We start from the raw sequence: 112,995 nt of genomic DNA, 5'->3' as shown, positions 1-112,995 counted from the left end.
CCGCTGCGCTGGCGCGACCAGCAGAACCCGTTTGCGCTATTGCCGCGACAGAGCGCAATCAACGGCTGTCCGCAGCTGGTGATGCAGCCGGGCGGGCCGCCGGCATCGCGGATCAGCAATTCCCTTCGCCGTCGCCTCAAGAGCAAGGAAAAGAAGCTCCAGTCCCTCGCTGGCTATCGCTATCACCTCGCCACCACCGATGCCGACATCGTTCGCCTGCTCGACTGGTTCTTCCGCGTCAAGCCGGCCCGGATGGCGGAACAAAAGCTCCCGAACGTCTTCGCCGAACCCGGCGTCGAACAGTTCGTCCGCAGCGCCTGCCTTGCGCCGCGAGGCGAAGGCCGCGTCATCGACATCCACGCACTCGAATGCGATGACGAGGTGATCGCGATCTTCGCCGGGGTCGCCGACGGCGAGCGCTTCTCGATGATGTTCAACACCTACACGATGTCCGAGCACGCCCGCTACAGCCCCGGCCTGATCCTGATGCGCTATATCATCGACCGCTACGGCGAGCGCGGCTACCGCGCGCTCGATCTCGGCATCGGCTCGGACGACTACAAGCGGATGTTCTGCAAGGACGACGAGGAGATCTTCGACAGCTTTGTTCCGCTGACCTCGCGCGGCAAGCTCGCGGCCATGGCGATGTCGTCGCTCAGCCATGGCAAGCGGCTGGTGAAGCAGAACCAGATGCTGTTCGATCTAGCCCGACGGCTGCGGCAGGCGTTCGGGTAGCGAGCCATCCTCTCCCGCAAGCGGAGAGGGTCAAGGCCTACGCCGCCACGACGCGTGGGGCTTCCACCGTCGGCTGCACGGGCTTGTTCAGCATCGTCACCTCGCTGAAGCCGACCGCTCTCAGCTGCTCACACATCAGCGTGCGCGCATCCGGCGCCATCGAGGCATCGGGCACCACCACCGCGCGGGCATGCGCCGTCAGCAGCTCCGCCGGGAGGTCCGAGGCGCTGCCGGCGTCGATCAGGACGTGATCATAGGCGCGCAGCAGCGCATCGATGGCGAGCGTCACCCGCGGCGATTGCAGCAGGCTGCGGTCGAAGCCGGGACGGCCGGCCATGACCAGATGCAGCCGCGACAGCTTGTCCCGGGTGATGATTTGCGCAAACGAGGCCTCACCCTGCATCAGCTCGGCAAGACCGGGCGCCGAGGCATCGACCGACACCGCGGCAATCGTCGGCGAGGACGCGGCGAGATCGACCACGACGACGCGCGCCTCGCGCGCCAGATGCCGTGCCAGCGTCAGCGTCGACAGCGTGATGGCCTCGCCCGAGGCGGTGCCGAGCACGGTGACCTTCTTCGCCGCAGCGCCGGCCGCGCGCAAATTGTCGGCCAGGCGTTCGATCTCGGTGAATTCGGTGACGTCCGCTTCGGTCGCCATCTCCGGCTGGAGCGGCGCAGGCTCTTCCAAAGCTGGACCGATGTCGGACTCGGCGATCGGCTCGACAGCCGGCTCGACCCGCACCGCCTGGCGCACCGGCGCCTGCGCCGGGAGCACCGCCGCCGCCACTCGCGGCGCGGTCTGGCGCAGCAGCTCGCCGGTGACGACCACGCCGGAGGAGAGCAGCAGCGTCGCGATCGTCGCGATCAGCACGATTGGCAGCTTCTTCGGATAGGCCGGCGTGTTCGAGACGATGGCGCGCGAGATGATGCGGCCGTCGGTCGGCGCGGTGTCGATGGTTTCGCGGGTGTTGGCCTCGCGGTACTTGGCCAGGTAAGTCTCGAGCAGATCGCGCTGCGCCTTGGCCTCGCGCTCCAGTGCGCGGAGCTGGACGTCCTGACCGTTGGTCGAGGCCGCCTGCTTCTTGAGCTGCTCGAGGCTCGCGGTCAGGCCATCGACCCGGCCACTGGCGATCCTTGCGTCGTTTTCAAGCGAGCGCGAGATCTTGGCCGCCTCGTCGCGGATCTGGTTGTCGAGGTCGCCAAGCTGCGCCTTCAGCTCCTTGATCCGCGGATGATTGCCGAGCAGCGTGGATGACTGTTCGGCCAGCTGCGCGCGCAGCGTCACCCTTTGCTCCGACAACCGGCGCATCAGTTCGGAGTTCACGACCTCGGACGCCTCGATCGGCTTGCCGCTCTGGAGCATCTCCTTGATCAGCCTCGCCTTGGATTCCGCATCCGCCTTCATCGAGCGCGCATTGTTGAGCTGCGTGTTGACCTCGCCCATCTGCTGGTTCGACAGCGTGGTGTTGTTGGTGCCGACGAACAGGCTCGACTTGGACCGGAAGTCCTCTACCCTCGCCTCGGCGTCCGACACCTTCTTGCGCAGGCTCTCGATTTCGCCGGCGAGCCACTGGCTGGCGCTCTTGGCCTGCTCCTGGCGGGCGGCCTGCTGGAGCACGAGATAGCCGTCGGCGATCGAATTGGCGACGCGGGCGGCAAGCTCGGGATCGGCGGACTGGAATTCGACGACGATCACGCGCGACTTGTCGACGGCGTAGGCCTGGAGGCGCTCGTAATAGGCATCGAGCACGCGTTCCTCCGGCGTCATCGAGAACGGGTCGCGCCCGATACCGATCAGCGCGGCCAGCGACTTCAGCGGCGACACGCCCTGCAGCACCGGATCGAATTCAGGGCGCTCCGCAAGCTTGTTCTTCTTGATGATCTCGCGCGCGAGATCGCGCGACAGCACGAGCTGCACCTGGCTGGTAACGGCCTCGGCATCGAGCGCCTGCCGTTCCTCGGTACGGTCGCTGTTCGGGCGCAGGAATACGTTCTCGCGGCCGTCGATCAGGATGCGCGCTTCGGATTTGTAGCGCGGTGTAACGAGATTGACCGCGGCAATCGATGCGACGAGCGCCAGCACTGTCGGCACGATGATCCAGCTGCGCTTGCGCGCCAAGGCCGCACCGAGCGCGTGCAGGTCGATATCGCCGGCTTCGACTTGCGCCTGCTTGGTGAGGACGGATGCAGGCTTGACGTCAATCTTGGGGTCGACCTTGAGCTCAGTCTTGATGTCAGCCTTGACCTCGGCCTTGGGCGCGACTTCGGCTTTGGACTTCGCAACGGCCCGCGCGACCACCGCCTTGTCCTTGCCGGCACGCCAGAACGCTAAACGCATCGAACACTCCCGCGGGGGCAACGCCACCAAGCTACCTCACCCGCAGCGATTACACTCCATTAAGGTTGCCGCTGGGTTAATCGGACGCATTCGGCCATCGCGCCACCCGTGCGCTCGTCACCGTTTGTTAACCACGAGGGCCCTTAATCCGTCTCGATATTTCGTGGAATTGTTGGCAATCGCCGCCGAGCGCTGGTCCTAATTCATGCCCCCCTCTCCCGACCAGCCGCTCCGCATCCTGCACGCCGTGCGAGCACCTGTCGGCGGCATCTTCCGCCACATCCTCGACGTCGCCAACGGCCAGGTCGACCGCGGGCATCACGTCGGCATCCTCGCCGACAGCCTCACCGGCGGCGAGCGTGCCGACAAGGCGCTTGCCGAGCTCGCGCCACGGCTGAAGCTCGGCGTGCATCGCCTGGCGATCCGCCGCGAACCCTCGCTCGACGACATCCTGGTGTGGCTGCGGATTCGGCGCCTGATCGCGGAGCTCAAGCCCGACGTCATGCACGGCCACGGCGCCAAGGCCGGCGCCTTCATCCGCATGCGGCGGCGCTCCGGCGACACCATCCGCATCTACACGCCGCATGGCGGCTCGCTGCATTATCCCCTCAACACCTTCAAGGGCGAGTTCTACGCGCGGCTCGAGCGCGCGCTGATGGATTCGACGGACCTGTTCCTGTTCGAAAGCGCCTTCGCCCGCGACACCTATCAACGGATCGTCGGTACGCCGAAGGGCGTGGTGCGTTGCGTCTTCAACGGCGTCACGCGCGAGGAGTTCGAGCCTGTCGTCACTGCTGATGATGCCACCGACCTCTGCTATGTCGGCGAGTTCAGGCGCATCAAGGGCGCGGATCTCCTGGTCGATGCCGTGGCGCGCCTGCACGAAGGCGGCAAGAAGGTCACGCTGACGCTTGGCGGCGACGGCGAGGAAACGGCGGCACTGAAGGCGCAGGTCGAGAAGCTCGGCCTGTCCGACGCCATCCGCTTCATCGGTCACGTCAAGGCGCGCCACGGCTTCTCCAAGGGACGGCTCCTCGTCGTCCCCTCGCGCGGCGATTCCATGCCCTATGTCGTGATCGAGGCGGGCGCTGCCGGCATTCCCATGATCGCATCGCGCATCGGCGGCATTCCCGAGATCTTCGGGGCGGAGAGCCCGGCCCTGTTCGCGCCGAGCAATCCCGAGGCCATGGCCGAGGCGATCGCGGCCGCGCTCGACGATCCCCAAGCGACGGCCCAGCGCGCAGTCACCTTGCGTGAACGCATCTCGGCGCATTTCTCGCAAGCCGCGATGGTCGACGGCGTTCTCGCCGGCTATCGCGACGCATTTGCCAATCATTAACCATCCTTAAGCCCGCTTTAGAGAATCTTCCGATTTGTTGGATAATCGGAGAGGCAGGGGATGCTTGCCCCGGCGCGCAAAGCCGTGCCGCGGGTCTGGAATGGACGTGGACGCTCGTGGAACCGCTCAACGCTCGCTCGATGCTCGAAGCCGCGACCAGCGCTGCGGCGAGGCCTTCTGACCAGCCATTCGTCGAACGCCGCCGCAGGCTCTCGCCGGCCGCCCTTGACGTCGTCAACGAGAAGGTCGCCCGTGCCTATTCGCCGATCGTCATCGCCGGCTTCGTACGCCTGGCCGACTTCGCGCTGCTGAGCAGCGTCGGTACCGCGGTCTATCTCGGCTATGTCATGCCGCTCGCCGGTACGTTCAGCTGGATCTATCCTGTGGAAGTCATTGCGGTCGCGATCGCCGCCGTCGTCTGCTTCCAGGCGGCCGACATCTATCAGGTGCAACTGTTCCGCGGTCAGCTTCGGCAGATGACGCGGATGATCTCGTCCTGGTCGTTCGTCTTCCTGCTGTTCATCGGCATCTCCTTCTTCGCCAAATACGGCAGCGAAATCTCGCGGCTGTGGCTTGCCGCCTTCTACTCTCTCGGGCTGGCCGCCCTGATCGCCGAGCGTCTGATGCTGCGCTCGCTGGTACGCAGATGGGCGCGCGAGGGCCGGCTCGACCGCCGGACCATCATCGTCGGCTCCGACAGCAACGGCGAGCAGCTGGTCGAGGCACTGAAGGCGCAGGAGGATTCCGACATCCACGTGCTGGGCGTGTTCGACGATCGCAACGACAGCCGCGCGCTGGACACGTGCGCCGGCGCCCGCAAGCTCGGCAAGGTCGACGACATCGTCGAATTCGCCCGCCGCACCCGCGTCGACCTCGTGCTGTTCGCCCTGCCGATCTCGGCGGAGACGCGTATTCTTGAGATGTTGAAGAAGCTCTGGGTGCTGCCGGTCGACATTCGTCTGTCCGCGCACACCAACAAGCTGCGCTTCCGTCCCCGCTCCTATTCCTATCTCGGCAAGGTACCGACGCTGGACGTGTTCGAGGCGCCGATCACCGACTGGGACCTGGTGATGAAGTGGCTGTTCGATCGCGTGGTCGGCAGCCTTGCGCTGCTCGCGGCCCTGCCGGTGATGGGACTGGTGGCCCTGGCCGTGAAGCTCGACAGTCCCGGTCCCGTGCTGTTCCGTCAGAAGCGTTTCGGCTTCAACAACGAGCGCATCGACGTCTACAAGTTCCGCTCGATGTACCACCATGAGGCGGATCCGACCGCCTCGAAAGTCGTGACCAAGAACGATCCGCGCGTCACCCGCGTCGGCCGCTTCATCCGCAAAACCAGCCTCGACGAGCTGCCGCAGCTCTTCAACGTGGTTTTCGCCGGCAACCTCTCCCTGGTCGGCCCGCGACCGCATGCGGTGCAGGGCAAGCTCCAGAGCCGCCTGTTCGACGAGGCCGTCGACGGCTATTTCGCCCGCCACCGCGTCAAGCCTGGCATCACCGGCTGGGCCCAGATCAACGGCTGGCGCGGTGAGATCGACAACGAAGAGAAGATCCAGAAGCGCGTCGAGTTCGACCTCTATTACATCGAGAACTGGTCGGTGCTGTTCGACCTCGTCATTCTCCTGAAAACGCCGATCTCGCTGCTGACCAAGAACGAGAACGCGTATTGAGCTTGCTACCCCCGAGTCACGCTGTCATCGCCGGGCTTGACCGGGCGATCCAGTAATCACCGGCAGCGAGAACTGCCACAAACGGCTCGGCGTACTGGATGCCCCGCCTTCGCGGGGCATGACGGCGGAAGTTGTGTGGACCAGTTTTGCGTAAGGGTATGAGCGTGTGATGGCGTATGCGGCGACAGCCGGGGAGATGAATGCAGCGGTCCGTGCCGCGCCCGGCGTGCTGGCGCTGCAGCGCGCGCTGGTGTGGCTGGTCGGCGCCTCCGGCGCGATCGTGTTCATCGAGCCGAGCCCGTACGAGATCGCGACGCTGCTCGCGACCGTCACCTTTTTTGCCACCGGCCTGCGGCTGAAGCTCGTTCTGATGCCGCTGGTCGCGCTGCTGGTCCTGCTCAATGTCGGCTACACCATCAGCGCGATCCCGCTGTTCGAGCAGTCCGAGGTGGCGAGCTGGATTGCGACCTCCTGGTACATGGCGGTGACGGTGGTGTTCTTCGCCATGGTCACGTCGGAAGACACGGCGGCCCGGCTCGACATGCTGCGCCGCGGGCTCGTGGTCGGCGCCATGATCGCCTCGCTCCTGGCGGTCGCCGGGTACTTCCACCTCGTGCCCGGAGGCAGCGACCTGCTCACGCTCTACGGACGCGCGCGCGGCACGTTCAAGGACCCGAACGTGCTCGGCGCCTTCCTGATCCTGCCGGCGCTGTTCGCACTTCAGAGCGTGGTTTCGGACAAGCTGGCCAAGGCGTTCCGCAACGTCATCGCCTTCGGCATCATGTCGCTGGCGATCCTGCTCGCCTTCTCGCGCGCCGCCTGGGGTGGCCTGGTGCTGACCTCCGCCTTCATGCTGGCACTGATGGTGCTGACCAGCCGCACCAACGCGCAGCGCTCGCGCATCATCATCATGGCGATCGTCGCTGCGGTGCTGGGGCTGGCGCTGATCGCGGTGCTGCTGTCGTTCGATTCCACCGCCGAGATGTTCAAGCAGCGCGCGAGCTTCGATCAGAGCTACGACGAAGGCCGGTTCGGCCGGTTCGGCCGCCACATCCTCGGCGCCGAGATGGCACTGGATCTGCCGTTCGGCATTGGTCCCCTGCAATTCCACCGCTTCTTCCCCGAGGACACCCACAACTCCTACCTCAACGCCTTCATGTCGGGCGGTTGGCTGTCCGGCGTGTGCTATCCCGCGCTGGTCTTCACCACCGTCGTCATGGGCTTCCGGCACATCTTCGTCCGTGTGCCCTGGCAGCGCGCTTATCTTGCGATCTTCTCGGCCTTCGTCGGCACCGTCGGCGAAAGCTTCGTGATCGACACCGACCACTGGCGACACTTCTGGATGATGCTGGGCGCGATGTGGGGCATGATCGCGGCCTCGCAAGCCTACAAGATTACGGCTGACGAGGACGCTTCTTCAGCTTGAGATTGGGCCGCTTCTCCGGCGGCGTGTCGAGCACGCTCTTCAGGGCCTCTGTCGCCGCGAGCACTCCCTTGTAGGCTTCATTGGCGAAGCGCAGCAACAGCCGCAACTCCTCGTCGGAATAACCGTTGCAGATCTTCTCCATCGCCTGCTGCATCGGCACATAATATTGGCCGAGACCGGCAATCGCCTCCGGCACGACCGCGATGAAAACCTTGCGACGGTCCTTCTCGTCCCGTTCGCGGCGAACCAGGCCTGCCTTTTCGAGCCGGTCGACCACCCCGGTGATGGCGCCGGTCGTGAGGCCCGTGACCTCGGCGAGCCTGCCTGCGGTGACGCGGCCCTCGAGATAGAGGATGTCCATGCATTCGAGGTCGGAATTGGCAATTCCGGCAACGTTGGCAACGGTTTGCCCATAGAGCACGCCCTGCGCGGACGATCGGCGCATCGCCTCTTCGAGCTCCTGCAGCAGCGCAGCGCGCGCCTTCGTCCTTGACAAGGCCGACCTCATATCTTAGTCGATATATATCTTAGTCACTAAGAGATTTAGTGACCGTGATTTCTCCTACCACCATGCAAACGTCGGGAGCAAGCCATGTCCTACCGTCCCCGCAAGGCTCTGATCATCGGCGCCGGCATCGCCGGACCGGTGGCTGCGATCCTGCTGCGCCGCGCCGGCATCGAGTCCGCGATCTACGAGGCCTGGCCATATTCGAAGGGCATCGGCGGCGGCCTTCAGATCGCGCCGAACGGCATGCATGTGATGGACGAGATCGGGCTGGCGAACGAGTTGATCAGCCGCGGCTCGATCGCGGATTCCTTTGACTTCTATTCGCAAGGCGGCGCGAAGCTCGGCTCGATCAACCGCGACATGGCACGCCGCTTCGGCCAGCCGGCCGTCAACGTCTGCCGTGCGACATTGAACGAGATCCTGATCGACAAGGCTTGGTGCGCCTGTGTCTCGCTCTATTTCGAGAAGCGCCTGATCAAGGTCGAGGACCGCGGCGACCAGCCGATCATCGCCTATTTCGCCGATGGCACCACCGCCGAAGGCGACTTCCTGATCGGCGCCGACGGCGTCCACTCCGTGACGCGGCGCCAGGTGGTGCCGGACGGCCCGCAACCCTTCAACACCGGACTGATCGGCTTCGGCGGCTTCGTGCCGCACGCCGTCCTCGCCGGAAGGTCGATCGGCCGGCACGTCGAGACCACGTTCGGCCAGAGCGGCTTCTTCGGCTACGGCCATTGCAGCCCGGATCCGAACAACGGCGTGATGTGGTGGAGCACGCAGCCCGCACACGGCATGGACGCAGCGATGTTCCGCGCGCTCGATCCGGCGACGCTGAAACAGCATCTGCGCGACTTCCACCGCGGCTGGCACCATCCGATCCCTGATATCATCGAGGCAGCCGAGAACATCGTCGTCACCGATACGCTCGATGTCGCGACCCTGCCGGCGTGGTCGCGCAAGCGTTCGCTGCTGATCGGCGATGCCGCACACGCCACCAGTCCCCATGCCGGCCAGGGCGCCTCACTCGCGCTGGAGGATGCGATGCGGCTCGCCCGCTTGATGCAGGAGGGACAGGAGCTCAGCGCCACCTTCCAGGCCTTCGAGGCCGAGCGGCGCCCGCGCACCGAGAAGATCGTCGCCATGGCGCGCCGCAACGGCAACAGCAAGCGCGAGTTCAGCGCCGCGGGCGCCTGGATGCGCAATCAGATGCTGAAATGGCTGCTGCCGCTCGGGGCGAAAGGCATGGAGTTCATGTACGCGTATGACGCGCGGGCGGTGTAGCGAGCGAAAAGTGCCTTAAAGCGCGATGAGATTAGGTTTGGCGGAGGCTCTTGGTGATTCACATCTCCCCGACGGGGAGAGCTAGGTCGAGCCCTGAGCGCACACCGATTCAATCAAATCTCATCCCGCTTTAGCCCTCCACCTCGAACCTCACCCCGGCATTGTCCCGCAGCCGTTCGATCAGCCGGTGCCGCATCGCGGCGCCCGGCGTCCAGAGACCGGCCGGAACGTCAGGCGTGTCGCGCAGCAGGCAGATCGCGCATTCCGAGATGATCTTCGCCGTCGACGCATAGCCCGGATCGAGATCGCCCTTCACCGCTGCGCGAACCTGACGACCATCGGGCGCGATCGCGACATAGAGCAGGTCGTAATGACCGTTCTCGCGCTCCTCCTTCGACGGTCCCTCGCCCGGCTTCAGCGCTTCAGGACCGGTCTTCTCGCTGTTGGCGGCCATGACGCGCCTGGCATTGGCCTGCCCGTCGTCTCCCGCTCCCGTCAGCACCATCTCGTCGTAGACGAAGTCCCTACCGTACGGGAATCCCATCAGCATGTTGGAGCGATGCACGTTGCGGGTGTTGAGCGTCGCCATCGCGAACGGCGCGGACCAGGATTGCAGATCGTCCTCAAAGATCGGCTTGTTGCCGCGCGGCTGCTTAGGTCCCTCGAAGCCCGGCGTGAAGGCAAATGGGTCCTTGAGGATCGAGACCAGGCTGAGGTCCTGCGCAACCGCCTCAAAGGTGACCCTTGCACTCGCCGAGGTGCCGCCGGAGAACTTCCAGCTGATGTCGCGAACGCGCCCTTTGACGCGCGGCGCCGCGGCGCCGAACACGCGCCTCGCTTCTTCCTGCACGAAGAACGCACCGAGCTCGAACGGCACGGAATCGAAACCACAGGAGAACATGATGCGGGCGCCACTCTTTTTGGCTGCCGCCTCGTGCCTGTCGATCATCTGCTTCAGCCAGATCGGCTCGCCGCAGAGATCCATGTAGTCGGTGCCCGACGCAACGCAGGCCGCAAGCAGATCGGTCCCATAAAGCTGGTACGGACCGACGGTGGTGATGACCACCTTCGCCTGCTCGACCATCGCTCGCAACGACGCGGGATCGGCTGCGTCCGCAACGATGAGCGGCGTGTCCTTGGGCGCGCCGATCGCGTCACGCACCGAGGTGAGCTTGTCTTTGCTGCGCCCCGCCATCGCCCAGGTCGGCGCACCGTCGCCGACATAATGCGCGGCGAGATACTCGGCGACGAGCTGGCCGGTGTATCCGGTTGAGCCGTAGACGACGATGTCGAACTTCGCGGGCACGGATCACACTTCCTGCAGCACCCTGGACTTCATGCTTCCACCTTGAACGTCAGCCCCGCATGATCCTGCAGCCGCTTGATCAGCCTGTGCTGCATCGCTGCACCCGGCGTCCAGAAGCCGGCCGGAACCTCCGTCGCCTCGCGCAGCAGGCAGATCGCGCATTCGGAGATCATCTTCGAGGTCGAGCCGTAGCCGGGATCGCGGTCGCCGGTGACGCCGGCGCGGACCATGCGGCCGTCGGGTGCGATCGCGACATAGAGCAGATCGAACAGGCCGTTCTCGCGCTCCTCCTTCGAGGGCCCCTCTCCCGGCTTCGGCGCGTTCGGACCGGTCTTCTCGGCATTGGCGGCCATCACGCGCTTGGCGTTGGCTTCACCCTTCTCGCCGGGGCCGGTCAGAACCATCTCGTCGTAGACGAAGTCCTGGCCGTAGGGAAAGCCCATCAGCATGTTGGAGCGATGGATGTTGCGTGTGTTGATCAGCGCCATCATGAACGGCGCGGCCCAGGATTGCAGGTCCTCCTCGAGCACCGACCTGTTGCCCTTCGGCTGCTTCGGGCCGGTGAAGCCCGGCGTCAACGCGAACGGATCGTTCAGGATCGTGATCAGGCTGGTGTCCCTGGCGACGGCGTCGAAAGTCGCCTTCGCGCTCGCCGCGGTGCCGCCCGAGAGTGTGCCGCGCATGTCGCGCACACGGCCCTTGACGCGCGCGGCGGGTGCGCCGAACACGCGCTTGGCCTCTTCCTGCACGAAGAAGGTACCAAGCTCGAACGGCACGGAGTCGAAGCCGCAGGAGAACACGATGCGCGCGCCGCTCTCTTTCGCAGCCGCCTCGTACTTGTCTATCATCTGCCGCATCCAGATCGGCTCGCCGCAGAGGTCGAAATAATCCACACCCGCAGCGACGCAGGCCGCGAGCAGCCCCTCGCCATAGAGCTGATACGGACCGACCGTCGTGATCACCGACCTGGTTTGTTCCACCATCGCCTTCAGCGATGCAGCATCCGAGGCGTCCGCCACGATCAGCGGTGTCTCCGCGGGCGCGCCGATCGCATCGCGCACCGATGTCAGCTTGTCGAGGCTGCGGCCCGCCATCGCCCATTTCAGCGCCTTGTCGTCCTTGTAATGCGACGCCAGATATTCGGCGACGAGCTGGCCGGTGAAACCAGTCGCACCGTAGACGACGATGTCGAATTTCGCAGAGCTCATGATCGGCCTTTACTTTTTCACGTAACTCACGCCCATGCCGGCACGGACGTCACTTTGAATGCCATAGGGCGGGATCGGATAGCGCAGGCCGTTCTTGGCCAGCGCCTTCATGCCCTGGACCGCCTTGGCGAGATGCGAAGGCTTCAGGGCCATCAGCATCTCCTCGTCCGGCACGCCGCCATAGCGCCGTTCGGCATAGCATGGCAAGGACAGGCTGGGCTCTCCGGTCTTGAGCGCGCGCCCCCAGGAATCGGCGCAGGCGGTCTCGCCGACCACACCCCATTCGAACTTCTTGTAGCCGGTATATTGCAGCCCGTTGATCAGGATGATCATCTGCCCGGGCGTCGCATAGACGAGGCAGATATCGGGCGGATCGAGCCGGCCGCTCGCGAGCGGGCTGACGACGAGCGCCTGATATTGTCCGAATGGAACGACATCCAGCGCCTCCTGGCGCTTGCGCGCGTCCTCAGCCGTGCCGTGCCAGACCCCGACATAATTCTCACCGGCGAGCCATGTCTCGTCCTGTGGCGCAAGCCCGATCACTGCGCGGCACTGGCTGCCTACGAGATCATCGGCAGTGATGCCGACGGTCCAGCCGAGACGCGCGGCCATGCTGACGATCTGGTCCGTGGTGTGAATCGCATTCGGCCGCCGGATCTTCGGGATCGCCTCCATCTCTGCGACGCTCGCGAACAGCTTCATGCCGATCACGTTCGTCTTCAGCCGCAGCAGGGTGTTGAGATCGGCGACGAGGCCGGCAAGGTCGATGCTGTCTGCATTGTGCTGTTGCATGGCTTCCTCCGGATCGGCGATTGCACGCCTCTTCTTGTTTTGCAGCCTCGTTCTAGTCCTTGGCAGGTCCCGGAAGCAACTCGGCGGTCCTGCCCATCAGGCGATAAGCGGTAAGACCGATCCACTCGCGCACCGCAACTTCGGTTCGGCCCAGGCCGTCCGCGCCGATATTGGTGAAGGAAAACAGATCGTCGCGTCCGCCCATCCGCCAGTCCACCGGATAGGCCTCGACGTTGAATCCGGCCGCGCGGAAGATGCCCATCGAGCGCGGCATGTGGAAGGCCGACGTCACCAGGAGCCAACGCTCGCCCGGCTTCGGCATCACCAGCCGTTTCGTGAAGATCGCATTCTCCCAGGTGTTGCGCGAATTGCGCTCGAGGATCAGGCGCTCTCTGGGTATGCCGAGATTCTCCAGGATCGGCGCGGAATAGTCGGCTTCCCTGGCGTCGGTGGAGACCAGGTTCGCGCTTCCCCCGGTAAACACGATGCGCGCATTCGGATAGCGGCGCGCGAGCTCGGCCGGCGCAAACAGACGATCGGCGGCATGCGCGACGACAGGCGTGCGATGCGCCGCCGACAGATCGGTGTCGACCGAGCCGCCGAGCACGATGATGCCGTCGGGCGCGCCGCGCGAGGCGTCCCACGCTGGAAAGCGTGATTCAAGCGGATAGATCAGGAGATTGCCGAGCGGCGAGAACGCCGCCAGCGCCAGCAGCACCAGCGTGGTCACGGCCAGCTTGCGGCCGAGCGCGGCAAAGCGCGTCGCCATCAGCACCAGCGAGACGATACCGAGCTCGACCAGGAGGTTGATCGGCAGGAGCGCGGTGCCGATGGTCTTGGACAGAACGAAAAACAGGGGAGCCTCGCAGGAATGATCTCGCCGGTCTGCGCAGGGCTTGACCTGCCCGGCGATCTTCAGAAATCTTCTTGGAAGAGGATCGATCGCCGGGTCAAGCCCGGCCTGATGAAAGCGACCGGACGCGACACATGGCCCATCACCACCTGCATTCCAGCCCCAGCACCTGCCATTGGGGCTTCTTCGAAGCCGCGCTCAAGCCGGTCCTCACCATCGCCAGCGGCGATGAGGTGACGGTCGATACCATCAGCGGCGGACCGGACATGCTGCCCGACCGCAACAAGTTTCACATTCCGCCCGAGATGTACGAGGTTCATGCCAACAACGAGCGCATGCTGCCCGGCCACATCCTCACCGGGCCGATCGCGGTCGAAGGCGCCTCGCCCGGCGACGTGCTCGCGGTCGAGATCCTCGACGTCCAGCTTCGGCAGGATTGGGGCTGGAACATGATCAAGCCGCTGTCCGGCACCCTGCCCGACGATTTCCACGAGACCCGCATCCTCAACATCCCGCTCGACCGGACACGGATGGTCGGCCGCATGCCGTGGGGTCTCGACCTGCCGCTCAAGCCGTTCTTCGGCGTGATGGGCGTGTCGCCGCCGCCCAGCTGGGGCCGCATCTCCTCGCTGATCCCGCGCGCGATGGGCGGCAATCTCGACAACAAGGAGCTGGGTGCCGGTGCGACGCTCTATCTGCCGGTGTTCGTGCCGGGCGCGATGTTCTCCTGCGGCGACGGCCACGGCGTGCAAGGTGACGGCGAGGTCTGCGTCACCGCGATCGAGACCGCGCTGCAGGGCCGCTTCCGCCTGACGCTGCGCAAGGACCTCAAGTTCGACTATCCCCGCGCCGAGACGCCGACCCACTACATGACCATGGCGATGGATCCTGACCTCGACCAGTGCGTGGTGCGCGCGCTGCGGGACATGATCGCGCTGCTCGGCGAGACCCGAAACCTGTCGCGCGAGGATGCCTACACGCTGTGCAGCCTGGCCGCCGATCTCAGGGTGACCCAGACCGTCAACGGTGCCAAAGGCATCCATTGCATGATCGAAAAGGCGATCGTGCACGGCTGAACCGGCCGCCCCTTCCCCGACCTGTTGACGCCCCCCGCCGCCCGGCTGCCCGCGCGGCGCGCTGGGTCGTGGGTGATTTCCCCTGCGATTCCAACGTGCTGAGCACTACGCAAAGCCCGCATTTGACTTCCGCCCCTGAACCTAAATAGAGTCTTAATCGTTACTTTTATGTACCTGAGTAAGAGGCTAGCGTTCGGCCATGGCCACCGAAAAAGCCGAGACTGACCGCATTCCCGTAACTTTGGCGCTCTCGACCATCACCTATCTGGAGAAGCTGGTGAGACAGGGCACCCACGGCACCAGCGTTCCCGGCGTCGCACGGACATTGATCGAGGAAGGCATCCGTCTCGCCATCAAGGACGGGCTTTTGTCGATTCGCGACAATGGCAGGACGTGAGCGCGCGCCGAACGTGAGGCGGACGGATCTCGGGCGGATGGCCGACATCTGCAACCTGGGACCGTTTACAAATGCCTGTTCTCTCACCCACCTGGACCGACGAACGAATTGAACTTCTGAAGCAGCACTTCGAAGCCGGCCTCTCCTGCCGCGAGATCGCCGCCGACATCGGCGTGAGCCGGAACGCGGTGATCGGCAAGCTGTCCCGTCTCAATCTGACGCGCGGCCGGACCCACGAGGATCGCAAGGTTCAGGACAGAGGCCTTGCGCGGGCGCCGAGGGCCGTGCCGCGGCTGCAATACGAGATGCTCGCGACGATCTATGGCGACACCGAAGCTCCCGTGGCCGCAGGTCCCATCGACGATGCCAATCGCTGCTCGCTGCTGGAGCTGGCCGAGAACCGCTGCCGCTGGCCGATCTCGACGCCCGGCGCCGAAGACTTCTGCTTCTGCGGCAATTCCGCGCCTGACGGTCAGCCCTATTGTGCCGGCCACAGCCGCCTCGCCTACCGGCCGAACGCGCGCGCCCGTGTGATGCGCGGCTGAAGCCTGCGCAGACGTGAAAAAACCTCCGGCGGGGCATCGCCGGAGGTTCCTGGAGGCTTAGCGTGAAGCTAAGAGCCGCAACTTTCGTATTTGGCTGAACACTATATAGCTTAGTAACTCAGGTAAGTAAATTAATCTGAGCCATTTGAATCGCATGGCTCGTCTTCGTGTGATGCAAGGGCATGGTGGTCCGAAAAACCTGACAAAAAAGCCCCGGCGGTGTCCCGCCGGGGCTGTGTCGGATTGAAGGATCTCGAAGCCTTACCAGTTGCGCTGGGCGCGCAGCAGCAGGCTGTAGGTGTCCTGGTCCTTCAGCTCATAGGTCGCCGCCGGCTTGGCGACGCCCGTCAGCGCTCCGGTCGTGATCGCGCCCGAATACTTCTGATCGAGGTGGCTGTAGGTGAAGTCAGCCGAGAAGGTCAGGTTCTTCACCGGCGTCCAGCGGGTGATGACGCCGACCTGGCCGATGTTGAAGTCCGGGTTGCAGGTGCCGGTCAGGGTGGCGAACGCGGCGCTGCCGCAGATCAGGCCCTTTGCGGTGCCGCTGTAGTTGACCGCAGCCCACGCGCCGTAGAGCGCCGTGTTCCAGTACGGGCTCCAATTGTGGGTGTAGGCACCGCGGAAGCCGTAGGTCTTGGTCAGCTCGAGCTGGCCGCCCGGACCGAACACCGCGTCGGACACGCCGGCGAAGCCGATGCTCTGATACGCGGCGTTCGAGCTGCCGAACATCGAGTAGCTGGTCGCAGCCAGCTCCTGGAAGTTGTAGCGGCTCGCGCCCTCGGTGTAGACGCCCGAGATGTTGATCACGTCGCCTGCGCCGGTCGGGATGTTCTTGATGCCCAACGCGAGCTGAACGGCCCAACCCCACTTGTCCTCGGGATGACCGGTGGTTTCGGTCGCACCGTAATAGCCGACATGGTTGTCGTGCGCGGCGACCGACGCCTGGAACAGGCCCCAGGCCTGGTCGACGCGAACCATGGCAACGAGATCGGGCGAGCGGGTGCCGCCGAGGTCGTTGGAGCCATAGGCGCCACCGAGCACGCCGGTGGTGGACATGCCCGCCGTGTTCCAGATGTTGGTCTGGAACACCTGGGTCTGATCCTGCGCCGAGAACGATGCCGTCACGCCCTGGCCGAAATCGGCGGTGTAGGTGAACTGGGTCACGCAGTTGGTGGAGCCGCTGCCGCCGACGAGCTGGTCGAAATTGTTGCCGGGATAGTTGATCCAGGGCGCGTCGAACTGCGACACGGCCTTACCCATCGTGAAGCCGGCGAACTGGATGAAGGCGTAGTAGACGCCGAGCGCGCCGCCCGAGAGGTTGCCGTCGGTGCCGTTGATGTTGCCGCCGCTCGAGCCGGTGAGGCCGGTGCCGGCCGCGTTGAGGCCGATCGTGCCGCTGTACTGGGTCGCACCCGTCCCCGAGCCGGTCCCGCCATAGCTGCCGGTCGTCCAGGTGAAGACCGCATCGAAATAGGTGCGGACCACGCCGTACTCGGTCGCGGTGCGCGTGTCGATGTTGAGGTCTTCACGAGCGCGCATCGAGTAGTAGTTGGTCAGGCGGTTGTTGGCCGCGAACACGCCGTTGTACTGGGCGCTGTAGTTGCCGCCGGCATTGAGCGCCACTTCGGCACGCAGATAGCCGCCGAGCTTGATGCAGGTGTCGCTGCCCGGGATGTAGTAGAAGCCCGCGCCGTAGAGCGTGCAGATCTTGACGTACTCGACCGCTTTGGCCTTGACCGGAAGATCGGCCGCCTGAGCTCCACCGACGGCGATCAAACCCGCCGCAGTGCCGAGCAAAAGGCTCTTCACCACTTTCATTAAAACCTCCAAGTTGCTCATTTACGGAGACCGGACCGTGAGGTCCCCCAAGGTCTCCGTCTCTCAAATCCGCTCGGCCGCTTTCGGACACTCCGGCTTTCGACGCCGGGAACGTGAGCGAACCACCTGCAACGGGACGATCGAGTACCCCCCACCGTCGACGACCACTATGCCTGCGCCGTTCCGTAATCAAAATAGTTTATTAGATAAGCTTTTCGGTTTTGCTAAACCTGTGCCCCGCAGGCAACACCGCAGGGGCCGATCACTGAGCTGATCATCTTTGTAGTTTTCGTGACAAATTATCCTGCTCTGCACTTGCGTCAGAGCAGGCTTGCGTGGACTATGGCCTGCCACGAACACCGGCCCGAACAATCGGTTCACTGGAGAGTGACGCTGTGTCCGCGACGAGGAAAGAAGGGGCGCGCCTGCGCGCGATCGGCAATCTCGATATCATCAGGCGCTTCACCTGGGAGATATCGTCGATCAACATGTATCTGGAGGAGCTGCGTCAGTTCTGGGCGAAGACGCTCGGCATCAGCGGCCCGCAATGGCTGATCCTGATGGCCATCTCCGACCTCGACAAGGACGACGGCGTCCCGGTCAACGTCGTCTCCAAGCTCCTCCACGTGGATCCGTCCTTCGTCACCACCCAGTCCAAGCTGCTCGAGAAGAAGGGTCTGCTGCGCCGGCGTCCGTCCCCGACGGACGCCCGCGTGGTCCGCTTGTCGCTGGTCGAGAAGACACAGAAGCACATCGCAAGCCTCAACGAGCAGTACAAGACGATCCGCGAGTTCGTCTTCCAGGAATTCGACGAGGACGAGCTGACGGAATTCACCGCCAAACTCGCGACGTTGAAGAACCGCCTCGAGAAGGCCTGCGTCCGGATCTCGCTCGACTTCTAAAGCATGATCCGGAAAGTGCGCAGCCGTTTTCCGAAAGATCATGCTTGAACAACAACCTCAAGCGCGATGAGCTTGCGACGGCGCTCAAATCCGCAGATTGGCAGCGCCGAGCCGCGATTCGAGCCAGTCGAAGATGTATTCGTTGGCAAGGCTCGGATTGTCCGCGTGGGCCTGCGCCGCGCCGGTCTCGGCCGCCGTGAACACCTTCAACTCGATGTCCGAACTGACGAGCCGGGAGCTCTGGACGATCTGACGCGCGCGGTCGGCCTTGAGCCAGCCGTCTTCGCCGAGCGTGATCAGCACCGGGCATTCGGCGCTGGAGGCCATCAGCGGCGCATGCGGCACCGGCACGATGCTGACGTCGCTCAGTGCGAATCGGCTGGCAAAGAAGGCGCGCTCGTGCAGGTCCCACAGGCCGCCGTCGCAGACGGCGGCGGCAAGCCGGGACTCCTGCAGCACTGCGCGCGCTACGAAGGAAGAGCCCCAGCCGTCGGCGATGATGCCGACCCGTGCGAAATCGACGTCGCTGCGCGTCTCCAGATAGTCCATGACGCAGGGAATTGCGCTCTCGAGATCGCTCCGCCGCAACAGCGCGTCGACATAATCGTCGCGCTGGTCGCCCAACAGGTCCAGCGCCAGCATCGAGAATCCACGCTCGCGCGCATGCGGCACGAGCTTGAACAGAAACTCCTCCTTGCGGTGGCCGGGCTCGCCGATGCAGATCACGGTCGGTGCCCGTCCGCTCGCCGCGGGCGCGGGGAGAAAGTAGCCCTGCAGCGCATGCCCCTCGAGCCAGGGAATCCTGACGACTTCGCCGGCCGGGCTGCGCGCCGAAAGATAGCGGCGCGCGCATTCCTGCATCGCCAGCACCGCGACCCAGCGGCGCTCGTCGTCCTGCTCGAGCGGCATCGCCGCCGCGCCATAATAGTTCATGGCGCGAAGCCAGTTGCGCTGTGCGCTCGCCATGTGGCCTTCGGCGAAGGCGGCCTCAGCACGCTGTCGATTGGCTTGCGCCAGCCGCTTCCATTCGCGATGCCATGAGCGGTCGTCGCCCCGCTTCAGCTGCCGCGCGATCATCAGGCATTCGGCGATGGTGGCGCCGCCCTCCTGGGCCGCGGTGAGCAGCCGCGTGAATTCAGCGGAGATGTCCTCTCGCTCCGGGCAAAGGGTCCAGTCGTCGGAGAGGCATGCGGGCATCATCGGGAGCTACGCTCTATCGTCGCGTTATTCCCGATTGAGTAAACTATTTCACTTGCTCAACCAAGGCGTCGCGCCTGGCATTACAGATGTTTGAGATCAACATCGCTTGAACGAACGGTCGCCGCATGCGTGATATTCCAATTCGGCATGAGGGGCCGCGCATTGGCAAGAGGTGGCACGCATTATCGCACGCGCACCTCTTGTCATGATGATTATCATACTTAGATACGCGCGCTCGCTGGCCGTCTCGGCCCGGCGACCTCAACCGAGCCGCCAGCCGACCTCCTGTGTAAAACTTTCGTAGAAGGCACGGTCATAGGCCTGCTCCGGCGTGGCGCGCACGCGCTCGTCGAGACGCTTTGCGTCCTCGCCGACGAGAATGCGCCATCGCTCCGCCTTGACACCATCAAGGATGATCTTGGCGGCCTCAGCCGCCGTGGTCGGCGCATCCTCCAGGAAGCTGCGGGCGCGTTCGGCGAACGCCGCCTGGATATCCTCGTCCGACATCTTGTCAGCATCCGGCACGCCGGCCGCGACCATGCGCTTGCGGGTCAGCGCGACCTCGTCGGCGTTGAGCCGCTCCGATCCATCGGCGCTCTGCACCTTGCGCGAGTTGGAGACGATCGAGGTGCCGATGTGGCCGGGCATCACCACCGAGCATTTGACGTGCGGCGCGTGCAGGCGGAGATCGTTGATCAGCGCTTCGGTAAATCCCTTCACCGCGAACTTCGCCGAGCTGTAGGCGGTGTGCGCCTGGTTCATGCCGATCGAGGCCCAGAAGCCGTTGACGCTCGCGGTGTTGACGATGTGGGCCTCGTCCGCCGCCACCAGCATCGGCAGGAAGGTGCGCACGCCGAGATAAACGCCGCCCCAGCAGATGTTGAAGGTGCGCTCCCACTGTTCGCGCGTGTTGGTGAACAGGCTGCCGCCGCCGCCGATGCCGGCATTGTTGAACAGCAGATGGATCTTGTCGGTCTTCTGCTGCTCCGCAAGCTCGTCCCGGAAGCGCTTCAGATGATCCTCGATCGCGACGTCGGCGACATGGGTCGTCACGCGGGCGCCTTGCGGCAACTTCTCGGTCTCGCACAGCCGCTTGGTCTCGGCCATCGCGGCTTCCGAGACGTCGCACATCGCGACGTTGCAGCCCTCGGCCACGAGTTGCCGCGCGAGCTCGCGCCCCATTCCCGTGCCGCCGCCGGTGATGACTGCGATCTTTCCTGCGAAATCCTTCATGGGACTTTCGGCCCCTCCCTTGTCGGTATGTTTCTTCATGCCGCGCCGCTCTCGGGGCGCGCGCGCGAAATGTAGCAGCGCCGCATCCGCAAATGAAAGCGGATCGGCGACGTCATCGTCGGCATCGATTATTTCGGCGCGCGGACTATTGGCACCTCCGGCGCGGTCACCACGCGCGCGCACGTGAGACAGCTTCGCCCGCGCCACATCCTTCGAGACGCCCACCGCTGGCGGGCCCTCAGGATGAGGACGGAGTCAGTGGCCGTCGTTTTTCGCGAGCACCGATGCCCAATAGCCTCATCCTGAGGGACCGCTGAAAGCGGTCGTCTCGAAGGACGAGGCGCTTGCTCCGTCGCCGCGGGAAGCACGTGCACTAGCCCGCCTATGCAAGCGAGCGCTCGCGGCACCGGCGCCACAGTCGGGCACAACGGTCCGGTTCCCGTATTTGTCCGGCTTCGGTTTAGGGGCAAATTTTTTACAATCCGAATCATCAAATGGACCCGGACGCTGGGTCGAGTCGACCAGGCCAGCTGTTGTTTGCGTGTCACAGGCTCTGGCACTCCGCTTGCATCCTCTTCGTGGTCTGCAACGACTGATGAGGTGACAGGAATGTTCGTGACCGTCGTAGCCGTGCTCTGCCGGCTTAGCGCAGCTAGCTCAGGCAGTTGCGTCGAGGAAATCGTGACCGACAGCAACATGACGCCCGAGATTTCGATGATGCAGTGTGCGGTCGGCGCACAGGCACCATTGGCGAAATGGATGGGCGAACATCCGATCTATCACGCCAATTGGCGCCTGGAGCGCTACAAATGCGTGCCGGGCCACTACGAGATCAAGGGCCACGCCTGAAAGCCCCGCAAAACTACTGATACATAGACCACGGATAGAAGACGACGAGGAAACGCCCCGGAGGCCGCCTCCGATGGGCCGCACAGCGCCAGTCCGATCAGACGGCGCCTCCTGTGACGACGGTCACATTCTCTAACCCACTGCCCGCAAAATGATCGCCCGCGCGCGCCGTCCCTCCGGCGTCGGCATCAGCGCGTAATTGTGCGGCTGGTCACGCATCAGATGCAGCTCCACCGGCACGCCCACCGCCCTCGCCCGCTCCGCGAGATCGACGCTGTCGGGGTAGAGCAGATCGCGCGTGCCCGAAAAGATCGTCATCGGCGCGAGGAAACGGAAGGCGCCGTTGAGCGGACTGACGAAGGGATGGCCGATATCGAGCTCGCCCGCATAAAGCCGCCCGGCCTCGACGATTCCAGGAATGTCCTGGATCGGATCGCGCTTTGCGATCTCGATCTGCTCGGGACGGCTGACGGAGGCATCGGCGGCCGGCGAGATCAGCACCATCCGGTCCGGCTGCCGATGGCCGCGATCGCGCAGCCATTGGCACGCGGCGAGCGCGAGCCCCGCGCCGGCCGAATTGCCGACCACCGTGACCTTTGCCGGCTCGGCATCCTCCAGCAGCATCCGCAGCAACTCGCCCGTCGCCGGCACGACGTCCTTCGCAGTCGCGCGCGGCGCCAACGGATAGATCGGCACCACACAGCACACGCGCGCTTGTCGCGTCATCTGGCCGATGAAGCGCCAATGCGCCGGCACGATCTCGTTGATGTAACCGCCGCCATGCAGGAACATGACGTAGTTGCAGCCTTCATGGCCCGAGGACGGCGCAGTGTAGTACACCGGCCATCCGCCCATCTTGGTCAGCGTCGCCTCGACATCGCGGCCAAGCCCCGTCGGCTCGAACGAGGCCGGCTGCAAGGCGAGCTTCTGCACATGCGCCCGCACGGCTTCTGCCGATGCGAGCTGCTGCTTGAAGGGAAGCAGGCGCAGCAGCAGGTTGAAGGCGCGGCTTTGCAGGCTCGGTGCGGGATCGCGCGGCGCCCGGGCGCCGAACACGCAGCCATCAGGACAGAATTGAAAGGCCGATACAAGTCTTGCAACGCTCATCGCCACATCCCCATTCGGCTGTTTCGACCCGGCGACGAAGAGGGTTGCCGACCCGCCGCCATTTGCCGGTATAATGCGAGCATTCACTCGCTTTTCCTACTCGCATTCAGATCACAACACCGTGGCCCGCAAACCGCCCACAACACCCCGGAAAAATGCCTCGCAGCAGCGATCGCGCGCGACAGTGGACGCGCTGGTCGAGGCGACTGCTCGCATTCTGGTCAAGGAAGGCTTTGAGAAAGCGAGCACCAACCGCATCGCCGAGGTCGCCGGCGTCAGCGTCGGCTCGCTCTATCAATATTTTCCGAGCAAGGAGGCGCTCGTCGCCGCCGTGATCGATCGTCACAACGAGGAGATCATGGCCATCGTCCGCACGACGCTGATCGAAGTCGCCGACCTTCCGATCGACAAGGCCGTGCGCAAACTCGTCACCGTCGCGATCGAGGCCCACCGCGTCAACCCGAAACTGCACCGCGTCCTCGCCGAGCAGATCCCGCGCACCGGCCAGCTCAAAGACGTCGAAGCCTTCAACCGCGAGGTCCAAACCCTGGTGCGCACCTATCTCGAAAGCCGCCGCAGGGAGATGCGCAAGATCGACCTCGATGTCGCGACCTTCATCTGCGTCAGCGCGATCGAGTCGGTCGCGCACAACACCGTGCTGCACGGCGCCGAGATGCTGTCGGAGAAGATGGTGAAGGTGCTGGTGGATGAGACGACAAGGTTGGTGGTGGGGTATTTGAGGTAGCGACGCCTGACCACGGAAATTGGTGACAGTGCAGCACTGTCACCGTAATTCCCCGATGGGATGTTCGTCGCTCCGTTCGAGGCGGGCGAGGATCGGTCAGGATCTGTTTCGGGCAGCCTGCCGCATGGGCCTCGAGGGCTTGGTCTCGAAACGGGGCGATCGGCGCTATAGCGCGGACCGGTCATAGGACTGGATCAAAGTCAAGAACCGAACGCATCCGGCGATGGCGCGGAAATTCTAGTTTAAGGGTGAGCGATAAGACGGCGCTTGCTAACCGTATTGCTTGACCTCCCCGGCTTCATGCCTTCTCCAATAAGAGCATGGATGTTTGCCGGCGCAATGATCTCGATCGTTTCGCCCTCAACGACATTGGCGTAGGCTTTCAATAGGCTCTTCGCCGTCTCCTTATCCAGCTCGTAAACATAGTAGTACCGCGTCAAAGAAGGAGGCGTCTTTACCGTTGCCGACCAACCACCCTGCTTGTTCACGTCTTCAAACTGAGGCTCATCCTTCATTTTGAACTCCGAGGGGCTGGCCAATATATGGAGTGTTAGACTGTCAGTTCCAGCGACTAAGTTGGTCATTGCGGCCACCGCCACGGCGGCTTGAATGAGAAAGTTACTGGTGCGCATGAGGCAGCTTGCGCTGATAACTGCGCCGTTTGGGCGCGGAGGGTTAGAACGGCTTCTTGAAACTCTGGCGGGAGCAAAGCATTAGGTTTCAAAAGGCCGACGAAAACTTTGTAGACTGGAGTGTGGTGTATCGGGAATAGCTGAAGGTAAACGCATATTCCAATACGGGGTGCATGTATAACTTGGGTTGGATCCTCTTGAAACATTAGCAATCGGTAGCGATGAACGGTGTAAAGCGGAAGAGTTTTCCTTTCTTCATTCAAATCCAAGGGATGCATATTGGCTTCGATCATCTCCTTCAGCGTCGCACAACCTATGTAGTGTTGAAGCTTACTATCGGGATCCCGACGAAGAATCAGGTCAGGCAGCACTGCATCGAAGTTGCAGAGGCCGAGTTCGCCGACGACATACCCGTGAGCGATTTTAGCTATCATCCGAAAGAAATCCCAGAGCGGAAATTCCATCTGGTCCGGAATCGGCTCCCGCACGGGCTGGATGTCGCCTTTCCAGAATGTGTAGATGCCCAGCCCCAATTCGATGGGTTGATCGCTCTCTTGTCGGCCTGAAAATATGCCCGGTGGTGGAGCCGAAACGAGCGGCAGCCGCACAACCTTCTTAGGCTGAGGACGGTCTTTCACCTTTCGATAAGTCGGAAAGTTCATGAAGAAGCGGTAGTCGATAAGAATCTTCTTCAGGATGTTTCCTTCAATTTGCGACGTTATTCGGCTGCAAGCAGGACAGCTCGACTTGGGCAAAATGACCGAGCCAGATAATGCCTTCGGAATGATGTGTTCTCTCGAGAGCTCGCCCGTTGAAGCATCAGCCCCGCAGTAGATGCATCTATTTACTGGCGGATACACCTTAGGTTTGTGCAGATTCGCCACTCTCCAATTCATAGGAGATTCTTGCTCCCGCTCCCTATGCTGTAGAGATAAGAGGGGTATGCCTCTGGTTGCAAGCTGTTTGAATGCTTCCCGAGGATACACTTGGCATCGGCAAGAGCGGCGGCGACGATGGCGCAAACCAGGGCTAGCCAGCCGACCGCGGCCGCGAAGCCGCGGCGCAGTTCCGACAGCGCCGCCATCGCCGGTCGGATCTGACGTGGCCAGAGGAATTGCAGCAGCAATTCATGCGGACCGCGCGCAATTACGGTGACAGTGCATTCATTTGGCTTGAGATGGGCTCTGCAACACGATATGGCGCGGCGCCCGGGTCAGTTGAGTGCACTGTCACCGTAATTGCATGATCGCAGAGTCCTGCGACATTGTCGGAGACGCCGTTAGATCGATTGCAATGCTCTGTCACCGTAACTACTGAAATACGATATTGGTCGTGACGCGCTAGAGTTCATTCCCTAGCGCCAGGATTGAGCGGGACATGACCTGATACCCGAATCGCCCCGTATTGACCGGGAACAGAGAATCACAGAGCCTTTCTTAGCTGCGGGTGGCTTTATCCATTTGATGGAGACCCGCGCCTATGTCTGATCATCACTCGCTGCGCTTCAAAGGTCCCTTCTTCGAGTTCGACGGCAAGGGCCTCGGCATTCTTGCGGCCGTGGCAATTGTAGCCCTTCTTTGGTGGGACGATGGAGCGGGCCCGGTTAGGACTTGACGATGATCCGGACGCTCTTGCGCAGGGTCGCGACCTCCATGACCTGCTCAAGGGCCTTCGCATACACGGACTGTTTCTGAGCAACCTCGCCCTTGGGGGCTGCGTGACATGGCGAAGAAAGCGAGCCCTCCAACTGGCCAGGAGCGCATGAAGCGCAGGCCGCCGACCGACATCAACTATCGGCCGGCGAAGTTCGAGTCAGACCCGAAGAAGGCTTATTCGACCGAGCAACTAGCTGAAATTGGCGCCATCGCTTTGAAGACGAACCAAATCGAGGCGCACATCGATTTTATCGGCTCTCAAATCCTGTTCGCTAAAGCACCGTTCTGGCTGCGAATCGCAACCGACGACGCTCTGGGCCTGACGGCAAAGCTTGGTTTGCTGCGCCAGTGCTATGAGCGATCGACGTTGCTGGATGACAAGACCAAAAGCTGCATCAAAGATTGCTTCGACGCAGTCTTGCAATCTCGCGAATACCGAAACGCCATCATCCATCACCACATCTACGACCATTCGCAGGGCATAGGCACATTCATCGATCACTCGAAGAACAGTCACCAGATCTTGGTTTCGCTCGACGCTCTGACCACGCTCTACAAGCTCATGTGCTCGTTGCTGGATGAGGTGCGCGAAGTCGATATGCTATTCCGCCTGATCACCGGTGCACAGCGGCCCGGGAAGTGGAATGAAAGGACGCGCGTAATTGACGAATTCGACGACGATCTCCTGAAGGCGAACATCATCCCTCAGCATGTCGAGCGGCTCACGAAGCTACAGCGAGCGCGCAAAGAGCTGTATGAATTGCCGCAGTTCCCCGATGCCGATTTGATCAAAGCTATGAATGCTCGGGACTCAGGCGTGGGCGAGTAGTCGTAAAGTCGGCGCTAAAAGACCTGTTCTCGGCTCCTAAAAATCGTAGGATCTCCTCCCTCAAGGGAGGTGAGGATGGTTTGAGAGCTCACAGGCCATTTCCCTAACGAGCTGTATCTCATGAAAAAAATGGTCGGAGCGAGAGGATTTGAACCTCCGACCCCTAGTCTCCCAGACTAGTGCGCTAACCGGGCTGCGCCACGCTCCGAACGTCGTTCCATTAGCTAGGATCGGTGCTTTGCGCAAGGCGAGGTCACACCATTTTGGTGTGTCCGCAGCCCAAAGTCCCCGGAACTGCGCGCAAAGCCGCCGAAAGTGCCCTAGCCGTCCTTCAGCGCCTGATCCAGCATCTCGCGGCAGGCCACGAGGTCGGCGAGCGCCCGCCCCAGACGTTCCCGGTCCAGCGCGCTGGGGCCGGCGGGTGCGGCGGCGGCACCGCCCTTGCGGAAGGTGGTGAGGATCTCCTCGTCGTCGATCTCGCTGAAACGGAAGTCGATGCCTTCCTCTTCGTCGCCCTGGTAGTCGTCATCGTCGGTATCGGCGACGCCCTTGATCGGCGCCTCCTCGTCCTCGGGCTCCATCAGGCTCGCGCCGATGGCATCCTCGAGGGCGCCGAAGGAAACCGCGGCCGCGCTGTCGGCGAGGCCCTGCACCGATTTGACGCCGTGCTCCTTCAGGATGCGCTGCACCCCGCGGATCGTATATCCCTCCCCGTAGAGCAGCCGGCGGATGCCCTTGAGCAGGTCGACGTCGTCGGGGCGGTAATAGCGGCGGCCGCCGCTGCGCTTCATGGGCTTGATCTGGGAGAAGCGGGTCTCCCAGAACCGCAGCACGTGCTGCGGGATGTCGAGCTCCTGCGCTACTTCGCTGATGGTTCGGAACGCATCCGGCGCCTTGTCCAATGCCAGTCCTTTCCGAAAGGCGGTTACGCCTCTTGTTGAGCCTTGCTGGCGTCGCCGTTGGTGCGGTGCTGGGCGTTGATCCGCTGCTTCAGGATCGCCGACGGCTTGAACACCATGACGCGGCGCGGCGAGATCGGCACCTCGGTGCCGGTCTTCGGGTTGCGGCCGATGCGCTGGCCCTTCTTGCGGACCATGAAGGAGCCGAACGAGGACAATTTCACCGTCTCGCCCTTCTCAAGGCAATCGGTGATCTCCTTCAGCACGAGTTCCACGAAGGCGGACGATTCCGTGCGCGACAGGCCCACCTTCTGGTAGACGGCTTCGCACAGATCAACTCGCGTTACGGTTTTGCTGGTCTCGGTCATCGCCCTGCCCCACATCACGGCGAACAATTGTTGTCTGAAATTAGGAGGTTACGATACGCCGGTCAACAGCGCTCATCAATGCAGACGCATCGATAATCGCGGCTAAATCCGGCAAAAGTTTATCGACTGTGGCTCTACCAGCGCACCAGCGCGGAGCCCCAGGTGAAGCCGCCGCCCATGGCTTCCAGCAGAACCATGTCGCCCTTCTTGATGCGGCCGTCCTTGCGGGCCACCGACAGCGCCAGCGGGATCGAGGCGGCCGAGGTGTTGCCGTGACGGTCCACCGTCAGCACCACCTTCTCCGGCGCGATATGGAGCTTGTGGGCGGAGGCGTCGATGATTCGCTTGTTGGCCTGATGCGGCACGAACCAGTCGATGCTGTCGGCATTGAGCCCGGTCGCCTGGAAGGCATCGACGATGACGTCGGTGATCATGCCGACCGCATGCTTGAAGACCTCGCGGCCCTCCATGCGCAGATGGCCGACGGTCTGGGTCGAGGATGGGCCGCCATCGACGAACAGCTTTGCCTTATGGCGGCCGTCGGAGCGCAGATGCGTGGTCACCACGCCGCGGTCGGTCGCGGCATTGCCCGGCTGCTCCTGCGCCTCCAGCACCACCGCACCGGCACCGTCGCCGAACAGCACGCAGGTGCCGCGGTCGTTCCAGTCGAGGATGCGCGAGAAGGTCTCCGCGCCGATCACCAGCGCGCGCTTGAAGGCGCCGGTGCGCAGGAAATTGTCGGCGGTGGCGAGCGCGAACACGAAGCCCGAGCACACCGCCTGCAGATCGAACGCCGCGCCATGGTTGATGCCGAGCCCGTTCTGCACGGCGACGGCGGTTGCGGGGAAGGTGTTGTCCGGCGTCGAGGTCGCCAGCACGATCAGGTCGATCGACTGCGCATCGACGCCGGCATCGGTGAGCGCCGCCTGCGCGGCCTTGAGCGCCAGATGCGAGGTGAACTCGCCCTCGGCCGCAATGTGCCGCTCGCGAATGCCGGTCCGCTGCACGATCCACTCGTCGGAGGTGTCGATACGCGCCGCCAATTGGGCGTTGGTCACCACCTGCTCCGGCAGATAGGAGCCGCAGCCCAGCACGACCGAACGAATTTGAGTCACGAAACAGCCTCCTGCGCGGCCTGCACGGAATTGAGTGCACCACCCTCGCGGTTGAGCATCTGATTGATCTTGTTCAGGAGATCGTAGTGAGCCATCTCATAGCCAACATCGATCGCATAGGCAAAGCCTTCGGCGCTGGTTCCGCCATGGCTCTTGACCACGATCCCGTTCAGCCCGAGCAGCACGCCGCCGTTGGACTTGTTGGGATCCATCTTGTCGCGCAGCGCCTGGAAGGCGCGGCGGGCCAAGAGATAGCCGAGCTTGGTCAGCCAGCTCCGCTGCATCTCGTTCCGGAGCAACTCTGCCATCTGGCGCGCGGTTCCCTCGGCGGCCTTCAGCGCGATGTTGCCGCTGAATCCCTCGGTCACGATGACGTCGGCCAGCCCCTTGCCGATGCCGTCGCCCTCGACGAAGCCGATATAGTCGAGCTCGGGCAGGTTCCTGGCGCGCAGGATCTCGCTGGCCTCGCGGATCTCCTCGTGGCCCTTGACCTCTTCGGTCCCGATATTGAGCAGACCGACCGTGGGCCGCTGCTTGTTGAACAGCACGCTCGCCTTCGCCGCGCCCATCACGGCCATCGACACCAGATGGTGGGCATCGCCGCCGAGCGTGGCACCGAGGTCGAGCACGACGGACTCGCCGCGCTGGGTCGGCCAGATCGCGGAGATCGCGGGGCGGTCGATGCCCGGCAGCGTGCGCAGGCAGAACCGGGCCATCGCCATCAGCGCGCCGGTATTGCCGGCCGAGATCGCGACATCGGCCTCGCCCCGCTTGACGGCGTCGATCGCCATCCACATCGATGAGGTCTTGCGGCCGCGCCGCAAGGCCTGGCTGGGCTTGTCGTCCATCCCGACGGCGACGTCGGTATGGACGATCTTCGAAGCGGCTTTGAGCACGGGGTGCTTCTCGAGCTCGGGCTCGATCCTGGCGCGATCGCCGACCAGCAGGAACTCGGTATCGCGATGCCTCTGAAGCGAGATGGCGGCGCCCGGAATGACCACGGCGGGGCCGACATCGCCTCCCATGGCGTCCAGCGCGATGCGAACCTTGCTTGGCATAGAAGTCCTGGAAACCTGGTCTGGTGCGGTCTTGAATTAGCGGGCCCGCAAATTGGGTTCGCCACGGACATGGCGATCGGCCAAGCGCCACGCCGCACCCGGACCGGGGCGCGACAATAGCGTTTTGTTACCCCGAAACAACCTCTTGCCCCCAGCCTTTTGCTTTCCGCGCGATCCGGCCGCGAAGCCCGGAAATTGCAGGAAACACATTGAAAACAATGGGATAAAGAGGTCTTTCAAACCATCCCGGCAAATGCCTCACATGGCCCTGCAAGGCGCGGCCCTTCAGGAAATGCCCGGTTACTGGCCCTTCTTGTTGTCCTGAAGGGCCTTCAGCGCAGCAAACGGATGGTCGTCCGGGTCGGGCGCGGTGACCTCTGCCTCGAACACGGCTCCCTCCTTGCGCGGATAGGGATCAATCGCCAGGAACAGGGCGTCGATGGCGAGTCGGCCGAGGTCGATGATGCCGCCCACGATCGCCTCCGGGGGATCCGCCACCTCAGCCGGGGCCTCATCGTCCTGCCCCTCCTCAATCAGGTCGGCCAGGCGCCGTGCTTCCGCCTCGGGGGCGAACATCAGGTCCACCTCCTCCTCGATCTCGCTCTCGATCGGGTCGAGCGTGACGACGCAGGTCTGGCCGACCGTGGCGTGCACGGTCCCGGTCACCTGAACCCGGCCGCCGCTCCTGGGCACCACGTCGAAGTCAGCTTCAGCGGAGAGGATCTCGCGCAGGCCTGCGACCTCCGCCATGGCCTGCCGCTCCGCAGCCGATGCCTTGAGCTGGCGATGCAGGCCCGTGTCGGGGATCTGCGCAACGATGACAGGCGCCCGCCAGGGATCGGCCTCGGATCCGGTCGTTGGTCGGCTCATGGCGTGACATCCTCGGGAAGCGCTGGAGGAAACCTGAAGGAGGCCCGCAGCAGCGCAGCCTCGTCGGTCCGGCCGAGATCGGCCTCAGTGGCCCGGGCATAGGCCGCCAGCCGCTGCGCCCGATCCAGGCCGGTCCCATTCAAGATATTCTTGCAGATCGCCCCTGCCAGTGCCTCGCCGCGGCCCTCCATGGCCTGGTCATAGGCTTGGACGCGGCCATAAAAGGCCTCGCCGAAGGCCCGCATCCGCTTGGGCACGGTCTGATCGCCCACCCCCATCTCGCGCAGATTGTCGTCCATATCCTCGCAGAAGCGATCGAACAGCGCCTGCGACAGCTCGGTGGCGCCTCCGGTTACGCCCTCAATTGTGCGCAGGCGCCGCAGCATCAGCCACAGATGCAGCAGCAACAGGTCGAAACGTCCGTTAACCGTGTCGGGCACGCCCAAGTCGCGGTAAAATATGGGTTCTCGCGCCTGCGTCACGATCATGCCATAGATGGCTTCAATGGTGCCCGCCGGGGTTCGCCGGGGTTTCCTGAAGTGATTGAACGGCCAAAGCATTGTGGTTTCCGCAAGCGGGCGCGCGCGTGTTGCATTCAGACGCCCAGCCCGGTACTTCAGCGCCTCGCGCGACGCAAGGGGACGGAATCAGTTCCGCTATGACGACAACGAACCAGACCAGCCTGCGCGCAGACAAGCGGCGCGGCCTTCATGCATGCTGGCGCGGCCTGCGCATGCTCGCGGCCGCGGCCGTAGTCGGCGCAGCTCTTGCGGGCTGCACCGGCGAGCAATTCCAGAAGGGCTACATCCTGCCGCCCGGCGCGCTGGAGCAGATTCCGATCGGCGCAAGCCAGGACCAGGTGCTGATCGTGATGGGCACGCCCTCCACCGTCGCGACCCTCGACGGCGAAGTGTTCTATTACATCTCGCAGCGCTCTGAGCGCATGGTCGCTTTCATGAACCAGAAGGTGATCGACCAGCGCGTGATCGCGATCTATTTCGACAAGAACCGGCGCGTGCGACGGCTTGCGAATTACGGCCTGCAGGACGGCAAGATCTTCGACTTCATCAGCCGCACCACGCCGACATCGGGTCAGGAGATGAGCTACCTCGCCCCGCTGTTCAAGCTGCTCAGCTTCAACTGAGTCTGCGATGCGTTCTCGAACGAAGTCGATACCGGCTTCGCCTCGAGAAAGCGCAGCAAAAAACCCGCTCCAATTCCGCCGGAAGATAAATCGGCTCTCGCCTGCGGCGTCGTGCCGCCCTGCGCGCGCCCTTTGACGCCGCATGCGACTTGCCGTCGCAAGCTCGGTTCCCTACGCTCCCTGCAAAGCAAGAAGCGAGGAGGGATTCGTGCCCAAAAAACTTCAGAACGCTAAACTTCAGACCCCCTTGTTGTCGCGCCGTCATGTGCTCACCGGCGCTGCCGGTCTCGCGGCCGCAGCGATCCTGCCGCGATCGAGCCTCGCCGACTGGAAACCGACCGAGACCGTTCGTCTCATCGTGCCGGCGGCGGCCGGCGGCTCGACCGACGTCATGGGCCGGCTCCTGGCCGCGCATCTGCAGATCGCCTGGGGCCAGTCGGCCGTCGTGGAAAACCGCTCCGGCGGCGGCGGCACCATCGGCACGGCCGAGGCGGTCCGCGCCAAGCCCGATGGCCACACCATCCTGATCGGCAATCCGGGCCCGAATGCGATCGCCTACAGCATCTTCAAGAATCTCACCTACAAGCCGGACCAGCTTCAGCCGGTCTCCAACATGATCCGGATTCCGAACATCGTATCGGCGCATCCGAAGACAGGCATCAAATCGATTCCCGAGCTGATCGCGTACCTGAAGGCCAATCCGGACAAGCTGAGCTACGCCTCCTCCGGCGTCGGCCAGAGCCCTCACCTCACCGGCGCCTGGTTTCTCCAGCTCACCGGGCTGAAGATGACCCACATCCCGTTCCGCGGCGCCGGTCCGGCGCTGCAGGCCGCGCTTGCCGGCGACATCCAGATCCTGTTCGACAATCTCTATCCCAGCCTGCCGCAGGTGCAGAACGGCACGCTCAACGGTCTCTGCGTCACCACGACCGAGCGCAGCGATCTCGCACCCAACCTGCCAACCATGCGCGAGAGCGCGCCGGAGCTGGCGAGTTTCGACATCTCGTCCTGGTTCTCGGTGTTCCTGCCCAAGGGCGTCTCGCCCGAGGTGCTGAACGCACTCAATCTCCAGGTCAAGGCGATGCTCGAGCGCGACGAGATCAAGAAGCAGATCGCCGCCATGGGCGCCCGCGCCGACTACGGCACGCCCGAGCAATTCGCCGCCTTCGTGGACGCCGAGACGAAGAAGTTCGCCGGAATCATCCAGAAGGAAGGTCTGCAGATGGACGTGCAGTAGGTCTCATCCCCGTCATTGCAATGACGCGGTGAGTGCGTCGGATCACCAAAACAAAAACCCGCGGTTTGCACCGCGGGGTTTTGTCTTTCACTTCAGCGCCGCTCAGTGCGCCAGGATCGCCAGCAGTAGAAGCGCCACGATGTTGGTGATCTTGATCATCGGGTTCACCGCGGGTCCGGCCGTGTCCTTGTAGGGATCGCCGACGGTGTCGCCGGTCACCGCGGACTTGTGGGCATCAGAGCCCTTGCCGCCGAAATGGCCGTCCTCGATATACTTCTTGGCGTTGTCCCAGGCGCCGCCGCCCGAGGTCATCGAGATCGCGACGAACAGGCCCGTCACGATCACGCCCAGCAACATCGCGCCCACCGCGGAGAACGCCGCCGACTTGCCGGCTGCGCCGCCGCCCGCGATCGCATAGATCACGAAGTAGACGACGATCGGCGATAGCACCGGCAGCAGCGAGGGGATGATCATCTCCTTGATCGCCGCCCGGGTGAGCAGGTCGACGGCCTTGCCGTAGTCAGGCTTGTCGGTGCCCTGCATGATGCCCGGCTTCTCGCGGAACTGGCGACGGACCTCCTCGACGATCGCGCCGGCCGCACGGCCCACCGCGGTCATGCCCATCGCGCCGAACAGGTAGGGCAAGAGGCCGCCGAACAGCAGGCCCACCACCACATAAGGATTGTTCAGCGAGAAGTCCGGATTGACACCGGCGAAGTAGGCGTGGTGCGCGCTGTCCCCAACGAAGAACTTGAGGTCCTGGTTGTAGGCCGCGAACAGCACGAGGGCACCGAGACCGGCGGAGCCGATCGCGTAGCCCTTGGTGACCGCCTTGGTGGTGTTGCCGACCGCGTCGAGCGCGTCGGTCGACTTGCGCACCTCCTTCGGCAGGCCCGCCATCTCGGCAATGCCGCCGGCATTGTCGGTGACCGGGCCGAAGGCATCGAGGGCGACGATCATGCCGGCGAGCGCCAGCATGGTGGCGGTCGCGATCGCGATGCCGAACAGCCCGGCGAGGCTGTAGGTGACCAGGATGCCGGCGATGATGACGATCGCGGGCAGCGCCGTCGCTTCCATCGAGACGGCAAGGCCCTGGATCACGTTGGTGCCGTGGCCGGTCACCGAGGCCTGGGCGATCGACTTCACCGGACGATAGTCGGTGCCGGTGTAGTATTCGGTGATCCAGATGATCAGCGCGGTGACGACGAGGCCGACCACGCCGCATTCGAACAGCGCCATGCCGGTATAGTCGACGCCGTCGAGCTTGCCGAAGCCGATCAGGTAGTAGATCACCAGTGCGATGCCGATGAGCGACAGGATGCCGGTTGCGATCAGGCCCTTGTAGAGCGCGCCCATGATCGACTGGCTCGGCCCGAGCTTGACGAAGAAGGTGCCGATGATCGAGGTGATGATGCAGATGCCGCCGATGGCGAGCGGCAGCGTCATCATGTTGACGAGGATCGGCGTCTTGGCGAAGAAGATCGCAGCCAGCACCATGGTGGCGACCGCGGTCACCGCATAGGTCTCGAACAGGTCGGCCGCCATGCCGGCGCAGTCGCCGACGTTGTCACCGACGTTGTCGGCGATGGTCGCGGGATTGCGCGGGTCGTCCTCGGGAATGCCGGCCTCGACCTTGCCGACGAGATCGCCCCCGACGTCCGCACCCTTGGTGAAGATGCCGCCGCCGAGACGGGCGAAGATCGAGATCAGCGAGGCGCCGAAGCCGAGGGCCACCATGGCGTCGACCACGGTGCGGCTATCGGGCGCCAGCTTCAGCGAATGAACCAGGAAGCCGAAATAGAGGGTCACCCCGAGCAGCGCCAGACCTGCGACCAGAAGGCCGGTGATCGCGCCCGCCTTGAAGGCGAGCTCGAGGCCGCCGGCGAGCGACGTCGTCGCGGCCTGGGCCGTGCGCACATTGGCGCGGACCGAGACGTTCATGCCGATGAACCCCGCGGCACCCGACAGGATGGCGCCGATGGCGAAGCCGATCGCGACGTAGAGTCCGAGGAAATAGGCAAGCAGCACGAAGATGACGATGCCGACGATACCGATCGTGGTGTACTGACGCCGCAGATAGGCCTGTGCGCCCTCACGCACCGCTCCCGCGATCTCCTGCATGCGCGGCGACCCCGCATCCGCGCTCAACACCGAAGACGTCGCCCAAATCGCGTAGACGACGGAAAGCACTCCGCAGAGCACTATCAACCATAATGCTGTCATGTGATTTTTGCCTCAGATTCCTTGATGTACCCCCGGCGCCTTTTGTTGTCCGTCGTGCGGTGCGGCGCCTTGATTTCGAACAAAGCCGCCCCTTGCCCAAAAGGGGCGGCTTCAGTCAGCCACGAGCTTGCCAAAATCAAATTGAGGGCGCAACGCCGGATCGGGCCGGAAACGCCGATCTCGGCAGGTATTTAGGACCAAGTGCTGCGAACTAAGATGCTGGTTTGGAGCAATTCCTAGAAGTGGCTGTAGGAGAGCCGCGTCAAGGCCAGTTCCTGGCCCTGCCCATCCAGGAAGCGCACCCTCTCCTTCCCCGCGACGACCGTGCCGATCGCGGTGACGGCAAGGCCCGCCGCCCGCCCGGCGGCAATCAGCGCATCGACTCGCGTCGGCGGGACCGTGCACAGCACCTCGTAATCGTCGCCCCCCGCAAGCAGCGTCTCGACGCAAACGACCTTGCGAGCGACCAGGCTTGCTGCCGGGGCCGAGAGCGGCACGCTTGCCACCTCGACCGTGGCCGAGACCCCGGAGGCCGCACAGAGTTTCACCAGATCGCCGGCGAGGCCATCGGAGACGTCCATTGCGGCGGTCGCATGATCGCGCACCGCCTGTGCCAGCGTGTTGCGCGGCTGCGGCACACGATAGCGCAGGACCAGGGCCTCCCTTGCGGTGGGATCGCTCGCAAGGGCCGCCGCTGCGGTGCCGCCCTTGAGCACGTCGAGGCCGAGCGCCGCATCGCCGACCGTGCCCGTCACCAGAATGCGATCACCCGGCCGCGCGCCGGTCCGGCCCACCATCCGCCCCTTCGGCACGCGGCCGAAGGCTGTGATCGAGATCATCTGCGGGCCTGGCGTCGACACCGTATCGCCGCCGAGCAGCGGACAGGCGAATTCTGCTGCGTCTTCACCAACCGCGTCGGCAAAGGGACGCAGCCAGGAATCCTCCTTGCTGCGCAATGCCAGCGTCAGCACGAAGCCGGCCGGCATCGCGCCCTTGGCGGCGAGGTCGGACAGGTTCACCCGCATCGCCTTGCGCGCGATGGTCTCAGGCGGATCGCTGGCAAGATAGTGTACGCCTTCGACGATGGCGTCGGTGGTGACGACGATGTCGTCGCCGGACGAGGACAGCACCGCGGCATCATCGACCAGCCCGAACGCGCCGGGATCGGTCGCCAGCGGCTTGAAATACCGCGCGATAAGGGAGTCTTCGGCGGAGGGCAGTGTTCCGTCCTGTGTCACGATAGCCGACCCGTCATCCTGAGGTGCGAGCCCTTGCGAGCCTCGAAGGATGGACGGCCGAGGTGCGACCTCAGCGGCACGCCGCCTCCCTTCGAGGCCTCCGCTTCGCTCCGGCACCTCAGGGTGACGGCTACGGCGGAAGTCGATGTCTCAACTACCCCCGCCCGAACTCGTCGCCGCGAAACTGGCGGCCGATCTGGTCGAGCACGGCGTTGACCATGCCGGTCTCCTCGCGGTCGACAAAGGCGTTGGCGACATCGACATATTCGGAGACGACGACACGGCCCGGCACGTCCTTGCGATGCTGGAGCTCGTAGGCCCCGGCTCGCAGCACCGCGCGCAGGATCGCCTCGATCCGCTTCAGTGGCCAGCCCTTCGACAGCGCCTCGTCGATCAGGGGATCGAGCTTCTTCTGGTCGCGCACCACGCCCGAGACGACGTCGCGGAAGAATGCGGCTTCCGCCGGCAGGTAGGTATCGCCCTCGACCTCGTTGCCGAGCCAATGGCTCTCGAACTCGGCGAAGATGTCGTTGATGCCGGCGCCGGCAATGTCCATCTGGTACAGCGCCTGCACGGCCGCAAGCCGCGCCGCACCGCGCCGGTTCGCCTTCTTCTCTGCCGCCGCCGGTTTCTTGATGTCAGCCATGGCTTCAGGCCCGCGCCAGGCGGCGCTTGATGCGCAGCATCGCGAGCGCCGCGCGCGCGGCATCGCCGCCCTTGTTGAGCTCGCTGGCCCGCGCCCGCGCCCAGGCCTGGTCCTCGGTGTTGACGGTGAGAATGCCGTTGCCGAGCGGCAGCTTGCGGGCCACAGCAAGATCCATCAGCGCGCGCGAGGATTCCTGCGACACAATCTCGAAATGGATGGTGTCGCCGCGGATCACGCAGCCGAGTGCGATGACGGCGTCGTAGGGCTTGCCGTTCGCCGCAGCCGCATCGACCGCGATGGCCACTGCCGCCGGGATTTCCAGTGCGCCGGGAACGGTGATGACGTCATGGGTGAGACCGGCCGCCTTCAGCTCGGCAACTGCGCCGTCCAGAAGTGCGTCCTGGAGATCGTCATAGAACCTTGCCTCGACAATCAGCGCGCGCGCGCCGGAAATGTCGGTCTGGTCCTTCAGGGGTGCGCGCCGCGCGTCTGCCATCGTTCAATCCGTTCTACTGGGGTCGGCGCTATGTAGTCGCCGGAAGCATGTAAGCCAAGTTAGATACCGTCATTCCGGGGCGGCTCGAAGAGCCGAACCCAAAATCTCGAGATTCCGGGTTCGATGCTGACGCATCGCCCCGGAATGACCGGCTTCGCCGGTCACTTCATTTCCGTCAGCCGCGCCGCATAGCGGGCCATCAGATCGACCTCGATATTGACCTCGTCCCCCGCCTTCCAGCCGCCGATGGTCGTCACCGTCAGCGTGTGCGGGATGATCAGCACCGAAAAGGTCACGTCTGCAACCGTATTGATCGTCAGCGAGACGCCGTCGAGCGTGATCGAGCCCTTGGTGGCGATGAAGCGCGCCAGCTCGCGTGTCGTCGAGAGCACGAAGCGCGCCATGTCGGGCAGGTCCTCCCGGCTGACGATGGTCGCGATCCCGTCGGCATGGCCGGCGACGATATGGCCGCCGAGCTCGTCGCCGATCTTCAGCGCGCGCTCGAGGTTGAGCCTCGTCCCGACCCTCCAGTGCTTTGCCGTCGTCAGCGCCAGCGTCTCGGCCGCGGTATCGACATCGAACCAGGTTCGACCGTCAGCAACGCCCGAGGCGACCACGGTCAGGCAGACGCCGTTGCAGGCGATCGAGGCGCCGTCGGCAATGGTGGCCTGATCGTAACAACAGGCAATCCGCAGCCGGTGCAGCTGCCCCTGCGCCGTTGGCGTGAAGCTGACGATCTCGCCGATATCGGTGACAATGCCGGTGAACATTACGCGCGCCCGTAGATGGTGAGAGTATCGTTGCCGAATGTCTCGCTAGCATGAACCTTGTAGACCTGCGACTGCGTGATTTTCGACAGGGGCAATGCATCGAGCGCATCGACGCCCGCACTGCCCACCGCTTCCACGCCGCGGAACAGCCAGATCTCATCGACCAGATCGGCCGCGACGAACGAGGACGCAACCCGGCTGCCGCCCTCGACCATCAGGCGGGTGACGCCTTTCCCGGCCAGCGCATGCAGCACGGCCGGCAGATCGAGCCCGAAAGCACCACCGGCCGGCACACGCAATATTTGCGCGCCTGCCGCCCCAAGCCGCGTTGCGGCCGCGGCTTCCGCGAGGTCAGATCCCACCACCCAGAGCGGCGTCTCGCGCGCGGAGCCCACAAGCCTGCTTGCAGCGGGAATGCGCAGGCTCTGATCGAGCACCACGCGCACCGGCGATCGCGACGCCATGCCCGGCAGGCGGCAGGTGAGAAGCGGATCGTCCGCCAGCACCGTCCCGATGCCGACCAGGATCGCATCGTTGTGCGCGCGCAAGAGGTGCACGCGATTGCGCGCCGCCTCCCCGGTGATCGCGACCGGCTTGCCGCCGGCGCCGCCGATCTTGCCATCGGGCGACACCGCGAGCTTCAGGATCACGTGCGGGCGGTTGTCGCGGATGCGCCGGAAATGCCCGGCGTGATCGAAGGCGGCTTCCGCCGCGCACAGGCCCACATCAACATGGATGCCGGCAGCCCGCAGCCGTGCATGCCCCTGCCCCGCGACTTCCGGATTGGGATCCTCGATCGCCGCCACCACCCGCTTGATGCCGGCGGCGATCACCGCATCGGCGCATGGCGGCGACTTGCCGTAATGCGAGCAAGGCTCCAGCGTGACGTAGAGCGTGGCGCCCCGCGCCGCGTCACCCGCCCGTCGTAACGCTTCAGGCTCGGCATGCGGCCGTCCCCCCGGCTGGGTCCAGCCACGGCCGACGATCACCCCATCCCTGACAACGACGGCGCCGACCGCCGGATTGGGCCAGGTGCGTCCCTGCCCCCGCCGGCCGAGCGAGAGCGCCAGCTGCATGAAACGAAGATCGGCGTCCTTGGCCTCGCGGGCCTTCTGCGCGAACTGGTCTTCCAGGATGCGGAAGATCATTTGCGGATCGCGGCGAGCCGCGCTTCCTCCTCACCGGAGAGCTCGCCGAGCACCTCGGCGAAATCCTTGGCTTCGCGGAAATTGCGGTAGACCGAGGCGAAACGCACATAGGCGACGTCGTCGAGCGTGCGCAGATGCTCCATCACGGTCTCGCCGATCACCTCCGAGGAGATCTCGGCCTCTCCCCCGGTCTCGAGCTCGCGCACGATCGTGGAGACCATCTTCTCGACCCGTTCCGGCTCGACCTGCCGCTTGCGCAACGAGATCTGCACCGAGCGCATCAGCTTGTCGCGATCGAACGGCACGCGGCGGCCGTTGCGCTTGATCACCGTGAGCTCGCGCAGCTGCACGCGCTCGAAGGTGGTGAAGCGGAAATTGCAGGCGACGCACACGCGCCGCCTGCGGATCACGGACGAGTCCTCGGTCGGACGCGAGTCCTTTACCTGCGTATCGAGACTGTTGCAGTTCGGGCAGCGCATCCGTTTGCCTTGATCAGCTTGTCTTGATCAGTTGCCTTGGCCTTACTGGTAGATCGGGAACCGGTCGGTGAGCGCCTTGACCCGTTCCTTGATCGCGGCTTCCACCAGCGGCGCCTTGCCGTCGGAGGACTGCGCGATCGCGTTCAGGACCTCGGCGATCATGCCACCAACCTGCTGGAATTCGGCGACGCCGAAGCCGCGCGTGGTCGCCGCCGGCGTGCCCAGACGAATACCGGAGGTGACAAACGGCGACTCGGGATCAAACGGAATGCCGTTCTTGTTGCAGGTGATGGCGGCGCGAACCAGCGCCTTCTCCGAGACGTTGCCCTTCAAGCCCTTCGGCCTGAGATCGACCAGCATCAGATGGTTGTCGGTGCCGCCGGAGACGATGTCGAAGCCGTGGCTCTTCATCGCTTCCGCCAGCGCCTTCGCGTTCTCGACGACGTTCTTGGCATAGACCTTGAAGTCCGGACGCAGCGCCTCGCCGAAGGCGACCGCCTTCGCCGCGATCACGTGCATCAGGGGGCCGCCCTGCAGGCCCGGGAAGATCGCCGAGTTGAACTTCTTGGTCAGCGTCTCGTCATTCCACAGCATCAGGCCGCCGCGCGGACCGCGCAGCGACTTGTGCGTCGTCGTGGTGGTGACGTGAGCGTAGGGCACGGGCGAAGCATGCACGCCGCCGGCAACGAGGCCTGCGAAATGCGCCATGTCGACCAGCAGATAAGCGCCGACGCTGTCGGCGATCTCGCGGAAGCGCTTGAAGTCCCAGGCGCGCGAATAGGCCGAGCCACCGGCGACGATCAGCTTCGGCTTGACCTGTTCGGCCTGCTTGGCCACCGCATCCATGTCGATGATCTGGTCCTCGCGGCGCACGGTGTAGTGCGCGGCCTTGAACCATTTGCCGCTCATGTTGACGGGCGAGCCGTGGGTGAGATGGCCGCCGGCGGCGAGATCGAGACCCATGAAGGTGTCGCCGGGCTGCAGCAGCGCCAGGAACACCGCCTGGTTCATCTGGCTACCGGAGTTCGGCTGGACGTTGGCGAAATTGGCGCCGAACAGCTTCTTGGCGCGATCGATCGCGAGATTCTCGGCGACGTCGACCCACTCACAACCGCCGTAATAGCGCGCGCCCGGATAACCTTCCGCGTACTTGTTGGTCATCACCGAACCCTGCGCTTCCAGCACGGCCCGGCTGACGATGTTCTCGGAGGCGATGAGCTCGACCTCGTGGCGCTGACGGCCGAGCTCGCCCTTGATGGCGGCTGCGATTTCCGGGTCGGCCTGCTCGAGCGAGGCGGAGAAAAACGAATCGGGCGCGGAGGCGGTTTTGGCGAGGGTCATCTTGCGAATATCTCCACCGCCGCAGCCTTTTGGCGGGCTACGGGCGGGTCTGGTGTGGCGTTCGGAAGCACGCGCGATCTACCACATCCCCCGCCCCCGGCCAAGCATTTGCGGGTGGGGCTCGATATTTATGCAAGATATGGTGGGGACTGAGGGCTTTCGACACCAGGACGGTTCTATCGAACCGCCCTGCCGCGAGCACCATCGAAATGGGCCGCTTTGGGCCCTTTTCCTTGCGTTCGGAGCGCCGGTCTAACCGGCCTCTCATCTACAGCCCGGTGTACCCCGCCTTCACGGGGTCCACGCTGCCGTCGAGCTGGCGCAGATAGGTCAGGCCGCAGACTGTCAACCTGTGAGTGTCTTTCTCCCCCGCCTCTACCAGAATGGTAAGATAGTTCGTGACCTTTTCACGCGCCTCCTCGCTGGCCGCGGCGGTGCGGTTGGCGAGCAGGTCATAGGTCTGCATGATGCGGTCGATGGCGGCTTCCATGGCACCCCTCTGGTTCGTCGGCATTTTGGGATTGTTGATCAGGCAACCGCGCGGACCTCGGATTGCGCCAGGAACCGGGCGATTGCCTTGTTGGCGAGCCTGATCTTGTTGAATTCGCCGTGCTGGAGCAGCTTGACGATGACCCCGAGCAGGCGTTCGTCGGTGACGAGCGTATCGGGGATCGCGCCGGAACGGCGGAGGTAGTTCGCGGCGATGGCGTAGGCCTCGCTCACGAGTTCCACGTTCATCGCCTGAAGCCCGCGCTCGACCAGCATCGACTTGTCTCCGATCCGAAGGAGATAAGCCGCGAGAGCAGACCTGGTTCCTCGCATTCGCGAAATTATTTCGCAGGTGCAAAAATATAAACGCACCGGTCCGGGGCAACTCCGGGCCGGCGCGCTTGGGGAAGTCAGGCACGTTCGGGAGGCTTGCCGGTCTTGTTGAGGGCCGGCTTGGCCTTGATTCCTTGGAAAATCAGAGCCGATACAGGATCTGGTCGGTCCAGAACCGCTCGAGGCGGTGCAGCGACTTGTTGAGGGTCGAGAATTCCTCGCCCGAGATGCCGCCGACCTGCTCCACCGTCTTGACGTGCTTCTGGTAGAGCGCATCGACGATGCGGCGGACTTCCTGTCCCTGCGGGGTCAGGCGGATGCGCACCGAGCGGCGATCGACGCGCGAGCGCTGATGATCAAGGAAGCCGAGCTCGACGAGCTTCTTCAGATTGTAGGAGACGTTGGAGCCGAGATAGTAACCGCGCGTGCGCAGCTCGCCCGCGGTCAGCTCCTTGTCGCCGATGTTATAGAGCAAGAGCGCCTGGACCGAGTTGATGTCCGCCCGGCCACGGCGATCGAATTCGTCCTTGATCACGTCGAGGAGCCGGCGATGCAGCCGCTCCACCAGAGTCAAAGCTTCCAGATAGAGCGACTGCACCGAACCCTGCTGGCCGGAGACGCGCTCTGCGGTATCTGCCGCAGTTGCGACGGCTTTCATCATGACACTTCCCCTGTAGTCGTTTTTATCGACACTTATTCGACGAAACTTGTGTCCCGTCTGATAGGTGCAACTTAAGGGGCGCGTTTGAAGATCGGCTTAAATAAGAGAATAAAGAGATCATGAATTTAAGACAGTGAATTGCGGATTAAGCCTGTGTCACAAGCACTTTTCGAAAGCCTCTGTTGACCTTCGCAAGGTCCTGTTCACCCTCCGTCCGCCGCAACTGTCGCATTCCAGAACAGCCTCGCCCCGTTTCGAAACGCAGGCGTAACAGCTGTGGCGGAACCTTCTGGTCAACGAAAACTTACCGCAAATTTTAGGCAACCAGCGGTCAACCAAACGCGCACAACTCCGCTCTCGTGTCCTGGACGAGCGAAGCGAAGATCCGGACCCGGAAGCCACAAACGAGATGTTGGAGAGATGGGCCCCCGCCTCTAGCGCACCGCTGAAGGCGAGCTGCGTCCGGAGCACGAGAGCATTGTTGATCGCGACGTTGTCGCCTACGGCGGCCGTTCGCGCGCCGCCATCCAGGCGAGCGCAAGATAAGCGGCGAGCATGAACGCCTCGACGCCGACGACGATCAGGCTGCCGCCATAGATGCCCGGGAACATCAGCTCGATCACCGCCATCGAGACCACGGTGGTCAGCCACACGACCGCGCCCCACGGCGTTGCCAGCCACAGCCCGACCGCAGCGACGAGCTCGATCACGGCGAAGTAGACGGTCGCCGCCTGCCAGGCCATCGACTGGTTCTCGAACGCCTCGTCCTCGCCGCCGACGAAGCCCGTCACTTGCGCCCAGTGATAGAGACCTTTCAGGATCGAGAGCAGTGCCATCACCCGCAGGAACAGCACAAGGCGGCGCGTCCAGACATTGTCGTCGGACTCGACCCGCTCCGACGAGAGCGCAGCGACCGAGATGGCGGTCTCTCTGGCGGTGTCTCTAGCAGCGTCCCTGGCGCCGTCGCGGGCCGCATCGCGGGTGGAGATCTCGGACATGGGCCCCTTGTGGCTGCTTCGCCCTGCAAAATCAATCGGCTGCCATCCCTTGCGGCAGGTCAAGCCGCGGTGACGGGAACCGTGCGAGCTGGTATAAGAATAATTCCAGCCGGAGGAAGAGTGATGGCGATCAAATACGGACGTCCGATCGAATTGCGCGAGGTGTCGCGCCGCGAAGGCACGGCGGTGCCCCACGCCCTCGATCTGACCGTCCGCCCCCGCCGCAACCGCAAGGCCGAATGGGCCCGGCGCATGGTGCGAGAGAACGTGCTCACCACTGACGATCTGATCTGGCCGCTGTTTCTGATCGACGGCAACAACGAGCGCGAGCAGGTCGCCTCGATGCCCGGCGTCGAGCGCCTCAGTGTCGATCAGGCCGTGCGCGAGGCCGAGCGCGCGATGAAGCTCACCATCCCCTGCATCGCGCTGTTTCCCTACACCGAGCCGTCCTTGCGCGACGAGGAAGGCTCGGAGGCGACCAACCCGAATAACCTGGTCTGCCAGGCCGTGCGCGCGATCAAGAAGGAGTTTCCGGAGATCGGCGTCCTCTGCGACGTCGCGCTCGATCCCTTCACCAGCCACGGACATGACGGCCTGATCTCAGATGGCAAGATCTTGAACGACGAGACGGTCGCCGTGCTGGTGCGCCAGGCGCTGGTGCAGGCCGAAGCCGGCTGCGACATCATCGCGCCTTCCGACATGATGGACGGCCGCGTTGCCGCGATCCGCGAGGCGCTGGATCGTTCCGGCCTGCTCGACGTGCAGATCATGGCCTATGCCGCCAAATACGCCTCCGCCTTCTACGGCCCGTTCCGCGATGCCATCGGCTCGGCCAAGACGCTCACCGGCGACAAGCGCACCTATCAGATGGACAGCGCCAACACCGACGAGGCGCTGCGCGAGGTCGAGCTCGATATCGCCGAGGGCGCCGACATGGTGATGGTGAAGCCGGGCATGCCTTATCTGGACGTGGTCCGCCGCGTGAAGGACACCTTTGCGATGCCGACCTTCGCCTATCAGGTGTCGGGCGAATACGCGATGATCGCGGCTGCGGCCAACAATGGCTGGCTCGACGGCGAGCGCGCGATGATGGAGAGCCTGCTGGCATTCAAGCGCGCCGGCGCCGACGGGGTACTCAGCTACTTTGCGCCGAAAGCGGCGGAGAAGCTGCGGACGCAAGGGTAAGCTGGCGTAACTCGGTGTCGTCCCTGCGAACGCAGGGACCTATACCGCCTGATAGATCGGTGACGCACGGCCGTCGCGAAGCGCAAACTGCAAGTCTTCGCCAAACTCCTCCCTGTGGTTGTGGATCCCCGCTTTCGCGGGGATGACACCGAGGGTGTGGCGATACATCGGCGCCCCACCGACAGCCCTGCCCTGTCCCGCCCCCGAATCGCCGGAATATTTCGGCTTGTTAATGTCCGTGCGCCCTTGGCATGGAGATGGCCTGTTCCCATGTCCTGCCTCGAGGGTTTTCTCTCTGTTTCCTCTTGGGAGGACGGACGATGTCGTACGACTCGGGCAATTCAGGTGCCTGGCGCAATGATGGCGGGGTGCAACCGCACGCCTACGACCCCGATCTGCACCCGGAACTGTTCCGCGGCGTTGCGACGCGGCGCGCGTTCGCCTTCCTGATCGACATGGTCGTGATCGCGGTGCCGGTGATCCTCGGCTATATCTTCATCGCATTGTTCGGCGTGGTTACGCTCGGCATCGGCTGGGCGCTGTTCTGGCTGGCCTGGCCGGCCTCCGTCATCTGGGCCATCGTCTATTACGGCGCCTGCATCGGCGGTCCTTCCTCGGCCACGATCGGCATGCGCGTGATGGACCTGGAGCTGCGCACCTGGTACGGCGCACCCGGCTATTTCGTGCTCGGCGCCACTCATGCCGTGCTGTTCTGGGTGACGGTATCGTTCCTGTCGCCTTTCGTGGTGCTGGTCGGCCTGTTCAACGGCCGCCGGCGCCTGCTGCACGATTTCGTGCTGGGAACGGTCGTGATCAACAATTCGGTCCGCGCGCCGGTCTCGGAGGCGGCAAGGACCTGGTGAGCCAAGGACTTGGTAAGCCAGGGACTTGGTGAGCAACTGCCTACTAACCAGGACCCGCTAAGCTGATTGCCGATCTGACCTGCCGAGTAGACCGATTGACCGGGAGCTTCCGTAGCGCGATGCTGATACTCACTTCGGAGGCCCACGACGTCCCTTGACCCAGCACTCGCGCGACACCCCCCAATTTTACCTCACGGCGCCCTCGCCCTGCCCGTATCTGCCGGGCCGGCATGAGCGCAAGGTGTTCACGCATCTGGTCGGCGACCGCGCCGGCGACCTCAACGACCTCCTGACCCATGGCGGCTTCCGCCGCAGCCAGTCGATCGCCTACCGGCCGGCCTGCGACCAGTGCCGCGCCTGCGTCTCGGTCCGCGTCGTCGCCAACGAGTTCCGGCCCTCTCGCAATTTCCGCAAGGTGATCGCGCGCAATGCCGATATCATCGGCGAGCAGCGCAGCGCGGTGCCGACCTCCGAGCAATATTCGGTGTTCCGCGCCTATCTCGATGCCCGCCACCGCCACGGCGGCATGGCCGACATGACCGTGCTCGACTACGCCATGATGGTCGAGGACAGCCATGTTGAGACCCGCATCATCGAATACCGCAAGCGCGGCCCCGACAGCGGCCTCACCGGCCGCGGCGAGGAGCTGATCGCGGTGGCGCTCACCGACGTGCTCAGTGACGGCCTGTCGATGGTCTATTCGTTCTTCGAGCCGAGCCAGGTCAGCCGCTCGATGGGCACCTTCATGATCCTCGACCACATCGCGCGCGCCCGCCGCCAAGGGTTGCCTTACGTCTATCTCGGATACTGGATCGAGGGCTCCAAGAAGATGGACTACAAGGCCCGCTTCCTGCCGCAGCAGCGCCTCGCCCCCTCGGGCTGGCTGCGCATCGACGCGCAAGGCGACGTCGCGTCCGAGCCGCAGGATTGAGGTCCGACTTCGCGGCTTTCAGGGGGCCGCAGCTTCGGCCACTTCCGATGTCGCGAACTTTGCAGCCCCCTCCTCACCGAGGATGAATTTGAGCGCCGCAAGTCCGGGCAGGAAGAAGTAGCCTCCCCCGAGCGTCGTCGCGAAGTTCGAAAGGGAGACCTCTCCACCGCTCGGCAGGCCAGGCAAGGACAAGGCCTTCGGGAAGGTCCGTGGGTCGGACGACCCGACGAGCGGATCGTCGGCGTGAAGGTTAACGAAACTCGGATTCCGCGCCCAACGCTGCTGGACGAACTCGAACTGCCGCTCGAGATCCGCATTGCAGGCGATGAAGAAGATGCCCTTGCGCGTCTCGCCGTTACTATCCTCGCGATACGGCCGGCCGCGACGAAGCAGCCTGTGCAGCTTGGTCGACTTGATGCTCGATTTGACGTCGACACCAAGCGTATCCCGCGGATTCGTCCGTCGAATGTGAGCCCCCTTCGGGCATATGAAGCCGTTGGCGTCGTCGACACGATAGCGGAACGCGTCAAGTTCCGAATCCGTTTTTGGGGTGCTCGGATCGTATTTCCACGCGAGCGGCCAGCCATTGTCCTGGCGTCCCATCAGCTTATTGCAGATGTGCTGACCGTTCACCTCCCGAAAACGATCGAACGCCGCCACGTCCTGCTCGATCTGGCGCACGGCAAGGTAGCTTCCGTTCAGGGCAAAATGGCCGCCGGGATGTTTGGCGAGGCCTGAGGCCCCCCACCCCTTAACGTCCGGGCAATAAGTGAGCTCATCATATTCGTTACGATATCCAAGGATGAACTCTCCAGGCTGGACGACGCGGTCGTTATAAAGCGCATCGGGCTCCTTCTTGTCTTTCTCTGACGGGCGCAGTCGGACACCGTCGTCTTGCTTCAATCCCATGATGACGGGCTGTGCCAGGCCGTCGCGAAACCCGAACGCCTCGCGCAATTTCTCTACTTTGTCGCCTTCCAGTTTTCGAAATGAGCAAGGATCGTTATCAATCTGGATGGCGCTGAATATCGTCTCGTCCGGGCGCGAAATGATCGGCCCGACGCCTCTCTCCGTCCATTCGGCAATCAGGACATGTACGGCATCGCCGCTGTCGCCATCAACGTCCGACCAGCGCCATGCGCGGGGATTGTCCCTCAGCAGCAACGCGCGCGCATCGCTGCCCATGCCACTGCGGAAAGGCGTCGGGAATGGATAAAGGGTGTCCTCCACGCATCCGAGCTTTGTTAGTCCGGAAAAACTGAACGCAATCGCGGCAGCCTTCGCGATTGGATGTGTTCTCGATTTCCCGACCTCCTTTGCGTTGGCAATGACGCCGCTCTCTACGAATTTTGCGAGCCACGCCCGGGCCGCCGCCTCCTGCCCGTCCCTGATCGTCAGCAGCCAGAACCGACTGTCTTGCAGCCAGCCGTAGCCACTCCTCAGCATTCCCTGGATGTCATCGAAATGATGCGCGAGATGCGCTGCCGGCGCTTTCATGATTCGATGGCCCTCATGATCAGGTCGTCGTTGGTGTCATTGCGTTCGCCAAACAGAGCGTCGCGCAGTCGGGTCGCGAGGTTGATCTGGTCGACCGACTCCTTGCGGGCGTCGAAGCGGAACATGTGCGGAAGCATGCTGTCGCGCGCATATGATTTGAACTGCAGCTCGCACTTCACGCCCCGGAACACGATGAATCGCGTTGGCGGGAAGCTGCGCGCATGGATGATGGCGGGCTGGCCGATCGCTGCCGAACCACGGGGCTTCAACGTGGTCCACCGCCAGGCGAGGTTGGTCCCGATCGTGGCGCCATTGATGAAATCGTCGAGATAGCCGCCGAAACTGCCATCGTAGTTCGAGCAGAACAGGTAGCGGCGCCCGTCCTCGATGATGTGCCAATGGCCGAAATGAATGCCCGGCGCACTACCCAGCCGGCTCTCGGTGAAGATCACACGTCCAAACAGCGTCACAATGCGCAGCGACACCCGGATCCACCAGGCACTCCAGCCGTTCGGACTGCGGAGATCCGTCAGGCTGACCATATGGGCGGTTTCGCACACCACCAGCCCTTCGCTGTTGTCGATCGATGGATCGACCTGTTGGGCGCGCAGCACAGGCTCTTCATAAGGTTGGAAGAACCAGTTGCCGACTTTCGCGAGATCCTGATTGATCCGGGACAGCAGGCCGACCGCGCAGGTCAACACGACGATCGCAAGAATGATGAAGGCGATGATCTGCCATCCGAGGAATTTGGCAGTCAACGCTTGGTAAGCCTGCACGATCGTCCAGGGCCAGAAGATGAAGGCGAGCGCGAGCGCGATGAGAGCACAAGCGATCGGCACGCTGAGCAACAGGCCGATCCGATAGGTAAGCCATGACGACCAAGTCTCCGCCGGCCGGTCGAGCTCGCGCCCGACGCTCTCCAGCCAGCGTCGCCATGTCCTGGAAAGGGCTGGCAGAGCGATCAGGAACAGCCATACCAAGAACCCGAGCCCGAGCAGCGCAAGTACGCTGCGGATACTGACGCCAAGCACCCAGCAACTGGCCACTGAAATGAAGGCCACAACGTCCGTCACGCCGGAATAAGGCGGCCCAAACAACCACGTGTAGATCCCAAGCGCACCGCGCGGCACTGCGCCGACCAGCCACACTGCGGTCAGCCACAACACGAACAGCGTCAGCACGTAGCCGATTTTTGCGGAGATGCTTGCGCCTTTGCCGCGCCAGTACGACCGCGGCGCCGGATCCAGTGCCCAGCGGAAACGAGGATTCTGAAATGCCCGTTGGGCGAGCGCCAGCGCGAACGCAGAGCGATCATCGCCATACAGCATGGCTTGCTTCATGGCCCGCGCCTCGTCTCGCGTCCATTCAAGCAGCTCCTGCTCCTTCTCGATCTGCCGGGCCGTTCGGTCACGGGCGCCGATGAAGCCGCCATCAGCGATGCTGAGATGCTTCATCAACATCTTGTGGAGCTTGTCGTTGCGTTCGCTGCGCAGCGCTGTGGCATCGCCCGGCCAGAAGGAGCTGTACAGCGACCACATCGCCTCGCTCCAATGGTAGACGAGCCGGTAGATCATATCGTAGGGATCGATCCCCTCTTCGATCGCGAGCTCGAGCATCAACCACGGCCTCTTGTCGCTTGCGTCGGCCCTCGCCGGCAGCAACGCGAGGGAGGCGAACTGGACCACCTCGACGTCTCGGAACAGAGAGTACAGCCCGTTGGAAACGGGGCTGCCTTCCGAAAGATCGGTCGTGCCGTTCCAGCCCGGCACTACGATGCAGATCATCTGCTGGCGGACCATCTTGAGCATGCCCGTCCTCCTCCCGCCCGCTAGATGAAACTCACGCGCATTCGCGACATCAGCGGTCCGTCATAGGTGATGGGCTTGCCCTCACCCCGCGCCAGCTGCAGCTCGGGCAGGATCAACAGGCCGATCAGCGCGCTGGTCAGGATCTCGACCGCGTAAACCATGGCCGGACACTGACGCGTGCCATATCCGAACATCAGCCAGCGCAGATCTTGGTTCGCGCCCCAGTTGCGCGCCGGAGAAAATCGGCTGATGTCTTTGTCTATCGCGGTATCGAACATTGCGGCGATCCCCCAGATCGCCATCTTTCCGCCGGCGGGGCACTTGGCATTGTGCCGCGCACCCGTCTCGAATTCCGTGTCGCGCGGCACATCGCGCGCGAGCAGCGGAAAAATCGGGCGGAAACGCAAAAGTTCGAGGACATGATCTTGCACCAGCTTGCGGAAGGCCTTGTCCTCCCAAATCTGGTTCGAACCCGTTTTCAGGAGCTGCTGCGCCTGCTCGCGCAATGCCTTATGAACATCGGGACGCCCCAGCAGCTCTTGCACGGCGAGCGCCCCCGACTGCACGGTGACCGGATGCGATATCCAGGCGAGGCCGACCGCGTTCCGCTTGATGACATTAAACGGACAGGACGTCCCCCATGCGAGCTGAATGTCGTTGCCCACGCCGGCGATACGCGATCTCAGTGCGTCAGCGTTGAGTTCAGCCCTGCGCTGCACCCTCAGCGTCGCCGAGCTGCCAGCCAGGAGTTGCCCCGCCACATAGCGGATCTCGAGGAGATATTGCCGCTGCAGCCCGGGATCATCGAGGCTTCCGGTCGCGCCCGCTGCCACCCTGTTGGTCGCCTCCCCGAACAAGGGATGCATAGCTCGAAACACGATCCACATCAGGTAATCCTCGATGAGATCGAACGATTTGTTCTTGCCGATCGGCCGGAGCTTCTCAACGTAGTCTCGGGCCGCAAGATCGGCCGCGGCGGGCAATGTCGTGTCCAGGACAGCCAACCGACCATCCAGCAGAAGCCTGTCCGCCTTGTATGTGGCGTCGGGATCCATGCCGATCAGATAGTCCCCAGCCGACAGGTTCGCCGCGTGCGCGGTGTTGGAGAAACTGTTCGGCCTGGTCAGCACCTTTTTGACAGCGTCGGCCCGGGCCGCCACGCCTAACCAGCCGCCGACGAACGGCCAATGCCGAAGCACCGCACCGACCGCGCGCAAAGCGCCCGGATGGCGATTGGCCCAACAGAAGATCGCGTAGGTGAGGCGGCGTAGCCCCGGCGGCATTGCATCAGGAGTGCCAGCTGAAAGTTTCATGCTGCATGCCCATCCTTGCGCCAATCTGCGAGGGCCGCGGCGGCCCGTGTTTGATAGTGAGGCATGCCCAGACGCTCCGCGGCCTCCGCGACTCGCCTGAAATGCGCTTCGGCGCCGGCCGTATCGCCGGCATGCCGCAAGGTCTCCGCAAGCTCGTACAGAGCTTCGGTCTGGTGGCCGTATTCCTCGGCGGCCTGCTCGACGGCCTTGCGGCCGGTGGCAATCGCATCGTCCAACCGACCGAGCTTGCGATAGGCGACCCCGAGGCTCACGCGCATGAACGTTCTGCCGTAGCGACCGGCCGCCTCGTAGATCCGATCGGCGAACCCCTTCTCCAGCATCGTCACCGCTTCGGCGGCCTTGCCGTTGTGCGCCAGCGCGCTGCCCAGAACGCCGGTGCAGACCGAAAGCATGGTCAGGACGTTGTGCGTCATGCATTGCTGCACGCCCGTGCGCATCACGGACTCGGCCCGATCGAGCTCCCCGCTCTCGATCCAGATCTGCGACTGCACGGTATCGATCAGCAGACGGGAATAGGGATGATTGATGTTCGACAGGATCTCGTAGGCCTTGGCGCAGAATGCGTGGGCGGTGGCGCTATCCCCCAGCCGCCAGAGCGTGCTGGCATGAAACGCATACAGATTGACGATGGGAATAGCGGCCCATCCGGGCTGGACGACATGCCCTGACAGCTCCGGTCCGTAGTCGGAGAGCAGAACCCGGCCTTCCACGGCGGCCTCGGCATATCGACCGAGAGCATGGAGGTTCATCAGGCGGGTCTGGTGCGCCGCCATCATCATGTAACGGCGCTGCGCCAGGCGAGCCGCATCGAGCCCCTGTGAGGCATACCGCAGACCTTGCTCGAAGCGTCCGCGCATCCAAAGGAACACCGCCGTCTCGGTCGACACTGCCGCCCGCGCGCGCTGATCGTTCAGTTGCACAGCGATAGCTTCCGCGCGCTCCATATTGCTGAAGATGTCGTCGATCTGGCCGAGAGCCAGCATCGCTCCGATCGCCTCCAGCCGAAGTGCGAGCTCGAGGGTCTGCGCAATCGAGGCGTCATCGACACGGCGGGCCGCCTGAAGACCTCTGTCGAACAGTTGAAGGGCTTCCTGATTGGCCGAGCGCGAGATGGCACGCGCCATCGACTTGACCGTGAATCTCGCCGCCTGCTCCCATTCCTCCCCTTTGAAGGCATGGTGCGCCAGCGCCGGCGCAACATCCGCTTCGCTTGCCCCCGGCTGCGCATGCAGCGCCAGGAAGGCCTGTCGATGCAGCGCCTTGAGTCGCGCGCGCGTGAGGGCGCCGAGCACGACATCGCGCACCAATGCGTGGCGAAACGCGAACACATGCTGCTCGAGCTGCCCGCGCGCCTGATCCGGCCCGGCGAGCAATCCGGATGCAACGCACAGACCCAGCAATTCTTCGGCACGCCCAAGATCGACGGCCTGCATCGCCGCGATCAGTTCGCGCGTGATGGGATCGCCAAGGATCGCAGCGGCCTCGAGCGCGGACTTGGCAGCTTCGGGCAGGCGGTCGACGCGCGCGCTGATCACCGCGGCGATGGAGCCCGGCACACGCAGATCCCCCGGCGGCCTCTGCAGGCGGTACGCACCCGGCGTTCCCTCGAGCGAACCGTCGTCGATCAGCGTAATGACCAACTGCTCCAGAAAGAAGGGATTGCCGTCGGCGCGTCCGACCAATTCGTTCATGACGCCGAGCACGGATAGATCATCGCCCAGCAAAGCGCGCGCAAGCCTGAGCATTTCGCCGTCGCGCAGAGGCTCGATCACCCGCTCTGCAAACCAAGGCGCCTGCCGCCACTGATGGTCGAAATCGGGGCGATAGCTGACACAAACGAGGATCGGCAGTCCCTGGAGCTTTGGAAGCAGAGCCTCGAACAACCGCCGGCTCTCGCGATCGGCCAGGAACACGTCCTCGAGCACGAGCACGAACGGGCCCGCCTCGGTACGTCTGCGCACGAGCCACAGCAATGCGTCGCCTATTCGGCGCCGCCGCTGCGCCGGGTTCAGCTCCAGCCAAGCCTGGTCCGGCGCTGCCAGCCCCAAGAGGTCATTGACCGCGGCGAGATGGGCGGCGCCCTCGGCGGGCCATTTGGCAGCCAGGGTCTGCTTGACGGATTCCGCGTCTGTCCCGCTCGTTTGCGGCAGGTCGGCAAGGCTCGCGATCAGGTCCGCGGCGGTGCTGTAGGCGCGAGCGCTCGCATAACCTCTCGCCTGCGCAACGCAGACCTGCATGCCGCGGCTTGCGAGCGCGGCGATCCAGTCGGCGATCAAGCGGGATTTGCCGATCCCGGCATCGCCGCACAGCCCGATCGTTCGCATCGCGCCGGAGCGAGCGATATCGACGTCCCCGGCCAGGATCCGCAACACCTCCTCGCGGCCGATCAGAGGCGCCCAGCGCTCCTTGCGCGTCAGCGGCGCCGCTGCCGAACTTTCGGTGGCGACTATGACCTCATGGAGTTCGACCGGATCATCCAGCCCTCGGACCGACCGCGTCCCCACCGGCCGCGTGTCGATCTGTTGCGCGACAAGGCGCTGGGTTGCGGCGCTGATCAGAATGCCGCCGGGCGGAGCCATCTTTTCGAGCCGCGATGCAAGGTGAATGGTCTTGCCGTCCGCACCGTAGTGCGACCAACCATATTGGCCGACGACACCGACCAGGACCTCGCCCGAATTGATGCCGACGCGCAGCATCGGGCTGGCCACGCCCTGAACCTCGTGGCCGGGAATGCTTGCTCTCTGCATCTTGAGAGCGGCAAGGCACGCCCGCAGGGCGTGATCCTCCTGGGCCACGGGCGCGCCGAACAAGGCGACGAGCCCATCGCCCAGCAACTGGCTGACCGTACCGCCATAGGTCCCGACCGCCTCGGCCAAGTGGTTCAGCGCCCTGCCGAGATAGTTGCGGGATTCCTCGGGGTCGGAGTGCTGGAGCAGTGATGTCGAGTCGCAGACGTCGACGAACAGAACGCTGACCTGCTTGTTTTCGGTCAGCATCTGTGACCAAACCGCGACATGATCATGCAGCGGAATGACCCGCGCCGCGCCGTCAGCTGCGCTGGCAGGCGACGGAGCGGACAGCTGCTCCACGGCGCGATCGAGGCGCGCGCCGCATTGAGAGCAGAAGCGATGCTCGCGAGTAATTCGGGCTGAACACGCAGGACACTTGGTCACGGCAGCACACGCTCATCAATGACTTCAACACAGCAATCAACGCATCCTGGCCTGATCATCGTCCCCTCCCCGGACGTGAACACGCGCAGTCAAATCACTTCAGCAAACCAATGGCCTCACCACTGGCTCCATGCGCCGACCTAGACGCTCAACCTTTAAACGTATCCGGAGAAAATGCGATCGGCGCACTTACTCCGGCACGGGACCGCCGATTATCCCGCGGGGAGAAAAATCAAACCTGAAAAATACAGGGTCATAACAGGGCCTATTTGCAATGTGCGGCCTATCAGCAATTGAAGGTAGTATACCCTCTTCACACCAATTGAAAAGCGCTAGTTCGTCGGCTCACGACGAAAGCCCCCGGTCACCGAGCGGCACGGATTTCCGAAGGGCTGATCAGAGTTCGCGCGAAACGTGCATGGCCGGGCTGTAAGGTCAACGCGGCCGCCCTGCGCTCATCCAAACAATATGTCGAACAACAGCTTCAAGTTCAGGATCACAATCACGCTTGCGACGATCCACGCGATCGCCGCGACGGATCTCGGTATCGCGAACTTGCCCATCTTGCGACGGTCGGAGACGAAGCGGACCAGCGGGATGACGGCGAAGGGCAACTGCATCGACAGCACGACCTGGCTGAACACCAGCAAATCCGCCGTGCCGCGCTCGCCATAGATTGCGGTGACGACGATCACGGGAATGATGGCGATGCCACGCGTGAGCAGGCGACGCGCCCAGCTCGGCAGGCGCAGGTCGAGAAACCCTTCCATCACGATCTGGCCGGCGAGCGTCGCGGTCACCGTCGAGTTCAGGCCGGAGGCGAGCAGCGCCACCGCGAACAGCGTCGAGGCGATGCCGAGCCCCAGCAGCGGCGACAACAGCTCGAACGCCTGGCCGATCTCGGCGACATCCGAATGGCCGCTCTTGTGGAATGTCGCCGCGGCGACGACGAGGATGGCGGCATTGATGAACAGCGCCAGCATCAGCGCGATGGTCGAATCCGTCGTTGCCCATTTGATCGCTTCGCGCCGGCCCGTATCGTTGCGCGCATAGGCGCGCGTCTGCACGATCGAGGAATGCAGATAGAGATTGTGCGGCATTACCGTCGCGCCGATGATTCCGATCGCGATGTAGAGCATTTCGGGGTTGGTGAAGATCTCGGCCTTGGGCATGAAGCCCTGCAGGACCGCCGCCAGCGGCGGCGCGGCGGCGGCGATCTGGACCGCGAAACAAACCGCGATCACCGCAAGCAGCGCGATGACGAAGGCTTCGAGGAAGCGGAAGCCGCGGTTCATCAGCAATAGCAGCAGGAAGGCATCGAGCGCTGCGAGCAGCGCGCCGCCGATCAGGGGAATGCCGAACAGGAGCTTGAGCGCGATGGCAGTCCCGATGACCTCGGCGAGATCGCAGGCGATGATCGCTGCCTCACAAGCCAGCCAGAGCAGGAAGTTCACCGCCGGCGAATAGGTGGCGCGGCACGCCTGTGCGAGGTCGCGGTCGGTGACGATGCCGAGCCGCGCCGCCAGCGACTGCAGCAGGATCGCCATCAAATTCGAGAGCAGGATGACGGAGAGCAGCGTGTAGCCGAACTTCGAGCCGCCGGCGAGGTCGGTCGCCCAATTGCCGGGGTCCATGTAGCCGACCGAGACGAGATAGCCCGGGCCGACGAAGGCGAGCAGCCGCCGCCACCAGCGGCCCGCGGCCGGGATGGCGACCGTGGCATTGACCTCAGCGAGGCTCTTGGTGGCGGGCGCATCAGCGCGCCAGCCGGCGGCGGTGTCGGGGGTCAAATCGGGCGATCGGGCATCCATGCCGGCAGAATACCCGAGTTCATTCTTATTGCAACTCATTTGCAACTGCATCTAGCGGCATGCGTTCCCGTCCCGGCCGCTGTTGGTCGCCCTGTCGGAAAGCGGGTGGGTTTGGGGACCGCAAGAGCCGAATACTGGCGCCAAATCGACTTTGCAGGAAATGAGCCATGTCAACGCCTCCTCGTCTGCCCGACACCTTTGGCCGGCTCGCCTGGTCCAATCTCGCAGCGCAGTCGGCCGAGCAGATCGCCTTGGCGGCAGCCCCCATCGTCGCCGTGCTCACGCTCGGCGTCGCGGAAGGCCGGACCGGCCTGTTGCAGACCGCGCTGACCCTGCCCTTCGTGCTGTTCGCAATTCCTGCCGGCCTGCTCGCCGACCGCATCTCGCGCCGCTCGCTGATGGCGGGGGCCGAGGCGCTGCGGGCTGCGGCGCTCGGGACAATCGTGCTGCTGCTTGCGCTCGGCGCGCTCAATCTGCCGCTGCTGGCGCTGCTCGGCTTCACTGCTGTGTGCGGCACGGTCGTCTACAGCGTGGCCGCGCCGGCGCTGGTGCCCTCGCTCGTGAGCGCGGAGCTATTGCCGGCGGCAAATGCGCGGATCGAGCTTGCGCGCACCATCGCCTTTGCCAGCGGCCCCGCGCTCGGCGGCGCGCTGGTCGGCTGGTGGGGCGCGAGCCCGGCCTTCGGTTTCGCCGCAGCGCTCTCGGCCATCGCCGTCGTGCTGCTCTCCGGCATCTACGAGCCCGTGCGTGCCCCCGCGCCGCGCCGCCACCCGCTCCAGGAGATCCGCGAAGGCGCAGCCTTCGTGTTTCACCATCCGCTGCTACGGCCGGTGTTCATCACCCAGTTCATCTTCAACACCGGCTGGTTCCTGCAGATTGCCGTGTTCGTGCCCTACGCCGTGCGCCATCTCGGCCTGACTGCCGCGGGCGTCGGCACGGTGCTGACCATGTACGGCATCGGCATGGTGATTGGCGCGTTGTTCGCAACCCGCGTGATGCGGCGCATCAGCTTCGGCACCGTGGTCGGTCTCGGCCCCATCACCGGCTTCATTGCCGCGGTGGTGATGGCGCTGACGGTGCCGGCCCCCTCGCCGTGGCTTGCCGCCTTGAGTTTCTTCCTGCTCGGCGTCGGCCCGATCCTCTGGGTGATCTCGACCACGACGCTGCGCCAGTCGGTAACGCCGCCGCGCCTCTTGGGACGCGTCTCCGCCATCAACATCATGAGCTACGGCGCCCGCCCGCTCGGCTCGGCCCTCGGTGCAATCGTCGGCGGGTTCTGGAGCGCGGAAGCGTGCCTCTATCTGGCGGCCGCCGTGTTCGGCCTGCAGGCGCTGGTGATCTGGCTATCACCGGCCGTGGCGCTCGACCGGCAGCCGGAGATGGTGGGGGATGAAGCGGCGGTGCGGTGCTAGCCACAACCGTCATTGCGAGGAGCTCGTCGCGACGAAGCAATCCAGGATCTCTCCGCGGAAACGGTCTGGATTGCTTCGCTGCTCGCAATGACGGAACAAGTTGAAACACCCTCTCTAATTCGCCAGATAACGCTCATAACTCCCCGTCACCGGCTCGCTCGCATCGACGTCGGGGTCCAGCGTGTAGAGGTCCTGCGCGCGGCCGATGCCGCGCAGCGCGTAGCGGCCGGTTGAGACCAGATAGCGGCGTCCGGCGGCATCGAGGCCCTTGTAGAATTCGGATGACGCCAGCAATTCGCGATCGACCGAGCGGCTCATCGCGGCGATACGGCTGACCTCGTTGACGGTGGGGCCGACCACCGTGAAGTCGAGCCGGTCATCGCTGCCGATATTGCCGTAGAAAACCTGGCCGACATGCAGGCCGATATAGGCCGACGTCGTCGGACGGCCCTCCGCCGCCCGGCGGGCATTCAGCGCCGCGATGTTCTTGCGGAACAGATGCTCGGCACGGAGCGCAGCACGGCGCGCATCCGCCATGTCCTCGCCCCAGAACATCGCGAGCACGCCGTCGCCGATCAGCTTCAGCACATCGCCGCCGGCGCCGTGGATCGCATCGATCACGGCCTGCGCATAGTCGTTGAGGAACGGAATGATCTCGTCGGGGCCGATGCTCTCGCTGATGGCGGTCGAGCCGCGCAGATCCGAATACCAGAGCACCGCGTTGATGCGCTCGGTGACGCCGCGCGAGATTCGTCCCCGCAGGACCTGCTCGGAGGCGTCGCGGCCGAGATAGACGCGGCCGAGCGTGCGCACGATATCGACCTGCTGCGCCGACTTGATCGCGAGGCCGAGCACCGGCACGAGATCGCGGAGCGCGGCAAGCTCGGCCTCGGTAAAACCGGCATCCCGCCGCGTCGTCCAATAGGAATAGAGGCAGTCCATCTGCCCGAGCGCGCCGGTCTCGCCGAAGCGGTGCACGAAGGCCAGAAAATGCCGATGCCCGTTTTCGGCGAGGTCGCCGATCTGCGAGAAATCCAGCGACGGCGCCTCGGCGAGGTCGATCACCATCTCGTCGTGGCCATGCTCGAGCAAATGATAGAACACCGAGCGGCGCCAGTTCTTGGCCGCGTCGCCCTCCGCCGTCGAGCCGTATTCGATGACGTCGCTCTCGTTGCTCGGCGTGTCGCTCCAGCGGAAAGCGCGGCCCTCATAGATCGGATGCAGCGTGTCGATGACGACGAGGCCGCGCGACAGGTCGAGCCCTTGGGCGCGGCAGCGCTCGCAGAACCCGCGCAGCAGCTCGGGTTCGGGCAGGCCAGTCAGGCCCTGGCTGGCCAACCAGTTCATCAATTCGAGGCGCGAGGATAATTGCATGCGCCATTATGGCGTGCATTCGTGACCAACAAAAGGCCGCGCGGGACCCCGACCAAGGCTCCCGCCCGCAGCAGATCGAATATGCCGCAGGCGCGGTTGACGCACTCTCGCCGCAGGGGGCAAATGCAACCGATGACACAGACCACCAGAAATGCGGGGAAATGAGCCAGCGCCAGCTTCCGATCATCCTGGCGCTCGGCACCACGCAGACGCTGGCCTGGGCCTCGAGCTATTATCTGCCGGCGCTGCTCGCCGATCCCATGGCACGCGACCTCGGCGTCTCCTCCAACTGGATCTTTGGCGCATTCTCGGCGTCGCTGGTGATCTCGGCGATGCTCGGCCCGCGCATCGGGCGGCAGATCGATCTCGTCGGCGGCAGGCAGGTTCTGTCGGCCTCGAACCTGACCATCGCCGCCGGCCTCGTGCTGCTCGGGCTCTCGCAGTCCGTCGTGGTGATGGCGATCGCCTGGCTCGTGCTCGGCATCGGCATGGCGATGGGACTCTACGATGCCGCCTTCGCCGCGCTGGGGCGCATCTACGGCACCGAAGCCCGCAGACCCATCACCGGGATCACGTTGATGGCGGGCTTTGCCTCCACAGTCGGCTGGCCGCTCACCGCCTGGGGTCTTGCCCATATCGGCTGGCGCGACACCTGCTTTGCCTGGGCGGCCGCCAATCTCCTGATCGGCCTGCCCCTTAACGTTTTCATGCTGCCGGCGATCAAGGGCGCCAAGCAGGCGGCGGCCACCGCCGAGAAGCCGCATCTGCCGCTCGACCGCACCATGCTCCTGCTGGCCTTCATTTTCGCGGCGGTCTGGACCGTCACCGGCGCCATGGCCGCGCATTTCCCGCGCATCCTGGAGACGACAGGCGCAACGCCCGCCGAGGCCATCGCGGCCGGCGCCTTGATCGGCCCGGCGCAGGTCGGTGCACGCATGTTGGAGGCCGGCTTTCTCAGCCGCTTCCATCCGCTGTGGTCGACGCGGCTCGCCAGCCTCACCCACCCGATCGGCGCGGTGATCGTGGCGATCTTCGGCGGTGCCGCGGCCAGCGCATTCGCGTTGTTCCACGGCTCGGGCAACGGCATCTTGACGATCGCACGCGGCACCCTGCCGCTGTCGATCTTCGGCCCGAAGGATTTCGGCTACCGTCTCGGCATCATCGGCGCCCCCGCGCGCATGGCGCAGGCAGTGGCGCCGCTGGCCTTCGGCCTGCTCATCGACCTCATGGGCGCCAAGGTGCTGATCGTCTCCTCCGCGCTCAGCCTGTCGGCGCTGGCGGCGTTGTTCCTGATCCGCCCCGCGCCGCGGCCGGATTGACCAGCCCCAAGATTGACCAGACCAAGCCTTTCGCGCACAAGCAGGCCATGAGCGAAGAGACCCCGCCCCGCACCTTCAAAGGCCTGCTGCGTTGGGCAACCACGCCGCCGCAGGCCTGGGGCGTCTACCTGCTCGCCGTCCTGCTGGTCTGGCTGCTGTCGTTCTATGCGGGCACGCTGAAGCCGAAGAAGGCGCCGGAACCGAGCCCACCGGCGGCGAGCGCACCGCGAACCTAAGCCGTCTTGGCCTCGCTGGTCGCGATCCAGATGCCCGCGAACACCGCAACCAGCCCGGCCAGAAGATTTGGCGTGATCGGCTCATGGATCAGCAGCGCCGCCAGCAGCGCGGCGGCGATCGGATTGACCGTCATCGTATTGGCGACCCGCGTCGGCGTCGCCCGAGCCAGCGCCATGACCCAGAGGATGAAGGCGAGCGCGCCGCCACCGACCCCGAGATAGATGCCGGCAATCCACTGCCCCGTCGTAAATTGCTCCAGCGACGCAAAGCTGCCTTTCAGCAGTCCCCCGACCACCAGCACGACGGCACCCGCGCCCATACCGACCGTGAGAAAGCCGAGCGCGCTGGAGCGCACCATCAGGGGCCGCGACAGCACGTTGTCAGAAGGCCATGCAGAACACCGCGCCGGTCATGATCAGCTCGCCGCGCCAGGCTCCCGGCGGGCTTTGCGCGAGTCCCGTGGCCAGCGCCGCCGCCACGCCGAGCACCGCGATGCCGACACCCATCATCTTGCGTGTGGTGAGACGCTCGACGCCGAGCAGTGCGCCGACCACCATGGTGTGCAGCGGCAGTGTTGCCAGAGCGAGGCTGGCCCGTGCCGCGGTCGTGTAGGACACCGCGATGTTGTAGAGAATGAAGAAAAGGCTGAAGAAGCAGATGCCGAGCCCAGCCACGGCCGGCCAGTCCGGCCGCTGCGGCCAGCGCACACCGAGCATCAGGGCGCATGGCAGCAGGCAGAAAAATCCGATGCCCCAGCGCAGGATCGCCAGCAGGATGGGATCGGCGCCGCCGACCAGATAGCGGGTGATCGCCGCAGCAGTCCCGCCGATGCTGCTCGACGCCAGCGCGATCGCGACCCCTGACCATTCGCCCACAATCGCCTCCCCGTTCCGGAGCCTATCGCGGGCCCTAGCACGGGTCTGCTGCCAGCATAATGGGAACAGCTTCGGCAAGAAGCGTCAGTCGTAAAACTCCGGCGCCAGCTTCTGGCCGTCGCGCTGCGCCTTGTCGTGATTGATCCAGAGCTGCGCCTTTTCCTTGGCGAGGATATCGGCGATCTTCTGCATCGAGGCCGTGCTCTGGTCCTTGTCGACGTTCATGCTGGGCACGCGGCGGTTGTCCCAATTATCCCTGAAGTGCACGGCATCGCCCGACAGCACCACGGCGCCGGTCTTCGGCAATTTCACCAGAAGCGACTGGTGCCCGGGCGTGTGGCCGGGCGTCGACAGGAGGGTCACGCTGCCGTCGCCGAAGACATCCTTGTCGCCGCTGAGCAGCTCGACTGGATGGGAGGGCTTGAAGCGCGGCGCGTTGTTGGCGCCGGGCCAGTCATACTCGGCTTTCTGCACGTAGAGCACCGACTGGGGGAACAGCTCGACATTGCCGATATGGTCGGGATGGGTGTGCGAGACGGCCATCGCCTTGATGTCGTCGGGCTTGACGCCGAGCTGCTCGAGCTGCGCTTGTAACGTCTTCGGCCGGCGCCAGGTGACGGCCTTGGGATCGGCGGGTACGAGACCGTTCGGCATCGCGGCGACGGAATCGGCGATGCCGGTGTCCCACAGGAACCAGCCCCTGGCGTGCCTGACGAGATAGCAGGTGTCGACGAAATCCATGGCCTTGCCTTCGTTCAGGCCCGGCGTCCAGCGCGAGATGTCACCGGCGGTCCCCTCCCCGCAATTGAGCACGTAGAGCTTCTCGACCCCGGCCTTGTCCGATTGCGCGTGCGCCGCGGGGCCGCACAGAGCGAGTGCTGCGATGGCGAATGCGAGCGTGATCCTGGGCATTTGTTATCCTCCCCGACAGCCATGCAGGCCGTGACCGAGGATCAACCCCGGCCCGTTCACAGAATTCCCGCAAGGCCTTTCAATGCGGGCAGGTCTCGACCTCGACCGTGACGTGGCTGAGGCCCTTCAATCCGGCGAGCCGCCGCTTGTAGACGGCCGGCTGCTTCGGCTTGTCCGAGACCACCGAGAGCAGCACGGCACAATGGCCGGGGCCGACCTGCCACAGATGCAGATCGGTGACGCGGTCCTCGCCGACCTCCATGCGCGAGCGGATCACCCGCTCCAGCTTCTCGTCGGCGCGCACGTCGAGCAGCACCGCACCGGACGATTTGACGAGGCCGAACGCCCAGCTCGCGATGACGACGCTGCCGATCAGGCCGACCGCGGGATCGGCCCAGACCCATCCCGAATACATGGCGACGGCGAGCGCAGCGATCGCCAGCACCGAGGTCGCGGCATCGGTCATGACATGGACATAGGCCGCGCGAAGATTGTTGTCGTGATGATGGTGATGATGGCCATGGTGGTGGTCCTGGTCATGATCGTCATGCTCATCGTGCGCATGGCCGTGCTCATGCCCATGATGGTGATGATCGTGGCTGTCGCGCAGCAGCCACGCGCTGGCGAGATTGACGCAGAGGCCGAGCGCGGCCACCGCCATCGCCTCGCCATAGACGATCGGCACCGGCGTGATCAGCCGCAGCACGCTCTCATAGGCGATCTCGACCGCGATCAATCCCAGGATGATCGCGCTGGCGAAGGCGGCGAGATCGCCGAACTTGCCGGTGCCGAAGGTGAAATGCGCATTGCCCAGATGCCGGCGCGCGAAGCGGTAGGCGAACGCCGCGATGCCGAGCGCGGCCGCATGGGTGCCCATGTGCCAGCCGTCGGCGAGCAGCGCCATCGAACCGAACAGCGAGCCGGCCACGATCTCGCCGACCATCATGACCAGCGTCAGCACCACCACGAACCAGGTGCGCCGCTCGTTCTCGTCGTGCTTCTCGCCCAGGAAAGCGTGGTCGTGGGTCCATTGTTCGATGGAATGGGAATGCATCGAATTCTCCAGCAGATTCAGGTCTGTCGGGCTGCAGTATAGACGGCGGGCATCACTTTTCTAAGGTCCAATCGTTCCGCGGATTGACAGTGCTTCTTAGTTTCGCTGTAATCTACGCCATGGGGATTTGAGCGATCTCCCCACGAGGCGACAAGCCCAAGCATCGCGTCCCGTTCGGTTCTTGCGAGGACGCATCATGTCTACCTTCACGACCATATCATCTGACAAATTGGCCCGGCTGATCGGCACGGCGAACGCCCCTGTCTTGATCGACGTGCGCACCGAGGAGGATTTTGCCGCCGACCGGCGGCTGATTCCCGGCTCGATCAAGCTCAGCCACGACAATGTGGCGGACTGGGGCGGCGACTTCGCCGGTCGCCGGGCCATTGTCTCGTGCCTGCGCGGAGAGAAGCTCGCACAGGGCACGGCGGCCTGGCTTCGCCAGCTAGGTGTGTCCGCCGAGACGCTCGAAGGCGGCTTCGAGGGCTGGAAGGCGGCCAAGCTGCCGCTGGTCGACACCCGCAAGCTGCCGCCACGCGATGCCAAGGGGCGCACCGTCTGGGTGACGCGGGCCCGGCCCAAGGTCGACCGCATCGCCTGCCCCTGGCTGATCCGCCGCTTCGTCGATCCCAACGCGGTGTTCCTGTACGTGGCGCCGTCCGAGGTCGTCGCCGTCGGCGAACGCTTTGGCGCCGCCCCCTTCGACATCGAGAACGTGTTCTGGAGCCACCGCGGCGACCTCTGTACCTTCGATGTGATGATCGAGGAGTTCGGCATCGCCACACCGCCCCTGCTGCGGCTGGCCACGCTGGTGCGCGGCGCCGACACCGCGCGCCCCGACCTCGCTCCGGAGGCGCCCGGCCTGCTCGCGGCCTCGCTCGGGCTGTCGCGCATGTATGACGACGACCTCGAACAGCTCGAGGCCGGCATGGTGCTATATGATGCCTTCTACCGCTGGTGCCGCGACGCGACAGCCGAGACCCACAACTGGCCGACCAACAAGGTGAAGGCGTAATGGATATACGTGCCAACCAAGCAGGAGCTGATGCCGGTCACGGCATCAGCTTCGGCGAAGCCTTCCGCGTCTGGCTCCGCGTCGCCGCCTTGAGTTTCGGCGGGCCCGCCGGCCAGATCGCGGTGATGCACCGCATCCTGGTCGATGAGAAGAAATGGATCTCCGAAGGCCGTTTCCTACATGCGCTGAACTATTGCATGCTGCTGCCGGGACCGGAGGCGCAGCAGCTCGCGACCTATGTCGGCTGGCTGATGCATCGCACCGCCGGCGGGCTGATGGCGGGCGGGCTGTTCATCCTGCCCGGCATCATCGCCATCATGGGCCTCAGCTATATCTACGCCGCCTATGGCAACGTCAGCCTCATTGAGGCGCTGTTCTTCGGCCTCAAGGCCGCGGTGCTCGCCATCGTGGTCGAGGCCGTGGTCCGCGTCGGCAAGCGCGCGCTGAAGAACCGCATCATGATCGCGCTCGCAGCCGCGGCCTTCGTCGCCATCTTCTTCTTCGCGGTGCCGTTCCCGATCATCATCATCGCCGCCGGCATCATCGGCTATGCCGGCGCGCGCAGCGGCCGGCCGGAATTCGCACCGGGCGGTCACGGCCATGGCGGCAGCGACGCCGCGATCGACAGCATGCTCGGCGAAACGGCGCCAGAACACGTGCGGCCGAACACGGCGCGCACCATCCGCGTCGGCGCGTTGTGGCTGGCTCTTTGGCTCGTTCCCGTGATCGTCCTGCTGCTCGCTCTCGGGCAAGGCAACGTCTTCAGCCAGATCGCGCTGTTCTTCTCGAAAATGTCGCTCGTCACCTTCGGCGGCGCCTATGCGGTGCTGGCCTATGTCGCCCAACAGGCGGTCGAGCATTATCACTGGCTGAAGCCGCACGAGATGCTCGACGGCCTCGGCATGGCCGAGACCACGCCGGGCCCGCTGATCATGGTGCTGCAGTTCGTGGGTTTCATGGCGGCCTATCGCGATCCGGGCGGGCTGTCGCCGATGCTGGCGGCCACGCTCGGCGGACTGCTCGCAACCTGGGTGACCTTCACGCCCTGCTTCCTCTGGATCTTCGTCGGCGCGCCCTATATCGAGCGCCTGCGCGGCAACACAGGGCTCGCCGGCGCGCTCAGTGCAATCACCGCCGCCGTCGTCGGCGTCATCCTGAATCTGTCGATCTGGTTCGCGCTCCATACGCTGTTCCGCGAGACCGTGCCGGTGCGCGTGTTTCCACTGAACTTCGATATGCCGGTGCTGAGAAGCGTCGATGTGCCGGCGCTGCTGCTGGCGATCGCGGCGGCAACCGCGATCTTCCGCTTCAAGCTCGGCATGCTGACGGTGCTCGCGGGCAGCTGCGCGGCGGGCGTGGCGCTGAGGTTGGCGGGGGTGATCTAAGGTGGCCATGTCGTCGCGTTCGGCTTGCTGTCGGCAGGCGGACGTCGAAGCCGACAGGGCTGCGTGGCAGCTTGGGCCAACAGGCGACGTAGCGGCCGCAATCCCGGCCGTTGCTACTACTGATGTAACTTGGACAAGGGAACTCTCGACGACGGGAGAGATGGTCGAGGTCATCAACTTGCGACCGGCCGCGGATCCAGTAATGTGCTCTTAATGGACCACGCAACTCCAAATCTTCCCTCGCGGAATTTCGCCATAACTGCGAACTTCTATGGCGCACTCGGCTTCACGGTGGGCTGGCGGGATGAGGGATGGATGATCCTCAAGCGCAACGGAGTTGTTCTTGAGTTTTTCCCGGATCCCAATATTGACCCAGCGAGTACCGGCTTTAGCTGCTGCCTTCGATTGGATGACTTAGACGCATTTTATACGACCTGTCTTGCGGTTGGCGTCCCTCAGACCAATTTGGGTGCACCCCGCCTGCATCCACCAACGGCTGCGGACAGTGGTCTACGGATCGCAGCGCTGATTGATCCCGACGGCACCTTGCTCCGCCTTATCCAAAACCCGAAGTGACTTTCCTTCTCGTCCGGGCAATCGGTTCTGCTAACTGTGGCTGATGCCGCAGGCGTAAAGAGCTCAACACTTCGGAAACAGTACTGCAACGGGTCTCAAGCGGTCGTCGAGCCTGCGCCAGCCCAGCGTCCGGTTATCCGCAACAGCGGACGTGGCAATGGGCCCCTCGGTCTTCGGCTAGGGGCCAACAGCGGTCATCGTAGCGGCTTGACTGCGAAAAGAATGTGGCGGCTATTAACAGCGGCGGTCTCCTCGTTTTCATCGATGGAAACAGTCGATGCCGATCGAACGTGTGAAGACACTTGTCGTGGGCGGTGGCCAAGCCGGGCTGGCGATGAGCCACATGCTGACGAAACTCGACTGCCCTCATCTCGTGCTTGAGCGCAGCCGGATCGCCGAGCGCTGGCGAACGGAACGGTGGGACGGCCTGCGTTTTCAATTTCCGAACTGGTCCGTGCAACTGCCGGACTTTCCGTTCGCTCACACAGATCCCGACGGTTTCGCAACCAGTAGCGAGATTGTTGAGTTCATCTCGGCGTATGCTGACTTTATCGCAGCCCCAATTCGCTGCGGAGTGTCCGTTGATGCGCTCCATAGAAATCAAAGGGGGACCGGCTTCGTTGCCGAGACGTCGGACGGCCCGATTGAAGCTGATAATGTTGTTGTGGCCACCGGCCCCTATCAGCGACCTCTTATCCCATCTTTGTTGCAGGAAGAGGCTGACGTTTTTCAGCTGCATGCGAGCCAATACAGAAGCCCCGACCAACTTCCGTCGGGCGCGGTGCTGGTGGTTGGCTCCGGCGCTTCAGGTGCACAGATTACCGAAGAGCTTTTTCGAGCTGGTCGCCGTGTCTATCTCTCAGTTGGCCGGCACACCCGTGTGCCGCGCCGATACCGTGGGCGCGATCTGATCTGTTGGTTGGGTGAGATGGGTATCGATCGAAACCCAGCGGAAGACGGCGGCCAGGATCGAGCAAAGCCGTTAATTACCGGCGCGTTTGGAGGTGACACTATAGATTTCCGCCGTTTTGCGGCGGAGGGCGTCGCACTTTTGGGGCGCGTGCAGGCGGCCCATCAAGGTATTGTGGAACTTGCACCCGATTTAGCCAAACGGCTTGCATACGGTGACGCTTCATATTCCCTTTTTCTGGACAAGGTGGATGCTCATGTCGAACGCCACGCGATCGACGCGCCACTGGACCGTTCGGCCCGCGCGGTCTGGCCTGACCCGCCGTGCGTGATCGAGCCCCTGCGACAACTCGATCTGCGCGCCGCCCGTATCAGCACTGTCGTCTGGGCCACGGGATACAATTACGACTTCGATTGGCTGAATGTTCCCGCACTGAATGCACACGGGCAGCCCGTTCACCGCCGGGGAGTGACGAACGTGCCCGGATTGTATTTTCTCGGCCTGCGGTGGCTTTCCAATTTTAGGTCGTCGTTGTTGTCGGGAATTGGTGAAGACGCTGCGCGGCTTTCATACCATATTGCCGGGGTGCGAACAGGCTGAGGCGGGGACTGGTGATCACGGCACTTCTGCAGGGAAGGCCGGGCGACCGGCAACACCTGTGGTCCACCCCGTGTGCATCTTCTATCACGCACGGATCTCGGGTGCCAGCCGGCGCCCGGCCTTCCCTGCGCCCTTGTTTTTTGGGCGCGGCATATGAAGCAAAACCCGGGCGAGACGCGCCGCGGGAAGGTGAACCTGCGCCTGCTGTTTGATATGTGATTGAAGAGCGATGGCCCGCCCCTTGCTGCGTCATTGCGAGGAGCCCGCGACAAAATTGCGCGGCAAGTTTGCGCTGATGCGACGAAGCAATCCACACTGCCTCCGCGGATGGAATCTGGATTGCTTCGTTCCACTCGCAATGACGTGGAGAGAGCCGCGAGTGCCACGACTACCGTCGTTGTCAGGCTACCGCGTCATCATCCGCGCAATCGCCTCGCCGATCACCACCGTGGTGAAATGCGTATTGGCGCGGCAGTCGGACGGCATGATCGAGGCGTCGGCGACGCGCAGGCCGGAAATGCCCTTCACGGTGCCATCAGGGTTGACCACGCCATTGGCGTCACCAGCGCCGCTCATGCGACAGCTGCCGGCGGCGTGCTGGATGTCGCCGGTCTCACGGCGCAGCACGGCATCGAGCTCGTGGTCCGGCAGGGCGGCCGCCTCCGGCAACGTCAGATCGGTGTCCGCGAGCAGGATCCAGTCGGCAATGCCCGAAAGCGCCGGCTGCGACGTGATCACGGCGAGCCGTTTCACAGCGTCCATCATGCGCAGCATGTCGCGGGGGTCGGCGAGCATGTTCTCCTCAACGATGGGATCGATCGCGGGATCGGTCGAGGCCAATTTGAGCGTTCCACGAGAAAACGCGTTGAACAGCCCGGCCCCGATCGCCCCGGCATTGCCGATGCCGCGGTGATTGAAGGCGATCAGGATCATGTCGCGCTTGCCGCCGTCGGCGAGGCCCGAGGAATAGGTCACGCAGCAATTGGTGTGGCGAGTATCCGGATCGGTGGGGCGCAGCTCCTCGCGGAGCTGGATCGTGGCGCGAAACAGCGGGTGGTCGAAGTAGTGGCGGCCGACCGGCAGATCGCGCGCGACAGCAATCCCCATCGCTTGCAGCTCCTCCGCAGGACCAATGCCCGAGCGCAGCAGGATCGCCGGACTGTGGATCGCGCCGGCGCACAGCACGATCTGCCGCGCGCTGATCTCGTGGGTGCCCTGCCCTTCGATGTGAACGCGAACGCCGGTTGCCCTTCCGCCGCTGATCAGGACACGATCGACCAGCGCGTGGCCGCGGATCTCCAGATTGGCGCGGCCGCGCGCCGCCTCGAGATAGCCTTCATTGGTGCTGATGCGGCGGCTGTCGCGGCTGTTGATCGGATAGCAGGCGACACCCTCGCCATCGGGGCCGTTGAGATCGGCACACCAGGGATAGCCGCTCGCGAGCGCCGCATCGCGCAAGCCCCGATCGATCGGCCCCCATTTTCCGGGCGGCGCCCGATAGACCGGCAGCGGCCCGCCGCGGCCGTGGCCCTCGACATCGCCGAGCTCGAGATCGTCCTCGATCACGGAGAACAGCGGCATCACCTCCCTGGCCGACCAGCCGGTGCAGCCATTGGCGGCCCATTCGTCGAATGCGTCCGCGACACCGCGGATCGCGATCTGGCCGTTCATCATCGACGAGCCGCCAAGCCCCTTGCCGCGCCAGTAGAAGCGCGGCTCCTGCCCGGCCACCCGGCGCGACAACAGATCAGGCCACTGCCATTTCTCCTGGTACTCGCGCCTGTGGATGATCGGGATCGGGTTCGGCGTCCTCACTTCCCAGGGCGCCTCATCGGCACGCCAGTCGCGGCCGGCTTCGAGCAGCAGCACACGCCGCGCGGTGTCCTCGGACAGCCGTGCCGCAACCGCGGCGCCGGCGGAGCCGCCGCCGACAACAATGACATCGTACATCGCGCTATATCTCAACGCTCCAGACCACCGGCATGGCCGACGGTATCAGAGCGCGCACACTTCCGGTATGCGAATTGGAGAGCGATGCTGTCACATCCCGGCATCGATATCGCTGCGCCACGGCGTCGTGCCGGCACTGCGCAGCAACGCGAAAAGCGTTGCAGCGCTTCCGGGACAAGAGTGCGTTACCCGATCACCTTGCCGAACTTGTTCGACTTCGGGAAACCCTTCGGCGGCAGGCGGCCGGCGTCGGCACGGGTGCCTTGCCACTCCGCGAGCTCCTTCATGGTCGCGGAGAATTCGCGTCCCGCAGAGTCCCTCCAGGTCAGGCCGGCCTTGGCCTCGAACACGGTCACGTCCGAGAGGCCACCGTCCTTGTACTTCTGCAGGCGCACGCCGCGGCCACGTGCCATCTCGGGCACCTGGTCGAGCGGGAAGACCAGCATCTTGCGGTTCTCGCCGATCACCGCGACGGTGTCGCCGACGACCTCGGTGATCGCACGCGCCTCGTTCGGCATGTCGACGTTGAGGACCTGCTTGCCCTTCTTGGTGGTGCCGACGCAATCGTCCTCGTTGACGATAAAGCCCTGGCCCTCGTGGCTGGCGACCAGGAACTTGCGTCCGCCCTTGTTGACGAACAGCGCGACGGGAGCTGCCTCCTGCTCGAGGTCGATGAACAGGCGGATCGGCTCGCCATGGCCGCGGCCGCCCGGCAGCTTGGCGACGTCGAGCGTGTAGAACTTGCCGTTGGTAGCGAACAGCAGCAGCTTCGAGGTGGTCTCGGCGAAGAAGGCGAAGCCGAGCTTGTCGTCCTGCTTGAAGGCAAGCCCCGAGAGATCCTCGACATGGCCCTTCATGGTGCGGATCCAGCCCTTGTCGGAGACGACGACGGTCACCGGCTCGCGCTCGACGAAAGCTTCCTCGATCGCGGCGAGATCGTGCTCGGGGGCATCGGCAAAGGTGGTGCGACGCTTGCCGAGCGGCGTTTTCGGCCCGAACATGTCGCGGACCTTGCCGACCTGCTCGCCGACCTTCTTCCACTGCTCGGTCTCGGAGGCGAGCACCGCATTGATGCCCTTGAGTTCGGCGCGGAGGTTCTTGTCCTCGGTGCGGATCTCCATTTCCTCGAGCTTGCGCAAGGAGCGCAGGCGCATGTTGAGGATGGCTTCCGCCTGCACCTCGGTGAGCTTGAACGCCTTCATCAGCTCGGGCTTCGGCTCGTCCTCGGTGCGGATGATCCTGATCACCTTGTCGATGTTCAGATAGGCGATCAGGAAGCCGCCGAGCACTTCCAGCCGGTGCTCGATCTGCGCCTTGCGATAGTTGCTGCGGCGGATCAGGACATCGCGCAGATGGTCCAGCCATTCGCGCAAGGCCTCGGCAAGGCCGACCACCTTGGGGACGCGGCCCTTGACCAGCACGTTGAGGTTCAGCGGAATCTTGTTTTCGAGCTCGGTGAGCCGGAACAGCGATTCCATCATCAGCGCGGGATCGACGTTCTTCGACTTCGGCTCGATCACGATGCGGACGTCTTCGGCCGATTCGTCCCTGATGTCGCCGACCAGCGGCAGCTTCTTCTGGTCGAGCAGCTCGGCGACCTTCTCGATCAGGCGCGACTTTTGCACCAGGAACGGAATTTCGGTGACCACGACGACCCAGGTGCCGCGCGCGCCCTCCTCCTGCGTCCACCGCGCACGGACGCGGAACGAGCCGCGGCCGGTGGTGTAGGCCTCGGCGATCGCCTGCTTGGAATCGACGATGATGCCGCCGGTCGGGAAGTCCGGGCCCTTCACCCACTTCAACAGCGCCTTGGACTTCGCGTCGGGTTTCTCGATCAGATGCAGCGCGGCATCGCACAGCTCGGCGGCGTTGTGCGGCGGGATCGAGGTCGCCATGCCGACGGCGATGCCCTGCGCGCCGTTGGCGAGCAGGTTCGGGAAGCCGCCGGGCAGCACGACGGGCTCCTTGGACTGGCCGTCGTAGTTCGCGCGGAACTCGACACCGTCCTCGTCGATGCCCTCGAGCAGAAGCCGCGCGACATCGGTCATGCGCGCTTCGGTGTAGCGGTAGGCGGCGGGGTTATCGCCGTCGATATTGCCGAAATTGCCCTGGCCGTCGACCAGCGGATAGCGCGAGGAGAAGTCCTGCGCGAGGCGCACCATGGCGTCGTAGATGGCCTGGTCGCCGTGCGGATGGAACGAGCCCATCACGTCGCCGACGATCTTGGCGGACTTCTTGAAAGCGGTGCCGGGGTCGAGCCTGAGCAGGCGCATGCCGTAGAGGATGCGCCGGTGGACCGGCTTCAGGCCGTCGCGCGCATCGGGCAGCGCACGGTGCATGATGGTGGAGAGCGCATAGGCGAGATAGCGCTCTTCCAGCGCTTCACGCAGCGGCACCTCGTGAATTTCGGCCGGTTCTTCCGGCGGAACGATTCGTTTTCCCATGCCGCCCGGTTAAACCGTGGAAGCGAATCGGGCAAGGATCGTTTGGTTCCCTGTGGGCGGCTAGTGGCCGGCCCAGCCGGCTGTCACGGTCTGGGTCTGGGCCGGACCAGGCGGTTGGGCAGGCGCCGGCGCATTGGTCACACAACGGCGAGCCGTCTCGATCTCGGCGTCGGTCGCGCCGTGGGACCGCGCCCATGCCTCTGCGGCCGCAGCGGAATATTTGGCCACATAGTACCGCACGACGGTGCAGGATGCCCGGCGAAAAACGCCGGGTTGCGGCTCGCCAGCCATTGCATCGGGCGCGAGCGTGAGCAGCGCCGCGGACAAGGCGAATCCCCTGATCAACATTTGGCTGTCCCCCTTGTGGAACCTGCGAGCCAATTCCGCCCGGACGGATTTCGTTCCAGGGAACTCCATGTCCTCAGGCAACGCAGAGGCGCAGCTACGTCATGGCGACGGAAGGGCCGCCCTCGCCTGCTGTCGCATCAAGGCGTTGATGAAGCCGGCCCTTGCGTCGGAATGGGCCTGCCCGCGCGGCTCCAGCACATGGCGCAGCAGGAACAGGCCGGTCAGCCGAAAGCCGTCCTGGAGATCCTGCTCGGTGAGATCGGTTGCGGCTTCGCCATGCCGCAGGAATGGCGGCAGGCGCAACAGGCGGTCACGCCACGGCTCGCCTGCCCCGCGCGACACCGCGCCGCCGGATTTCGGCGAGACATAGATCAGGTCCGTGGTCTCGCCGGTCACCGCGCAATTCTCCAGCGCCAGGCCGAAGCCGAGTTCGGCGAGCATCGCCAGCTCGAAATGGATCAGGTGCACGGCGGCACCGCCGATGTCGTCGAAATCGTCGAGCGCATGTTCGAGCAGCGCGAAAATCTCCTCGTGCGGATCTCGCTCCGGCAGCAGGCGCGCAATCGAGGCGAGATGGGTGACGCCGTAGACGCCATGGGAGGAGCCCAGCAGTGTCGCCGCGCGCAGCTTCAGGCCTTCGATGGCATAGGTGCCGAGATGCTCGTCAAGCCGCGCCCGCCACACCGCGCTAACGCTGTTGCCGGGCTGCAGCAGGGGCCGCATCCGCGAACTGGCGCCACCGCGCACCAGGCCGAGATGCCGGCCATGCGCGCGCGTCAACAGCTCGACAATGGCGCTGGATTCGCCATGCCGCCGGACGCCCAGCACGATGCCTTCGTCGGTCCATTCCATGAGGGAATACTACAGGATATCAGTGAGGAGCGCAGTGCCGTTTCCGGTCATTCCGGGGCGCCTCGAAGAGGCGAACCCGGAATCTCGAGGTTCCGGGTTCGATGCTGCGCATCGCCCCGGAATGACGAGTCAAAATTGCCTCACGCGTTGAACCAACCTCGCGCGTCGCCGGTGAAGGAGAAATAGAGGCCCATCGTGGTCAGCGCGCATGAGACGATCTCGATGGCGCTGTCGAGCTCCAGGCCCTTCTCCCCGATGATCTGGCCGAGCGAGATCACCGACAGCACGAGGGCTGCCGCCAGCACAAAGCGCGGCCAGCTCTTGCGCCAATGTGCAGCCAGCCAGACGAAATAGACCAGCAGCAGGATCATGCCGCCGGCGAGCAATGTCGCCGTCATGATCATCTGCTCGGTCACCTCGGCATTCGGCGTGCGGTCCTGCACCGCAACGGACAGGGCGTCCAGCATCAACGATGCATAGAGCAGCGCTTCGAAGCGCCGGACGTTGCTGGGCACGCTCATCGGATACCGATCGTTTCTTGATTATTCCTTGGGGAAGTCGAGACCCATCTCGCGGTAGCGATCGGGATCGTCACCCCAATTCTCGCGCACCTTGACGAACAGGAACAGGTGCACCGGCACGTCCAGGATCTGCATCAGTTCTTTCCGCGAGTCCGCCCCGATCGACTTGATGGTGGCGCCGCCCTTGCCGAGCACGATCTTGCGCTGGCTTTCGCGCTCGACGAAGATCGTCTGCTCGATCCGCACCGACTTGTCCTTGCGCTCCTCCCACTTGTCGGTCTCGACCGTGGACTGGTAGGGCAGCTCCTGGTGCAGCTTCTGATAGATCTTCTCGCGCGTGATCTCGGCCGCCAGCTGCCGCATCGGCGCGTCCGACATCTGGTCCTCGGGGTAAAGGTACGGGCCGGGTGGCACCATTTCGGCAAGCGTCCTGCGGATGTCGTCGACGCCGTCGCCCGAGATCGCCGAGATCATGAAGGTCCGTGCGAACTTCATGCGCTCGTTGGCGGCCTGCGCCAGCGCCAGGAGCTTCTCGCGCTGAACCAGGTCCACCTTGTTGATGACCAGGATCTTGTCGTGATTGACGCTGGCGGCCTTGGCGAGGATCGCCTCGGCCTCCTCGTCGATTCCGGTCTTGGCATCGAGCAGCACGCAGACGAGATCGGCATCATGCGCCCCGCTCCAGGCGGTCGAGACCATGGCGCGGTCGAGCCGCCGCTTCGGCAGGAAGATGCCGGGCGTGTCGACCAGGATGATTTGCGCGTTGTTCTCGATCACGATGCCGCGGATCAGCGCGCGCGTGGTCTGCACCTTGCGCGAGACGATCGTGACCTTGGCGCCGACCAGCGCATTGACCAGCGTGGACTTGCCGACGTTCGGCGCGCCGATCAGCGCAACGAAACCGCAGCGCGTCGCGGTGGGCGTCTCGCCGCTTGCTTCAGCCGTCATTGCCGCCGCCGACGCCTTCACGTTCGATCATCACCGAAGCTGCCACCTTCTCCGCCGCGCGCTTACTGCCGCCAACGCCTTCGGCCGGCGCGAGGCCCGGCAGGTCGACGGCGACGCGGAATTGCGGATCGTGATGGGGGCCGGTGCGCTCGACCTCGCGGTAGACCGGGGTCGGCAGCCCCTTTCCTTGCGCCCATTCCTGCAGCACGGTCTTGGGATCGCGCAACGGACGCCTCGGCTTATGCATGCGCTCGGTCCAGTTGCGCTTGACGAATTCGGCCGCCGCGGCATGGCCCCCGTCGAGGTAGATGGCGCCGATCACGGCCTCGCAGATGTCGCCGAGGATCGATTTGCGCAGGCGGGCGTCGGCGCTGGAGCCGACCGAACCGAGCTTGATGTCGTCGAGCAGGCCGAGCGACTTGGCAACGTCCGCGCAGCTTTCCTTGCGCACGAGCTCGGCAAGACGCTTGGAGAGCTCGCCCTCATCGGCGTTCGGGAAGGCGTGATAGAGCATGTCGGAGACGACGAGCCCGAGCACGTGGTCGCCGAGGAATTCCAGCCGCTGGTAGCTGTCGCCGCGCTTGCGCCCCGACTTCAGCGCCGAGACATGCGTGATGGCCTGCATCAGCAGGTTCGGGTCCGTGAAGCCATGGCCGATGCGCGCCTCGAGCGCCGCATTGGCATTCGTGCCTTTGGCCTTGCTGCTCCGCGCCCGCTTCTTCTTGGCAGGCGCTTTCGCTGCAGCTTCGCTCTCGGGAGCGGCTTGCGCCTCGGTCGGTTGGATCGCGATGTCCTTGGCTTCGTCTTTCATCGGACGATTTTGAAGAACCGATTCCAGCGCACCGCCCACGGCCAGCGCCAGAACATCCAGGCGTGCTCACCTTCGGCGATGGAGAAGAAGATCATCTGGGCGCGGCCGATCAGATTTTCCTGCGGCACATAGCCGACCTGGCCGAGGAAGCGGCTATCGGTGGAGTTGTCGCGGTTGTCGCCCATCATGAAGAAATGGCCGGGCGGGACGGTATAGACGTTGGTGTTGTCCACGTAGCCGTTGTCGGCACAATCGAGCGTCTCATAGGACACGCCATTCGGCAGCGTTTCCTTCCAGCGCTTCACCCGGGAGATGCCGCCACCTTCCGAGCCGCAGGGCTCCTCGCCGACATACTCGCTCATCCGCTGCCGTTCGACCGGCGTGTCGTTGATATAGAGCAGCCCGTCCCGCATCTGGATCCGGTCGCCGGGAAGGCCGATCACCCGCTTGATGTAATCGGTGGAATCGTCCTTCGGCAGGCGAAACACGACGATGTCGCCGCGTTGCGGGTCCGAGCCCCAGATCCGCCCGGAGAACAGCGGCGGCGAGAACGGGATCGAATAGTGGCTATAGCCGTAGGAATATTTCGAGACGAACAGATAGTCGCCGACCAGCAGCGTCGCCTTCATCGAGCCGGACGGGATGTTGAAGGGCTGGAACAGGAACGTGCGGATCACCAGCGCGATCAGGAGAGCGTGGATCACAACCCGGATCGTTTCGCCGACGCCGCTCTCAGTTTTCGTTCCTGAAGTCACGCTCATTGCTCTCTCAATTCCGGCCGGCGATCACAGAGCGCCCTCCTCCCGCGAACGGCCCACCGGTTCGCGGCGCAAGGAGATTGTCCTGATTCTGATAGTGAGGGCCAATTCCGGCGTAAAGCCGAATTCGCCCAGGCTGATTTGCGTCCGCGGACTTTTAGACGGTTGTCGGAGGTCACGCAATCAAGGATCGCATCAAAACTCAGTAAGATATTGATTTATCAATGAAATCATAAAACGACCGAAGCCGTGTCAGGGTTTCGGCAGCGGGACGGCGGAAATGATGACGAAGGCCTGCGCCAGCGGCCAGTCGTCGGTGATCGACAGGTCGATCCGCGCCTCGAACCCTTCCGGCGTCAGGGCCTGGAGCCGGGCCAGCGCGCCGCCGGTCAGCTGCATGGTCGGCCGCCCGCCCGGCAGGTTGACGACCCCCATGTCGCGCCACCAGACGCCGCGCCGGATCCCGGTGCCGAGCGCCTTCGAGCAGGCCTCCTTGGCTGCGAAGCGCTTGGCGTAGGTTGCCACCACCATCTTCTCGTTCTTGGCGCGCCGCTCCGCCTTGGCCCGCTCGGCCGCGGTGAAGATGCGGTCGAGGAAACGCTCGCCGTGGCGCTCGATCACCTTGGCGACGCGGGTGATGTCGATCAGGTCGGAGCCGATGCCGATGATCATGCCCGGCTCCGGCCACGGTCCATGGCCGCGCGCATGCTCCGCACCGTCTCGGCCAGCCCGACGAACAGCGCTTCGCCGATCATGTAGTAACCGATGTTGAGCTCCATGATCTCGGGCAGCGCCGCGATCGTCTCCGCGGTCGCATAGTCGAGCCCGTGCCCGGCATGGACCTCGAGCCCGGCCGCCGTCGCCAGCTTCGCGCCGGCAACGATCCGCTTCCACTCGGCCTCGGCCTTGTCGGCATGGCCGTCGACCACCGCATCACACCAGGCGCCGGTGTGGATCTCGATGACGGGCGCCCGCAGCCGCGCCGCCGTCTCGATCTGGGCGGGATCGGCGGCGATGAACAGGGAGACCCGAATGCCGGCATCGCTCAGCCGCGCGATATAGGGCGCGAGCGCATTGTGCTGGCCGACCACATCCAGCCCGCCTTCGGTGGTGACCTCCTGCCGGCGCTCCGGCACCAGGCACACCGCATGCGGCTTGGTGGCGAGCGAGATGCGCATCATGTCGTCGGTCGCCGCCATCTCGAAATTGAGCGGCTTGGAGATCTCGGCCTTCAGCCGCGCCATGTCCTCGTCGCGGATGTGCCGGCGGTCCTCGCGCAAATGCGCGGTGATGCCGTCGGCGCCGGCCTCGATCGCCAGCAGCGCGGCGCGCACCGGATCGGGATGGCGGCCGCCGCGCGCGTTACGCACGGTTGCGACGTGATCGATATTGACGCCGAGGCGAAGCTTCGAAGCGGGCATTTCAGGACTCGCGAAATCAGAGGAACCGGCGCATGCGAGATGCACCTATCCATTAACACGTTCGACCTTGGCGACGACCGCCTTCGCACGCAGCTGGGCCAGGATCGCGCTGAGGTGCTTCAGATCGTAGACTTCGAGGTCGATCGTCGTCTCCGTGAAGTCGGGTGAGCGGCGCTGCATGCTGATGTTGTCGATATTGCCGTCGTGCTCGGCGATCACGGTTGCGATCTGCGCCAGCGCGCCGGGCTCGTTGACGTTCTCGACCTTGATGCGGGCCGGGAAGCGCTGCGGTGCGGAGTCCTCGATGTCCCAGCGGACGTCGAGCCAGCGCTCGGGCTCCTCCTCGAAATCCTTCAGCGCCGGCGCCTGGATCGGGTAGATTGTGATGCCCTCGCCCGGCGTGACGATGCCGACGATGCGGTCGCCCGGCACGGCGCCGCCATTCGGCGCGAACTTGATCGGCAGGTCGGAATTGATGCCGCGGATCGGAATGGCGACCGGGCTGCGCGGCGACTCCGACGACTTCTCCTTGAGCTTGGCGGCAAGCCCCTTCTTGACGCCGTAGCGCGCGATGCGTTCCTCCTTGTAGTCGGGATACATCGCGCGTGCGACGTGCGAGGCCTTGATCTCGCCGCGCCCGACAGCCGCCATCACGTCCTCGATCGAGGTGCGCGCAAGCCGCGGCAGCGCGCCCTTGAGCTTGTCGTCGGCATATTCGATCTTGGCGCGCTCGAACAGGCGCTCCACGATGCGCCGGCCAAGACCGGCATATTGATCGCGCACGGCGGTCCGCGTGGCGCGGCGGATCGCGGCGCGCGCCTTGCCGGTGACGGCCAGCGTTTCCCAGGCCGAGGGCGGTGCCGATTGCGCTTCCGAGGTCAGCACCTCGACCTCGTCACCGTTCTGCAGCTCCGAGGACAGCGGCGCGAACTGGCCATTGATCTTGCAGCCGACCGCGCTGTTGCCGACGTCGGTATGCACAGCATAGGCGAAGTCGATCACGTTGGCATGGCGCGGCAGCGCGATCAGCTTGCCCTTCGGGGTGAAGCAGAACACCTGGTCGTGGAACAGCTCGAGCTTGGTATGCTCGAGAAATTCCTCCGGGTTGGAGCTCTCCGAGAGGATCCCGATGGTGTGGCGCAGCCAGGCGAACGCGTTGGATTCGCGCTTGAGGAATTCGGTCGGCGAGCCCAAGCCTTCCTTGTAGAAGACGTGCGCAGCGATGCCGCGCTCGGCGATCTGATCCATCGCCTCGGTGCGGATCTGCAGCTCGACGCGCTGGTTGCCGGGGCCGATCACCGTGGTGTGGATCGAGCGGTAGTCGTTCTGCTTCGGCGTCGAAATGTAGTCCTTGAAGCGCCCCGGCACCACCGGCCAGGTGGTGTGGACGATGCCGAGCGCGCGATAGCAGGCCTCGATGTCGCTGACGACGAGGCGGAAGCCGAAGATGTCGGACAATTGCTCGAAGCCGACCGACTTGCGCTCCATCTTGGTCCAGATCGAGAACGGCTTCTTGCGGCGGCCATAGACCCGCGCCCCCAGGCCCCGGTGGCGCAGATTGTTGGACAGCTGGTCCTCGATCTCGCCGATCAGATTGCGGTTGCGTTCGGCGAGCGCGTCGAGGCGCTGCATCACCACCGAATAGGCTTCGGGATCGAGGGTGCGAAAGGACAGATCCTCCAGCTCCTCGCGCATCTCCTGCATGCCCATGCGCCCGGCGAGCGGCGCATAGATATCGAGCGTCTCCTCGGCGATGCGCCGGCGCGATTCCGTCGGGACGAAGTCGAGCGTTCGCATGTTGTGCAGGCGGTCGGCCAGCTTGACCAGGAGCACGCGGACATCGTCAGCAATGGCCAGCAACAATTTGCGCAGGTTCTCCGCCTGCTTGGCCTCCCGCGAGACCAGCTCGAGCCGCTTCAGCTTGGTCAGGCCCTCGACCAGCGCGCCGATCTCCGGCCCGAAGATCTGGTCGATCTCGGCACGCGTCGCCTCGGTGTCCTCGATCGTGTCGTGCAGCAGCGCGGCCACGATGGTGGCGTCGTCCAGCTTCAGGTCGGTGAGAATCGCCGCCACTTCGAGCGGGTGCGAGAAATACGGATCGCCCGAGGCGCGGGTCTGCGAGCCATGCGCCTTCATGGCGTAGACATAGGCGCGGTTCAGCAGGTCTTCGTTGGTGTTGGGATTGTAGGACCGGACGCGCTCGACAAGGTCATATTGACGCATCATCCGCGCGCGGGGCTTGGCCGGGCGCGCGACCGGCGCAGTCGGGGCCACGGCAACCGATTCGGTTGCGGCCTGCATCTGCGAGGGGCTGCGACGCCGATATGCCATGCCTTCCTGCCTTCAAACGGACCCGAGCCGGCCCGTTGTATACATCTTAGCTCCGATCGCGTTGGTGTCCGATCAATTCGGTGACAGGACAGATCGCCAATCGACCACGCTATGGTAACCACGAAAACGTCAACAAAAGCAAAGGCCCGAACGACGGTTCGGGCCTTTGAATAAGATCACAAGAAATCGACGATCGCGACTGACGATTTACTCGTCTTCCTCGGGCTGCTCCTCGGGCGGCGCGAGGCCTTCGAGACCCTTCAGGAGCTCCTCTTCCGTCATGCGCTCGACCGCGACTTCGGTGTCGTCGGCATCGACGCTCGCACCCGCGGAACCGATCAGCGGCACCGTATCCGGCTCGGGCTCGTCGACCTCGACGAATTTCTGGAGCGAGTGCACCAGCTCCTCCCGGAGGTCCTCCGGCGAAATGGTCGTCTCGGCAATTTCACGCAAAGACACAACAGGGTTCTTGTCGTTATCGCGGTCAACCGTTAGTTGTGAACCGGACGAAATCATGCGGGCACGGTGGGCGGCCAGCAGGACCAGGTCAAACCGGTTGTCGACCTTGTCGATACAATCTTCTACGGTGACGCGAGCCATGGACTGTCGCTCCGTTGTGGGTGAGACGAAATATGTGGATGATTGGGGCTAGTTATAGGGACCGGGCCGATTTCGCAAGGCCAATTTGTGATTTGGCCTCGCCAAACGGCTCTGCTACCCCCACATTAGGGCTGGGATGGGTGATTTCCCGGGCTGCCATCGAGGGCAGTGCCGGGTGTATGCAAGTCCGCCATAACTATACCTTGATTGCCCCGACTTCTCCGGACTTGCGGTTTCGACGGGTCTTAGCGGCACTCTAAGAAATGCGCGGCCTGCTGTCGCCGCGCCAACAATAAACGATCAATCACGAACACTACGCGAGCAAACTGAATGTCACCTTCTCCTACCAACAAGATAGCGCTCTTCATCGATGGGGCCAATCTCTACGCGACCGCGAAGACCCTGGGCTTCGACATCGACTACAAGCGCCTGCTGAAGGAGTTTCAGGGCCGCGGGACGCTGCTGCGGGCGTTCTACTACACCGCGATCATCGAGGATCAGGAATACTCCTCGATCCGCCCGCTGATCGATTGGCTGGACTACAATGGCTACACCGTCGTCACCAAGGCGACCAAGGAATTCATCGACGCCTCCGGCCGCCGCAAGGTCAAGGGCAACATGGATATCGAGCTCGCCGTGGACGCGATGGAGCTCGCCGAGCACATCGACCAGATGGTGCTGTTCTCCGGTGACGGCGATTTCCGCTCCCTGGTCGAGGCCGTGCAGCGCCGCGGCGTGCGGGTCACGGTGATCTCCACCATCGCCAGCCAGCCGCCGATGATCGCCGACGAGCTGCGCCGCCAGGCTGACGTCTTCACCGACCTCGTCGAGCTGCAGTCCAAGCTCGGTCGCGATCCGTCCGAGCGCCCCGCCCCGCGCGACCGTGGCGAGCGCGAGGCCCGCCACCACGCCCCGCAGTTCCTCCAGCGCGCAACCACGATGGCGCCGAGGGGCGATGACGACTTCGAGGAGTGAGGCGGCTCGGTCAAGCCGCCAGCCTCCCACCGTCGTTCCCGACCGTGATTGTCCGCTCTGTCCGCGCCTGGTTGCCTTTCGCGCGGCAAATCGCGCGCGCGAGCCCTTGTGGCACAACGCGCCGGTCGCTCCCTTCGGTGACATCAAGGCGCGCCTTCTGATCGTCGGCCTCGCGCCGGGGATGCAGGGAGCCAACCGCACGGGGCGGCCGTTCACCGGCGACTATGCCGGCGACCTGCTCTACGCCACGCTGCTGGAATACGGATTTGCCAGAGGCACCTATCAGGCGCGTCCTGATGACGGGTTGGAGCTGATCGACTGCCGGATCGCCAATGCCGTGCATTGCGTGCCGCCGCAGAACAAGCCGCTGCCGGTCGAGATCAACACCTGCCGGCAGTTTCTCGTCGCCAATCTCGAGACGATGCCGAACCTGCGCGCGATCATCGCACTCGGGCGAATTGCGCACGATAGCGTGCTCAAGCCGCTGAAGCTGAAGGCCTCCGAGGCCCCCTTCGGCCACGGCGCCGTGCACCAGGCCGGCCCGTTCAAGCTCTACGACAGCTATCACTGCTCGCGCTACAACACGAATACCGGCGTGCTGACCCCGGACATGTTCCGGTCGGTGTTCGCGAAGGTGAAGGCGGATCTCGATTAGAGCATGATGAAATTCGGCGGCCTGTCCGAGATTCACCTCTCCCCGACGGGGAGAGGTTGAATCGAGCCTTGAGCCCACATCGATTCAACCAAAACTCATCCTGCTTAGACGCCCGATGCGGGCCGGTTAGCCGGTGATCTGGGTTCGCCTCGCCTCAGCGGGAGAGGTTCAGCTTTTGGCCGGATTGGCCTTGAGCCAGTCCAGCACGTCGCCGGCGTTCCGGTCGGGCGGAAACACCGGATAGAACACATGCGTGATGCGGGCCTCGTCGATGATCAGCGCCAGGCGCTTGATCAGCGTCAGGCCCGCGACCTCCATGGTCGGCAGCTTCAGCGCGCGCGTGAGGGCCAGCTTCTCGTCCGACAGCACCGGGAACGGCAGATGCAGGCGTGAGGCCATCTCGGTCTGGTAGTCGTTGCTTTGGCTCGAGAGGCCGAACACGTGCGAGGCGCCGGCGGCCTTCAGCTCGGCGAACAGGTCGCGAAACGCACAGGTCTGCGGCGTGCAACCGCGTGCCCCCGGGATCATGTCCCAATCGTCCACCAGCGCGATCTTGCCGGGCTCGCCCGTTCGCGGATAGGCGAACACCACGGTCCGGCCGCGCAGCGCCGACAGGGTCACCGAGGTGTCGTTGGTCGCGAGCAGGCCGATCGGCGGCAACATCGTGCCGGTAAGATGCGCGGCTGCACCGTCGTCGACGGGTGCGGGAATCTGGCTCCAATCGACCTCGAGCAGGTTCCGTTGGATCATCTCGTCAGCCTCTCGCCCGCATCAGGCGGCCCTTCTCGCGGCTCCAATCCCGCTTCTTCTCGCTCTCGCGCTTGTCGTGCAACTTCTTGCCCTTCGCAACCGCCAGCTGCAATTTGGCGCGACCACGCTCATTGAAATAGAGCTTGAGCGGGATCAGCGTCATGCCCTCGCGGTCGACCGCGCCCATCAGCTTGTTGATCTGGCGGCGATGCAGCAGCAGCTTTCGCGGCCGCTTGGGCTCGTGATTGAAGCGGTTGCCCTGCAGATATTCGGGAATGGTGGCGTTGATCAGCCAGATCTCGCCGTTCTTGGAATCGGCGTAGGATTCCGCGATCGTGCTCTTGCCGTTGCGGATCGACTTCACCTCCGTGCCGGTGAGCGCAATGCCGGCCTCGATCGTATCCTCGATCGCATAGTTGAAGCGGGCCTTGCGGTTTTCCGCCATGACCTTGATGGGGCGTTCGTTTTTATCGGCCATGAGAGACAAACCTGATCGAGATGCGCAGCAAAGCTAACAGTTCGGTTGAAGCGCGCGCGTCACTTCTTGAGGAGGTCGCGAATCTCGGTCAGCAGCTCGACCTCGGCCGACGGCTTCGGCGGGGCGGCGGGTGCCGCCTCCTCCTTGCGCTTCAGGGTGTTCATGGCACGGATCACCAGGAACAACACGAAGGCGACGATGATGAAGTTGATCGTCAGCGTCAGGAAGCTGCCGTAAGCAAGGACGGCGCCTTGCTTTTTCGCATCCGCTAAGTTGGTGGCGGTAACCGCCTTCGACAAGGGGATGAAGTAGTTCGAGAAGTCGAGGCCGCCGGTGACGGCGCCGATGATCGGCATGATGATGTCACCGACCAGCGACGTGACGATGGCGCCGAAGGCCGCGCCGATGATGACGCCGACCGCGAGATCGACGACGTTGCCCTTCATGGCGAACTCGCGGAACTCCTTGAGCATCCGCCTGCCCTTGTCGTCGACCCCGCTCATTGCAAGCTCCCCAAGGCCTAACCTCAGTTGATCAGGCCAGCGTGCACCATGGCGCTGCGCACCGCAACGCGAGTCGGCTCGGACACCGGCACCATCGGCAGCCGCAGCGTCTCGTCCAGCTTGCCGAGCAGCGACATCGCATATTTGATCGGCGCCGGATTGCTTTCGATGAACAGGTTGTTGTGCAGAGGCATCAGCTTGTCGTGGATCGCGAGTGCCGCCTTGGTGTCGCCCTTCTGCCAGGCGGCGTGGAACTCGGCGCAGAGGCGCGGCGCGACGTTCGAAGTCACCGAGATGCAGCCATGGCCGCCATGGGCCATGTAGCCGATGATGGTGGCGTCCTCGCCGGAAAGCTGGTTGAAGTCCTCGCCCATCGCGGCGCGCTGCTGTGACACGCGCACCATGCTGGCAGTGGCGTCCTTGACGCCGGCGATGTTCTTCAGCTCCCACAGCCGCTTCATGGTGTCGACCGACATGTCGATCACCGAGCGCGGCGGGATGTTGTAGATGATGATCGGAATCCCGATCGCGTCGTTGATCGCCTTGAAGTGCTGGTACAGGCCTTCCTGGGTCGGCTTGTTGTAGTACGGCGTCACCACCAGCACAGCGTCCGCGCCTGCCTTCTCGGCGTGCTGGGAGAGCTCGACCGCCTCCTTGGTCGAGTTCGAGCCGGCTCCCGCAATGACGGGCACGCGGCCCTTGGCTTCAGCGATGCACCATTCGACCACCTTCTTGTGCTCGTCATGGCTGAGCGTCGGGCTCTCGCCGGTGGTGCCGACCGGGACCAGGCCGTTGGTGCCCTCTGAAATCTGCCAGTTGACCAGGGAGCGGAACGCCGCCTCGTCCAGCGAGCCGTTCTTGAACGGGGTGACCAAGGCGGTGAAGGACCCCCGGAATTTCGTCTTGGCTGCCATGGACTTCCTCCGTACGCGGCTATCTCTTGAGCAAGCCCCTTTCATATCGGGTCTATCCCGCCGGTAAAAGGCCCGCTGCCGCGTGACGCACCGTTTAGGCCGCGATTTTGCCGCGGTGGTGGTGCAAATCGGTCCGAGGTAAGCGGCTGTTGGTATTTTGTCCGCATATTCAATCAAATACAGCTAGATCTTGAGCCACTTGACTGATTCGGGGCGACGACACCCGTGACCTCATTCCCTCGCGCCGCCTGGCGATCCACCGGTCTGGTCGTGTGCCTGATGGCAGGGCTTTCGGTCGGCTGCGCCGCCCTGGCCAAGTCCAACGACAAGTCCAACGAGACGACCGCTGAATCCGCAAAGAACGCTGCCAAGGACGCGGCGAAGCCAGCCGCGGCGAAGGGTTCGCCCAAGGGAACCGGCAAGGACATCGGCAAGGAAGCCACGAAAGACGCAGCCAAGGGCGCGGCGAGCGCACCGGCCAAGGATGCGGCGAAGAAACCGGCCAAGGACAATGGCAAAGATGCCGGCAAGAACGCCGGTAAGGACGCCGCGAAGGACAAGCCCAAGCCCGCCGCGGCGGCCGCTGCGCCGAAATCACATCCGGCCGCCAACGGCTCGCCTCCGAAACCGGCCCCCGCGCCGGCGGTGACCGCCACCGTCAGACCCTCCGCCCCTGCCCCGCGCCCCGCCGCAGCCCCCGTGCTCGCGCCGGCGACCCGCCAGCACGCCGCGCCGCGCAAGCCGGTCATACCGGCCGCGATCGCTGCGACCTCGTCGACGTCGCAGGGCGACAAGGAAACCCTCGAGAGCGTCATCGAGCTCGTGCGCAAGCGCAAGGCTGGTGACGCCACCGATGCTGCGGCCGGCATTTCGGATCCGGTCGCGCGGAAACTCGCGGAATGGATCATCCTGCGCAGCGAGGACAATGGCGCGACAGTCGAGCGCTACCGCGCCTTCCTCTCCGCCAATCCGAGCTGGCCGTCACAGACATTCCTGCGCCGGCGCCTCGAAGCTGCGATGTGGGACGACAGGCGCGACGATTCAGTGGCGTGGTCATGGTTCGAGAATGAATCTCCGATCTCCGCCAAGGGCCGCTTCACCCTCGCCAAGGCAATGCTGGCGCGCGGCGACCGTGCCAATGCCGAGCGATTGGTGCGCGAGGCCTGGCGCAGCGATCCGATGTCGGAGGACACCGAGAACAACGCGCTCGATCAGTTCGGCGCCCTGCTGACGCCGGGCGACCAGAAGGCGCGGATGGACACGCTGCTCTACGGCAGCGAGAACGAGGCCGCGTTGCGCGCCGCCAAGCGGCTCGGTGCCGGCTATGTCGCGCTTGCCAAGGCCCGCATCGCCGCCGTCAAGAAAGCGCCGAACGCGCGCGCGCTGCTCGATGCGGTCCCGCGCGAGCTGCACAATGATCCCGGCTTCATCTTCAGCAAGATCCAGCTCTTGCGCCGCGAGGAGAAGTTCGCTGAAGCCGCCCAGCTCATGCTGTCGGCACCGAAGGATCCGGGCCGGCTCTACAATCTCGACGAATGGTGGATCGAGCGGCGCCTGCTGGCGCGCAAGATGATCGACACCGAGGAATTCCGCAGCGCCTATCTGATTGCGCGCGATGCGGCCCTGCCCTCCCGCGATATCTACAAGACCGAGCAGGAATTCACCGCCGGCTGGATCGCGCTGCGTTTCCTCAACGATCCCGCCACCGCCGCCCAGCATTTTGCCCGCATCGGCGTCGGCAGCGTCAATCCGACCACGCTGGCACGCGCCGGTTATTGGCAGGGCCGCGCCGCGGAAGCGATGGGCCGCCAACAGGAGGCACGCAACGCCTACGCCCGTGCGGCCGAGCAATCCACCAGCTATTACGGCCAGCTCGCGCGCGCAAAACTCGGCCTGCCGCAGATCGAGCTCAACAGCCAGCCGCGCGGCCGTGGCGCCGAACGGCTCGAGATCGTGCGCGCCGCGCAGCTGCTCTACGAGCTGGACGAGCGCGAGCTGGCGGTGCCGCTGCTGGCCGACATGGGCGAGAACGGCGATCCCGAAGCGCTCGCGGGCCTCGGCGAACTCACCCAGCGCTACAGCGATGCGCGCGGCATGCTGCTGCTCGGCAAGGCCGCGCTCAATCGTGGCCTGCCGTTCGACTTCTACGCTTACCCCGTCAACGGCATTCCCCACTTCACTCCGATCGGCCCCGAGGTCGAGCGCAGCATCGTCTACGCGATCGCGCGGCAGGAAAGCGCGTTCAACCCCCGTGTGGTCTCGCCGGCGCAGGCCTACGGGCTGATGCAGGTGACGCCGGACGCTGCGCGCTATGTCTGCAAGCGGCACGGCGCGACTTACGATCTGGGCCGGCTGAAGAACGATTCGGTCTACAACGCCACGCTTGGCTCGGCTGAGCTCGGTGGCCTGCTCGAGGACTATCGCGGCTCCTACATCATGACCTTTGCCGCCTACAATGCCGGCCGCGGCAGCGTGAAGAAATGGATCGACCGCTACGGCGATCCCCGCGATCCCAAGGTCGACGCGGTCGACTGGGTCGAGCTGATTCCGTTCTCGGAGACGCGCAATTACGTGCAGCGGATCATGGAGAACCTTCAGGTCTACCGCGCCCGCTTCGGCGGCGGTTCGCGCTTGCAGATCGAGGCCGATCTGCGCCGCGGCGCCGGCAGCGTCGAGTAGCGGCATTCTCGCTCAGCATCGGCAGCGAGTCGTCTGGTCGCGACGCCTGCGGACGACATCCGAAGTTGCGCAGGAAGTGCGAGCGCTCCCTGGGACGCAGGGCAATCGGCATGGGTCCTAAAGCAGGATGAGCTTGAATCGATGTGCGCTCAGGGCTCAATGCACCTCTCCCGCAGGGAGAGGTCGGAGCGCATCGAAGATACGGTCCGGGTGAGGAGATTTGGTCTCGCTCAGTGCCGCGGCCCCTCACCCGGATTGCGCTGACGATGCTTCGCATCGCCAGGCAATCCGACCTCTCCCCGTCGGGGAGAGGTGAATCACCGACAGCCCGCCGAGTCTAATTTCATCATGCTCTAGCGGCGACGTGATCGGACGCCATGTCCTTCGAGACAGCCGCTTGCAGCGGTCTGCTCGGGATGAGGTCAAGCGGCATCGGCGACCGCCGAACCTGCTGCCGCGCATTCCGTCTCGATTCCGAGGGGCTGCTGAGACGCCTGGTGCGGCAAGACCGGATCCGTGTGGATTTGCAGGAGAATATCGGCGGCCCGCTGGTCCGCGGATGCGCCGGTCGGATGACGCGCAGACGCGGTGCCCCTCACCGCGGTCAGCCCTTCTTCGCGTCCGACAAAGAATCGATCGATGGCGAGCGCGCACGGATTCCGCGATAGCGGCATAAAGCGGGAGCGGACGAGCGGGGGCGAGAGATTGCCGGCAGCTGAGGGTGGTCGGCAAAGAAAAGCCCCGGCGGTTTCCCGCCGGGGCTCTCTGTGAGGTCGTTAGACCGAACTTACCAGTTGCGCTGAGCGCGGAGGAGCAGGGTGATGGTGTCCTGATCCTTCAGCTCGTACACAGCGGCCGGCTTGGCCGTCGTGCCGGAACCAGCGTAACCAACCGTACCGGAGTACTTCTGGTCGAGATGGGTCCAGTTCAGGTCAGCCGAGAACGTGAGGTTCTTGACCGGGGTCCAGCGGGTGATGATACCGACCTGGGCGATCGAGAAGTCAGGGTTACAACCCGTGACACCCGCGAGGCCGCCGAACACGCCGCCAGTGCCAGTCGCGCCGCAGAGCGTGGTCTTGGCCAGCGAGCCGAACTGTGCCTGAGCCCAAGCACCGTACAGCGCGGTGTTCCAGTAGGGATCCCAGTTGTGGGTGTAAGCACCACGGAAGCCCCAGGTCTTCACAGTCTCCTGCGCCGAACCGGTCACGAACACGGTGTCCGGAGCGATGGCGAAGCCGACGCTCTGGTAGGCAACGCCCGAGCTGCCGAACATCGAGTAGCTGCCGCCCGCCAGGTTCTGGAAGTTGTAGCGGGACGCGCCGTCGGTGTAGACGCCCTGGATGTTGATCGTGTCACCCGCGCCGGTCGGGATGTTCTTGATCGACAGAGCGAGCTGAACCGCCCAACCCCACTTGTCGTCGGGGTGGCCAGTCGGCTCGGTGGCGCCGTAGTAGGCAACGTGGTTGTCATGCGCAGCGACCGACGCCTGGAACAGGCCCCAGGCCTGGTCGACACGGACCATACCGACGAGGTTCGGCGAACGCGAACCGCCGATGGCGTTGGAGCCGTACGAACCGCCGATCATGCCAGCCGCAGAGGCGCCGGACATATTCAGGTTGCCCGCCTGGTAGTAGGCCGTCGCGTCTTCAGCCGAGAACGCCGCCGTCACGCCCTGACCGAAGTCAGCGGTGTAGGTGAACTGGTTGACACCAGTGACCGTGCCGGAACCGCCGACGAGGCTGTCGAAGTTGTTGCCGGGATAGTTGGTCCAGGGCGCGTCGAACTGCGAGACGGCCTTACCCATGGTGAAGCCAGCGAACTGGATGAAGGCGTAGTACACGCCGAGCGAACCGCCCGAGGTGTTGCCGTCGGTGCCGTTGATCGACGAACCAACGAGAGCCGGGGTCGCACCCGAGGTGTTGAGCGCCAGCGTGCCGCTGTAGGCGGTCGTGCCGGTCGCGCTGCCCGTGCCGGCATAGTTGCCGGTGGTCCAGGAGAACACGCCGTCGAAGAAGGTACGGACGACGCCGTACTCGGTCGCGGTGCGCGTGTCGATGTTGAGATCTTCACGAGCGCGCATGGTGTAGTAGTTCGTCAGGCGGTTACGCGCACCGTTGTTGCCGGTGAGCTGACCGCTGAAGTCCGAGTTGGTGTTCAGCGCGACTTCAGCGCGCAGATAACCACCCAGCTTGATGCAGGTGTCGGTGCCCGGGATGTAGTAGAAGCCCGCGCCGTACAGCGAGCAGATCTTCACGTACTCGACCGCCTTGGCCTTCACGGGCAGATCAGCTGCTTGAGCTCCGCCCACGGCGATCAGACCCGCCGCTGAGCCGAGCAAAAGGCTCTTAACCAACTTCATGTTAAACCTCCAAGTTGCTCTTCAGGGAAGGTCACTGACCGGACGGCCAATTCCCCAACCCCCTCTAAATCACCGCTTTGGCCCCCTTCGCGCCTTCGGACACACCCGCATGAACGCGAGGGACTTAAGCGAATGACCTAAACGGGACGACCTTGGGATGCCCCCCTCCGTCGCTCAGTCACAATTACCGAACGTCCTTGCACACACAACAAGAGAACGCTGCGAAACGGGCGCGTGGGACTTGTTTTCCAGCGGGTGTTGCACAAATAACACGCAGATGTGATCAAAGCGTCGTTTTAACGTATTGTTATTGCTAAGATTTTTTGGACGGTTCCGTTTGCCATCAAAGTTCCCCACTTGAGGCGCCGCCAGAGGAGTCCTCGCTCTGAAGAGCTTTGACGCGCTCGAATCGCGGAATCAGCGCGAGACTCAAGGAGAAGGCATCGACTTGCTCCCTGACTCCCGGCCGGGTGCAGGCATGGCCAGTGGGCGCGATCAGCACCCTTTATGAATGGTGGGGTTATTGCGATCGGCTCGCGACGATGAGGCGATTCGGACCTTCGACAGGCCCTCCTCCCCCCACCGCGTCGAATTTTACAGCAAACTCAGGCTTTTACACGGGCAGAGGCGTTTTCAGGCCCGGCACCGCCCTTCAACCTGGGCAGAACATTCCGGCTCTGGGCTCATTCTCGCCGCCTTACGGCCTTGCCCGAACGCAAACTCTGAAAAACGCTGGGAGTATTCGAGCAAAAACACACGCTTCCAAATTGACCCGCCCAAGCAATTAGATGCATAAGGCTCGCACCGGAGAGGTGGCCGAGTGGCTGAAGGCAACGCTTTGCTAAAGCGTCATACGGTCTCAAGCTGTATCGAGGGTTCGAATCCCTCCCTCTCCGCCACCCAGCTAGAATCGGTCAGGATCTGAGCGTTCTTTCACCTGAAAGCGTCGCGGGGCCCGTGCGAAAGCCTGGCGCCAGCACCGCTGACCTCAGCTCGTTTCGCGCGCCCCCTTTATATACGTGCCTCGGCTGCTAGCGGTGGGACCGCCAGATCCGCCAATGCGAGGGCGAAATCAGCACGGCTTCGTCGGCCCAGACATTGAACCAGACGCCGGACCTGCGCCGGCACGGAAACGGCCAGGGCAGAATCCCGGTCTTGTGCCGGCGTCCAAGTTCCAGGTCGCACTCTTCGGGCGCGATCTGAATCGGCAGCCATCGTTCATTCGTGTCGGGATCATTCATACCGCTCCGGTCTTATGGGGCGGCACGACGAGCAAGCTTGATTCAGCGCAACCAGGCCTACCCGTGCGATTACGGGTGTGGCTGCGATGCTCGGTTCAGTGAGCGGAAATCCAAGCCCTCGCCTCACGCTGCGCGGCCGAGATCTCGGCATCCGACATCTGCCCGGCAACCTCCTGGCGCAGCGCCACCGCGTCCTTGCGGCCCTTCAACGCCGCGAGGTTGAACCATTTGTGCGCGGCGACGAGATCGACGAGGCCGGAGCGGCCGCTCGCCCAATAGATCCCGCGCTCGAACAGCACATCCGACAGCGCGCTCGCGTCGATCGGCGTCGCCGTCTCCAGATCGAAAGTCCCCTGAAACATCACGCATCCCCTGTCTTCTTATGCCGCCTCGTTCCCCCGAGCGCGGCTCCCGTCCAACTCTGGTGTCCATGACCCTTCCCGGGATCATGCACTGCTCAACTCTTCCCCTCGCCGTTTGCCGGCTTGTTGGAGGCGATGATGGCGGGCAAATTTGAATGGCAGTTTAAGCATCGCGATGAAGCGGACGTAAACGCGAGCGCGGGGCGCGAGCGCGCAGAATTCGAAAAGCCCCTGATTTGCAGGCACTTCTGCGATTCGTCAGATTCGGTTTACCCTGGGATTTCAGGACATCGATAACCATCGCGCGCGGTGGCGCGTGTCATGGGGGTGCGATCCATGGGGCGGATCACGCGAGCCTGATGACTGACGGGCTCCAATGGGAAGCGGGTTCGCCGCAGCGGATCAATTCAATGACGGCCCGCCTCGCAGGACCGGGTCACCAGCCTCGAGCGTCGACCATGTCGCCGGGCTGAAGAAACCGGGGGACGACACCGCGACCGCGGAAGCGGCAGGCGTCAGGTCGCAACTCCAACTGCCCCAAGGGCAGCTCGGGCATGGCAGCGCGATCACGTCGCGGTCAGGTCAGCAATGTCGGGGGATACGGAATGCCGGCAATACCCCGGCTCAGGAGAACGAGGGCGTCGGCGAACACGTCAGGACCAGATTCCACGTTGACCCGAAGGCCGCTTGTGAAATTGCGGAGCTCACTGGGGAGAACCGCACCGAACGAAGAAAACTCGTTTCTTCTGCCGGACCGTGAAAGAGAACGGTCCGACCGTTGACCTGATGTCTCGCCGACACCCTCTATCGTCGATCAGAACCTCGAGGCGCTGATGACGTGCCGGCTGCTAGGAGCCGGCAACTTCAGAAGCGAAGTTACTTCTTCTTCTTCGCGACCTTGCGGGTCTTCTTCGCAGTCTTCTTCACTGCGCTCTTCGCCTTCTTCGCCTTCTTCGCTTTCTTGGCCATGTTGCCCTCCGATGTGTGAGATGGCTTTAATCGCTGCGTGCACTCGGGGATCGAATGCACTTCATCCCGAATACACCAACACGAAGAAAAAAACAGCGTCTCGCTTAAAGAAGTGTTGACGCAGCAACGCGCGTGGGCTTGGCGGGCGCGATGCAAGTGCGCCGCACGGCACGTCGGTGCGATCGCAGAGAATGGGCGCATCGTCGATGTTTGCGAGCGATGCGAATGCACGAAAACACTATGCAGCAAGTATTTTTCTGCGCACGCGCATCGCGTGCGATCGATGCGACGACAGGCGCGGCAAATCGCGCGAAGCTCTCGCGGAGGCGCTTTGCGGACTCTGAGTCGCGATTTTTGGCAACGAAAATATTTTCATCCTTAACGGCGCAAGCGCTCGCCGCAGCGTGCGCGAGCCGCCGTTTTGCGCGAATCGCGTGACGGCGATTCGGGCACCGCAGTGCCGGTGATTGGGATGAAGTTTGCCGCCGGGACGCGTGCGAGCATCGCATCGCGGACTTGAAAGCGAGGTGACGGACACTCTCCGTCACCTCGTTCGAACGCGCGACGTCAGACGCCGAGCTTGGACTTGAGCAGATCGTTGACGCTCTGCGGGTTGGCCTTGCCGCCCGATGCCTTCATCACCTGACCGACGAACCAGCCGAGCGATTGCGGCTTGTCCTTGACCTGCGCGGCCTTGTCCGGATTGGCCGCGATGATGTCATCGACCAGCTTTTCGATCGCCGAAAGGTCGGTGACCTGCTTCATGCCGCGGCTTTCGACCAGTGCGCGGGGATCGCCGCCTTCCTGCCAAACGATCTCGAACAGATCCTTGGCGATCTTGCCCGAGATCGTGCCCTCGCCGATCAGATCGACGATCGCCGCGAGCTGCTCCGCGTTCACCGGAGAGCCCGTAATATCCCGGCTTTCCTTGTTGAGACGGCCGAACAGCTCGTTGATCACCCAGTTCGCCGCCATCTTGCCGTCGCGCGCGCGGTTGCCGAGCTTGTCTAGCACTGTCTCGTAGAACACCGCGCTCTCGCGCTCGGCGACCAGCACGCTCGCATCATAGGCCGACAGGCCGAGATCGGCGACGAAGCGCGCCTTCTTCTGATCGGGCAGCTCGGGCAGCTTCGCCTTCAGCTCGTCGACGAATGCCTGGCTGAACTCCAGCGGCAGCAGGTCGGGGTCGGGGAAGTAGCGATAGTCGTGCGCCTCTTCCTTCGAGCGCATCGAGCGGGTCTCGCCCTTGTTGGGGTCGAACCGACGGGTCTCCTGCTCGATCTGGCCGCCGTCCTCCAGGATCTCGATCTGGCGCCGCGCTTCATACTCGATTGCCTGGCCGATAAAGGCGATCGAGTTCATGTTCTTGATCTCGCAGCGGGTACCGAGCGGCGCGCCGGGCTTGCGCACGGACACATTGACGTCGGCGCGCAAAGATCCCTTCTCCATGTCGCCGTCACAGGTGCCGAGATAGCGCATGATCGAGCGCAGCTTGCTCACATAGGCCTTGGCCTGCTCGGCATCGCGGATATCAGGCTTGGAGACGATCTCCATCAGCGCCACGCCGCAACGGTTGAAATCGATGTAGGACAGCGACTGCGAACGGTCGTGCAGCATCTTGCCGGGGTCCTGCTCCAGATGCAGCCGCTCGATGCCGATGGTGGCCGTCTTGCCACCGTCGAGGTCGATGATCACCTCGCCCTCACCCACCACGGGCGATTTGTACTGGCTGATCTGGTAGCCCTGCGGCAGATCGGGATAGAAATAGTTCTTGCGGTCGAACACCGAACGCAGATTGATCTTCGCGTTGAGACCGAGCCCGGTCCGGACAGCCTGCCTGACACATTCCTCGTTGATCACGGGCAGCATGCCCGGCATCGCGACATCGACCAGCGACACGTGGCTGTTCGGCTCGCCGCCGAACGCGGTCGACGCGCCCGAGAACAGTTTCGCGTTCGACGTCACCTGGGCATGGATCTCCATGCCGATGACCATCTCCCAATCGCCGGTGGCGCCTTTGAGAAGCTTATGCGTGGCCGTGCTCATGTCTTGCTCCCGAGCAGCGTGGCAGCGACCCGCTCCCACTCCGCCTCCAATGAATCCTTTGCCGCGGGTTTGCCGGCCTGGCGATACCAGTAGCCGGCATTGCCGAGATCGCCTTCGACGCGGTGCAGGTAAGCGTGCACCCAGGCGGCGTCGCCGCCCTGGTCGTCCTGAACGATCCTGTGCGCCTGGTCCCAGTCGCCCTTGGCGGCCCACCAGAGACCTCGAAGCGGCGCGCTCAGATCCGGCGCAGGCGCCGCGCCGTCGAGGCTCGCGATGAAGGCCGCGACATTCACCACCACCTCGTCGGCGTGAAGCGGCCGGCGGCCTGTTCGATCACCTCGCCGAGCGAGAACAGCGTCTCCTCGTCGAAGGGCCGGCCGATCAATTGCAGGCCGAGCGGCAGCCCCTGCGCGTCCTTGCCTGATGGCACCGCGACGCCGGGGAGGCCTGCCATGTTCACGGTCACCGTGAAGATGTCGTTGAGATACATCTCGACCGGGTCGGCGCCGCCCTTCTCGCCGATGCCGAAGGCGGCCGACGGCGTCGCCGGGGTGAGGATCGCGTCGACGCCCCTGGCGAAGCAATCCTCAAAATCCTTCTTGATCAGCGTGCGCACCTTCTGCGCGCGCAGATAATAGGCGTCGTAATAGCCGGCCGAGAGCACATAGGTGCCGATCATGACGCGGCGGCGCACCTCCGCGCCAAACCCTTCCGCGCGGGTGTTCTCGTAGAGCTCGACGATGTTCCTGCCCTGCTCGCGCAGGCCATAGCGGACGCCGTCGTAGCGCGCGAGATTGGAGGACGCCTCTGCGGGGGCTACGATGTAATAGGCCGGCAGCGCGTATTTGGTGTGCGGCAGCGACACCTCGACGAGCTCGGCGCCGGCCGCCTTCAGCCACTCAGCGCCCGCCCCCCAGAGCTTCTCGATCTCGGCCGGCATGCCGTCGAGACGATACTCCTTGGGGATGCCGATCTTCATGCCCTTCACGGACTTGCCGATCGCGGCTTCGTAATCGGGCACAGGCTTATCGACAGACGTGGTGTCCTTCGGATCGTGTCCGGCCATCGAGCGCAGCAGCATGGCGGCATCGCGTACGCTGCGGGCGATCGGGCCGGCCTGGTCGAGCGAGGAGGCAAAGGCGACGATGCCCCAGCGCGAGCAGCGACCATAGGTCGGCTTGATGCCGACGGTCGCGGTGAACGCCGCCGGCTGGCGGATCGAGCCGCCGGTGTCGGTCGCGGTGGCGCCCATGCACAGCAGCGCGGCCACGGCCGACGCCGAGCCGCCGGACGAGCCACCCGGCACCAGCGTGGTATTGCTGCCCTCGCGCCGCCAGGGATTGCCGACGGGACCGAAGCACGAGGTCTCGTTGGCCGAGCCCATCGCGAACTCGTCGTTGTTGAGCTTGCCGAGCATCACCGCGCCGTCACGCCAGAGCTGCGAGGTGACGGTGGACTCATAGGTCGGCACGAAATTGCCGAGGATCTTCGAGCACGCCGTGGTGCGCACGCCCTTGGTCGCGAACAGATCCTTGATGCCGAGCGGGATGCCGGCGAGCGGACCGCCCTCGCCCTTGGCGATCTTCTCGTCTGCGGCCTTCGCCATGGCGCGCGCCTGGTCCGGCGTCTCCATGACGAAGGCGTTGAGCACGCGCGCCGCCTCGATCGCGGAAAGATGCGCGTCGGTCAGCTCCAGCGACGTAAAGGTTTTGGCCGCGAGGCCCTTGCGGGCCTCGGCGAGCGTCAGCGATGTCAAATCGGTCATTTATTGATCGGGCTGCAGAAGAACGGAGACAGGGCCTTGTCGTTGGCCGGGTCGTCTTGCCTGACGTTTTTCTTGGCGGCCGCATTTGCGGCGGCCTCGAGCTCGTCGAGCACGGCATTGACGGCGACGTTGGGATCGGCGGCCTTGCCCTGCCGCTCCATCTTGTCGAGATAGTTCATGTAGGCCTGATAGGCCTTCTCATCGTCGCAAAGCATGCACATCGGACGGCGTCCTGAATTGAAGACTTTACTCCACGACCTTCGGCACCAGGAAGAAGTGACCTTCGGTCGCGGGCGCGTTGGCAACGATATCGTCGGCGATCTCGCCATCGTCGACCACGTCCTGCCGCTTCTTCATCTGCATCGGGGTCACCGAGGTCATCGGCTCGACGCCCTCGACATTGACCTCCGAGAGCTGCTCGACGAAGGCGAGCATGGCGTTGAGCTCGCCCTGCAGATGCGGAACCTCGTCCTCGGAAACCGCAATGCGCGCCAGATGCGCGATACGGCGGACGGTAGCGGCGTCGACGGACATTATATAAGGCCTCTCACGGCAAAACCCAGCACGGTAAAACCTGAGTGCCGTATAGCAGAGGCCGGTTTTGCGCCGCAACCGGCGCCTTCCCCTATCCTGCGAGGGCCTTCATGCGGGCCAGCGCCGACTTGGCGAGATCCCGGGTCAATTCGGCCGCAGGGACCTCACGGCCGAGGGCCACGGCCTGGCCGGCCCAGAGGTTGGTAAAATCCACCCTGCCCTGCTTTTCGGCAGCCGCCTTCAGCGGAGCCAGCGCCGTCGCCGCGTGGGGAAACGGCGGCGCGTCCGGCGAGATCGGGCCGGCCTCGCGCATCAGGCGGTTCTGCACGCCCCGCGCCGGACGACCGGTCATGACATTGGTGATGACGGTGGAATCGTCCCCGGCTTCGGCCAGCGCCTTGCGCCCGCCCGCGCTGACCTTCGATTCCGGACAGCGCAGATAGGCACTGCCGATCTGCACACCGGAGGCGCCGAGCGCGAAGGCGGCCGCGATGCCGCGCCCGTCGGCGATACCGCCGGCCGCGATCACCGGAACTTTAACGGCATCGGCGACCTGCGGCACCAACGCGAAGGTGCCGGGCTGCTCGGAGATTTTGTCCGTCAGGAACATGCCGCGATGGCCGCCGGCCTCGGCCCCTTGCGCGATCACGGCGTCGACGCCGCGCTGTTCGAGCCAAACCGCCTCCTTCACCGTCGTTGCCGACGAGATCACGAGGCAGCCGGCTGCCTTCACCCGCTTGAGCAGCGCCTGCTCCGGCAGGCCGAAATGGAAGCTGACCACTTCCGGCTTCAGCTCCTCGACGACCTCGCAGAAGGCCGCATCGAATGGCGCGCGGTTCGCCGCAGCGATCGGCGCAGCGGGATCGAGTCCGTGCTCGGTGTAATAGCCCGTGAGCCGCTGCTTCCAGCGCGCCTCGGCCTCGCTCGTCAGCTCGACCGGCGTGTGGCAGAAGAAGTTCATGTTGACCGGCGCCTTGACGCGCTGGCGGATCAGACCGACCTGCTCGCGCGCCTTCTCCGGCGAGATCATCGCACTCGGCAGCGAGCCGAGCCCGCCGCCCTGCGCCACAGCGATCACCAGCTCCGCATCCATCACGCCCGCCATCGGCGCCAGCACGATCGGAAATTCGGTCTTGAAGAGGTCGATCAGTCGACGGTCAGGCCACATGGTTGTTCTCTCTCGTTGGTCCTTACCCTCCCCCTCCAGGGGAGGGTGAAGAATTCTACGCCGCTGCTACCGAATTGCGTCGCCTGTCCAGCAACTGCTCCGCTTCGATCGCAATCCGCTCCACGATCTCCGCCGCCGGTGGAATATCATGGATCAGGCCGACCGCCTCGCCCGCGATCACGGCCGCGATATCGAAATTGCCGGTTTCTTTCGCGGCAGCATAATCGGCCGCGACCGTGGCGACATTCTGCATCAACTCCACCTCGCGGCCGATCCAGCGCCGGGCGTGATCATTGATCAGGCATCGTCCCGTAAACGGCGCCGGCCAGACATTGTTGCGGGAGAGATCGAAGATGATGCCGCGCACCGTGGAGCCGCTGCTTGCGGCGCAGATGCGCCGCTTGGCTTCGTCCGCGCCGTCAGCCTCGCGGCTTGCGTAGAAGCGCGTACCGAGCAGCACGCCGCTCGCCCCCAGCATCATCATGGCGGCTAGCCCGCGCCCGTCGGCGATGCCGCCGGCCGCGACCACCGGCACGCCCGCGGCAAGATCGACGATCGCGGGCACGAGATCGACCGTGGTGCGGGAGGCGCCGTGACCGCCAGCCTCCGTCCCCTGCGCGATCAGGATCTCGGCGCCGGCTTCGAGCGCCTGCCGCGCCATCGCCTCGTCCTGGACCTGGCAGATCAGACGCGCCCCGGCCGACTTGATCTTCGCTGCGAAGGGCGCGGGATCGCCGAACGACAATATGATCGCAGACGGCTTTGCGGCGAGCGCGATGTCGAGAAGCTCGGGCCGTTTGGCCAGACTCCAGGTAATGAAGCCGATCCCGAACGGCGCCGACAGGGAAGCGAGCTTCGCAGTCTCCTGCTCCAGCCACGTCCGCTCGCCATAGCCCCCGCCAAGAATGCCGAAACCGCCGGCGTTACTCACGGCCGCAACGAGCCGGCTGCCCGCGACGACATCCATCGGCGCCAACAGGATGGGGTGCTTGATTTCCAGCAGCCTCGTCAATGACGTCGCAATGGACATGGCCCCTCCCGGATCTGGACAGCGACAGTAAGCGCGACTAGCATTCTCGAAAATTGAATTGTTGTGAACGCTACCATCTCAAAAGCGAAACGATACGATGGAACTCAGCGACATCCAGACCTTCGCCGTGGTCGCCCGCACCGGCGGCATCACCCGCGCCGCCGAAGAGCTCAACACGGTGCAGTCGAACGTCACCCAGCGGGTGAAGGCGCTGGAAGCCGAGATCGGCACGCCTCTGTTCGAACGTCACAGCCGCGGCATGACGCTGACCGGTGCCGGCAAGCGCCTCCTGCCCTATGCACAGCGGATGGCCGCGCTGTCACGTGAAGCCATGCTGGCCGCGCGTGACGATGGCGAGCCGAAGGGACCGCTCGCGATCGGCTCGATGGAGACCACAGCGGCGGTGCGGCTGCCGCCGCTGCTCGCCGACTTCCACCGCCGCTTTCCCGCGGTGCGGCTGTCCTTACGGACCGCACCGACCGCCGACCTCGTCGCCGGCGTGCTCGACGGCACGCTCGACGGCGCCTTCGTCGCAGGCCCCATCACGCACGCCGACCTCACCGCAACGAGCGCCTTCCGCGAGGAGCTGGTGCTGGTCAGCGCGCGGCGCTGGAGCTCGCTGACCGCGCTACGCGCCGGCACGCCGGAATCGGGACCGACCGCGCTGGTGTTCCGCACCGGCTGCACTTACCGCCAAAGGCTCGAGCAGATCTTCGTCGAGTTCGGCTGGCCGTCGGCGGCGCGCTTCGAGCTCGGCACGCTCGACGGCATGATCGGCTGCGTCGCCGCCGACATGGGCGTGACACTGCTGCCGCGTGCGGTCGTCGAACGTAGCGCGATGAACGGCAGTGTTTCGATCCACACGTTGAGCGTCGCGCATGCGCGCGCCGAGACCCTCTTCATCCAGCGTCGCGCCGGACATCAATACAGCGCGTTGCAAGGCTTTGCCGCTTGCCTGAAGACCGACGAGGACGTCATCGCGGCCTGACGCGGTGACGCCACCTCGGTATTTCAGCATCCTTTAGAGCCGGATATCCTCATAGGACTCGATCCGCCGTGGGCCGACCGAGGTCGCCTCGTGCGAATCCGCTTCCGTGAGAGTGCCGAAATCCAGCTTGGTCAACCGCGTCAGGTCCGCGATCGAGACCTGGAACACGCTGACATCCTCCTCGGACATCCGCTCGCGCAGATCCACCTCCTGGATGCGATCGATCTCCATGATCAGGTTTCGCTGGCTCATGAGGAAGGCCGCCGCCTTGAGAGCGTCGTCATCCTCGTTGCGTCGGATCAGGATCTTCCAGAAATATTTCGGGATTTGAACGCCGCCGAAGCTCGGATCCTTGTGCGGCCGGCCTGCCGGATTGGGAAGATCGGATCCATCGGCGTCCGGCCCGTCGAACACCGGACCGTTCATGACGATGCCCTTCGCCTCGCCTTCGAGCAGGACATCACGCGTATAATCCTCCAGTCCCGCCCACAGCTGCTTGCCCTGGTTGAACGAGAAGAACTGCGGCGAGCAATTGGTGAAGTGGAAAGAATCATCGCCATGCTGCTTGGCCGCAGTGACGGTGTCGCCCCAGGCCGCATCCAGGCGGCGCACGAGATGACCGCGGTCGAACGGATTCTTGCTGCGATCTGCCTCGAAGGTGGCCTGCTTGCGGTAGAACTCGTCGCCGATCTGGGCATCGTCGTCGATGCGCGGATCGCGCAGCCAGGAATCACCCTCGCGCTTGCCGACGTCCTGCTGCTTGCCCCCGTCGATGTTGACGCAGCTGAAGAAAGCGAGCCGGCGCTCCTTGTTCATGACCACGCTGTAGTTGAAATATTTCAGCTCGGATTGCTTGGAGCTGCCCTTGAGCATCGCGATCTTGGGCTTGAGGGAGGCCGGAATCTTCGGCAACGGCACCGCGAATTTGCCGCTGCCGAGGAAGTTCGCCTTGTATCCGGGACGCGATTTCAGCGTGCTCTGATCGATATGCACGGCCTCCATGGGCAGGCCGTTGTTGGTGCTGATGTGAGGCAGCAGGCCGGCCGGCGGGGGAATCAACGGCGTGCCGCCGTTGTGCATGCCGCCGTTCGTCGTGCCTCCGTTGCCCCCCACAGGTCCCGGCATGGGTGCCGGCGGCGCGAACGGGATGTCCTTTCTGAACACCGGCAGCGGCACGCGGATCGGAACGACCAGCGAGGTGCCGTCGAGCGACTGCTCGACCCAGACATTGGCGCCGAAACCAGGCGCGGCAGCCGGAGCTCCGACCTTCGCAACCTCTTGCCGGCTCGGCGGCTCTTCCTCCTCCAGCACCGGCTTGATCAGCGGATGGGAGCCGACGGCAACTTTGATATCGGCGACGATCGCGCTGATCCGGATGCCCTCATTGGCGATCCAGTCGATCAGGGTCTCGTCCATCGACGGCTTCCACACCTTGCCGTCCTTGGTCAGGGTGCGGCCCTGAGAATCCTTGCGGGGAACGCCGCTGTGATGCAGCGCGACCACTTGCCAGAAGCGGTTGAACGCCGGCGAGCCCGAAGACCCAGCGGTCGTGTCAGTGTTGTACCAGAGGAAGTCGCCGACATATTTGAGCAGCTTGTTCTCGCGGACGCAGACCTGCTTCATCTGCCCGCTGGGATGCTGGATGATGGTGAGATACTCGCCGGGATCTGCCTTGCCGGGCGCGCCGCTGAGCGGCAGCCATCCGAAGTCCTCGAGCTGCTCTTCGCCCGACAGCGAGGTCGGCGCCACCGCGACGATCGAGAAGTCCAGCCTGTCGTTGGTGTAGAAGAACTTGCCCGGCTCGAAGCCGAACCGCACCGGCACGCGCTCCTGCCCCGCGACGTCGAGCTCATAGTTGAAATCGGCAATCGAATTGGCGGCTTCGGCCGGCTTGCCGAAGACGTGATGGTTCGTCAGCAACAGGCCTGGGCCGATCAGGAAGCCCGAGCCATAACCGAGCAGGTTCGACTTGAGATCCCTGAGCTGGATGCGGCACACCGAGCGCGAGGCGGCGGTCCCCTTGGCGAGATAGTTGATGCTGTCGAGATCATTGCCCTGGAGGATCCGCTCCAGGCCGATCTCGGCTTTCTCCACGTCCTGCGTCTCGGCCAGCAGCTGGCGCTGGCGCAGGCGCATCTTTTCGACGGTCATCTCGATCGGACCGTCACCCAATTTCCGGTTCAAGGCTTCGGGTGAGAACTCGGCTTGCTTGAAGCGTCTTTCTGAGCCCGCGATCAGGCTTGGCTTGATGAGCATCGTGACCTCTCAAATGGCTGGGCGAATATTGGACGTGATCGGCGCCCCAAAAATTGACGCCAAGTTGCAGCGCGGGCCGGACTGCCGGTCGCTGCGGAAATCGGGGGCATGCACCCGACACTACTTTAGACCTGTATATCGACTGCCACGCAACCACGCGGCATCATGCCATGGTCTGCAACCTCACCAGTGTGAGATTTCCCACAATTGATCGACGCAGCTGGGCATCACGATGTCGCGCGCGGCTTGCGGCCACCGGACGATCTACCGCTTCAGGTACCACCGCCGCAGCGCCACGATCGCCCAGATCGCCTCGACCAGACCGAACGGCCAGGCGCCCTGGAGAAAGCCGTAGGTCGAGCCAAGCGCGCAGGAAACGGCGAACAGCAGCACGAACCAATGGCTGCGATCTTCCAGGGCGTAGGTGACCAGCATTGCCGTGACGGCGAACAGGCCGAATAATGTCAGCGCATCCATGGTTCCGGGTTCACTCCGCGGCGCGACGCGTGATATGCGCTAAGCCATGCCGGCTCTTATCCTGCCCCTCGTCGATGCTGCAACCCACTGGCCCGCGCGCGGCGCACTGGTCGGGCTCGATCTCGGCACCAAGACCATCGGCGTCGCGGTGTCCGACCCGGACCGGCGGCTTGCGACCGGCGTCGAGACGGTTCAGCGCAAGCAATTCAAGCAGGATGCCGCCCGTCTGCTCGCGATCGCGGCGGAGCGCAAGGTCGTCGGCTTCGTGCTCGGCCTGCCGATCAACATGGACGGCAGCGAGGGCCCGCGCGCGCAATCCACCCGCGCCTTTGCCCGCAACCTTGCCGGCCTGACCGCGCTGCCCATCGGCCTGTGGGACGAACGGCTCTCGACCGCGGCGGTCGAGCGCGAGCTGATCGGCATGGACGTCAGCCGCGCCAAGCGCGCCGAGGTGATCGACGAGCATGCCGCGATCTTCATCCTGCAAGGCGCGCTCGACCGTCTCGCTAATCTCGGTCCAGGGACTGCCTGACCGATGGCCGTCGTGGTCGCGGCGCTGCTGCCGGTCTTCATCCTCATCGTGCTCGGCGTGGTGCTGAAGCGCAGCCTGATGCGGCTCGACACGCAATGGCACGGGCTGGAGCGGCTGACCTATTTCGTGCTTTTCCCCATGCTGCTGATCCAGACGCTGGTGAAGGCCGACCTCTCCAAGGTGCCGGTCGCCGGTGTCGGCGGCGCGCTGCTGCTGTCGGCGCTGGCGATGTCGCTGCTCTGCCTCGCGCTCCGCCCTCTCCTGGCGCGGCTCGACGTCGACGGCCCCGCCTTCACATCAATCTTCCAGGGCGCGACGCGCTGGCAGACCTATGTCGCGCTGTCCGTTTCCGCCAATATGTTCGGCGATGTCGGCCTGGCGCTCGCCTCGGTGGCCATGGTCGCGATCATCCCGCTCGTCAACGTCTTCAGCGTCGCGGTGCTCGCGCATTATGCCGCGCCCGAAAAGCAATCCGGCCGCGCCATCGTGATGACATTGGTGCGCAATCCCCTGATCTGGGCCTGCGCCATCGGGCTCTTCGTCAATGTCACCCACCTGCCGTTGCCGAAAATCTGGCACGAGGTGGCGGACGCGCTCGGCCGCTCCTCGCTGGCGATCGGCCTGCTCGTCACCGGCGCCGGCCTCCAGCTCAAGGGCCTCTTCCGCCCGAGCCTGAGCGCGACGCTCGGCGTGGGGTTCAAGCTGGTGCTGATGCCGGTCCTTGCACTCGTGCTCGCCATCTGGTTCGGGCTAGCAGGCAACAGCCTCGCGATCGTCGCGATCTGCGCGGCGGTGCCGACCTCACCCAGCGCCTACGTGCTGGCGCGCCAGATGGGCGGCGATGCACCGCTCTTGGCGCAGATCATCACGCTGCAGACGATTTTGGCCGCGATCACGATGCCGATCGCGATCGCGCTGGTGGCCTAGCTCGACATTGCGAGCACATCTGTCTCGGCTCGTCATTGTGAGGAGCCCTTGCGACGAAGCAATCCAGAATGCCGCCGCGGAGGGACTCTGGATTGCTTCGCTGCGCTCGCAATGGCGGAGTGTGAGGCAGCCGCCTGGCTAGCCCCCCAGCCACATCGTCAGCACCACCGCAGTCAGATTGTTCAGGCCGTGGAGCACGATGGTGAGCCAGAGCGAACCGGCGCGATGGCGCATGTAGCCGAACCACAGACCGATGGTGAAGACCTCGGCGAGGAAGTACATGTCGTATTGCAGGTGGACGATGGTCCACACCAGCGACGACAAGAGGATCGCGCCGGGCACGCGCAGGAAGCTCGCCGACCAGCCGCGATAGAGGAAGCCGCGCGCCAGGACCTCTTCCGACATCGGCGCAGCCACGCTGAAGGCGAACAGAAGCAGCAGCGCCGCGCCCTTGTCGCGCCCCGATTTCAACAGATCGGTCATGAAGCCCGGCGTCGCCTCGCGGCCGAGCGCGCGCGACATCGTCTCCCAGACCAGCACGATCAGGATGAGCCCGACCGCACCGAACAGAAGCTGTTTCCAGGACGGCCAATGCAGCGCCAGATAGTCGACGAAGGAGGCCTTCTTGATAGCGATGGCGAGCCACACCGCCAGAAGCGTCGCCGGCAGGCCCATGATGACCGAGAGCGCCAGGGTCTGAGGCTCGTGGCCGACCAGCTGGATCGAGGCGAGGTCCATCGGCAGGCCACGCAAGACCGCCAGCAGCACGACGGCGCCGATCTGGCCGACGAACATCGCGACGAAGATGAAGAGGCCCCATAGCGCCGTGCCCCAGAACTTCCAGGCACGCGGCGTCGCCGGCGTCTCGGTCAGCGGCGGATGGTCGGGATTGAGGGAGTCCATCAAGAGGCTTTCGTTAGAACGTCACCGTCATTCCGGGGCGATGCGCAGCATCGAACCCGGAATCTCGAGATTCCGGGTTCGATCCTTCGGACCGCCCCGGAATGACACAGCAAACACTCACGGCAGCGCCCGCTCCAGCAGCCCGCGAGCCTCACCGCTGTCGAGCTCGACCGCGCCGTACATACTGGCGTGATTGGCAGCGAGACGCGTCGTGGCAAACAATTCGGCATTGTGTGGCGACACGGCATTGAGCGCCGCGGCCGCAGCCAGCAATGCCAGCTTCTCGACCGCCAGCCGCGCGACGCGCTCGCCGTCGGCGCGCCGAAAGGTCGTGCCGATGAAGCTGACCGCCTCCGCCGCCCCGGGCAGGCCCTTCGTCTCGGCCGCGAGAGCCTGAAGCACCGCCATCGCGGCATCCTGCTCGCGCGAGAGCGCGCGGAGCACATCGAGGCACATCACGTTGCCGGAGCCTTCCCAAATCGCGTTGACCGGCGACTCCCGATAGTGCCGCGCCAGGATGCCGTCCTCGACATAGCCATTGCCGCCGAGGCATTCCATCGCCTCATAGAGGAACGGCGGCGCGCTCTTGCAGGTCCAGTATTTGATCGCGGGCGTCAGCAGCCGCATATAGGCAGCCTCCGCCGCATCATGCGGCGTCCGGTCGAAAGCGCGGCAGAGTCGCATCACCAGCGCGGTGCTGGCCTCGACATGCAGCGCCATGTCGGCCTGCACCGCCTGCATCAGAGGCTGATCGGCCAGATGCTTCTGGAACACGCTGCGGTGTCGGGCGTGATGCAGCGCATGCGCCAGCCCCGAGCGCATCAGGCCGACGGAGGCGATCGCACAATCCTGCCGCGTCAGCTGCACCATCTGAATGATGGTGCGGATGCCCTTGCCCTCCTCGCCGACCGCCTGCGCATAGGCCCCGACGAACTCGACCTCCGACGAGGCATTGGAGCGATTGCCGAGCTTGTCCTTGAGCCGCTGGAACTGGATGGCGTTCACCGAGCCGTCCGGCGCGAAGCGCGGCATGAAGAAACAGGTCAGCCCGCCCTCGGCCTGCGCCAGCACCAGGAACGCATCGCACATCGGCGCCGACATGAACCATTTATGGCCGGTGATGCGATAGGCTCCGCCCTCGCGCACGGCCCGCGTCATGTTGGAGCGCACGTCGGTGCCGCCCTGCTTCTCGGTCATGCCCATGCCGAGCGTCATGCCGCGCTTGCCCCACCACGGTGCGAAGCTCGGATCGTAGCTCCTGGTCGAGAGCACCGGCATCACCTTCTGAAGCAGATCCGGCTGCATCGCCAGCGCTCCGACGGAGGCGCGCGTCATCGTGATCGGGCAAAGATGGCCGGTCTCGACCTGGGCGGCGATGTAGAATTTGGCCGCGCGAATGACTTCGGCGGCATCGCCCGCCGGTTTGCCGTTCGCGGTCCAGGTCGAATTGTGCACGCCGGCATGGGTGCTGTGCGCCATCAGCTCGTGATAAGCCGGGTGAAACTCGACCTGGTCGCGGCGATTGCCTTTTGCGTCGAAGGTGCGCAGCTTCGGTGTGTTCTCGTTCGCGAGGCGCCCGCGATCGGCCATCGCGGCCGAGCCCCAGTGCTTGCCGAATTCGGACAGCTCGCGTTCCGCCGCCGCACCGCCATTGGCCTTCACGGACTCGACCAGCGGACGATCTACGCTGAACAGGTCGACATCCTCGAACGGCGGCGACTGGTTGAAGACCTCGTGGGTCGCAAAGCTCGGCTGGGTCATCGGGTTTCCTCGGCGCGGAATCAGTTCCGCCGCGGCTGGATCGGGAAATCATAGGCCGCCCCGCCGGCCCCAGGCAGGGAAAAATGCCACCACTCCTTCGAATAGTTCACAAAGCCTTGCCTCGCCATCGCAGCCACCAGCCGCTTCCGCCAGGCGCGCTGCTCCGGCGTGATTGACGGTGCTGCGGTATGGCCCTTGGTGTCGGTGCAGTCGTAACCGGTGCCCATGTCGACACTGCCCTCCGGCGCCCGCGCTTCGACCGGCGCCGTGCAGTCGGCATAGCTCCTCGACGGATCGTACCTCTTCGAATTGTCAGCTTTGAGATCGACCAGCGTGAGATCGAGTGCCGAGCCGGTGGAATGCTGCGAGCGACTTGCGATGTAGCCGAGACGGAACAGCTCGGTCTTGGGAATCTTGGGATTGTAGCGCCGCTCGGCGGCGGTCTCGCGACCGTTTTGCGACCACTTGACCATGTCGAGCGAGGCCCGCGCCGGCCGGTAGCAGTCGAACATCTTGAGCGAGAGATTTTGCGCCGCCAGCTCCTGCTGCACCGCCTTGAGCCGCAGCCCGACCTCGCGCTTCACCACGCATTCGCCGGCGTCGTAGCCGGCGAGCGGACGGCCGACGAAATTGTTCGACGTGGCGTAGCGGATGTCCTGGATGATGCTGGGATCGATCTCGCGCAGATAGACGAAATCGCCGGGGAGCGATTGGGCGTGGGCTGTGCTGACTGTCACTGCAGCCACGAACGCTGTCAGAATTCTTTTCACGGAATGCCCCCCGATCGTCATGGCCGGGTTTGTCCCGGCCATCCACGTCCTTTTGCGTCAAATGCGATAGAAGATCGTGGATGCCCGGGACAAGCCCGGCCATGACGGAGGGCAGGCCGCAGCCTCCAGATCGACAGGATCAGGGGATAACTCCCCGCCCGCTGTTTGCCCCTTGCTCCCCCCGCCGTCCGCCCCTATAGCTCTGCTTTTAATGACATCGAAATCGACCTTCGTCCTCGGCCACCGGCATTTGCTGGGCATCGAGGGCCTTTCCGCGGCCGACATCACCGGCCTCCTCGACCTGTCCGAAGAATATGTCGAGCTCAACCGCCAGGTTGACAAGAAGCGCACCGTCCTGCGGGGACGGACGCAGGTGAACCTCTTCTTCGAGGCCTCCACCCGGACCCAGTCCTCGTTCGAGCTCGCGGGAAAGCGGCTTGGCGCGGATGTCATGAACATGTCGGTCGCATCCTCGTCGATCAAGAAGGGCGAGACGCTGATCGACACCGCGATGACGCTGAATGCCATGCACCCGGACATCCTGGTGATGCGCCATCACGCCTCCGGCGCGGTGGAACTGCTGGCGCGCAAGGTCGACGGTTCCGTGATCAATGCCGGCGACGGCGCGCACGAGCATCCGACGCAGGCCCTGCTCGACGCGCTCACCATCCGCCGCAACAAGGGCCGGATCGAGGGGCTCGTCGTTGCGATCTGCGGCGACGTGCTGCATTCGCGCGTCGCCCGCTCCAACATCATCCTGCTCAACACCATGGGTGCCCGCGTCCGCGTCGTCGGACCATCCACGCTTTTGCCACCCGGCATCGAGCGGATGGGCGTCGAGGTCGCGCGCGACATGCGCGAGGGACTCAACGGCGCTGACATCGTCATGATGCTGCGGCTCCAGCGCGAGCGCATGAACGGCTCCTTCGTGCCGTCCTCGAGCGAATATTTCCACTATTTCGGGCTCGACCAGAAGAAGCTCGCCTACGCCAAGCCGGACGCGCTCGTGATGCATCCCGGCCCCATGAACCGCGGCGTCGAAATCGACACCGCGGTCGCCGACGGCGCGCAATCCCTGATCCGCGAACAGGTGGAGATGGGCGTTGCCGTGCGCATGGCGGTGCTGGAAGCGCTCGCCCGTAACCTGCCGAACGCGTGATGCCGATGTTGACCGATCGCCGCCCCGTCCTGCTCGCCAACGCCCGTGTCGTCGATCCCTCCAGGGATTTCGACGGTATTGGCGACGTCCTGATCGCGGACGGCACCATCCGCGAGACCCGCCGCGGCATTGGCGCTGCCGGCGTCCCCGAGGGCACCGACATCGTCAACTGCTCCGGCAAGATCGTCGCGCCCGGCCTGATCGACATGCGCGCCTTCGTCGGCGAGCCCGGCTTCAGCCATCGCGAGACCTTCGCCTCCGCGAGCCAGGCGGCCGCGACCGGCGGCATCACTACCATTATCTGCCAGCCGGATACCTTGCCGGTCATCGACAATTCGGCGACGGTCGACTTCGTCATGCGCCGCGCCCGCGACACCGCCATCGTCAACATCCAGCCGATGGCGGCGCTCACCAAGGGCATGCACGGCGAGGAGATGACCGAATTCGGCCTGCTCAAGGCCGCTGGCGCCGTCGCCTTCAGCGACGCGGCCAGAAGCGTGACCAATGCGCAGGTGATGCGCCGTGCGCTGACCTACGGGCGCGATTTCGACGCGCTGATCGTGCACTACACCGAAGATCCTGATCTCGTCGGCGAAGGCGTCATGAACGAAGGCGAGTTCGCCTCGCGCCTCGGCCTGATGGGCATCCCGAGTGCCGCCGAGGCCGTCGTTCTCGAACGCGACATGCGCCTCGTTGCGCTCACCGGCGGGCGTTATCACGCGGCCTCGCTGACCTGCATCGACTCCCTCGAGATCCTCCAGCGCGCCCGCGACGCCGGGCTCGCCGTCAGCGCCTCGGTCTCGATCAACCATCTGGCGCTGAACGAGAACGACATCGGCCCCTACCGGTCCTTCCTGAAGCTGTCGCCTCCACTGCGCAGCGAGAACGACCGCCGGGCGCTGGTGGCCGCCATGGCCTCCGGCCTGCTCGACGTCATCATGTCCGACCACAATCCGCAGGACGTCGAGGTCAAGCGCCTGCCATTCGCGGAAGCGGCGCCCGGCGCCATCGGCCTGGAAACCATGCTGCCCGCCGGCCTGCGCCTCGTGCATAATGGCGAGTTGGAGCTGAAGGTGCTGATCCGGGCGATGTCCACCCGCCCGGCCGAGCTGCTCGGCCTGCCTGGCGGAACCCTGCGCGCAGGCAGCCCGGCCGACGTCATCGTGATCGATCCCGACGTGCCCTGGGTGGTCGATCCCGCCGACCTCAAATCGCCCTGCAAGAACACCCCGTTCGACGAGGCCCGCTTTACAGGCCGCGTGGTGCGCACCATTGTCGGCGGCCGGACGGTATACGAGCATGTTTGACGCGCGCGATCACGCGACATTGAGATCCAGCCTTTGGAGCTGCCGCCATGGGGCTTGAAGCATTTTTGCCGGTAGCCTTGGTCATCGGCTACCTGCTCGGTTCGATTCCGTTCGGGCTGATCCTGACCAGGCTCGCCGGCACGCAGGATATCCGGTCGATCGGTTCCGGCAGCATCGGCGCCACCAACGTGCTGCGCACCGGACGCAAGAGCCTTGCCGTGGGCACCCTGCTGTTCGACGCGCTCAAGGGCACCGTCGCCGTGGTGATCGCCGGTTACATTGCAGGACCCAATGCCGCCATGGTGGCCGGGCTCGGCGCCTTCCTCGGCCATCTCTTCCCAGTCTGGCTCAAGTTCAAAGGCGGCAAGGGCGTCGCCGTCTATATCGGCATTCTGCTCGGCCTGTTCTGGCCCGGCATGGTGGTGTTCTGCCTGCTCTGGCTGGCAACCGCCTTCACCACCCGCTACTCGTCGCTGTCGGCGCTGGTCGCCGCGTTCATCACGCCGCTGTTCCTGTGGTGGTTCGGGCACCTCGCATTGTCCGCGCTGTTTGCGGTGCTGACGCTGCTGCTGTTCTACGCGCACCGCGAGAACATCAAGCGATTGCAAGCGGGCAAGGAAAGCCGGATCGGCGAGAAGGCGTAAAAAGTACGGATACCGCCGTACTCTTTTTGCATTATATGCCAAATCCTGTTCGCAACTCACCGCCTGCTCGCGGCCGGCAGTAGCGAGCGGGTTCCATGCCTGTCATCCTGACAGGCAAGATGGCGTTACGCGGTTGCTCAGAATGAGCGAGAAGATTGACGGCACGCATGACGGGGTTGGTTCGCAGAGCACTGCGGCGAGCCGGCTGCTCTCGACGACCAACATCTGGTCCGATGCGGCCGCGCTGCCCCCTCCCCCAAAGCCTGCTTGCATTTCCCCGTCACCGGCCCCCGCCGCACCATCTCCTGTCGCGGCCGAGATCCGAGCCCCGGCCGTGCCGGTCGCGCCCGCGCCGGCGCGCTCCGGGCAATGGCCGCCGCGACAATTGTCGCTGGCACTTCAGGGTGGCGGTACCTTTGCCGCCTTCACCTGGGGCGTGCTGGAACGGCTGCTGGAAGAGCCCATCGAGATCGGCACCGTCAGCGGCGCCAGCGCCGGCGCCATCAATGCACTGCTGCTCGCCTCCGGCCTCGCGGAGGGCGGCCGCGAAGCTGCGCGTAACCGGCTGAACCGGTTCTGGCTTCGCCTGATGCACGAGGCCTCGTTCCGCTCGCTGATGCTGGTCGGCGGTTTCTCGCCGGCGGGAAGCTCGGTTGCGTTCGGGCCGACGCTGCGCTCCGGCACGTTCGATCCGTTCGACCTCGATCCGCTGCGGCAGGCGCTGTCGCGCGACATCAACTTTTCCGTCTTGCGCGATGCGCGGTGCCCGAAGCTGCTGATCGCGGCGACGCGGATCCGCGACGGGCAGCAGCAGATTTTTGGCAATGACGCCATCACCACCGACGTCGCGCTCGCCTCGACGTGCCCGCCGCTGGTCCATTGTGCGGTCGAGATCGAGGGCGAAGCCTATTGGGACGGCGGCTTCGGCGGCAATCCGCCGCTGCTGCGGCTCGTGCAGGAAAGCGCGACACCGGATCTGCTGCTCGTTCAGGTCACCCCGACGCGCGACAGCTATGTTCCGATCACCCTCGCCGCGATCGACCGCAGGCTGGACCAGATCGCGGCCAACGCCGCGCTCAACGCCGAGATCGCGGCGATCGAATGGGCGCAGTCGCACATGGCCTCTCCGCTGCGCCTCACCAGGATCGCGGCGGAAGACTCCGTCGACGGCCTGGCGCAGCGCTCATCGACCGATCTCGGCCGTGGCTTCATTCGGCTCCTGCACCGGAGCGGCCGCGCAGCTGCCGAGCGCTGGCTCGGGCGAGATGCAAAGGCCGGCACGCCCCCATCTGCGCCCGCTCAGGCCCTCGTTGCAGCCGAGGCCGCGCTAACCTGACTTCGCCAGAGCCTGCTCGAGGAACCACGCCGTCGCGAGCGCGCCCGCGTCGTTTCCGAACCGTGCGATCACCTGCACGCCGATCGGCAGGCCGCCCACCTTCAGCACCGGCACGTTGACGCAAGGATTGCCCATCAGCGTCCAGAGCCGGTTGTAGCGGGGGTCGCCCGTCGTCGCGAGCTCCTTGGCCGGCGCGGTGCCCGGCGCCGAATAGGTCAAGAGGACGTCGACGCCTTCGAACACCTCGCCGAGCTCGCGGCGGCCGCGCCGGCTGATCCGGCGCGCCTCGTCATAC

At 64.5% G+C, this 112,995-nt stretch carries 104 protein-coding genes, 2 tRNA genes and 1 pseudogene (2 of these 107 only partly in view); 35 read left to right on the top strand and 72 right to left on the bottom strand.

The features are described 5' to 3' along the window. Nucleotides 1-735: the 3' portion of a GNAT family N-acetyltransferase gene (locus tag P6U31_RS17050; protein WP_407189526.1), read on the top strand. The gene continues 447 nt to the left of window position 1, outside the view; the window shows 735 of its 1,182 coding nt (coding positions 448-1,182); its start codon lies beyond the left edge, outside the window; its stop codon occupies nt 733-735. 37 nt (nt 736-772) lie between these two features. Here P6U31_RS17050 and P6U31_RS17045 read toward each other — a convergent pair whose 3' ends face one another. Beyond that, nucleotides 773-3,073: a GumC family protein gene (locus tag P6U31_RS17045; RefSeq protein WP_407189525.1), complete on the bottom strand. Its 2,301-nt coding sequence runs from the start codon at nt 3,071-3,073 to the stop codon at nt 773-775. A 205-nt stretch (nt 3,074-3,278) separates the two neighbouring features. On the opposite strand from P6U31_RS17045, the gene P6U31_RS17040 reads away from it, so the two are divergent. The 3 genes from P6U31_RS17040 (at nt 3,279) to P6U31_RS17030 (ending at nt 7,505) form a co-directional block, all read left to right on the top strand. Next, on the top strand, nt 3,279-4,412 hold the full coding sequence (locus P6U31_RS17040) for a glycosyltransferase family 4 protein (RefSeq protein WP_407189524.1): 1,134 nt from the start codon (nt 3,279-3,281) through the stop codon (nt 4,410-4,412). Nucleotides 4,413-4,528: 116 nt separating this feature from the next. Next, the gene (locus P6U31_RS17035; RefSeq protein ID WP_407189523.1) at nt 4,529-6,079 is read left to right on the top strand and encodes an undecaprenyl-phosphate glucose phosphotransferase; all 1,551 of its coding nucleotides are present in this window, start codon (nt 4,529-4,531) and stop codon (nt 6,077-6,079) included. A 169-nt stretch (nt 6,080-6,248) separates the two neighbouring features. Further along, nucleotides 6,249-7,505 carry an O-antigen ligase family protein gene (locus tag P6U31_RS17030; protein WP_407189522.1) on the top strand — a complete coding sequence of 419 codons (1,257 nt, stop codon included), beginning with the start codon at nt 6,249-6,251 and terminating at the stop codon, nt 7,503-7,505. Here P6U31_RS17030 and P6U31_RS17025 read toward each other — a convergent pair. After that, nucleotides 7,474-7,950: a MarR family winged helix-turn-helix transcriptional regulator gene (locus P6U31_RS17025; protein ID WP_407189864.1), complete on the bottom strand. Its 477-nt coding sequence runs from the start codon at nt 7,948-7,950 to the stop codon at nt 7,474-7,476. The genes P6U31_RS17030 and P6U31_RS17025 overlap by 32 nt on opposite strands. Before the next feature lie 147 nt (nt 7,951-8,097). Here P6U31_RS17025 and P6U31_RS17020 point away from each other — a divergent pair, with 147 nt between their 5' ends. Beyond that, complete coding sequence (locus P6U31_RS17020; RefSeq protein WP_407189521.1) at nt 8,098-9,294, top strand: FAD-dependent monooxygenase; 1,197 nt, start codon at nt 8,098-8,100, stop codon at nt 9,292-9,294. A 130-nt stretch (nt 9,295-9,424) separates the two neighbouring features. Here P6U31_RS17020 and P6U31_RS17015 read toward each other — a convergent pair whose 3' ends face one another. Genes P6U31_RS17015 through P6U31_RS17000 form a run of 4 tightly spaced genes read right to left on the bottom strand, consistent with a single transcriptional unit; the run spans nt 9,425 to nt 13,369 of the window. Continuing rightward, complete coding sequence (locus P6U31_RS17015; protein WP_407189520.1) at nt 9,425-10,600, bottom strand: saccharopine dehydrogenase family protein; 1,176 nt, start codon at nt 10,598-10,600, stop codon at nt 9,425-9,427. A 29-nt stretch (nt 10,601-10,629) separates the two neighbouring features. Continuing rightward, nucleotides 10,630-11,808, bottom strand: a complete 1,179-nt coding sequence (locus P6U31_RS17010; RefSeq protein WP_407189519.1) for a saccharopine dehydrogenase family protein — start codon at nt 11,806-11,808, stop codon at nt 10,630-10,632. A gap of 9 nt (nt 11,809-11,817) precedes the next feature. Beyond that, entirely contained in the window at nt 11,818-12,600 is a 783-nt protein-coding gene (locus P6U31_RS17005) for a DUF169 domain-containing protein (RefSeq protein ID WP_407189518.1), read from the bottom strand. A 52-nt stretch (nt 12,601-12,652) separates the two neighbouring features. After that, nucleotides 12,653-13,369 carry a YdcF family protein gene (locus P6U31_RS17000; RefSeq protein WP_407189517.1) on the bottom strand — a complete coding sequence of 239 codons (717 nt, stop codon included), beginning with the start codon at nt 13,367-13,369 and terminating at the stop codon, nt 12,653-12,655. Between the two features lie 218 nt (nt 13,370-13,587). Here P6U31_RS17000 and P6U31_RS16995 point away from each other — a divergent pair, with 218 nt between their 5' ends. The 3 genes from P6U31_RS16995 (at nt 13,588) to P6U31_RS16985 (ending at nt 15,471) form a co-directional block, all read left to right on the top strand. After that, a complete protein-coding gene (locus tag P6U31_RS16995) occupies nt 13,588-14,529 on the top strand; it encodes an acetamidase/formamidase family protein (protein ID WP_407189516.1) in 942 nt (313 codons plus the stop codon). Between the two features lie 199 nt (nt 14,530-14,728). Beyond that, a complete protein-coding gene (locus P6U31_RS16990) occupies nt 14,729-14,926 on the top strand; it encodes a hypothetical protein (protein WP_007603456.1) in 198 nt (65 codons plus the stop codon). A 71-nt stretch (nt 14,927-14,997) separates the two neighbouring features. Beyond that, entirely contained in the window at nt 14,998-15,471 is a 474-nt protein-coding gene (locus P6U31_RS16985; protein WP_407189515.1) for a GcrA family cell cycle regulator, read from the top strand. 261 nt (nt 15,472-15,732) lie between these two features. Here P6U31_RS16985 and P6U31_RS16980 read toward each other — a convergent pair whose 3' ends face one another. After that, nucleotides 15,733-17,289 carry a porin gene (locus tag P6U31_RS16980; protein WP_407189514.1) on the bottom strand — a complete coding sequence of 519 codons (1,557 nt, stop codon included), beginning with the start codon at nt 17,287-17,289 and terminating at the stop codon, nt 15,733-15,735. Between the two features lie 395 nt (nt 17,290-17,684). Here P6U31_RS16980 and P6U31_RS16975 point away from each other — a divergent pair, with 395 nt between their 5' ends. Next, nucleotides 17,685-18,191: a MarR family winged helix-turn-helix transcriptional regulator gene (locus P6U31_RS16975; RefSeq protein WP_407189513.1), complete on the top strand. Its 507-nt coding sequence runs from the start codon at nt 17,685-17,687 to the stop codon at nt 18,189-18,191. 84 nt (nt 18,192-18,275) lie between these two features. Here P6U31_RS16975 and P6U31_RS16970 read toward each other — a convergent pair whose 3' ends face one another. Beyond that, nucleotides 18,276-19,391, bottom strand: coding sequence for an alpha/beta hydrolase family protein (locus tag P6U31_RS16970; RefSeq protein WP_407189512.1), 1,116 nt, complete (start codon nt 19,389-19,391; stop codon nt 18,276-18,278). Nucleotides 19,392-19,652: 261 nt separating this feature from the next. Then, nucleotides 19,653-20,624, bottom strand: coding sequence for an SDR family NAD(P)-dependent oxidoreductase (locus P6U31_RS16965; protein ID WP_407189863.1), 972 nt, complete (start codon nt 20,622-20,624; stop codon nt 19,653-19,655). Between the two features lie 609 nt (nt 20,625-21,233). Here P6U31_RS16965 and P6U31_RS16960 point away from each other — a divergent pair. After that, nucleotides 21,234-21,473, top strand: a complete 240-nt coding sequence (locus P6U31_RS16960) for a hypothetical protein (RefSeq protein ID WP_015685698.1) — start codon at nt 21,234-21,236, stop codon at nt 21,471-21,473. Between the two features lie 132 nt (nt 21,474-21,605). Here the strand turns inward: P6U31_RS16960 and P6U31_RS16955 are convergent, their stop codons facing one another. Next, nucleotides 21,606-22,580, bottom strand: coding sequence for an alpha/beta fold hydrolase (locus P6U31_RS16955; RefSeq protein WP_407189511.1), 975 nt, complete (start codon nt 22,578-22,580; stop codon nt 21,606-21,608). Nucleotides 22,581-22,764: 184 nt separating this feature from the next. Here P6U31_RS16955 and P6U31_RS16950 point away from each other — a divergent pair, with 184 nt between their 5' ends. Beyond that, nucleotides 22,765-23,325: a TetR/AcrR family transcriptional regulator gene (locus P6U31_RS16950; RefSeq protein ID WP_407189510.1), complete on the top strand. Its 561-nt coding sequence runs from the start codon at nt 22,765-22,767 to the stop codon at nt 23,323-23,325. A 242-nt stretch (nt 23,326-23,567) separates the two neighbouring features. Here the strand turns inward: P6U31_RS16950 and P6U31_RS16945 are convergent, their stop codons facing one another. Both P6U31_RS16945 and P6U31_RS16940 read right to left on the bottom strand, forming a co-directional pair. Beyond that, nucleotides 23,568-23,840, bottom strand: coding sequence for a hypothetical protein (locus tag P6U31_RS16945; RefSeq protein WP_407189509.1), 273 nt, complete (start codon nt 23,838-23,840; stop codon nt 23,568-23,570). A gap of 65 nt (nt 23,841-23,905) precedes the next feature. Then, nucleotides 23,906-24,841, bottom strand: a complete 936-nt coding sequence (locus tag P6U31_RS16940; RefSeq protein ID WP_407189508.1) for an HNH endonuclease — start codon at nt 24,839-24,841, stop codon at nt 23,906-23,908. Between the two features lie 838 nt (nt 24,842-25,679). On the opposite strand from P6U31_RS16940, the gene P6U31_RS16935 reads away from it, so the two are divergent. Further along, nucleotides 25,680-26,441, top strand: coding sequence for a hypothetical protein (locus P6U31_RS16935; RefSeq protein WP_407189507.1), 762 nt, complete (start codon nt 25,680-25,682; stop codon nt 26,439-26,441). Between the two features lie 130 nt (nt 26,442-26,571). Here P6U31_RS16935 and P6U31_RS16930 read toward each other — a convergent pair. The 7 genes from P6U31_RS16930 to P6U31_RS16900 all read right to left on the bottom strand — a co-directional run bounded on the left by P6U31_RS16930 (nt 26,572) and on the right by P6U31_RS16900 (nt 31,311). Continuing rightward, nucleotides 26,572-26,649, bottom strand: a tRNA-Pro gene (locus P6U31_RS16930). Between the two features lie 112 nt (nt 26,650-26,761). Further along, nucleotides 26,762-27,343 (bottom strand): MerR family transcriptional regulator, encoded by a 582-nt coding sequence (locus P6U31_RS16925; protein ID WP_407189506.1) that lies wholly within the window; start codon nt 27,341-27,343, stop codon nt 26,762-26,764. A 23-nt stretch (nt 27,344-27,366) separates the two neighbouring features. Continuing rightward, complete coding sequence (locus P6U31_RS16920) at nt 27,367-27,708, bottom strand: integration host factor subunit alpha (RefSeq protein WP_407189505.1); 342 nt, start codon at nt 27,706-27,708, stop codon at nt 27,367-27,369. Nucleotides 27,709-27,842: 134 nt separating this feature from the next. Next, nucleotides 27,843-28,823, bottom strand: coding sequence for a beta-ketoacyl-ACP synthase III (locus P6U31_RS16915; protein ID WP_407189504.1), 981 nt, complete (start codon nt 28,821-28,823; stop codon nt 27,843-27,845). Further along, on the bottom strand, nt 28,820-29,881 hold the full coding sequence (plsX, locus tag P6U31_RS16910) for a phosphate acyltransferase PlsX (RefSeq protein ID WP_407189503.1): 1,062 nt from the start codon (nt 29,879-29,881) through the stop codon (nt 28,820-28,822). Before plsX ends, P6U31_RS16915 begins: the two co-directional genes overlap by 4 nt. Nucleotides 29,882-30,181: 300 nt before the next feature. Then, a complete protein-coding gene (locus P6U31_RS16905; RefSeq protein WP_407189502.1) occupies nt 30,182-30,751 on the bottom strand; it encodes a YceD family protein in 570 nt (189 codons plus the stop codon). Continuing rightward, nucleotides 30,748-31,311, bottom strand: a complete 564-nt coding sequence (locus P6U31_RS16900; RefSeq protein ID WP_407189501.1) for a ubiquinol-cytochrome C chaperone family protein — start codon at nt 31,309-31,311, stop codon at nt 30,748-30,750. Before P6U31_RS16900 ends, P6U31_RS16905 begins: the two co-directional genes overlap by 4 nt. Nucleotides 31,312-31,409: 98 nt before the next feature. Here P6U31_RS16900 and P6U31_RS16895 point away from each other — a divergent pair, with 98 nt between their 5' ends. Together P6U31_RS16895 and P6U31_RS16890 are read left to right on the top strand one after the other, a co-directional pair. Continuing rightward, nucleotides 31,410-31,895, top strand: a complete 486-nt coding sequence (locus tag P6U31_RS16895) for an outer membrane protein assembly factor BamE (protein WP_407189500.1) — start codon at nt 31,410-31,412, stop codon at nt 31,893-31,895. A gap of 208 nt (nt 31,896-32,103) precedes the next feature. After that, a complete protein-coding gene (locus tag P6U31_RS16890) occupies nt 32,104-33,132 on the top strand; it encodes a Bug family tripartite tricarboxylate transporter substrate binding protein (protein WP_407189499.1) in 1,029 nt (342 codons plus the stop codon). Nucleotides 33,133-33,234: 102 nt separating this feature from the next. On the opposite strand, the gene P6U31_RS16885 is transcribed toward P6U31_RS16890, so the two are convergent. The 12 genes from P6U31_RS16885 to P6U31_RS16830 all read right to left on the bottom strand — a co-directional run bounded on the left by P6U31_RS16885 (nt 33,235) and on the right by P6U31_RS16830 (nt 43,954). Further along, entirely contained in the window at nt 33,235-35,355 is a 2,121-nt protein-coding gene (locus P6U31_RS16885; protein ID WP_407189498.1) for a sodium-translocating pyrophosphatase, read from the bottom strand. A gap of 236 nt (nt 35,356-35,591) precedes the next feature. Continuing rightward, nucleotides 35,592-36,593, bottom strand: a complete 1,002-nt coding sequence (thiL, locus tag P6U31_RS16880; RefSeq protein ID WP_407189497.1) for a thiamine-phosphate kinase — start codon at nt 36,591-36,593, stop codon at nt 35,592-35,594. Nucleotides 36,594-36,747: 154 nt separating this feature from the next. After that, nucleotides 36,748-37,239: a transcription antitermination factor NusB gene (gene nusB, locus P6U31_RS16875; RefSeq protein ID WP_197959233.1), complete on the bottom strand. Its 492-nt coding sequence runs from the start codon at nt 37,237-37,239 to the stop codon at nt 36,748-36,750. A gap of 4 nt (nt 37,240-37,243) precedes the next feature. Next, nucleotides 37,244-37,735, bottom strand: a complete 492-nt coding sequence (ribH, locus tag P6U31_RS16870; RefSeq protein ID WP_407189496.1) for a 6,7-dimethyl-8-ribityllumazine synthase — start codon at nt 37,733-37,735, stop codon at nt 37,244-37,246. A gap of 161 nt (nt 37,736-37,896) precedes the next feature. After that, entirely contained in the window at nt 37,897-38,505 is a 609-nt protein-coding gene (locus tag P6U31_RS16865) for a riboflavin synthase (RefSeq protein ID WP_407189495.1), read from the bottom strand. Continuing rightward, entirely contained in the window at nt 38,505-39,653 is a 1,149-nt protein-coding gene (gene ribD, locus P6U31_RS16860; RefSeq protein WP_407189494.1) for a bifunctional diaminohydroxyphosphoribosylaminopyrimidine deaminase/5-amino-6-(5-phosphoribosylamino)uracil reductase RibD, read from the bottom strand. The genes P6U31_RS16865 and ribD overlap by 1 nt, the downstream gene beginning before the upstream one ends. Then, nucleotides 39,650-40,132, bottom strand: coding sequence for a transcriptional regulator NrdR (gene nrdR / locus P6U31_RS16855; RefSeq protein ID WP_028135990.1), 483 nt, complete (start codon nt 40,130-40,132; stop codon nt 39,650-39,652). Before nrdR ends, ribD begins: the two co-directional genes overlap by 4 nt. A gap of 42 nt (nt 40,133-40,174) precedes the next feature. Next, nucleotides 40,175-41,473, bottom strand: a complete 1,299-nt coding sequence (glyA, locus tag P6U31_RS16850) for a serine hydroxymethyltransferase (protein ID WP_407189493.1) — start codon at nt 41,471-41,473, stop codon at nt 40,175-40,177. Nucleotides 41,474-41,741: 268 nt separating this feature from the next. Beyond that, nucleotides 41,742-41,963 (bottom strand): hypothetical protein, encoded by a 222-nt coding sequence (locus tag P6U31_RS16845; RefSeq protein WP_407189492.1) that lies wholly within the window; start codon nt 41,961-41,963, stop codon nt 41,742-41,744. A gap of 38 nt (nt 41,964-42,001) precedes the next feature. Beyond that, nucleotides 42,002-42,238, bottom strand: a complete 237-nt coding sequence (locus P6U31_RS16840) for a hypothetical protein (RefSeq protein ID WP_407189491.1) — start codon at nt 42,236-42,238, stop codon at nt 42,002-42,004. Nucleotides 42,239-42,437: 199 nt separating this feature from the next. Next, the gene (gene ldtR / locus P6U31_RS16835) at nt 42,438-42,956 is read right to left on the bottom strand and encodes a transcriptional regulator LdtR (protein WP_018320040.1); all 519 of its coding nucleotides are present in this window, start codon (nt 42,954-42,956) and stop codon (nt 42,438-42,440) included. Between the two features lie 500 nt (nt 42,957-43,456). Next, entirely contained in the window at nt 43,457-43,954 is a 498-nt protein-coding gene (locus P6U31_RS16830; RefSeq protein WP_407189490.1) for a DUF6163 family protein, read from the bottom strand. 123 nt (nt 43,955-44,077) lie between these two features. Between P6U31_RS16830 and hemB the strand changes: the two genes are divergently transcribed. From hemB to P6U31_RS16815, 3 genes are all read left to right on the top strand, one after another. After that, the gene (gene hemB, locus P6U31_RS16825) at nt 44,078-45,139 is read left to right on the top strand and encodes a porphobilinogen synthase (RefSeq protein ID WP_407189489.1); all 1,062 of its coding nucleotides are present in this window, start codon (nt 44,078-44,080) and stop codon (nt 45,137-45,139) included. A gap of 320 nt (nt 45,140-45,459) precedes the next feature. Then, on the top strand, nt 45,460-46,002 hold the full coding sequence (locus tag P6U31_RS16820; RefSeq protein ID WP_407189488.1) for an RDD family protein: 543 nt from the start codon (nt 45,460-45,462) through the stop codon (nt 46,000-46,002). 154 nt (nt 46,003-46,156) lie between these two features. Beyond that, nucleotides 46,157-46,933, top strand: a complete 777-nt coding sequence (locus P6U31_RS16815) for an arginyltransferase (RefSeq protein WP_407189487.1) — start codon at nt 46,157-46,159, stop codon at nt 46,931-46,933. An 18-nt stretch (nt 46,934-46,951) separates the two neighbouring features. Here the strand turns inward: P6U31_RS16815 and P6U31_RS16810 are convergent, their stop codons facing one another. The 5 genes from P6U31_RS16810 to P6U31_RS16790 all read right to left on the bottom strand — a co-directional run bounded on the left by P6U31_RS16810 (nt 46,952) and on the right by P6U31_RS16790 (nt 56,559). Continuing rightward, entirely contained in the window at nt 46,952-48,430 is a 1,479-nt protein-coding gene (locus tag P6U31_RS16810) for a Dyp-type peroxidase (RefSeq protein WP_407189486.1), read from the bottom strand. After that, nucleotides 48,427-50,232, bottom strand: coding sequence for a hypothetical protein (locus tag P6U31_RS16805; protein WP_407189485.1), 1,806 nt, complete (start codon nt 50,230-50,232; stop codon nt 48,427-48,429). The genes P6U31_RS16810 and P6U31_RS16805 overlap by 4 nt, the downstream gene beginning before the upstream one ends. A gap of 29 nt (nt 50,233-50,261) precedes the next feature. After that, nucleotides 50,262-51,554: a cytochrome P450 gene (locus P6U31_RS16800; RefSeq protein WP_407189484.1), complete on the bottom strand. Its 1,293-nt coding sequence runs from the start codon at nt 51,552-51,554 to the stop codon at nt 50,262-50,264. Further along, on the bottom strand, nt 51,551-54,664 hold the full coding sequence (locus P6U31_RS16795; protein WP_407189483.1) for an ATP-binding protein: 3,114 nt from the start codon (nt 54,662-54,664) through the stop codon (nt 51,551-51,553). The genes P6U31_RS16800 and P6U31_RS16795 overlap by 4 nt, the downstream gene beginning before the upstream one ends. A gap of 539 nt (nt 54,665-55,203) precedes the next feature. Then, the gene (locus tag P6U31_RS16790; RefSeq protein ID WP_407189482.1) at nt 55,204-56,559 is read right to left on the bottom strand and encodes an Nramp family divalent metal transporter; all 1,356 of its coding nucleotides are present in this window, start codon (nt 56,557-56,559) and stop codon (nt 55,204-55,206) included. A 167-nt stretch (nt 56,560-56,726) separates the two neighbouring features. Here P6U31_RS16790 and P6U31_RS16785 point away from each other — a divergent pair, with 167 nt between their 5' ends. Further along, nucleotides 56,727-57,971 carry an MFS transporter gene (locus P6U31_RS16785; RefSeq protein ID WP_407189481.1) on the top strand — a complete coding sequence of 415 codons (1,245 nt, stop codon included), beginning with the start codon at nt 56,727-56,729 and terminating at the stop codon, nt 57,969-57,971. Between the two features lie 114 nt (nt 57,972-58,085). On the opposite strand, the gene P6U31_RS16780 is transcribed toward P6U31_RS16785, so the two are convergent. Continuing rightward, a complete protein-coding gene (locus P6U31_RS16780) occupies nt 58,086-59,345 on the bottom strand; it encodes an adenylate/guanylate cyclase domain-containing protein (RefSeq protein WP_407189480.1) in 1,260 nt (419 codons plus the stop codon). 161 nt (nt 59,346-59,506) lie between these two features. Here P6U31_RS16780 and P6U31_RS16775 point away from each other — a divergent pair, with 161 nt between their 5' ends. Both P6U31_RS16775 and P6U31_RS16770 read left to right on the top strand, forming a co-directional pair. After that, nucleotides 59,507-60,664, top strand: coding sequence for an MFS transporter (locus P6U31_RS16775; protein WP_407189479.1), 1,158 nt, complete (start codon nt 59,507-59,509; stop codon nt 60,662-60,664). 47 nt (nt 60,665-60,711) lie between these two features. Next, complete coding sequence (locus tag P6U31_RS16770) at nt 60,712-60,900, top strand: hypothetical protein (protein WP_407189478.1); 189 nt, start codon at nt 60,712-60,714, stop codon at nt 60,898-60,900. On the opposite strand, the pseudogene P6U31_RS16765 reads toward P6U31_RS16770, so the two are convergent. The 3 genes and pseudogenes from P6U31_RS16765 to dmeF all read right to left on the bottom strand — a co-directional run bounded on the left by P6U31_RS16765 (nt 60,897) and on the right by dmeF (nt 63,742). After that, a pseudogene (locus P6U31_RS16765) lies at nt 60,897-61,776 on the bottom strand (DMT family transporter). The gene P6U31_RS16770 and the pseudogene P6U31_RS16765 sit on opposite strands and share 4 nt — an antisense overlap. A gap of 84 nt (nt 61,777-61,860) precedes the next feature. Next, nucleotides 61,861-62,688 (bottom strand): N-acyl homoserine lactonase family protein, encoded by an 828-nt coding sequence (locus tag P6U31_RS16760; protein ID WP_407189477.1) that lies wholly within the window; start codon nt 62,686-62,688, stop codon nt 61,861-61,863. 79 nt (nt 62,689-62,767) lie between these two features. Further along, a complete protein-coding gene (gene dmeF / locus P6U31_RS16755) occupies nt 62,768-63,742 on the bottom strand; it encodes a CDF family Co(II)/Ni(II) efflux transporter DmeF (protein ID WP_407189476.1) in 975 nt (324 codons plus the stop codon). Nucleotides 63,743-63,938: 196 nt separating this feature from the next. Between dmeF and P6U31_RS16750 the strand changes: the two genes are divergently transcribed. From P6U31_RS16750 to P6U31_RS16735, 4 genes are all read left to right on the top strand, one after another. After that, nucleotides 63,939-64,757, top strand: a complete 819-nt coding sequence (locus P6U31_RS16750) for a chromate resistance protein ChrB domain-containing protein (protein WP_407189475.1) — start codon at nt 63,939-63,941, stop codon at nt 64,755-64,757. After that, nucleotides 64,757-66,142 carry a chromate efflux transporter gene (chrA, locus tag P6U31_RS16745; protein ID WP_407189474.1) on the top strand — a complete coding sequence of 462 codons (1,386 nt, stop codon included), beginning with the start codon at nt 64,757-64,759 and terminating at the stop codon, nt 66,140-66,142. The genes P6U31_RS16750 and chrA overlap by 1 nt, the downstream gene beginning before the upstream one ends. A gap of 213 nt (nt 66,143-66,355) precedes the next feature. Further along, nucleotides 66,356-66,718, top strand: a complete 363-nt coding sequence (locus P6U31_RS16740) for a bleomycin resistance protein (protein WP_407189473.1) — start codon at nt 66,356-66,358, stop codon at nt 66,716-66,718. 277 nt (nt 66,719-66,995) lie between these two features. Beyond that, nucleotides 66,996-68,228, top strand: a complete 1,233-nt coding sequence (locus tag P6U31_RS16735) for an NAD(P)-binding domain-containing protein (protein WP_407189472.1) — start codon at nt 66,996-66,998, stop codon at nt 68,226-68,228. Nucleotides 68,229-68,633: 405 nt separating this feature from the next. Here P6U31_RS16735 and P6U31_RS16730 read toward each other — a convergent pair whose 3' ends face one another. From P6U31_RS16730 to rpoZ, 12 genes are all read right to left on the bottom strand, one after another. Continuing rightward, nucleotides 68,634-70,178 (bottom strand): GMC family oxidoreductase, encoded by a 1,545-nt coding sequence (locus tag P6U31_RS16730; protein ID WP_407189471.1) that lies wholly within the window; start codon nt 70,176-70,178, stop codon nt 68,634-68,636. Between the two features lie 185 nt (nt 70,179-70,363). Next, the gene (gene parC, locus P6U31_RS16725; RefSeq protein WP_407189470.1) at nt 70,364-72,622 is read right to left on the bottom strand and encodes a DNA topoisomerase IV subunit A; all 2,259 of its coding nucleotides are present in this window, start codon (nt 72,620-72,622) and stop codon (nt 70,364-70,366) included. A 60-nt stretch (nt 72,623-72,682) separates the two neighbouring features. Then, nucleotides 72,683-72,970 (bottom strand): hypothetical protein, encoded by a 288-nt coding sequence (locus tag P6U31_RS16720; protein WP_407189469.1) that lies wholly within the window; start codon nt 72,968-72,970, stop codon nt 72,683-72,685. Nucleotides 72,971-73,069: 99 nt separating this feature from the next. Then, nucleotides 73,070-73,822, bottom strand: coding sequence for a DNA repair protein RecO (gene recO, locus P6U31_RS16715; protein ID WP_407189468.1), 753 nt, complete (start codon nt 73,820-73,822; stop codon nt 73,070-73,072). 140 nt (nt 73,823-73,962) lie between these two features. Then, nucleotides 73,963-74,343, bottom strand: coding sequence for a hypothetical protein (locus P6U31_RS16710; RefSeq protein WP_407189467.1), 381 nt, complete (start codon nt 74,341-74,343; stop codon nt 73,963-73,965). A gap of 21 nt (nt 74,344-74,364) precedes the next feature. Next, the gene (era, locus tag P6U31_RS16705; RefSeq protein ID WP_128926112.1) at nt 74,365-75,291 is read right to left on the bottom strand and encodes a GTPase Era; all 927 of its coding nucleotides are present in this window, start codon (nt 75,289-75,291) and stop codon (nt 74,365-74,367) included. After that, on the bottom strand, nt 75,281-76,102 hold the full coding sequence (rnc, locus tag P6U31_RS16700) for a ribonuclease III (protein WP_407189466.1): 822 nt from the start codon (nt 76,100-76,102) through the stop codon (nt 75,281-75,283). The genes era and rnc overlap by 11 nt, the downstream gene beginning before the upstream one ends. Next, nucleotides 76,099-76,863: a signal peptidase I gene (gene lepB, locus P6U31_RS16695; protein ID WP_407189465.1), complete on the bottom strand. Its 765-nt coding sequence runs from the start codon at nt 76,861-76,863 to the stop codon at nt 76,099-76,101. Before lepB ends, rnc begins: the two co-directional genes overlap by 4 nt. A 249-nt stretch (nt 76,864-77,112) precedes the next feature. Next, nucleotides 77,113-77,532, bottom strand: coding sequence for a holo-ACP synthase (gene acpS / locus P6U31_RS16690; protein WP_100177557.1), 420 nt, complete (start codon nt 77,530-77,532; stop codon nt 77,113-77,115). Continuing rightward, entirely contained in the window at nt 77,529-78,281 is a 753-nt protein-coding gene (locus P6U31_RS16685) for a pyridoxine 5'-phosphate synthase (RefSeq protein WP_407189464.1), read from the bottom strand. Before P6U31_RS16685 ends, acpS begins: the two co-directional genes overlap by 4 nt. Nucleotides 78,282-78,326: 45 nt before the next feature. Continuing rightward, complete coding sequence (locus P6U31_RS16680) at nt 78,327-80,612, bottom strand: RelA/SpoT family protein (RefSeq protein ID WP_407189463.1); 2,286 nt, start codon at nt 80,610-80,612, stop codon at nt 78,327-78,329. Between the two features lie 207 nt (nt 80,613-80,819). Next, nucleotides 80,820-81,212 carry a DNA-directed RNA polymerase subunit omega gene (gene rpoZ / locus P6U31_RS16675; protein WP_007603391.1) on the bottom strand — a complete coding sequence of 131 codons (393 nt, stop codon included), beginning with the start codon at nt 81,210-81,212 and terminating at the stop codon, nt 80,820-80,822. A 330-nt stretch (nt 81,213-81,542) separates the two neighbouring features. On the opposite strand from rpoZ, the gene P6U31_RS16670 reads away from it, so the two are divergent. Continuing rightward, on the top strand, nt 81,543-82,187 hold the full coding sequence (locus tag P6U31_RS16670) for an NYN domain-containing protein (RefSeq protein ID WP_028135957.1): 645 nt from the start codon (nt 81,543-81,545) through the stop codon (nt 82,185-82,187). Continuing rightward, on the top strand, nt 82,168-82,842 hold the full coding sequence (locus tag P6U31_RS16665) for a uracil-DNA glycosylase (protein WP_407189462.1): 675 nt from the start codon (nt 82,168-82,170) through the stop codon (nt 82,840-82,842). The genes P6U31_RS16670 and P6U31_RS16665 overlap by 20 nt, the downstream gene beginning before the upstream one ends. A 168-nt stretch (nt 82,843-83,010) precedes the next feature. On the opposite strand, the gene P6U31_RS16660 is transcribed toward P6U31_RS16665, so the two are convergent. From P6U31_RS16660 to dapA, 4 genes are read right to left on the bottom strand one after another with little or no spacing between them, the layout of a single operon-like run. After that, on the bottom strand, nt 83,011-83,592 hold the full coding sequence (locus P6U31_RS16660; protein WP_407189461.1) for a peroxiredoxin: 582 nt from the start codon (nt 83,590-83,592) through the stop codon (nt 83,011-83,013). A gap of 4 nt (nt 83,593-83,596) precedes the next feature. Further along, nucleotides 83,597-84,070 carry an SsrA-binding protein SmpB gene (gene smpB / locus P6U31_RS16655; RefSeq protein WP_024341117.1) on the bottom strand — a complete coding sequence of 158 codons (474 nt, stop codon included), beginning with the start codon at nt 84,068-84,070 and terminating at the stop codon, nt 83,597-83,599. Nucleotides 84,071-84,129: 59 nt separating this feature from the next. Further along, the gene (mscL, locus tag P6U31_RS16650) at nt 84,130-84,543 is read right to left on the bottom strand and encodes a large conductance mechanosensitive channel protein MscL (protein WP_407189862.1); all 414 of its coding nucleotides are present in this window, start codon (nt 84,541-84,543) and stop codon (nt 84,130-84,132) included. A gap of 53 nt (nt 84,544-84,596) precedes the next feature. Next, nucleotides 84,597-85,487 carry a 4-hydroxy-tetrahydrodipicolinate synthase gene (gene dapA, locus P6U31_RS16645; protein WP_128926121.1) on the bottom strand — a complete coding sequence of 297 codons (891 nt, stop codon included), beginning with the start codon at nt 85,485-85,487 and terminating at the stop codon, nt 84,597-84,599. A 279-nt stretch (nt 85,488-85,766) separates the two neighbouring features. Here dapA and P6U31_RS16640 point away from each other — a divergent pair, with 279 nt between their 5' ends. Next, complete coding sequence (locus P6U31_RS16640; RefSeq protein WP_407189861.1) at nt 85,767-88,166, top strand: transglycosylase SLT domain-containing protein; 2,400 nt, start codon at nt 85,767-85,769, stop codon at nt 88,164-88,166. Nucleotides 88,167-88,953: 787 nt separating this feature from the next. Here P6U31_RS16640 and P6U31_RS16635 read toward each other — a convergent pair. Then, nucleotides 88,954-90,525, bottom strand: coding sequence for a porin (locus P6U31_RS16635; protein ID WP_407189460.1), 1,572 nt, complete (start codon nt 90,523-90,525; stop codon nt 88,954-88,956). Between the two features lie 806 nt (nt 90,526-91,331). Between P6U31_RS16635 and P6U31_RS16630 the strand changes: the two genes are divergently transcribed. After that, nucleotides 91,332-91,424: transfer RNA gene (locus P6U31_RS16630), tRNA-Ser, on the top strand. A 132-nt stretch (nt 91,425-91,556) separates the two neighbouring features. Here the strand turns inward: P6U31_RS16630 and P6U31_RS16625 are convergent. From P6U31_RS16625 to P6U31_RS16585, 9 genes are all read right to left on the bottom strand, one after another. Then, on the bottom strand, nt 91,557-91,766 hold the full coding sequence (locus tag P6U31_RS16625) for a hypothetical protein (protein WP_407189459.1): 210 nt from the start codon (nt 91,764-91,766) through the stop codon (nt 91,557-91,559). Between the two features lie 95 nt (nt 91,767-91,861). Further along, on the bottom strand, nt 91,862-92,128 hold the full coding sequence (locus tag P6U31_RS16620; protein WP_407189458.1) for a hypothetical protein: 267 nt from the start codon (nt 92,126-92,128) through the stop codon (nt 91,862-91,864). Between the two features lie 1,536 nt (nt 92,129-93,664). Continuing rightward, nucleotides 93,665-95,143 carry an Asp-tRNA(Asn)/Glu-tRNA(Gln) amidotransferase subunit GatB gene (gatB, locus tag P6U31_RS16615; protein WP_407189457.1) on the bottom strand — a complete coding sequence of 493 codons (1,479 nt, stop codon included), beginning with the start codon at nt 95,141-95,143 and terminating at the stop codon, nt 93,665-93,667. Beyond that, nucleotides 95,140-95,442 (bottom strand): hypothetical protein, encoded by a 303-nt coding sequence (locus P6U31_RS16610; protein WP_407189456.1) that lies wholly within the window; start codon nt 95,440-95,442, stop codon nt 95,140-95,142. Before P6U31_RS16610 ends, gatB begins: the two co-directional genes overlap by 4 nt. Further along, nucleotides 95,433-96,908, bottom strand: a complete 1,476-nt coding sequence (gene gatA / locus P6U31_RS16605) for an Asp-tRNA(Asn)/Glu-tRNA(Gln) amidotransferase subunit GatA (RefSeq protein WP_407189455.1) — start codon at nt 96,906-96,908, stop codon at nt 95,433-95,435. Before gatA ends, P6U31_RS16610 begins: the two co-directional genes overlap by 10 nt. Then, nucleotides 96,905-97,129: a hypothetical protein gene (locus P6U31_RS16600; RefSeq protein ID WP_407189454.1), complete on the bottom strand. Its 225-nt coding sequence runs from the start codon at nt 97,127-97,129 to the stop codon at nt 96,905-96,907. The genes gatA and P6U31_RS16600 overlap by 4 nt, the downstream gene beginning before the upstream one ends. Nucleotides 97,130-97,154: 25 nt before the next feature. Further along, nucleotides 97,155-97,442, bottom strand: coding sequence for an Asp-tRNA(Asn)/Glu-tRNA(Gln) amidotransferase subunit GatC (gene gatC / locus P6U31_RS16595; protein WP_128265297.1), 288 nt, complete (start codon nt 97,440-97,442; stop codon nt 97,155-97,157). Between the two features lie 91 nt (nt 97,443-97,533). After that, nucleotides 97,534-98,610, bottom strand: a complete 1,077-nt coding sequence (locus P6U31_RS16590; RefSeq protein WP_407189453.1) for an NAD(P)H-dependent flavin oxidoreductase — start codon at nt 98,608-98,610, stop codon at nt 97,534-97,536. Nucleotides 98,611-98,665: 55 nt separating this feature from the next. Then, nucleotides 98,666-99,640 carry an NAD(P)H-dependent flavin oxidoreductase gene (locus P6U31_RS16585; RefSeq protein WP_407189452.1) on the bottom strand — a complete coding sequence of 325 codons (975 nt, stop codon included), beginning with the start codon at nt 99,638-99,640 and terminating at the stop codon, nt 98,666-98,668. 97 nt (nt 99,641-99,737) lie between these two features. Here P6U31_RS16585 and P6U31_RS16580 point away from each other — a divergent pair, with 97 nt between their 5' ends. Next, nucleotides 99,738-100,628, top strand: a complete 891-nt coding sequence (locus tag P6U31_RS16580; protein ID WP_407189451.1) for a LysR substrate-binding domain-containing protein — start codon at nt 99,738-99,740, stop codon at nt 100,626-100,628. Nucleotides 100,629-100,661: 33 nt separating this feature from the next. On the opposite strand, the gene P6U31_RS16575 is transcribed toward P6U31_RS16580, so the two are convergent. Both P6U31_RS16575 and P6U31_RS16570 read right to left on the bottom strand, forming a co-directional pair. After that, nucleotides 100,662-102,884, bottom strand: coding sequence for a DNA/RNA non-specific endonuclease (locus tag P6U31_RS16575; protein WP_407189450.1), 2,223 nt, complete (start codon nt 102,882-102,884; stop codon nt 100,662-100,664). Between the two features lie 264 nt (nt 102,885-103,148). Further along, the gene (locus tag P6U31_RS16570; RefSeq protein ID WP_407189449.1) at nt 103,149-103,361 is read right to left on the bottom strand and encodes a hypothetical protein; all 213 of its coding nucleotides are present in this window, start codon (nt 103,359-103,361) and stop codon (nt 103,149-103,151) included. 46 nt (nt 103,362-103,407) lie between these two features. Here P6U31_RS16570 and ruvX point away from each other — a divergent pair, with 46 nt between their 5' ends. Both ruvX and P6U31_RS16560 read left to right on the top strand, forming a co-directional pair. After that, the gene (gene ruvX / locus P6U31_RS16565; RefSeq protein WP_298244756.1) at nt 103,408-103,893 is read left to right on the top strand and encodes a Holliday junction resolvase RuvX; all 486 of its coding nucleotides are present in this window, start codon (nt 103,408-103,410) and stop codon (nt 103,891-103,893) included. Between the two features lie 3 nt (nt 103,894-103,896). Continuing rightward, nucleotides 103,897-104,820, top strand: coding sequence for an AEC family transporter (locus P6U31_RS16560; RefSeq protein ID WP_407189448.1), 924 nt, complete (start codon nt 103,897-103,899; stop codon nt 104,818-104,820). Nucleotides 104,821-104,958: 138 nt separating this feature from the next. Here the strand turns inward: P6U31_RS16560 and P6U31_RS16555 are convergent, their stop codons facing one another. From P6U31_RS16555 to P6U31_RS16545, 3 genes are all read right to left on the bottom strand, one after another. Continuing rightward, a complete protein-coding gene (locus P6U31_RS16555; RefSeq protein ID WP_407189447.1) occupies nt 104,959-105,723 on the bottom strand; it encodes a CPBP family intramembrane glutamic endopeptidase in 765 nt (254 codons plus the stop codon). Between the two features lie 117 nt (nt 105,724-105,840). After that, entirely contained in the window at nt 105,841-107,484 is a 1,644-nt protein-coding gene (locus P6U31_RS16550; RefSeq protein WP_407189446.1) for an acyl-CoA dehydrogenase family protein, read from the bottom strand. Nucleotides 107,485-107,504: 20 nt separating this feature from the next. Then, entirely contained in the window at nt 107,505-108,275 is a 771-nt protein-coding gene (locus P6U31_RS16545; RefSeq protein ID WP_407189860.1) for a M15 family metallopeptidase, read from the bottom strand. Nucleotides 108,276-108,465: 190 nt separating this feature from the next. Between P6U31_RS16545 and P6U31_RS16540 the strand changes: the two genes are divergently transcribed. From P6U31_RS16540 to P6U31_RS16525, 4 genes are all read left to right on the top strand, one after another. After that, nucleotides 108,466-109,413 (top strand): aspartate carbamoyltransferase catalytic subunit, encoded by a 948-nt coding sequence (locus P6U31_RS16540; RefSeq protein WP_128926140.1) that lies wholly within the window; start codon nt 108,466-108,468, stop codon nt 109,411-109,413. Between the two features lie 5 nt (nt 109,414-109,418). Beyond that, nucleotides 109,419-110,720 carry a dihydroorotase gene (locus P6U31_RS16535; RefSeq protein ID WP_407189859.1) on the top strand — a complete coding sequence of 434 codons (1,302 nt, stop codon included), beginning with the start codon at nt 109,419-109,421 and terminating at the stop codon, nt 110,718-110,720. 47 nt (nt 110,721-110,767) lie between these two features. Beyond that, nucleotides 110,768-111,364, top strand: coding sequence for a glycerol-3-phosphate 1-O-acyltransferase PlsY (plsY, locus tag P6U31_RS16530; RefSeq protein WP_407189445.1), 597 nt, complete (start codon nt 110,768-110,770; stop codon nt 111,362-111,364). Nucleotides 111,365-111,506: 142 nt separating this feature from the next. After that, a complete protein-coding gene (locus P6U31_RS16525; protein WP_407189444.1) occupies nt 111,507-112,700 on the top strand; it encodes a patatin-like phospholipase family protein in 1,194 nt (397 codons plus the stop codon). Here P6U31_RS16525 and P6U31_RS16520 read toward each other — a convergent pair. Further along, on the bottom strand, nt 112,692-112,995 hold the 3' portion of the coding sequence (locus P6U31_RS16520; protein WP_407189443.1) for an amidase. 941 nt of this gene lie beyond the right edge of the window; only the last 304 of its 1,245 coding nucleotides appear in the window; its start codon lies off the right edge, out of view — the gene reads right to left on this strand; its stop codon occupies nt 112,692-112,694. The two genes, P6U31_RS16525 and P6U31_RS16520, sit on opposite strands and share 9 nt — an antisense overlap.

Origin of the sequence: Bradyrhizobium centrosematis (genome assembly GCF_045571495.1) — a bacterium.
Taxonomy (GTDB): Bacteria; Pseudomonadota; Alphaproteobacteria; order Rhizobiales; family Xanthobacteraceae; genus Bradyrhizobium; species Bradyrhizobium centrosematis.
The sequence above is the reverse complement of the archived record's forward strand: the minus strand, read 5'-3'. Positions and strand labels throughout refer to the sequence as shown.

Excerpts from the sequence above, each read along its gene's own strand:
- P6U31_RS17045 (WP_407189525.1), bottom strand. The coding sequence starts at position 3,073 with ATGCGTTTAGCGTTCTGGCGTGCCGGCAAGGACAAGGCGGTGGTCGCG.
- P6U31_RS17040 (WP_407189524.1), top strand. The coding sequence starts at position 3,279 with ATGCCCCCCTCTCCCGACCAGCCGCTCCGCATCCTGCACGCCGTGCGA.
- P6U31_RS17030 (WP_407189522.1), top strand. The coding sequence starts at position 6,249 with ATGGCGTATGCGGCGACAGCCGGGGAGATGAATGCAGCGGTCCGTGCC.
- P6U31_RS17025 (WP_407189864.1), bottom strand. The coding sequence starts at position 7,950 with ATGCGCCGATCGTCCGCGCAGGGCGTGCTCTATGGGCAAACCGTTGCC.
- P6U31_RS17020 (WP_407189521.1), top strand. The coding sequence starts at position 8,098 with ATGTCCTACCGTCCCCGCAAGGCTCTGATCATCGGCGCCGGCATCGCC.
- P6U31_RS17010 (WP_407189519.1), bottom strand. The coding sequence starts at position 11,808 with ATGAGCTCTGCGAAATTCGACATCGTCGTCTACGGTGCGACTGGTTTC.
- P6U31_RS17005 (WP_407189518.1), bottom strand. The coding sequence starts at position 12,600 with ATGCAACAGCACAATGCAGACAGCATCGACCTTGCCGGCCTCGTCGCC.
- P6U31_RS17000 (WP_407189517.1), bottom strand. The coding sequence starts at position 13,369 with ATGGCGACGCGCTTTGCCGCGCTCGGCCGCAAGCTGGCCGTGACCACG.
- P6U31_RS16995 (WP_407189516.1), top strand. The coding sequence starts at position 13,588 with ATGGCCCATCACCACCTGCATTCCAGCCCCAGCACCTGCCATTGGGGC.
- P6U31_RS16990 (WP_007603456.1), top strand. The coding sequence starts at position 14,729 with ATGGCCACCGAAAAAGCCGAGACTGACCGCATTCCCGTAACTTTGGCG.
- P6U31_RS16985 (WP_407189515.1), top strand. The coding sequence starts at position 14,998 with ATGCCTGTTCTCTCACCCACCTGGACCGACGAACGAATTGAACTTCTG.
- P6U31_RS16980 (WP_407189514.1), bottom strand. The coding sequence starts at position 17,289 with ATGAAAGTGGTGAAGAGCCTTTTGCTCGGCACTGCGGCGGGTTTGATC.
- P6U31_RS16970 (WP_407189512.1), bottom strand. The coding sequence starts at position 19,391 with ATGATGCCCGCATGCCTCTCCGACGACTGGACCCTTTGCCCGGAGCGA.
- P6U31_RS16965 (WP_407189863.1), bottom strand. The coding sequence starts at position 20,624 with ATGAAGGATTTCGCAGGAAAGATCGCAGTCATCACCGGCGGCGGCACG.
- P6U31_RS16960 (WP_015685698.1), top strand. The coding sequence starts at position 21,234 with ATGTTCGTGACCGTCGTAGCCGTGCTCTGCCGGCTTAGCGCAGCTAGC.
- P6U31_RS16955 (WP_407189511.1), bottom strand. The coding sequence starts at position 22,580 with ATGAGCGTTGCAAGACTTGTATCGGCCTTTCAATTCTGTCCTGATGGC.
- P6U31_RS16945 (WP_407189509.1), bottom strand. The coding sequence starts at position 23,840 with ATGAAGGATGAGCCTCAGTTTGAAGACGTGAACAAGCAGGGTGGTTGG.
- P6U31_RS16935 (WP_407189507.1), top strand. The coding sequence starts at position 25,680 with ATGGCGAAGAAAGCGAGCCCTCCAACTGGCCAGGAGCGCATGAAGCGC.
- P6U31_RS16920 (WP_407189505.1), bottom strand. The coding sequence starts at position 27,708 with ATGACCGAGACCAGCAAAACCGTAACGCGAGTTGATCTGTGCGAAGCC.
- plsX (WP_407189503.1), bottom strand. The coding sequence starts at position 29,881 with ATGCCAAGCAAGGTTCGCATCGCGCTGGACGCCATGGGAGGCGATGTC.
- P6U31_RS16905 (WP_407189502.1), bottom strand. The coding sequence starts at position 30,751 with ATGAGCCGACCAACGACCGGATCCGAGGCCGATCCCTGGCGGGCGCCT.
- P6U31_RS16900 (WP_407189501.1), bottom strand. The coding sequence starts at position 31,311 with ATGCTTTGGCCGTTCAATCACTTCAGGAAACCCCGGCGAACCCCGGCG.
- P6U31_RS16895 (WP_407189500.1), top strand. The coding sequence starts at position 31,410 with ATGACGACAACGAACCAGACCAGCCTGCGCGCAGACAAGCGGCGCGGC.
- P6U31_RS16885 (WP_407189498.1), bottom strand. The coding sequence starts at position 35,355 with ATGACAGCATTATGGTTGATAGTGCTCTGCGGAGTGCTTTCCGTCGTC.
- nusB (WP_197959233.1), bottom strand. The coding sequence starts at position 37,239 with ATGGCTGACATCAAGAAACCGGCGGCGGCAGAGAAGAAGGCGAACCGG.
- ribH (WP_407189496.1), bottom strand. The coding sequence starts at position 37,735 with ATGGCAGACGCGCGGCGCGCACCCCTGAAGGACCAGACCGACATTTCC.
- P6U31_RS16865 (WP_407189495.1), bottom strand. The coding sequence starts at position 38,505 with ATGTTCACCGGCATTGTCACCGATATCGGCGAGATCGTCAGCTTCACG.
- ribD (WP_407189494.1), bottom strand. The coding sequence starts at position 39,653 with ATGATCTTCCGCATCCTGGAAGACCAGTTCGCGCAGAAGGCCCGCGAG.
- nrdR (WP_028135990.1), bottom strand. The coding sequence starts at position 40,132 with ATGCGCTGCCCGAACTGCAACAGTCTCGATACGCAGGTAAAGGACTCG.
- glyA (WP_407189493.1), bottom strand. The coding sequence starts at position 41,473 with ATGACCCTCGCCAAAACCGCCTCCGCGCCCGATTCGTTTTTCTCCGCC.
- P6U31_RS16845 (WP_407189492.1), bottom strand. The coding sequence starts at position 41,963 with ATGGAAGCCGCCATCGACCGCATCATGCAGACCTATGACCTGCTCGCC.
- P6U31_RS16840 (WP_407189491.1), bottom strand. The coding sequence starts at position 42,238 with ATGCTGGTCGAGCGCGGGCTTCAGGCGATGAACGTGGAACTCGTGAGC.
- ldtR (WP_018320040.1), bottom strand. The coding sequence starts at position 42,956 with ATGATGAAAGCCGTCGCAACTGCGGCAGATACCGCAGAGCGCGTCTCC.
- P6U31_RS16830 (WP_407189490.1), bottom strand. The coding sequence starts at position 43,954 with ATGTCCGAGATCTCCACCCGCGATGCGGCCCGCGACGGCGCCAGGGAC.
- hemB (WP_407189489.1), top strand. The coding sequence starts at position 44,078 with ATGGCGATCAAATACGGACGTCCGATCGAATTGCGCGAGGTGTCGCGC.
- P6U31_RS16820 (WP_407189488.1), top strand. The coding sequence starts at position 45,460 with ATGTCGTACGACTCGGGCAATTCAGGTGCCTGGCGCAATGATGGCGGG.
- P6U31_RS16810 (WP_407189486.1), bottom strand. The coding sequence starts at position 48,430 with ATGAAAGCGCCGGCAGCGCATCTCGCGCATCATTTCGATGACATCCAG.
- P6U31_RS16805 (WP_407189485.1), bottom strand. The coding sequence starts at position 50,232 with ATGGTCCGCCAGCAGATGATCTGCATCGTAGTGCCGGGCTGGAACGGC.
- P6U31_RS16800 (WP_407189484.1), bottom strand. The coding sequence starts at position 51,554 with ATGAAACTTTCAGCTGGCACTCCTGATGCAATGCCGCCGGGGCTACGC.
- P6U31_RS16790 (WP_407189482.1), bottom strand. The coding sequence starts at position 56,559 with ATGGATGCCCGATCGCCCGATTTGACCCCCGACACCGCCGCCGGCTGG.
- P6U31_RS16785 (WP_407189481.1), top strand. The coding sequence starts at position 56,727 with ATGTCAACGCCTCCTCGTCTGCCCGACACCTTTGGCCGGCTCGCCTGG.
- P6U31_RS16780 (WP_407189480.1), bottom strand. The coding sequence starts at position 59,345 with ATGCAATTATCCTCGCGCCTCGAATTGATGAACTGGTTGGCCAGCCAG.
- P6U31_RS16775 (WP_407189479.1), top strand. The coding sequence starts at position 59,507 with ATGAGCCAGCGCCAGCTTCCGATCATCCTGGCGCTCGGCACCACGCAG.
- P6U31_RS16770 (WP_407189478.1), top strand. The coding sequence starts at position 60,712 with ATGAGCGAAGAGACCCCGCCCCGCACCTTCAAAGGCCTGCTGCGTTGG.
- P6U31_RS16760 (WP_407189477.1), bottom strand. The coding sequence starts at position 62,688 with ATGCCCAGGATCACGCTCGCATTCGCCATCGCAGCACTCGCTCTGTGC.
- dmeF (WP_407189476.1), bottom strand. The coding sequence starts at position 63,742 with ATGCATTCCCATTCCATCGAACAATGGACCCACGACCACGCTTTCCTG.
- P6U31_RS16750 (WP_407189475.1), top strand. The coding sequence starts at position 63,939 with ATGTCTACCTTCACGACCATATCATCTGACAAATTGGCCCGGCTGATC.
- chrA (WP_407189474.1), top strand. The coding sequence starts at position 64,757 with ATGGATATACGTGCCAACCAAGCAGGAGCTGATGCCGGTCACGGCATC.
- P6U31_RS16740 (WP_407189473.1), top strand. The coding sequence starts at position 66,356 with ATGGACCACGCAACTCCAAATCTTCCCTCGCGGAATTTCGCCATAACT.
- P6U31_RS16735 (WP_407189472.1), top strand. The coding sequence starts at position 66,996 with ATGCCGATCGAACGTGTGAAGACACTTGTCGTGGGCGGTGGCCAAGCC.
- P6U31_RS16730 (WP_407189471.1), bottom strand. The coding sequence starts at position 70,178 with ATGTACGATGTCATTGTTGTCGGCGGCGGCTCCGCCGGCGCCGCGGTT.
- parC (WP_407189470.1), bottom strand. The coding sequence starts at position 72,622 with ATGGGAAAACGAATCGTTCCGCCGGAAGAACCGGCCGAAATTCACGAG.
- P6U31_RS16720 (WP_407189469.1), bottom strand. The coding sequence starts at position 72,970 with ATGTTGATCAGGGGATTCGCCTTGTCCGCGGCGCTGCTCACGCTCGCG.
- recO (WP_407189468.1), bottom strand. The coding sequence starts at position 73,822 with ATGGAATGGACCGACGAAGGCATCGTGCTGGGCGTCCGGCGGCATGGC.
- P6U31_RS16710 (WP_407189467.1), bottom strand. The coding sequence starts at position 74,343 with ATGAGCGTGCCCAGCAACGTCCGGCGCTTCGAAGCGCTGCTCTATGCA.
- era (WP_128926112.1), bottom strand. The coding sequence starts at position 75,291 with ATGACGGCTGAAGCAAGCGGCGAGACGCCCACCGCGACGCGCTGCGGT.
- rnc (WP_407189466.1), bottom strand. The coding sequence starts at position 76,102 with ATGAAAGACGAAGCCAAGGACATCGCGATCCAACCGACCGAGGCGCAA.
- lepB (WP_407189465.1), bottom strand. The coding sequence starts at position 76,863 with ATGAGCGTGACTTCAGGAACGAAAACTGAGAGCGGCGTCGGCGAAACG.
- acpS (WP_100177557.1), bottom strand. The coding sequence starts at position 77,532 with ATGATCATCGGCATCGGCTCCGACCTGATCGACATCACCCGCGTCGCC.
- P6U31_RS16685 (WP_407189464.1), bottom strand. The coding sequence starts at position 78,281 with ATGCCCGCTTCGAAGCTTCGCCTCGGCGTCAATATCGATCACGTCGCA.
- P6U31_RS16680 (WP_407189463.1), bottom strand. The coding sequence starts at position 80,612 with ATGGCATATCGGCGTCGCAGCCCCTCGCAGATGCAGGCCGCAACCGAA.
- rpoZ (WP_007603391.1), bottom strand. The coding sequence starts at position 81,212 with ATGGCTCGCGTCACCGTAGAAGATTGTATCGACAAGGTCGACAACCGG.
- P6U31_RS16670 (WP_028135957.1), top strand. The coding sequence starts at position 81,543 with ATGTCACCTTCTCCTACCAACAAGATAGCGCTCTTCATCGATGGGGCC.
- P6U31_RS16665 (WP_407189462.1), top strand. The coding sequence starts at position 82,168 with ATGACGACTTCGAGGAGTGAGGCGGCTCGGTCAAGCCGCCAGCCTCCC.
- P6U31_RS16660 (WP_407189461.1), bottom strand. The coding sequence starts at position 83,592 with ATGATCCAACGGAACCTGCTCGAGGTCGATTGGAGCCAGATTCCCGCA.
- smpB (WP_024341117.1), bottom strand. The coding sequence starts at position 84,070 with ATGGCCGATAAAAACGAACGCCCCATCAAGGTCATGGCGGAAAACCGC.
- mscL (WP_407189862.1), bottom strand. The coding sequence starts at position 84,543 with ATGCTCAAGGAGTTCCGCGAGTTCGCCATGAAGGGCAACGTCGTCGAT.
- dapA (WP_128926121.1), bottom strand. The coding sequence starts at position 85,487 with ATGGCAGCCAAGACGAAATTCCGGGGGTCCTTCACCGCCTTGGTCACC.
- P6U31_RS16640 (WP_407189861.1), top strand. The coding sequence starts at position 85,767 with ATGGCAGGGCTTTCGGTCGGCTGCGCCGCCCTGGCCAAGTCCAACGAC.
- P6U31_RS16635 (WP_407189460.1), bottom strand. The coding sequence starts at position 90,525 with ATGAAGTTGGTTAAGAGCCTTTTGCTCGGCTCAGCGGCGGGTCTGATC.
- P6U31_RS16625 (WP_407189459.1), bottom strand. The coding sequence starts at position 91,766 with ATGAATGATCCCGACACGAATGAACGATGGCTGCCGATTCAGATCGCG.
- P6U31_RS16620 (WP_407189458.1), bottom strand. The coding sequence starts at position 92,128 with ATGTTTCAGGGGACTTTCGATCTGGAGACGGCGACGCCGATCGACGCG.
- gatB (WP_407189457.1), bottom strand. The coding sequence starts at position 95,143 with ATGAGCACGGCCACGCATAAGCTTCTCAAAGGCGCCACCGGCGATTGG.
- gatA (WP_407189455.1), bottom strand. The coding sequence starts at position 96,908 with ATGACCGATTTGACATCGCTGACGCTCGCCGAGGCCCGCAAGGGCCTC.
- P6U31_RS16600 (WP_407189454.1), bottom strand. The coding sequence starts at position 97,129 with ATGTGCATGCTTTGCGACGATGAGAAGGCCTATCAGGCCTACATGAAC.
- gatC (WP_128265297.1), bottom strand. The coding sequence starts at position 97,442 with ATGTCCGTCGACGCCGCTACCGTCCGCCGTATCGCGCATCTGGCGCGC.
- P6U31_RS16590 (WP_407189453.1), bottom strand. The coding sequence starts at position 98,610 with ATGTGGCCTGACCGTCGACTGATCGACCTCTTCAAGACCGAATTTCCG.
- P6U31_RS16585 (WP_407189452.1), bottom strand. The coding sequence starts at position 99,640 with ATGTCCATTGCGACGTCATTGACGAGGCTGCTGGAAATCAAGCACCCC.
- P6U31_RS16580 (WP_407189451.1), top strand. The coding sequence starts at position 99,738 with ATGGAACTCAGCGACATCCAGACCTTCGCCGTGGTCGCCCGCACCGGC.
- P6U31_RS16575 (WP_407189450.1), bottom strand. The coding sequence starts at position 102,884 with ATGCTCATCAAGCCAAGCCTGATCGCGGGCTCAGAAAGACGCTTCAAG.
- P6U31_RS16570 (WP_407189449.1), bottom strand. The coding sequence starts at position 103,361 with ATGGATGCGCTGACATTATTCGGCCTGTTCGCCGTCACGGCAATGCTG.
- ruvX (WP_298244756.1), top strand. The coding sequence starts at position 103,408 with ATGCCGGCTCTTATCCTGCCCCTCGTCGATGCTGCAACCCACTGGCCC.
- P6U31_RS16560 (WP_407189448.1), top strand. The coding sequence starts at position 103,897 with ATGGCCGTCGTGGTCGCGGCGCTGCTGCCGGTCTTCATCCTCATCGTG.
- P6U31_RS16555 (WP_407189447.1), bottom strand. The coding sequence starts at position 105,723 with ATGGACTCCCTCAATCCCGACCATCCGCCGCTGACCGAGACGCCGGCG.
- P6U31_RS16550 (WP_407189446.1), bottom strand. The coding sequence starts at position 107,484 with ATGACCCAGCCGAGCTTTGCGACCCACGAGGTCTTCAACCAGTCGCCG.
- P6U31_RS16545 (WP_407189860.1), bottom strand. The coding sequence starts at position 108,275 with ATGACGATCGGGGGGCATTCCGTGAAAAGAATTCTGACAGCGTTCGTG.
- P6U31_RS16540 (WP_128926140.1), top strand. The coding sequence starts at position 108,466 with ATGACATCGAAATCGACCTTCGTCCTCGGCCACCGGCATTTGCTGGGC.
- P6U31_RS16535 (WP_407189859.1), top strand. The coding sequence starts at position 109,419 with ATGTTGACCGATCGCCGCCCCGTCCTGCTCGCCAACGCCCGTGTCGTC.
- plsY (WP_407189445.1), top strand. The coding sequence starts at position 110,768 with ATGGGGCTTGAAGCATTTTTGCCGGTAGCCTTGGTCATCGGCTACCTG.
- P6U31_RS16525 (WP_407189444.1), top strand. The coding sequence starts at position 111,507 with ATGAGCGAGAAGATTGACGGCACGCATGACGGGGTTGGTTCGCAGAGC.